The 115,343-nt window shown below is 60.5% G+C and carries 97 protein-coding genes, 3 tRNA genes and 1 other RNA gene (2 of these 101 only partly in view); 57 read left to right on the forward strand and 44 right to left on the reverse strand.

Annotated elements, in window-relative coordinates:
• From nuoC to nuoN, 11 genes are all read left to right on the forward strand, one after another.
• Positions 1-1,072, forward strand: partial view of an NADH-quinone oxidoreductase subunit C/D gene (nuoC, locus tag AC2CGI_RS02210; RefSeq protein WP_004936036.1) — the 3' portion only. The gene continues 725 nt to the left of window position 1, outside the view; 1,072 of the gene's 1,797 nt are visible here — the last part of the coding sequence; its start codon lies off the left edge, out of view; its stop codon occupies positions 1,070-1,072.
• Positions 1,073-1,074: 2 nt separating this feature from the next.
• Positions 1,075-1,626, forward strand: coding sequence for an NADH-quinone oxidoreductase subunit NuoE (gene nuoE / locus AC2CGI_RS02215; RefSeq protein WP_004936034.1), 552 nt, complete (start codon positions 1,075-1,077; stop codon positions 1,624-1,626).
• Complete coding sequence (gene nuoF, locus AC2CGI_RS02220) at positions 1,623-2,969, forward strand: NADH-quinone oxidoreductase subunit NuoF (protein ID WP_004936030.1); 1,347 nt, start codon at positions 1,623-1,625, stop codon at positions 2,967-2,969. The genes nuoE and nuoF overlap by 4 nt, the downstream gene beginning before the upstream one ends.
• A gap of 76 nt (positions 2,970-3,045) precedes the next feature.
• Entirely contained in the window at positions 3,046-5,784 is a 2,739-nt protein-coding gene (nuoG, locus tag AC2CGI_RS02225) for an NADH-quinone oxidoreductase subunit NuoG (RefSeq protein ID WP_080347707.1), read from the forward strand.
• Positions 5,781-6,758, forward strand: a complete 978-nt coding sequence (gene nuoH, locus AC2CGI_RS02230) for an NADH-quinone oxidoreductase subunit NuoH (RefSeq protein WP_004936022.1) — start codon at positions 5,781-5,783, stop codon at positions 6,756-6,758. The genes nuoG and nuoH overlap by 4 nt, the downstream gene beginning before the upstream one ends.
• A 14-nt stretch (positions 6,759-6,772) precedes the next feature.
• Positions 6,773-7,315 (forward strand): NADH-quinone oxidoreductase subunit NuoI, encoded by a 543-nt coding sequence (gene nuoI, locus AC2CGI_RS02235; RefSeq protein ID WP_004936019.1) that lies wholly within the window; start codon positions 6,773-6,775, stop codon positions 7,313-7,315.
• A gap of 13 nt (positions 7,316-7,328) precedes the next feature.
• Positions 7,329-7,886: an NADH-quinone oxidoreductase subunit J gene (gene nuoJ / locus AC2CGI_RS02240; RefSeq protein ID WP_004936018.1), complete on the forward strand. Its 558-nt coding sequence runs from the start codon at positions 7,329-7,331 to the stop codon at positions 7,884-7,886.
• Positions 7,883-8,185, forward strand: coding sequence for an NADH-quinone oxidoreductase subunit NuoK (gene nuoK / locus AC2CGI_RS02245; protein WP_004936014.1), 303 nt, complete (start codon positions 7,883-7,885; stop codon positions 8,183-8,185). The genes nuoJ and nuoK overlap by 4 nt, the downstream gene beginning before the upstream one ends.
• A complete protein-coding gene (nuoL, locus tag AC2CGI_RS02250; RefSeq protein ID WP_015378577.1) occupies positions 8,182-10,029 on the forward strand; it encodes an NADH-quinone oxidoreductase subunit L in 1,848 nt (615 codons plus the stop codon). The genes nuoK and nuoL overlap by 4 nt, the downstream gene beginning before the upstream one ends.
• A gap of 95 nt (positions 10,030-10,124) precedes the next feature.
• On the forward strand, positions 10,125-11,654 hold the full coding sequence (gene nuoM, locus AC2CGI_RS02255; RefSeq protein ID WP_004936002.1) for an NADH-quinone oxidoreductase subunit M: 1,530 nt from the start codon (positions 10,125-10,127) through the stop codon (positions 11,652-11,654).
• 6 nt (positions 11,655-11,660) lie between these two features.
• Positions 11,661-13,118, forward strand: coding sequence for an NADH-quinone oxidoreductase subunit NuoN (gene nuoN / locus AC2CGI_RS02260; RefSeq protein WP_004936000.1), 1,458 nt, complete (start codon positions 11,661-11,663; stop codon positions 13,116-13,118).
• Between the two features lie 60 nt (positions 13,119-13,178).
• Here the strand turns inward: nuoN and AC2CGI_RS02265 are convergent, their stop codons facing one another.
• A complete protein-coding gene (locus AC2CGI_RS02265) occupies positions 13,179-14,051 on the reverse strand; it encodes a LysR family transcriptional regulator (RefSeq protein ID WP_076740585.1) in 873 nt (290 codons plus the stop codon).
• Positions 14,052-14,398: 347 nt separating this feature from the next.
• On the opposite strand from AC2CGI_RS02265, the gene AC2CGI_RS02270 reads away from it, so the two are divergent.
• The 14 genes from AC2CGI_RS02270 (at position 14,399) to menE (ending at position 28,950) form a co-directional block, all read left to right on the forward strand.
• Complete coding sequence (locus AC2CGI_RS02270; RefSeq protein ID WP_015378575.1) at positions 14,399-16,228, forward strand: thiamine pyrophosphate-binding protein; 1,830 nt, start codon at positions 14,399-14,401, stop codon at positions 16,226-16,228.
• Positions 16,229-16,310: 82 nt separating this feature from the next.
• Positions 16,311-16,736, forward strand: a complete 426-nt coding sequence (locus AC2CGI_RS02275; RefSeq protein WP_004935988.1) for a cupin domain-containing protein — start codon at positions 16,311-16,313, stop codon at positions 16,734-16,736.
• 43 nt (positions 16,737-16,779) lie between these two features.
• Entirely contained in the window at positions 16,780-17,643 is an 864-nt protein-coding gene (locus AC2CGI_RS02280) for a DMT family transporter (RefSeq protein ID WP_044030799.1), read from the forward strand.
• A 19-nt stretch (positions 17,644-17,662) separates the two neighbouring features.
• Positions 17,663-18,199, forward strand: a complete 537-nt coding sequence (locus tag AC2CGI_RS02285) for a DUF2938 family protein (RefSeq protein ID WP_015378573.1) — start codon at positions 17,663-17,665, stop codon at positions 18,197-18,199.
• 137 nt (positions 18,200-18,336) lie between these two features.
• The gene (locus AC2CGI_RS02290) at positions 18,337-19,581 is read left to right on the forward strand and encodes an MFS transporter (protein WP_004935980.1); all 1,245 of its coding nucleotides are present in this window, start codon (positions 18,337-18,339) and stop codon (positions 19,579-19,581) included.
• A 235-nt stretch (positions 19,582-19,816) separates the two neighbouring features.
• A complete protein-coding gene (locus tag AC2CGI_RS02295) occupies positions 19,817-20,326 on the forward strand; it encodes a DUF1097 domain-containing protein (RefSeq protein WP_004935976.1) in 510 nt (169 codons plus the stop codon).
• Between the two features lie 363 nt (positions 20,327-20,689).
• A complete protein-coding gene (idnO, locus tag AC2CGI_RS02300) occupies positions 20,690-21,454 on the forward strand; it encodes a gluconate 5-dehydrogenase (protein WP_033632515.1) in 765 nt (254 codons plus the stop codon).
• Positions 21,455-21,476: 22 nt separating this feature from the next.
• Positions 21,477-22,508 (forward strand): L-idonate 5-dehydrogenase, encoded by a 1,032-nt coding sequence (gene idnD / locus AC2CGI_RS02305; protein WP_076740586.1) that lies wholly within the window; start codon positions 21,477-21,479, stop codon positions 22,506-22,508.
• Between the two features lie 81 nt (positions 22,509-22,589).
• The gene (elaB, locus tag AC2CGI_RS02310; RefSeq protein WP_004935964.1) at positions 22,590-22,901 is read left to right on the forward strand and encodes a stress response protein ElaB; all 312 of its coding nucleotides are present in this window, start codon (positions 22,590-22,592) and stop codon (positions 22,899-22,901) included.
• A gap of 380 nt (positions 22,902-23,281) precedes the next feature.
• The gene (menD, locus tag AC2CGI_RS02315; RefSeq protein WP_075684555.1) at positions 23,282-24,958 is read left to right on the forward strand and encodes a 2-succinyl-5-enolpyruvyl-6-hydroxy-3-cyclohexene-1-carboxylic-acid synthase; all 1,677 of its coding nucleotides are present in this window, start codon (positions 23,282-23,284) and stop codon (positions 24,956-24,958) included.
• Positions 24,955-25,725: a 2-succinyl-6-hydroxy-2,4-cyclohexadiene-1-carboxylate synthase gene (menH, locus tag AC2CGI_RS02320; protein ID WP_076740587.1), complete on the forward strand. Its 771-nt coding sequence runs from the start codon at positions 24,955-24,957 to the stop codon at positions 25,723-25,725. The genes menD and menH overlap by 4 nt, the downstream gene beginning before the upstream one ends.
• A gap of 11 nt (positions 25,726-25,736) precedes the next feature.
• Positions 25,737-26,594, forward strand: a complete 858-nt coding sequence (gene menB, locus AC2CGI_RS02325; protein WP_015378566.1) for a 1,4-dihydroxy-2-naphthoyl-CoA synthase — start codon at positions 25,737-25,739, stop codon at positions 26,592-26,594.
• A complete protein-coding gene (menC, locus tag AC2CGI_RS02330) occupies positions 26,594-27,577 on the forward strand; it encodes an o-succinylbenzoate synthase (RefSeq protein ID WP_076740588.1) in 984 nt (327 codons plus the stop codon). Before menB ends, menC begins: the two co-directional genes overlap by 1 nt.
• Complete coding sequence (gene menE, locus AC2CGI_RS02335; protein WP_076740589.1) at positions 27,565-28,950, forward strand: o-succinylbenzoate--CoA ligase; 1,386 nt, start codon at positions 27,565-27,567, stop codon at positions 28,948-28,950. The genes menC and menE overlap by 13 nt, the downstream gene beginning before the upstream one ends.
• Positions 28,951-28,993: 43 nt before the next feature.
• Here the strand turns inward: menE and katA are convergent, their stop codons facing one another.
• Positions 28,994-30,430 carry a catalase KatA gene (gene katA / locus AC2CGI_RS02340; RefSeq protein WP_015378563.1) on the reverse strand — a complete coding sequence of 479 codons (1,437 nt, stop codon included), beginning with the start codon at positions 30,428-30,430 and terminating at the stop codon, positions 28,994-28,996.
• Positions 30,431-30,768: 338 nt separating this feature from the next.
• On the opposite strand from katA, the gene AC2CGI_RS02345 reads away from it, so the two are divergent.
• Positions 30,769-31,308, forward strand: a complete 540-nt coding sequence (locus AC2CGI_RS02345; RefSeq protein ID WP_004935943.1) for a YfaZ family outer membrane protein — start codon at positions 30,769-30,771, stop codon at positions 31,306-31,308.
• 61 nt (positions 31,309-31,369) lie between these two features.
• Here the strand turns inward: AC2CGI_RS02345 and tyrP are convergent, their stop codons facing one another.
• Positions 31,370-32,578, reverse strand: a complete 1,209-nt coding sequence (tyrP, locus tag AC2CGI_RS02350) for a tyrosine transporter TyrP (protein WP_015378562.1) — start codon at positions 32,576-32,578, stop codon at positions 31,370-31,372.
• Between the two features lie 245 nt (positions 32,579-32,823).
• On the opposite strand from tyrP, the gene AC2CGI_RS02355 reads away from it, so the two are divergent.
• A complete protein-coding gene (locus tag AC2CGI_RS02355; RefSeq protein ID WP_076740590.1) occupies positions 32,824-34,020 on the forward strand; it encodes a nicotinamide mononucleotide deamidase-related protein YfaY in 1,197 nt (398 codons plus the stop codon).
• Here the strand turns inward: AC2CGI_RS02355 and AC2CGI_RS02360 are convergent.
• On the reverse strand, positions 34,010-35,245 hold the full coding sequence (locus AC2CGI_RS02360; protein ID WP_232471550.1) for an FAD-dependent oxidoreductase: 1,236 nt from the start codon (positions 35,243-35,245) through the stop codon (positions 34,010-34,012). The two genes, AC2CGI_RS02355 and AC2CGI_RS02360, sit on opposite strands and share 11 nt — an antisense overlap.
• Before the next feature lie 116 nt (positions 35,246-35,361).
• Here AC2CGI_RS02360 and AC2CGI_RS02365 point away from each other — a divergent pair, with 116 nt between their 5' ends.
• Together AC2CGI_RS02365 and AC2CGI_RS02370 are read left to right on the forward strand one after the other, a co-directional pair.
• Positions 35,362-36,183, forward strand: a complete 822-nt coding sequence (locus AC2CGI_RS02365) for an AraC family transcriptional regulator (RefSeq protein ID WP_076740592.1) — start codon at positions 35,362-35,364, stop codon at positions 36,181-36,183.
• A gap of 231 nt (positions 36,184-36,414) precedes the next feature.
• Entirely contained in the window at positions 36,415-36,567 is a 153-nt protein-coding gene (locus AC2CGI_RS02370; RefSeq protein ID WP_004935921.1) for a Hok/Gef family protein, read from the forward strand.
• Positions 36,568-36,626: 59 nt separating this feature from the next.
• Here AC2CGI_RS02370 and yfaE read toward each other — a convergent pair whose 3' ends face one another.
• The 4 genes from yfaE to ubiG all read right to left on the reverse strand — a co-directional run bounded on the left by yfaE (position 36,627) and on the right by ubiG (position 41,541).
• Positions 36,627-36,887 (reverse strand): class I ribonucleotide reductase maintenance protein YfaE, encoded by a 261-nt coding sequence (gene yfaE / locus AC2CGI_RS02375; RefSeq protein WP_019453695.1) that lies wholly within the window; start codon positions 36,885-36,887, stop codon positions 36,627-36,629.
• Positions 36,888-36,890: 3 nt separating this feature from the next.
• The gene (nrdB, locus tag AC2CGI_RS02380) at positions 36,891-38,021 is read right to left on the reverse strand and encodes a class Ia ribonucleoside-diphosphate reductase subunit beta (RefSeq protein ID WP_004935915.1); all 1,131 of its coding nucleotides are present in this window, start codon (positions 38,019-38,021) and stop codon (positions 36,891-36,893) included.
• Positions 38,022-38,088: 67 nt separating this feature from the next.
• A complete protein-coding gene (nrdA, locus tag AC2CGI_RS02385; RefSeq protein ID WP_016926928.1) occupies positions 38,089-40,377 on the reverse strand; it encodes a class 1a ribonucleoside-diphosphate reductase subunit alpha in 2,289 nt (762 codons plus the stop codon).
• A gap of 438 nt (positions 40,378-40,815) precedes the next feature.
• Positions 40,816-41,541, reverse strand: a complete 726-nt coding sequence (ubiG, locus tag AC2CGI_RS02390) for a bifunctional 2-polyprenyl-6-hydroxyphenol methylase/3-demethylubiquinol 3-O-methyltransferase UbiG (RefSeq protein ID WP_075684550.1) — start codon at positions 41,539-41,541, stop codon at positions 40,816-40,818.
• A gap of 212 nt (positions 41,542-41,753) precedes the next feature.
• On the opposite strand from ubiG, the gene gyrA reads away from it, so the two are divergent.
• Together gyrA and rcsC are read left to right on the forward strand one after the other, a co-directional pair.
• Positions 41,754-44,396 (forward strand): DNA topoisomerase (ATP-hydrolyzing) subunit A, encoded by a 2,643-nt coding sequence (gyrA, locus tag AC2CGI_RS02395; protein WP_004935906.1) that lies wholly within the window; start codon positions 41,754-41,756, stop codon positions 44,394-44,396.
• A gap of 166 nt (positions 44,397-44,562) precedes the next feature.
• Positions 44,563-47,424, forward strand: a complete 2,862-nt coding sequence (gene rcsC, locus AC2CGI_RS02400) for a two-component system sensor histidine kinase RcsC (RefSeq protein WP_076740593.1) — start codon at positions 44,563-44,565, stop codon at positions 47,422-47,424.
• 61 nt (positions 47,425-47,485) lie between these two features.
• Here rcsC and rcsB read toward each other — a convergent pair whose 3' ends face one another.
• Genes rcsB through AC2CGI_RS02420 form a run of 4 tightly spaced genes read right to left on the reverse strand, consistent with a single transcriptional unit; the run spans position 47,486 to position 52,468 of the window.
• Positions 47,486-48,136, reverse strand: a complete 651-nt coding sequence (gene rcsB / locus AC2CGI_RS02405) for a response regulator transcription factor RcsB (RefSeq protein WP_004935900.1) — start codon at positions 48,134-48,136, stop codon at positions 47,486-47,488.
• On the reverse strand, positions 48,129-50,831 hold the full coding sequence (rcsD, locus tag AC2CGI_RS02410) for a phosphotransferase RcsD (RefSeq protein WP_015378555.1): 2,703 nt from the start codon (positions 50,829-50,831) through the stop codon (positions 48,129-48,131). Before rcsD ends, rcsB begins: the two co-directional genes overlap by 8 nt.
• A gap of 20 nt (positions 50,832-50,851) precedes the next feature.
• Positions 50,852-52,006 (reverse strand): MFS transporter, encoded by a 1,155-nt coding sequence (locus AC2CGI_RS02415; RefSeq protein ID WP_031300733.1) that lies wholly within the window; start codon positions 52,004-52,006, stop codon positions 50,852-50,854.
• 54 nt (positions 52,007-52,060) lie between these two features.
• Positions 52,061-52,468: a DUF4186 domain-containing protein gene (locus AC2CGI_RS02420; protein WP_015378553.1), complete on the reverse strand. Its 408-nt coding sequence runs from the start codon at positions 52,466-52,468 to the stop codon at positions 52,061-52,063.
• Positions 52,469-53,163: 695 nt separating this feature from the next.
• Here AC2CGI_RS02420 and ompC point away from each other — a divergent pair.
• On the forward strand, positions 53,164-54,300 hold the full coding sequence (gene ompC, locus AC2CGI_RS02425) for a porin OmpC (RefSeq protein ID WP_015378552.1): 1,137 nt from the start codon (positions 53,164-53,166) through the stop codon (positions 54,298-54,300).
• 152 nt (positions 54,301-54,452) lie between these two features.
• Entirely contained in the window at positions 54,453-54,869 is a 417-nt protein-coding gene (locus AC2CGI_RS02430) for a VOC family protein (RefSeq protein WP_015378551.1), read from the forward strand.
• Here the strand turns inward: AC2CGI_RS02430 and AC2CGI_RS02435 are convergent.
• Entirely contained in the window at positions 54,863-55,441 is a 579-nt protein-coding gene (locus AC2CGI_RS02435) for a TetR/AcrR family transcriptional regulator (protein ID WP_015378550.1), read from the reverse strand. The genes AC2CGI_RS02430 and AC2CGI_RS02435 overlap by 7 nt on opposite strands.
• Positions 55,442-55,546: 105 nt before the next feature.
• Here AC2CGI_RS02435 and AC2CGI_RS02440 point away from each other — a divergent pair, with 105 nt between their 5' ends.
• Positions 55,547-56,014: a nuclear transport factor 2 family protein gene (locus AC2CGI_RS02440; protein ID WP_004935882.1), complete on the forward strand. Its 468-nt coding sequence runs from the start codon at positions 55,547-55,549 to the stop codon at positions 56,012-56,014.
• Positions 56,015-56,020: 6 nt separating this feature from the next.
• Here the strand turns inward: AC2CGI_RS02440 and AC2CGI_RS02445 are convergent, their stop codons facing one another.
• The gene (locus AC2CGI_RS02445) at positions 56,021-56,923 is read right to left on the reverse strand and encodes a LysR family transcriptional regulator (RefSeq protein WP_015378549.1); all 903 of its coding nucleotides are present in this window, start codon (positions 56,921-56,923) and stop codon (positions 56,021-56,023) included.
• Between the two features lie 82 nt (positions 56,924-57,005).
• Here AC2CGI_RS02445 and blaSPR point away from each other — a divergent pair, with 82 nt between their 5' ends.
• From blaSPR to AC2CGI_RS02465, 4 genes are all read left to right on the forward strand, one after another.
• Complete coding sequence (gene blaSPR, locus AC2CGI_RS02450) at positions 57,006-57,905, forward strand: SPR family subclass B3 metallo-beta-lactamase (RefSeq protein ID WP_015378548.1); 900 nt, start codon at positions 57,006-57,008, stop codon at positions 57,903-57,905.
• A 102-nt stretch (positions 57,906-58,007) separates the two neighbouring features.
• Entirely contained in the window at positions 58,008-58,337 is a 330-nt protein-coding gene (osmE, locus tag AC2CGI_RS02455) for an osmotically-inducible lipoprotein OsmE (RefSeq protein WP_004935874.1), read from the forward strand.
• Between the two features lie 157 nt (positions 58,338-58,494).
• Positions 58,495-58,582, forward strand: a tRNA-Ser gene (locus AC2CGI_RS02460).
• Between the two features lie 6 nt (positions 58,583-58,588).
• Positions 58,589-58,664 (forward strand) — tRNA-Thr (locus AC2CGI_RS02465).
• A gap of 187 nt (positions 58,665-58,851) precedes the next feature.
• Here the strand turns inward: AC2CGI_RS02465 and AC2CGI_RS02470 are convergent.
• The 3 genes from AC2CGI_RS02470 to ttrS all read right to left on the reverse strand — a co-directional run bounded on the left by AC2CGI_RS02470 (position 58,852) and on the right by ttrS (position 61,479).
• Positions 58,852-59,094, reverse strand: coding sequence for a DinI family protein (locus AC2CGI_RS02470; protein WP_004935803.1), 243 nt, complete (start codon positions 59,092-59,094; stop codon positions 58,852-58,854).
• Positions 59,095-59,186: 92 nt separating this feature from the next.
• Complete coding sequence (gene ttrR / locus AC2CGI_RS02475; protein WP_021505932.1) at positions 59,187-59,786, reverse strand: tetrathionate respiration response regulator TtrR; 600 nt, start codon at positions 59,784-59,786, stop codon at positions 59,187-59,189.
• Positions 59,761-61,479 (reverse strand): tetrathionate respiration histidine kinase TtrS, encoded by a 1,719-nt coding sequence (gene ttrS / locus AC2CGI_RS02480; protein WP_076740787.1) that lies wholly within the window; start codon positions 61,477-61,479, stop codon positions 59,761-59,763. Before ttrS ends, ttrR begins: the two co-directional genes overlap by 26 nt.
• 229 nt (positions 61,480-61,708) lie before the next feature.
• On the opposite strand from ttrS, the gene ttrB reads away from it, so the two are divergent.
• Genes ttrB through ttrA form a run of 3 tightly spaced genes read left to right on the forward strand, consistent with a single transcriptional unit; the run spans position 61,709 to position 66,532 of the window.
• Positions 61,709-62,446 (forward strand): tetrathionate reductase subunit TtrB, encoded by a 738-nt coding sequence (gene ttrB, locus AC2CGI_RS02485; protein WP_015378545.1) that lies wholly within the window; start codon positions 61,709-61,711, stop codon positions 62,444-62,446.
• The gene (gene ttrC / locus AC2CGI_RS02490; protein WP_021505930.1) at positions 62,443-63,468 is read left to right on the forward strand and encodes a tetrathionate reductase subunit TtrC; all 1,026 of its coding nucleotides are present in this window, start codon (positions 62,443-62,445) and stop codon (positions 63,466-63,468) included. The genes ttrB and ttrC overlap by 4 nt, the downstream gene beginning before the upstream one ends.
• A complete protein-coding gene (gene ttrA / locus AC2CGI_RS02495; RefSeq protein WP_076740594.1) occupies positions 63,461-66,532 on the forward strand; it encodes a tetrathionate reductase subunit TtrA in 3,072 nt (1,023 codons plus the stop codon). The genes ttrC and ttrA overlap by 8 nt, the downstream gene beginning before the upstream one ends.
• A gap of 47 nt (positions 66,533-66,579) precedes the next feature.
• Here ttrA and AC2CGI_RS02500 read toward each other — a convergent pair.
• The 4 genes from AC2CGI_RS02500 to AC2CGI_RS02515 form a co-directional block, all read right to left on the reverse strand.
• Positions 66,580-66,709: non-coding RNA, RtT sRNA (locus tag AC2CGI_RS02500), on the reverse strand.
• Between the two features lie 34 nt (positions 66,710-66,743).
• Positions 66,744-66,820: transfer RNA gene (locus AC2CGI_RS02505), tRNA-Pro, on the reverse strand.
• 78 nt (positions 66,821-66,898) lie between these two features.
• Positions 66,899-68,680 (reverse strand): LPS biosynthesis-modulating metalloenzyme YejM, encoded by a 1,782-nt coding sequence (gene yejM, locus AC2CGI_RS02510; RefSeq protein WP_076740595.1) that lies wholly within the window; start codon positions 68,678-68,680, stop codon positions 66,899-66,901.
• 9 nt (positions 68,681-68,689) lie between these two features.
• On the reverse strand, positions 68,690-68,917 hold the full coding sequence (locus AC2CGI_RS02515) for a YejL family protein (RefSeq protein WP_004935782.1): 228 nt from the start codon (positions 68,915-68,917) through the stop codon (positions 68,690-68,692).
• Positions 68,918-69,128: 211 nt separating this feature from the next.
• Here AC2CGI_RS02515 and yejK point away from each other — a divergent pair, with 211 nt between their 5' ends.
• The gene (yejK, locus tag AC2CGI_RS02520; RefSeq protein WP_004935779.1) at positions 69,129-70,136 is read left to right on the forward strand and encodes a nucleoid-associated protein YejK; all 1,008 of its coding nucleotides are present in this window, start codon (positions 69,129-69,131) and stop codon (positions 70,134-70,136) included.
• Positions 70,137-70,220: 84 nt separating this feature from the next.
• Here yejK and rplY read toward each other — a convergent pair whose 3' ends face one another.
• Together rplY and radD are read right to left on the reverse strand one after the other, a co-directional pair.
• Complete coding sequence (gene rplY, locus AC2CGI_RS02525; RefSeq protein WP_004935776.1) at positions 70,221-70,505, reverse strand: 50S ribosomal protein L25; 285 nt, start codon at positions 70,503-70,505, stop codon at positions 70,221-70,223.
• A 162-nt stretch (positions 70,506-70,667) separates the two neighbouring features.
• The gene (gene radD, locus AC2CGI_RS02530) at positions 70,668-72,425 is read right to left on the reverse strand and encodes a DNA repair helicase RadD (RefSeq protein ID WP_004935773.1); all 1,758 of its coding nucleotides are present in this window, start codon (positions 72,423-72,425) and stop codon (positions 70,668-70,670) included.
• A 319-nt stretch (positions 72,426-72,744) separates the two neighbouring features.
• Between radD and rsuA the strand changes: the two genes are divergently transcribed.
• From rsuA to AC2CGI_RS02545, 3 genes are all read left to right on the forward strand, one after another.
• The gene (gene rsuA / locus AC2CGI_RS02535; RefSeq protein WP_004935770.1) at positions 72,745-73,458 is read left to right on the forward strand and encodes a 16S rRNA pseudouridine(516) synthase RsuA; all 714 of its coding nucleotides are present in this window, start codon (positions 72,745-72,747) and stop codon (positions 73,456-73,458) included.
• 41 nt (positions 73,459-73,499) lie between these two features.
• Positions 73,500-74,696, forward strand: coding sequence for a Bcr/CflA family multidrug efflux MFS transporter (locus AC2CGI_RS02540; protein ID WP_015378537.1), 1,197 nt, complete (start codon positions 73,500-73,502; stop codon positions 74,694-74,696).
• Positions 74,697-75,290: 594 nt separating this feature from the next.
• Entirely contained in the window at positions 75,291-75,635 is a 345-nt protein-coding gene (locus AC2CGI_RS02545) for a YejG family protein (protein WP_004935763.1), read from the forward strand.
• Positions 75,636-75,643: 8 nt separating this feature from the next.
• Here AC2CGI_RS02545 and yejF read toward each other — a convergent pair whose 3' ends face one another.
• From yejF to AC2CGI_RS02585, 8 genes are all read right to left on the reverse strand, one after another.
• A complete protein-coding gene (yejF, locus tag AC2CGI_RS02550; RefSeq protein ID WP_076740596.1) occupies positions 75,644-77,245 on the reverse strand; it encodes a microcin C ABC transporter ATP-binding protein YejF in 1,602 nt (533 codons plus the stop codon).
• A 1-nt stretch (position 77,246) separates the two neighbouring features.
• On the reverse strand, positions 77,247-78,272 hold the full coding sequence (locus tag AC2CGI_RS02555; RefSeq protein WP_076740597.1) for an ABC transporter permease: 1,026 nt from the start codon (positions 78,270-78,272) through the stop codon (positions 77,247-77,249).
• Positions 78,269-79,360: a microcin C ABC transporter permease YejB gene (locus AC2CGI_RS02560; protein WP_015378534.1), complete on the reverse strand. Its 1,092-nt coding sequence runs from the start codon at positions 79,358-79,360 to the stop codon at positions 78,269-78,271. Before AC2CGI_RS02560 ends, AC2CGI_RS02555 begins: the two co-directional genes overlap by 4 nt.
• A 9-nt stretch (positions 79,361-79,369) precedes the next feature.
• Positions 79,370-81,178 carry an extracellular solute-binding protein gene (locus tag AC2CGI_RS02565; protein WP_076740598.1) on the reverse strand — a complete coding sequence of 603 codons (1,809 nt, stop codon included), beginning with the start codon at positions 81,176-81,178 and terminating at the stop codon, positions 79,370-79,372.
• 89 nt (positions 81,179-81,267) lie between these two features.
• On the reverse strand, positions 81,268-82,854 hold the full coding sequence (locus tag AC2CGI_RS02570) for a cyclic di-GMP phosphodiesterase (protein WP_015378532.1): 1,587 nt from the start codon (positions 82,852-82,854) through the stop codon (positions 81,268-81,270).
• Between the two features lie 412 nt (positions 82,855-83,266).
• On the reverse strand, positions 83,267-83,842 hold the full coding sequence (mepS, locus tag AC2CGI_RS02575) for a bifunctional murein DD-endopeptidase/murein LD-carboxypeptidase (protein ID WP_025303553.1): 576 nt from the start codon (positions 83,840-83,842) through the stop codon (positions 83,267-83,269).
• Positions 83,843-84,252: 410 nt separating this feature from the next.
• Positions 84,253-84,963: a phosphatase PAP2 family protein gene (locus AC2CGI_RS02580; RefSeq protein WP_004935741.1), complete on the reverse strand. Its 711-nt coding sequence runs from the start codon at positions 84,961-84,963 to the stop codon at positions 84,253-84,255.
• A gap of 77 nt (positions 84,964-85,040) precedes the next feature.
• Positions 85,041-86,015 (reverse strand): CobW family GTP-binding protein, encoded by a 975-nt coding sequence (locus tag AC2CGI_RS02585; RefSeq protein WP_004935738.1) that lies wholly within the window; start codon positions 86,013-86,015, stop codon positions 85,041-85,043.
• 318 nt (positions 86,016-86,333) lie between these two features.
• Between AC2CGI_RS02585 and AC2CGI_RS02590 the strand changes: the two genes are divergently transcribed.
• Positions 86,334-86,642, forward strand: coding sequence for a type 1 fimbrial protein (locus AC2CGI_RS02590; RefSeq protein ID WP_004935734.1), 309 nt, complete (start codon positions 86,334-86,336; stop codon positions 86,640-86,642).
• Between the two features lie 62 nt (positions 86,643-86,704).
• Here the strand turns inward: AC2CGI_RS02590 and AC2CGI_RS02595 are convergent, their stop codons facing one another.
• Positions 86,705-88,177 carry a mannitol dehydrogenase family protein gene (locus AC2CGI_RS02595; RefSeq protein ID WP_076740599.1) on the reverse strand — a complete coding sequence of 491 codons (1,473 nt, stop codon included), beginning with the start codon at positions 88,175-88,177 and terminating at the stop codon, positions 86,705-86,707.
• A 292-nt stretch (positions 88,178-88,469) separates the two neighbouring features.
• Here AC2CGI_RS02595 and uxuA point away from each other — a divergent pair, with 292 nt between their 5' ends.
• Positions 88,470-89,660: a mannonate dehydratase gene (uxuA, locus tag AC2CGI_RS02600; protein ID WP_004935728.1), complete on the forward strand. Its 1,191-nt coding sequence runs from the start codon at positions 88,470-88,472 to the stop codon at positions 89,658-89,660.
• 42 nt (positions 89,661-89,702) lie between these two features.
• Here the strand turns inward: uxuA and yeiP are convergent, their stop codons facing one another.
• Together yeiP and mtr are read right to left on the reverse strand one after the other, a co-directional pair.
• Complete coding sequence (yeiP, locus tag AC2CGI_RS02605; protein ID WP_004935725.1) at positions 89,703-90,275, reverse strand: elongation factor P-like protein YeiP; 573 nt, start codon at positions 90,273-90,275, stop codon at positions 89,703-89,705.
• 126 nt (positions 90,276-90,401) lie between these two features.
• Positions 90,402-91,646, reverse strand: a complete 1,245-nt coding sequence (gene mtr, locus AC2CGI_RS02610) for a tryptophan permease (protein ID WP_015378528.1) — start codon at positions 91,644-91,646, stop codon at positions 90,402-90,404.
• A gap of 265 nt (positions 91,647-91,911) precedes the next feature.
• Between mtr and AC2CGI_RS02615 the strand changes: the two genes are divergently transcribed.
• Positions 91,912-92,166 (forward strand): YkgJ family cysteine cluster protein, encoded by a 255-nt coding sequence (locus AC2CGI_RS02615; RefSeq protein WP_015378527.1) that lies wholly within the window; start codon positions 91,912-91,914, stop codon positions 92,164-92,166.
• 236 nt (positions 92,167-92,402) lie between these two features.
• On the opposite strand, the gene torA is transcribed toward AC2CGI_RS02615, so the two are convergent.
• The 3 genes from torA to AC2CGI_RS02630 form a co-directional block, all read right to left on the reverse strand.
• Positions 92,403-94,877 carry a trimethylamine-N-oxide reductase TorA gene (torA, locus tag AC2CGI_RS02620; RefSeq protein ID WP_076740600.1) on the reverse strand — a complete coding sequence of 825 codons (2,475 nt, stop codon included), beginning with the start codon at positions 94,875-94,877 and terminating at the stop codon, positions 92,403-92,405.
• A gap of 12 nt (positions 94,878-94,889) precedes the next feature.
• On the reverse strand, positions 94,890-96,050 hold the full coding sequence (locus tag AC2CGI_RS02625) for a NapC/NirT family cytochrome c (RefSeq protein ID WP_031300724.1): 1,161 nt from the start codon (positions 96,048-96,050) through the stop codon (positions 94,890-94,892).
• Positions 96,051-96,283: 233 nt separating this feature from the next.
• The gene (locus AC2CGI_RS02630) at positions 96,284-96,706 is read right to left on the reverse strand and encodes a nucleotide triphosphate diphosphatase NUDT15 (RefSeq protein WP_004935707.1); all 423 of its coding nucleotides are present in this window, start codon (positions 96,704-96,706) and stop codon (positions 96,284-96,286) included.
• 247 nt (positions 96,707-96,953) lie between these two features.
• Between AC2CGI_RS02630 and fruB the strand changes: the two genes are divergently transcribed.
• The 4 genes from fruB to AC2CGI_RS02650 all read left to right on the forward strand — a co-directional run bounded on the left by fruB (position 96,954) and on the right by AC2CGI_RS02650 (position 101,476).
• Positions 96,954-98,087, forward strand: coding sequence for a fused PTS fructose transporter subunit IIA/HPr protein (gene fruB / locus AC2CGI_RS02635; protein ID WP_075685466.1), 1,134 nt, complete (start codon positions 96,954-96,956; stop codon positions 98,085-98,087).
• On the forward strand, positions 98,084-99,025 hold the full coding sequence (gene fruK / locus AC2CGI_RS02640) for a 1-phosphofructokinase (protein WP_015378523.1): 942 nt from the start codon (positions 98,084-98,086) through the stop codon (positions 99,023-99,025). Before fruB ends, fruK begins: the two co-directional genes overlap by 4 nt.
• A gap of 11 nt (positions 99,026-99,036) precedes the next feature.
• Complete coding sequence (gene fruA / locus AC2CGI_RS02645; RefSeq protein ID WP_076740601.1) at positions 99,037-100,722, forward strand: PTS fructose transporter subunit IIBC; 1,686 nt, start codon at positions 99,037-99,039, stop codon at positions 100,720-100,722.
• Between the two features lie 160 nt (positions 100,723-100,882).
• Positions 100,883-101,476: a DJ-1/PfpI family protein gene (locus AC2CGI_RS02650; RefSeq protein ID WP_015378521.1), complete on the forward strand. Its 594-nt coding sequence runs from the start codon at positions 100,883-100,885 to the stop codon at positions 101,474-101,476.
• 19 nt (positions 101,477-101,495) lie between these two features.
• On the opposite strand, the gene nfo is transcribed toward AC2CGI_RS02650, so the two are convergent.
• Positions 101,496-102,335 carry a deoxyribonuclease IV gene (nfo, locus tag AC2CGI_RS02655; protein WP_033632566.1) on the reverse strand — a complete coding sequence of 280 codons (840 nt, stop codon included), beginning with the start codon at positions 102,333-102,335 and terminating at the stop codon, positions 101,496-101,498.
• 89 nt (positions 102,336-102,424) lie between these two features.
• Positions 102,425-103,498, reverse strand: a complete 1,074-nt coding sequence (locus tag AC2CGI_RS02660; protein WP_015378520.1) for a YeiH family putative sulfate export transporter — start codon at positions 103,496-103,498, stop codon at positions 102,425-102,427.
• A gap of 192 nt (positions 103,499-103,690) precedes the next feature.
• Here AC2CGI_RS02660 and AC2CGI_RS02665 point away from each other — a divergent pair, with 192 nt between their 5' ends.
• The 3 genes from AC2CGI_RS02665 to AC2CGI_RS02675 all read left to right on the forward strand — a co-directional run bounded on the left by AC2CGI_RS02665 (position 103,691) and on the right by AC2CGI_RS02675 (position 106,553).
• Complete coding sequence (locus AC2CGI_RS02665; protein ID WP_015378519.1) at positions 103,691-103,888, forward strand: hypothetical protein; 198 nt, start codon at positions 103,691-103,693, stop codon at positions 103,886-103,888.
• Between the two features lie 98 nt (positions 103,889-103,986).
• Positions 103,987-104,853, forward strand: coding sequence for a DNA-binding transcriptional regulator YeiE (gene yieE, locus AC2CGI_RS02670; protein ID WP_021505917.1), 867 nt, complete (start codon positions 103,987-103,989; stop codon positions 104,851-104,853).
• A 221-nt stretch (positions 104,854-105,074) separates the two neighbouring features.
• Complete coding sequence (locus tag AC2CGI_RS02675; RefSeq protein WP_015378517.1) at positions 105,075-106,553, forward strand: amino acid permease; 1,479 nt, start codon at positions 105,075-105,077, stop codon at positions 106,551-106,553.
• A gap of 45 nt (positions 106,554-106,598) precedes the next feature.
• Here the strand turns inward: AC2CGI_RS02675 and AC2CGI_RS02680 are convergent, their stop codons facing one another.
• The gene (locus AC2CGI_RS02680) at positions 106,599-107,699 is read right to left on the reverse strand and encodes a GGDEF domain-containing protein (protein ID WP_015378516.1); all 1,101 of its coding nucleotides are present in this window, start codon (positions 107,697-107,699) and stop codon (positions 106,599-106,601) included.
• 364 nt (positions 107,700-108,063) lie between these two features.
• On the opposite strand from AC2CGI_RS02680, the gene AC2CGI_RS02685 reads away from it, so the two are divergent.
• Complete coding sequence (locus AC2CGI_RS02685; RefSeq protein ID WP_031300718.1) at positions 108,064-109,146, forward strand: FecCD family ABC transporter permease; 1,083 nt, start codon at positions 108,064-108,066, stop codon at positions 109,144-109,146.
• Positions 109,143-109,931: an ABC transporter ATP-binding protein gene (locus AC2CGI_RS02690; protein ID WP_015378515.1), complete on the forward strand. Its 789-nt coding sequence runs from the start codon at positions 109,143-109,145 to the stop codon at positions 109,929-109,931. Before AC2CGI_RS02685 ends, AC2CGI_RS02690 begins: the two co-directional genes overlap by 4 nt.
• A 33-nt stretch (positions 109,932-109,964) precedes the next feature.
• Here AC2CGI_RS02690 and AC2CGI_RS02695 read toward each other — a convergent pair whose 3' ends face one another.
• From AC2CGI_RS02695 to AC2CGI_RS02710, 4 genes are all read right to left on the reverse strand, one after another.
• On the reverse strand, positions 109,965-110,912 hold the full coding sequence (locus tag AC2CGI_RS02695) for a siderophore ABC transporter substrate-binding protein (protein WP_076740602.1): 948 nt from the start codon (positions 110,910-110,912) through the stop codon (positions 109,965-109,967).
• A gap of 55 nt (positions 110,913-110,967) precedes the next feature.
• Positions 110,968-112,956, reverse strand: a complete 1,989-nt coding sequence (locus AC2CGI_RS02700) for a ligand-gated channel protein (RefSeq protein WP_004935657.1) — start codon at positions 112,954-112,956, stop codon at positions 110,968-110,970.
• Positions 112,957-113,200: 244 nt separating this feature from the next.
• Entirely contained in the window at positions 113,201-114,196 is a 996-nt protein-coding gene (locus AC2CGI_RS02705) for an ABC transporter permease (protein ID WP_076740603.1), read from the reverse strand.
• Positions 114,193-115,343, reverse strand: partial view of a sugar ABC transporter ATP-binding protein gene (locus AC2CGI_RS02710; RefSeq protein WP_004935652.1) — the 3' portion only. It continues 361 nt past the right edge of the window; 1,151 of the gene's 1,512 nt are visible here — the last part of the coding sequence; its start codon lies off the right edge, out of view; it ends in the stop codon at positions 114,193-114,195. The genes AC2CGI_RS02705 and AC2CGI_RS02710 overlap by 4 nt, the downstream gene beginning before the upstream one ends.

The raw sequence follows: 115,343 nt of genomic DNA on the forward strand, positions 1-115,343 counted from the left end.
CTGCGTGCCGGATATCGGCTATCACCACCGCGGCGCCGAGAAGATGGGCGAGCGTCAATCCTGGCACAGCTACATTCCGTACACCGACCGCATCGAGTACCTCGGCGGCTGCGTGAACGAAATGCCTTACGTGCTGGCGGTCGAGAAACTGGCCGGCATCAAGGTGCCTGAGCGCGTCGACACCATCCGCGTGATGCTGTCCGAGCTGTTCCGCATCAACAGCCACCTGCTGTACATCTCCACCTTCATTCAGGACGTCGGCGCGATGACCCCGGTGTTCTTCGCCTTTACCGACCGTCAGAAGATCTACGATCTGGTGGAAGCGATCACCGGCTTCCGTATGCACCCGGCCTGGTTCCGCATCGGCGGCGTCGCGCACGATCTGCCGCGCGGTTGGGATCGCCTGCTGCGTGAATTCCTCGACTGGATGCCGAAGCGTCTGGATTCCTACGTGAAAGCGGCGCTGAAGAACAGCATCCTGAAAGGCCGCTCCATCGGCGTCGCGTCTTATAACGCCAAAGAAGCGCTGGAGTGGGGCGTGACCGGCGCCGGCCTGCGCGCGACCGGCGTTGAGTTCGACGTGCGTAAATGGCGCCCGTACTCCGGCTACGAGAACTTCGACTTCGAAGTGCCGGTCGGCGACGGCACCAGCGACTGCTACACCCGCGTGATGCTAAAGGTGGAAGAGCTGCGCCAGAGCCTGCGCATCCTCGAACAGTGCCTGAACAACATGCCGGAAGGCCCGTTCAAGGCCGATCACCCGCTGACTACGCCGCCGCCGAAAGAGCGCACGCTGCAGCACATTGAAACGCTGATCACCCACTTCCTGCAGGTTTCCTGGGGCCCGGTGATGCCAGCCAACGAATCATTCCAGATGATTGAAGCCACCAAAGGGATCAACAGCTACTACCTGACCAGCGACGGCAGCACCATGAGCTACCGCACCCGGGTACGTACGCCGAGCTTTGCGCACCTGCAGCAGATCCCATCGGTCATCCGTGGCAGCCTGGTTTCCGACCTGATCGTCTATCTGGGTAGTATCGATTTTGTAATGTCAGATGTGGACCGCTAACTATGCATGATCAAAAAGACAATCACGCAGTCAATGATGCGCTCGAGCCCATCAACGCAGCCGCTCCTCAGAGCGGCGTTGATGCATTTGTACTGAGCGCGGAAGAACGTGATGCGATCGAGCACGAAAAGCACCATTACGAGGATCCGCGCGCCGCTTCCATCGAGGCACTGAAAATTGTGCAGAAGCAGCGCGGCTGGGTTCCGGACGGTGCGATTTACGCCATCGCGGAAGTGCTGGGCATCCCCGCCAGCGACGTAGAAGGCGTGGCCACGTTCTACAGCCAGATTTTCCGTCAGCCAGTAGGACGTCACGTGATCCGTTATTGTGACAGCGTTGTTTGTCACATCACCGGTTACCAGGGCATTCAGGCCGCTATCGAGAAGAAGCTGAACATCAAACCGGGTCAAACCACCTTTGATGGCCGCTTCACGCTGTTGCCGACCTGCTGTCTGGGCAACTGCGATAAAGGGCCGACCATGATGATTGATGAGGACACTCACAGTCAGCTGAAGCCTGAAGATATCGAGACGCTACTGGAGCAGTATCAATGACCAAGCACATTGTACGCACTCCCGAAACGCATCCGCTGACCTGGCGTCTGCGCGATGACAAGCAGCCGCTGTGGCTGGACGAATACCGCAGCAAAAACGGCTATGCCGGTGCGGAAAAGGCCCTGAAGGGCCTGGCGCCCGACGAGATCGTCAGCCTGGTGAAAGATTCCGGGCTGAAGGGTCGCGGCGGCGCGGGCTTCTCCACCGGTTTGAAGTGGAGCCTGATGCCGAAGGACGAATCCATGAACATCCGTTACCTGCTGTGTAACGCCGATGAGATGGAGCCGGGCACCTATAAAGACCGCCTGCTGATGGAGCAGCTGCCGCACCTGCTGGTGGAAGGCATGCTGATCTCCGCGTTCGCGCTGAAAGCCTACCGTGGCTACATCTTCCTGCGCGGTGAGTACATCGAAGCGGCGGCGCACCTGCGTCGCGCCATCGCGGAAGCCACCGAAGCCGGCTATCTGGGCAAGAACATTCTCGGCACCGGATTTGATTTCGAGCTGATCGTGCACACCGGCGCCGGCCGTTACATCTGCGGCGAAGAAACCGCGCTGATCAACTCGCTGGAAGGCCGCCGCGCCAACCCGCGCTCCAAGCCGCCATTCCCGGCCAGCGCCGGCGTGTGGGGCAAGCCGACCTGCGTCAACAACGTCGAAACGTTGTGCAACGTGCCGGCCATTTTGGCGAACGGCGTGGAGTGGTACACCGGCATCTCCGGCAGTGAAGACAAAGGCACCAAGCTGATGGGCTTCTCCGGCCGGGTGAAAAATCCGGGCGTCTGGGAGCTGCCGTTCGGCACCACCGCGCGTGAAATCCTGGAAGACTACGCCGGCGGCATGCGCGACGGTCTGCGCTTCAAAGCCTGGCAGCCGGGCGGCGCGGGCACCGACTTCCTGACCGCCGATCACCTCGACCTGCCGATGGAATACGGCGCGATCGGTAAAGCCGGCAGCCGTCTCGGCACCGCGTTGGCGATGGCGGTAGACCACGAAATCGGCATGGTGCCGCTGGTGCGCAACCTGGAAGAGTTCTTCGCCCGCGAGTCCTGCGGCTGGTGTACGCCATGTCGCGACGGCCTGCCGTGGAGCGTGAAGATCCTGCGTGCGTTGGAGAACGGCGAAGGGCAGCCGGGGGATATTGAAACCCTCGAACAGCTGTGCCGTTCCCTCGGCCCGGGCAAAACCTTCTGCGCCCACGCGCCAGGTGCCGTAGAGCCACTGCAAAGCGCGATTAAATATTTCCGTGAAGAGTTCGAGGCGGGTATCGCCGTGCAGCACTTCGGCAACGCTCATGCGATTGGCGGCATTCAGCCGAACAACCTGCTGAAGCAGCGCTGGTAAGCCGACTCGCCCGAACACGGCCAGAATTTTTGATTAACGCCTGCCGCAAGGCAGGCCACTTGGAAGCATGCTGACTATGGCTACGATTCATGTAGACGGCAAAGAGTATGAGGTAGACGGGGCGGACAACCTGCTGCAGGCTTGTCTCTCCCTCGGCCTTGATATTCCTTACTTTTGCTGGCATCCGGCGCTGGGAAGCGTCGGCGCTTGCCGCCAATGTGCGGTAAAGCAATACCAAAACGCGGAAGATACGCGCGGCCGTTTGGTGATGTCCTGTATGACCCCGGCATCCGATGGCACCTTCATCTCTATCGATGACGGCGAAGCGAAGCAGTTCCGTGAAAGCGTGGTTGAGTGGTTGATGACCAACCACCCGCACGATTGCCCGGTGTGTGAGGAAGGCGGTAACTGTCACCTGCAGGATATGACGGTAATGACCGGCCACAGCTTCCGTCGCTACCGCTTCACCAAGCGCACCCATAACAACCAGGAACTGGGGCCGTTTATCTCGCACGAGATGAACCGCTGCATCGCCTGCTACCGCTGCGTGCGTTACTACAAAGACTATGCGGACGGCACAGACTTCGGCGTGTACGGCGCGCACGACAACGTCTACTTCGGTCGCCCGGAAAGCGGCACGCTGGAAAGCGAGTTCTCCGGCAACCTGGTGGAAGTGTGCCCGACCGGCGTATTCACCGACAAAACGCACTCCGAGCGCTACAACCGTAAATGGGACATGCAGTTCGCGCCGAGCATTTGCCAGCAGTGCAGCATCGGCTGTAACACCAGCCCGGGCGAGCGTTATGGCGAGCTGCGCCGTATCGAAAACCGTTACAACGGCAGCGTGAACCACTACTTCCTGTGCGACCGCGGCCGTTTCGGTTACGGCTACGTCAACCAGAAAGATCGTCCGCGTCAACCGCAGCAGCTGCGCGGCGACGACTGGATCACCCTGAACGCCGAGCAGGCGATGCAGGGCGCGGCGGACATCCTGCGTCAGGCGAAGAAAACCATCGGCATCGGCTCCCCGCGCGCCAGCCTGGAAAGCAACTTCGCACTGCGCGAGCTGGTCGGCGCCGAGAACTACTACACCGGTATCGCTCAGGCGGAGCAATCACGCCTGGCGCTGATGCTGAACGTGCTGAAGAACGGCGGCGTTCATACGCCGGCGCTGCGTGAGATCGAAGATTACGACGCGGTGCTGGTGCTGGGCGAAGACCTGACGCAAACCGGCGCGCGCATCGCGCTGTCCGTGCGTCAGGCCGTCAAGGGTAAAGCCCGCGCGATGGCGGCGGCGCAACGCGTGGCCGACTGGCAGATCGCGGCGGTGCAGAATATCGGCCAACACGCCAAGTATCCGTTGTTCACCACCAACGTCGATAACACCCGTCTGGATGACATCGCCGCCTGGAACTACCGCGCGCCGGTAGACGAGCAGGCGCGCTTCGGTTTCGCCATCGCGCACGCGCTGGATAGCGCGGCACCGGCGGTGAACGATCTGGCTGAAGGCCTGAACAAGAAAGTCGACATCATCGTGCAGGCGCTGACCGGCGCACGCAAACCGCTGATCGTGACCGGCAGCAACGCCGGCAGCGAAGCCATCATCGAAGCGGCGGCCAACATCGCCAAAGCGTTGAAGGGCCGCGGTGCCGATGTCGGCATCACCTTCGTGGCGGGCGCAGCCAACAGCATGGGCCTGGCGATGATCGGCGGCGGTTCGCTCGATCAGGCGCTGGAACAGCTGGCGAGCGGCGCAGCCGACACCGCCATCGTGATGGAAAACGATCTCTATCGCCATGCGCCGGCGGCGCAGGTGGACGCGGCGTTGGCCAAGGTCAATAACCTGATCGTCGCCGACCACCAGCGCACCGCGATCATGGACAAAGCCAATCTGATCCTCTCCTCGGCCAGCTTTGCCGAGAGCGACGGTACGCTGATCAATCAGGAAGGCCGCGCGCAGCGCTTCTTCCAGGTATACGATCCGGCTTACTACGACGACGCCAAGAAGAATCAGTTCACCGTGATGCTGGAAAGCTGGCGCTGGATGCACTCGCTGCACTCCACCTACACCAGCCGCCACGTGGACTGGACCCAGCTCGATGACGTGATCGCCGCTTGCGTCGCCGCGTTGCCGCAGCTGCAGGGCATCGTCGACGCCGCGCCGGACGCGACGTTCCGCATTCGCGGTCAGAAGCTGGCGCGTTCGCCGCACCGTTCCAGCGGCCGTACCGCCATGCGCGCCAACATCAGCGTGCACGAGCCGCGTCAGCCGCAGGATAAAGACACCATGTTCGCCTTCTCGATGGAAGGGAACAACAGCCCGCTGGCCGATCGTCAGCAGATCCCGTTCGCCTGGGCGCCAGGCTGGAACTCACCGCAGGCATGGAACAAGTTCCAGGCCGAAGTGGGCGGCAAACTGCGCCACGGCGATCCGGGCGTGCGCCTGATCGAAGCGGGGGAGGGCAGCCTCGGTTACTTCGACCGCGTGCCTGCCGCGTTCAATCCGGTCGACGGCTGGCGTGTCGCGCCTTACTACCACCTGTTCGGCAGCGATGAAATGTCGCAGCGCTCTCACGTGATCCAGCAGCGTATGCCGGAAGCCTACGTGATGGTCAACCCGGCCGATGCGGCGACGCTTGGCGTTAATGCGGGCAGCCTGGTGGAGTTCAGCTGCGCGGGCCAGACTCTGCGTCTGCCGGTGCGTCTGAGTGAAACCCTGACCCAGGGCCAGGTTGGTTTGCCGCTCGGCTTGCCAGGGATCCCGCCGATCTTGGTGGGTGCTAAGGTAGACAATCTGCGGGAGGCGGCACGATGAGCTGGTTTACCCCTGAGGTGATCGACATCTTGATCGCCATTCTTAAAGCGGTCGTGATCCTGTTGGTGGTCGTGGCGTGCGGGGCGTTCATGAGCTTCGGCGAACGCCGCCTGCTCGGCCTGTTCCAGAACCGTTACGGACCGAACCGCGTAGGCTGGGGCGGCTCGCTGCAGCTGGTCGCCGACATGATCAAAATGTTCTTCAAGGAAGACTGGGTGCCGAGATTCTCCGACCGGGTGATCTTCACCCTGGCGCCGATGATCGCCTTTACTTCCCTGTTGCTGGCATTTGCCATCGTGCCGGTCAGCCCGACCTGGGCGGTGTCCGATCTCAACATCGGTATTCTGTTCTTCCTGATGATGGCCGGCCTGGCGGTGTACGCCGTGCTGTTCGCCGGCTGGTCGAGCAACAACAAATACTCGCTGTTGGGCGCGATGCGCGCCTCCGCGCAAACCCTGAGCTACGAAGTGTTCATCGGCCTGTCGCTGATGGGCGTGGTGATGCAGGCGGATTCGTTCAACATGCAGGCCATCGTTGAATCTCAGGCGCACGTCTGGAACGTCATTCCGCAGTTCTTCGGCTTCGTGACCTTCGCGATCGCCGGTGTGGCGGTGTGTCACCGTCACCCGTTTGACCAGCCGGAAGCCGAGCAGGAACTGGCCGACGGTTACCACATCGAATATTCCGGCATGAAGTTCGGTCTGTTCTTCGTGGGGGAATACATCGGTATCGTCACCGTGTCCGCCCTGATTGTGACGTTGTTCTTCGGCGGCTGGCAGGGTCCGTTCCTGCCGCCATTCATCTGGTTCGCGTTGAAAACGGCCTTCTTCATGATGATGTTCATCCTGATCCGCGCCGCGCTGCCGCGTCCGCGTTATGACCAGGTGATGTCCTTCGGCTGGAAAGTGTGCCTGCCGCTGACGCTGCTGAACCTGCTGGCAACCGCCGCGGTCATTTTGTACAACGCTCAATAAGGGGTGAATAAACCATGACATTGAAAGAGTTAGTGGTTGGTTTCGGCACCCAGATGCGCAGCATTTGGATGATTGGCATGCATGCCTTCGCCAAGCGCGAAACCCAGATGTATCCGGAAGAACCGGTGTACCTGCCGCCACGCTACCGCGGCCGCATCGTGCTGACGCGCGATCCGGACGGCGAAGAGCGCTGCGTCGCCTGTAACCTGTGTGCGGTTGCCTGCCCGGTCGGCTGTATCTCGCTGCAAAAGGCAGAACAGAAAGATGGCCGTTGGTATCCGGAGTTCTTCCGCATCAACTTCTCGCGCTGCATCTTCTGCGGCCTGTGCGAAGAGGCTTGCCCGACTACCGCTATCCAGCTGACGCCGGATTTCGAACTGGGCGAGTACAAGCGTCAGGATCTGGTGTACGAAAAAGAAGATCTGTTGATCTCGGGGCCGGGTAAATATCCGGAATATAACTTCTACCGGATGGCCGGTATGGCGATTGACGGCAAAGCCAAAGGCGAAGCCGAAAACGAAGCCAAACCGATCGACGTCAAAGGTCTGTTGCCCTAAGGAGCCAGCAAGCATGGAAATTGCATTTTATCTGGCAGGTTTGATTGCGGTGGCCGCGACGATTCGCGTGATCACCCATACCAACCCTGTGCATGCGCTGCTGTATCTGATCGTCTCGTTATTGGCGATCTCGGCAGTCTTCTTCTCTCTCGGCGCCTACTTTGCCGCCGCATTGGAAATCATCGTTTATGCGGGCGCCATCATGGTGCTGTTCGTGTTCGTTGTGATGATGCTGAACCTCGGCAACGTGCAGCAGCAAGAGCGCGACTGGATGAAACCGACGGTGTGGATCGGGCCTGGCCTGCTGTCACTGGCGCTGCTGGTGGTATTGATCGTTGCGATCCGCAGCGTATCCGATCAGGGCATCAGCGGTGAGATGGTCGACGCGAAGGCGGTGGGCATCAGCCTGTTCGGGCCTTACGTACTGGCGGTTGAGCTGGCTTCAATGCTGCTGTTGGCGGGGCTGGTTGTCGCCTTCCATATCGGCCGCGAGCACAAGCCTGGCGAGGTGCTGAGCAACGCGCCGGTGGGTGGCGAAATGGCGAGAAGAAAATCGGAGGAGCAAGCATGATCCCTCTTCAACACGGCCTGATCCTGGCGGCTATCCTGTTTGTGCTCGGGTTGACCGGGCTGCTGGTGCGCCGCAACCTGTTGTTTATGCTGATCAGCCTGGAAGTGATGATCAACGCTGCGGCGTTGGCGTTTATCGTGGCGGGAAGCTACTGGGGCCAGGCGGACGGGCAGGTGATGTACATCCTGGCGATCAGCCTGGCGGCAGCCGAGGCCAGTATCGGCCTGGCGCTGCTGCTGCAGCTCTACCGTCGTCGTCATACCCTGAATATTGATACTGTCAGTGAGATGCGCGGATGAACCTATTATATTTAACAATTCTGCTACCGCTGATCGGGTTCCTGCTGTTGGCATTTTCCCGCGGTCGCTGGTCTGAGAACACGGCGGCCACCGTCGGCGTGGGCTCTATCGGCCTGGCTGCGCTGGTCACGGTGTATGTGGCGATGGATTTCTTCGCCCAGAAAGCCGCCGGCGTGCAGCTGTTCGAGCAAAGCCTGTGGACCTGGATGGCCGTCGGCAACTTCAATATCGGCGTGACTCTGGTGCTGGACGGCCTGTCGCTGACCATGCTGTCGGTGGTCACCGGCGTCGGCTTCTTCATCCACATGTTCGCTTCCTGGTACATGCGCGGTGAAGAGGGCTATTCGCGCTTCTTCGCCTACACTAACCTGTTTATCGCCAGCATGGTGGTCCTGGTGCTGGCGGACAACCTGCTGCTGATGTATCTGGGTTGGGAAGGCGTGGGCCTGTGCAGCTACCTGTTGATCGGCTTCTACTACAAAGATCCGGCCAACGGCGCGGCGGCGATGAAAGCCTTTATCGTCACCCGCGTGGGCGACGTGTTCCTGGCGTTCGCGCTGTTCATCCTCTACAACGAGCTGGGCACGCTGAACATCCGTGAGCTGATGATCCTGGCGCCGCAGAAACTGGCGGTGGGCGATACGGCCATCACCTGGGCGACGCTGATGCTGCTGGGCGGCGCGGTCGGTAAATCGGCGCAGCTGCCGTTGCAAACCTGGCTGGCGGACGCGATGGCGGGCCCAACCCCGGTTTCTGCACTGATCCACGCGGCAACCATGGTGACCGCAGGCGTCTACCTGATCGCCCGCACGCACGGCCTGTTCCTGATGGCGCCGGAAGTGCTGCACCTGGTGGGCATCGTCGGTGCGGTCACTCTGCTGCTGGCCGGCTTCGCCGCGCTGGTGCAGACCGACATCAAGCGCGTGCTCGCTTACTCCACCATGAGCCAGATCGGTTACATGTTCCTGGCGCTGGGCGTGCAGGCATGGGACGCGGCGATCTTCCACCTGATGACTCACGCGTTCTTCAAGGCGCTGCTGTTCCTGTCGTCCGGTTCGGTGATCCTGGCCTGCCACCACGAGCAAAACATCTTCAAGATGGGCGGCCTGCGCAAGAGCATCCCGCTGGTGTACGTCTGCTTCCTGGTGGGTGGCGCGGCGCTGTCTGCGTTGCCGCTGGTCACGGCCGGCTTCTTCAGTAAGGACGAGATCCTGGCGGGCGCGATGGCCAACGGCCACATCAACCTGATGGTTGCCGGCCTGGTCGGTGCGTTCATGACCTCGCTGTACACCTTCCGTATGATTTTCATCGTGTTCCATGGCGAAGAGAAAATCAAAGCGCATGCCGGTAAAGGCATCACTCACCACCTGCCGCTGCTGGTTCTGCTGGTGCTGTCCACCTTCGTCGGCGCGATGATCGTGCCGCCGTTGCAGGGTGTGCTGCCGGAGACGACCGAACTGGCGCACGGCAGCGTGCTGACGCTTGAAATCACCTCCGGCGTGGTGGCTATCGTCGGCATTCTGCTGGCGGCCGCGCTGTGGCTGGGCAAACGCAGCCTGGTCAACAGCATTGCCAACAGCGCGCCGGGGCGTTTCTTCTCGACCTGGTGGTTCCATGCCTGGGGCTTCGACTGGCTGTATGACAAAGTGTTCGTCAAGCCGTACCTGGGCATTGCGAAGCTGCTGCAACGCGATCCGCTGAACTCGCTGATGAACCTGCCGGCCGTCTTCTCCCGCTGGGGGAACCGCGGTCTGACGGTGAGCGAGAACGGCCAGGTGCGTTGGTATATAGCGTCTATGGGTGTGGGTGCAGTGGTCGTATTGGCTCTGTTGATTCTGGTTTAATTGAATAATTTAAACAGACGCATTTTTCGGGCGTAGCGCCGGGCAGGCGCTACGTACAAAGTTTGAAATTATTCGTATAAGGGACACAAAACGCCATGCTATTACCTTGGCTAATTCTTATCCCCTTTATCGGCGGTCTGCTGTGCTGGCAGCTTGAGCGCTTCGGTACTAAGGTGCCGCGCTGGATAGCGCTGATCGCAATGGGGCTGACGTTGGCGCTCTCTCTGCAGCTGTGGATGCAGGGCGGCTATACATTGACCACGCCGAAAGGCATTCCGCAGTGGCAGAGCGAATTCCTGCTGCCGTGGATCCCGCGCTTCGGCATCTCCATCCACCTGGCGCTGGACGGTCTGTCACTGCTGATGGTGGTGTTGACCGGTCTGCTGGGCGTGCTGGCGATCCTCTGTTCCTGGCGTGAAATCCAGAAGTATCAGGGCTTCTTCCACCTCAACCTGCTGTGGATCCTGGGCGGCGTTATCGGCGTGTTCCTCGCCATCGACATGTTCCTGTTCTTCTTCTTCTGGGAAATGATGTTGGTGCCGATGTACTTCCTGATCGCGCTGTGGGGCCACAAGGCGTCGGACGGTAAAACCCGCATCACCGCGGCGACCAAGTTCTTCATCTACACCCAGGCCAGCGGTCTGGTGATGCTGATTGCGATCCTGGGCCTGGTGTTCGTGCACTACAACGCCACCGGCGTGTGGACCTTCGATTACGAAGACCTGCTGCAAACGCCGATGTCCCACAACGTGCAATATCTGCTGATGCTGGGCTTCTTCATCGCCTTCGCGGTGAAAATGCCGGTGGTGCCGCTGCACGGCTGGTTGCCGGATGCGCACAGCCAGGCGCCGACCGCAGGTTCCGTCGACCTGGCGGGCATCTTGCTGAAAACCGCGGCCTACGGCCTGCTGCGTTTCAGCCTGCCGCTGTTCCCTGAGGCTTCACACGAGTTCGCGCCAATCGCCATGTGGCTGGGCGTGGTCGGTATCTTCTACGGCGCCTGGATGGCGTTCGCGCAGACCGACATCAAGCGTCTTATCGCTTACACCTCGGTCTCGCACATGGGCTTCGTGCTGATCGCCATCTACACCGGCAGCCAGCTGGCTTACCAGGGCGCCGTGATCCAGATGATCGCGCACGGCCTGTCCGCCGCCGGTATGTTTATCATCTGCGGCCAGCTGTATGAGCGCCTGCACACCCGCGACATGCGTCAGATGGGCGGCCTGTGGGGGCGTATCAAGTTCATCCCTGCGCTGTCGCTGTTCTTCGCCGTGGCTACGCTGGGGATGCCGGGCACCGGTAACTTCGTCGGCGAATTCATGATTCTGTTCGGCAGCTACCAGGTGGTGCCGGTGATCACCGTGATCTCCACCTTCGGTCTGGTGTTCGCTTCGGTTTACTCGCTGATCATGATGCAGCGCGCTTACTACGGTGCGCCTAAGTCAGACCAGCCGCTGCAGGGCATGACCGCGCGCGAACTGTTCATCATTCTGCTGCTGGTGGTGTTGCTGGTTCTGCTGGGGGTTTACCCGCAGCCGATTCTGGATACTTCCAACGCGGCGATGAGCAACGTGCAACACTGGTTTGGTTCGTCAGTTTCAGCAATTTCAACAACAAGGCCGTAATTCGCCATGACAATAACTCCTCAACAACTGATCGCACTGCTGCCGCTGTTGATCGTCGGATTGACGGTGGTGGTTGTGATGCTAGGCATTGCGTGGCGACGCGACCACTTTATCAACGCCACCCTGACCGTGATCGGTCTCAACCTGGCGCTGCTTTCGCTGTACTTTGTCGGCCAGGCAGGCCCAATGGACGTCACCCCGCTGCTGCGGGTTGACGGCTACTCGATGTTCTACACCGGGCTGGTGCTGCTGGCGAGTCTGGCGACCTGCACCTTCGCCTATCCGTGGCTGGTCGGCTATCCGGATAACCGCGAAGAGTTCTACCTGCTGGTGCTGATCGCCGCTCTGGGCGGCATCCTGCTGGCGAGTGCTAACCACCTGGCTTCGCTGTTCATCGGTATCGAGCTTATCTCGCTGCCGCTGTTCGGCCTGGTGGGCTACGCCTATCGCCAGAAGCGCCCGCTGGAAGCCGCCATTAAGTACATGCTGCTGTCCGCCGCCGCGTCGTCGTTCCTGCTGTTCGGCATGGCGCTGCTGTATGCCGAGTCCGGCGATCTGTCGCTGGCCGGCCTTGGCAAGAGCCTGCAGGAAAACATGATGCACCAGCCGCTGATCCTGGCCGGTATGGGCATGATGATCGTCGGTCTGGGCTTCAAGCTGTCGCTGGTGCCGTTCCAACTGTGGACGCCGGACGTGTATCAGGGCGCGCCTGCGCCGGTCTCGACCTTCCTGGCGACCGCCAGCAAGATCGCGATCTTCGCGGTCGTGATGCGTCTGTTCCTGTATGCCCCGGCCGCCGACAACGAAGCGCTGCGCATGGTGTTGTCGATCATCGCGTTCTGCTCCATCTTGTTCGGTAACCTGATGGCCATCAGCCAGACCAACATCAAGCGTCTGCTGGGCTACTCGTCGATCGCTCACCTGGGCTACCTGCTGGTGGCGCTGATTGCGGTGCAAACCCATCAGCTGTCGCTGGAAACCGCCGGCGTTTATCTGGCCGGTTACCTGTTCAGCAGCCTGGGCGCCTTCGGCGTGGTCAGCCTGATGTCCAGCCCATACCGCGGCCCGGATGCGGATTCGCTGTTCTCTTACCGAGGTCTGTTCTGGCACAAGCCAATCTTGTCCGCGGTGATGACGGTGATGATGCTGTCGCTGGCAGGTATCCCGATGACGCTGGGCTTTATCGGTAAGTTCTTCGTGATCGCGATGGGCGTCAGCGCACACCTGTGGTGGCTGACCGGCGCAGTCGTGGTAGGCAGCGCCATCGGTCTGTACTACTACCTGCGCGTGACCGTCAGCCTGTTCCTCAGCGCGCCGGAATCGCTGCAGCGCGACACCCCGAACAACTGGGCGTTGACCGCCGGTGGCGTCGTGGTGCTGATCTCCGCCGCGCTGGTGCTGCTGTTGGGGGTTTATCCGCAGCCGCTGATTTCGCTGGTGCAGATGGCGCAGCCGACGTTCTGATAACGCTTCAGACGGTAAAAAGGTCGCTTCGGCGGCCTTTTTTTATGGGCGAAACGGCACTCAGCCGTAATGGGCGCTAAACGACGTTTCCAGCGCCTGCACTACCGCGCGCACGCGGGCTGCGCGTTGCAAATCGGGATGCAGCACCAGCCAGATATCCACCCAGTCTTTGTTCTCCGGGAACAGACGCACCAGTTCCGGGTCTTTGTCCGCCAAAAAAGCGGAGAGCAGGCCGATGCCCAGCCCGCTGCGGGTGGCGGAACGCAGCAGCAGCTGCGAATTGCATTGCAGCACGACGTTGGGCTCGTGCAGAGCCTCGCCGCAGAAATTGTTCCAGTGGCGCGGCACCAGCTCGCGCGGGAACATCAGCAGATCGTGGCCGCGCAACTGTTCGCCCTTGACCGGCATGCCGCGCCGCGCCAAATAGTGCTGAGTGGCATACAGGCCCATTTCGATGGTGGCTAACCGTTTGATGATCAGCTCATCGTCATCGGGACGGGCGCCGCGGATCGCCAGATCTGCGCCGTGGTAAGAAATATCGGCGATGTTGACCGCCGTCAGCAGCGTGACGGTGATGGCCGGATAGCGTTCCCGCAGATCTTGCAGCGCAGGCATCACGAAGGCTTCGGCCAGGGTATCGGTGGTGGCGATGCGCACGTTGCCGCACAGGCTTTCGTCACCGCTGGCGGCTTTACGGTTGATCGCCTGCACCGCATTTTCCATCTTCATCACGTCCGCCAGCATTTCCTCCCCCAGCGGGCTGAGGGCGAAGGATTTCGGCGTGCGGATAAACAGCTTGGAGCCGAGCGCATCTTCGAAAGCGGAGAGCCGTCGGCCGACGGTCGCCTGATCGACATGCAGCTGGCTGGCGGCTTTGCGTAGCGTGCCCCAGCGCGCAACGGCGAGAAAAAATCGAGCGTCGTCCCAGTTCATTGCACACCTCCTCTGTACAGACTGGCGGGAGGGGGAAGGAAGCGGTGTGATGCGGTGTTTATTCTGGTGTGGAGACCGAAAAAAATGCTTCGTATCATCATTATTTATAATGTTTCAGGATATGTATAAATGCATCACCGTGAAGCGGTTTTGCACCTTTATTTTTGTCTGGTAATGCTTATTCTTATCGGCGCTTATGCTGCGACCCGACGCACATTTTACACCAAGGCCACCCTAATGCATAAGCAATACGAATAAGAGCCGGTTCCCGTTATTTCTGGGCGACCGCCAAGTGGGATCGACTCTGAATCAAGTTAGCTCACGATGATATGACTGGATATAAAAAAATGGAGTCTCACGCAGAGATGCTGTGCCCCCCCGTTGCGTTGGCGACGGAGGACGGAGTCAGAGTTACCGTGGCGCCAGGCGCCGAGAAGATGGAACGCAACAACGCCGATGTCATTATTCAAGGCCTTGCAGCGCGCGGCATTCAACATATCTTTTTGGTCCCCGGCAAACTGGTTTACCCGTTAATCACTTCTATTGACCGTTCCGAGATTGTCGGCATCGTCGGTGCCCATGAAACCGCATGCGGATTTATGGCCGATGGCTATGCCCGCGCCAGCCGAAAGTTTGGCGTCTGTTTGGGCATTTCAGGCCCCGGCACCATGAATTTCCTGCCGGCGATGGCCGCCGCGCAAGCCGATAAGATCCCCGTGCTGTACCTGGCCGGCAGCATCGCCACCTATCATGAGGCGCAGGGCGCTTTTCAGGACGGCAGCAACAGCGGCATCGATGAGCTGACCATCGTCAAACCGTTGCTTTGCGCCGCGATAGAAACGAAAAACAACCTGACCTTGCAGCATGAGCTGCGCCGCAGCCTCTCCAGCCTGAACCCACAGCGGAAAGGGCGCGCCTATCTGAGCGTGCCGGTCGACATGCAGAAGAAAACCGCGTTCGGCGATCGTCGCGACCAGCCTGAGCGAGTGCCGCAGCACCGTGAAGCGGCCGTGGATGTGCAAGCGGTGGAACAGCTGCTGCATGATTATCTGCTGCGCGGTCTCAACGTCGCCTGCCTGGTAGGCAACCGGATGAACAATCCGCAGGATGCCGCGCTGTTGTTGCGGGTAGCGGAAAAATACCGCTTGCCTGTCGCCACGACGTTGTCCGGCAAGGGCGCGTTTCCCGAAGGGCACGCCCTGGCATTAGGGGTCTACGGTTTTGCCGGCCATGCCCGCGCGGTAGAAACCCTCAACGGTGAAGGCGTTGACGTGCTGCTGGTGCTGGGCTGCGATCTCAGCCAGCGCGACAGTCTGAACTGGAACCCGAGACTGCACGGCAATAAAACGCTGGTGGCGATCGATGAAGACTTCGACAAAGTGAGCTCGCATTACCAGCCGGATCTGCAGATATTTTCCAGCCTGAGCGGTACGTTGCACTGTTTGTTGGCCGCGGTTGGCGATGAGGACGCGCGGCTTGGCGACGCGGCTCACCTGCGTGACGCCTGGTTGGAAGGGGTTCGCGCACTGCCGCTGGAACAGCCGCAGCCGACGTTGCAGGCGCGCATCGCCCAGGGCGAAAGCCGGCTGTATCCCGGCGATGCGATTAAACACATTCGCAGCCGCATGAATCCGGATACCAACGTCGTGGTCGATTCGGGCGCACACCGCATTTTCATGGCGCATCACTGGCTGGCGGCCGGGCGGGGGGATTATCACACCTCCAGCTCCCTGGCGCCGATGGGGTGGGCCATTTGCGCGGGCATCGGCATCAAGCTGGCGGCACCGCAGCGGGATTGCCTCGTGGTGACCGGCGACGGTTGCATGCTGATGCACGGCATCGAAATTCAGACCGCCGCGCGTTATGGCGTGAAGGTGGTGTTCGTGGTGATGAACAACAGCGCGCACGGCGCCATGCACATCGACACGCTGCAAAATCGCGGCATTTCCGCCGACTATACCGCCTTGCCCAACCATGACTGGAAAGCGTTTGCCAACAGCCTGGGGGTCGCCTCCGCGAAGGCGGAGACGCTGGAGGATCTGGACGAGGCCCTCGGCGCCGCAGCGAAACATCCGGGGCCGTACCTCATCGAAGTGATGGTGGGCAACTTTGCGGCGCCTAACCGCTACTACGCCGAGAGCATCGCAGAATACGAGCAGCGCATCAAAGGACTGTAGCACAACGCTGTTTTTTCAACTCGCCAGGTTCACCGCGCGCGGCGCCTGGCATTTTTACTCGCGGCAGTCAGGGAGCGATAAGATGGTTAAGTGGGGCATTTTGGCATTGTTGGCAGTATTTCAGGGGCCGGTTCAGGCTGCCGAGGGGCATGGCGAAGGCATCGTCAAAACGACGTTGCTCAAGACCGACAGCGCATGGGAGGGCTCGGCATATCGTCAGTATCCCGCAGGCGCGCCGCAGATCACCATGCTGAAGGTGACGGTAGAGCCGAACAAGGTACTGGCCTGGCATACGCATCCTTGCATCAGCGCAGTGTACATGAGCGGCGGCAGCGTTTCGCTCACCGTGAGGAAAACCGGTGAACGCCGCACGTTCCGGCAGGGGGATTCGTTTACCGATACCGTGGATATCGTGCATCAGGGCGTTTCCGGCGAGCAAGGCGCCGAAATGCTGGTGTTCTTCGCTTGCGCGGACGATAAACCGTTGACGGTGAAAGCCGCCGGGTAGTGTTGATACGGCCCTGTCCAAAGGCCGTTAATAAGAGAAGATCATGGTAGCTTTGTGGATGGTCGTCGCCAGCGGATTCTTTGCGCTGATGGGTGCTTGCATCAAGTTGGCGTCGACGACGGTCGGATTTTTCGACATCATTTTTTATCGTTCTCTCATCAATGTGCTGATCGTCGCGGCGCTGATCAAGATCCAGCGCCTCGGTTTTCGCACCCGTCATCTCGGATTGCATATGAAGCGGGCGGCGATAGGCAATGCGGCGATGTACTGCGGTTTTTATTCGCTGATACATCTGCCGATCGCCACCGCCACCACGTTGGGTTATACCAACCCCCTCTTTCAGTCGGCGATCGCGTTCATCACGACCCGAGGGCAGCTGACCGGTCGGCTGTTGTTTTCCGTGCTGTTGGGCTTTGCCGGCATTTTGGTCTTGCTGCGCCCCGACGCCCCCAACGGGGAGTACGTTGCCACGCTGGTCGGGCTGGCGGCCGGTTTGTTGACCGCGCTGGCTTACTTTAACGTCGGCAAGCTGGTGCGGCGCGGTGAGCCGGAACTGCGCGTGGTGTTCTATTTCTCGCTGGTGGGAACGCTGGTTGGCGGCCTGATGACTGCGTTGCTGGGCTTTTCCTTGCTGGACGGCGCAATGCTGCTGTGCGTCTGCGCCATTGGCGTCTTCGGCAGTCTGGGGCAGATCGCCATGACTCGCGCCTACGGGGGCGGCAATGCGGTGATTGTCAGCATTCTCTCTTACAGCACCATTATTTTCTCTACGCTGCTTGGCTATCTGATATTTGGCGAGCAGCTGTCTTATATCGCCGCCGCCGGTATGGCGCTGATCGTGTTGTCCGGCGCGTTGGCGGTGCGCAAGCGTGCTTCGGCCAAGTCCGAGCAGGCGGCGGTGGCATAACGTGATAAGGAACGAAACAATGAACATGCGTCCGGTTGGCGCCATGGCGATGGCGGTCTTGTTTGGCATAGTGGCGACGCTGACGATGGATGGGGTGAACAGTGTCGCCTCCAGCGTCGGTCTCATCGGCAAGCTCAACCTGGCCTTCATCGGCAAACTGATGAATCAATGGCTGCAGGGGCAATTTTGGTTTTTGCGGCCTGGCGACATTCCCGATGTGCCAGAGGCTCTGATGATGGGCTACGGCGCGCACTATTTTGCCGGCATTAGCCTGGCGATCCCGTTCTATTGCCTGATCTGCCCGCGCGTTAAGTCGGGGGGTGGCCTGCTCGTTGGGGCGCTGACGTATGGCCTGGCCTGTTCGCTGATCTCGCTGTGCTTCATTTATCCCTCGGTGGGGTTGGGGCTTTGGGGAATGGCCGGCAAAAATCCGGCTTTGCTGATCGCCAGCCTGGCCAACCATGCAGTGTATGGCGTGGCATTGGGCGGTTGCGCCATCGCTTGGCGGCATCGCATGCTGCAGAAATGCATGCCTGACGCTGCGATGCTGCATTAATGAATCACGATGATGCATTCTTGGCTATTTTGGGCGTGATAGCCCAACGCTATGATAAGCGCGCTTCCTGAAGCCGCGTGGCATGCGGGAAGACGCATTTATTTAGGGCGAATGCCTGATCGATTCGGGAGTTGAACATGTCAGAAAGTATCGCCGTTGAAGAAACGGCTAAAGCGAAGGCGGGTACATCGCATTTCGCTATCTTGCTGTTTCTGGCGTTGGCATTGATGTCAGCGCTGTTGAACAGCAGCGCGCCGACGCCGCTTTATCCGCTTTATCAACATGAGCTGGCGTTGAGCTCGGTCAGCCTGACGATCATCTACGGCGCTTATGCCGCCGGCGTGCTGATTTCGCTGTTCGGCGTAGGCAATATGGCGGGGAAAGTAAAAGACCTGCGCAGCATGATCGTGCCGGCGCTGTTGGTGGTGTTGCTTGGCGCGCTGCTGTTTTCGGTGGCGTCGTCGTTCTTCATGATGTTTATGGCACGGCTGCTGGCCGGCGTCGGCACCGGCGCCCTGACCGGTGCGGCGAATATCGCGTTGGTGCGTTTCGGGCCGCAGGACGGCGGAAAAAATGCGGCGTTGATCGCGACGCTGTCCTTTACCACCGGATTGGCCCTGGGCCCGATCTTTAGCGGCGTCGCACTGCAAACCGGTTTTCATACCACGTCATTGCCGTTCATCATCATCATGGCCATTGCCGCCGTCGCCGCACTTGGCGTGATGCTGCGCTGGCCGCGAGAGGCGGTGGCGGCGCAGGCCGATAGCGCAGCGGCGGATAACGCGCCGGTGGCGAAAAGCTCTCTGGCGGATGGCCTGCGCGCGACCGGCGGCAAATTCTTCCTGTGCGCCGGGGCGTTGTTCATTTGTTGGGCGGTTGCCGCCAGCATTCTGGCGATAGGGCCGAGCGTCGCCGAAAAACTGTTGGATATGCAGAGCCGTGGCGTCTTTGGCTATGTGGTCGCCGTCTATCTGGTGATTGCCGGCATCAGCCAGATTTTGAGTCGTCGCATCAACGCCCGCCATTCGCTGATGTTCGGCTGCCTGGCTCAGGCTTTGTCGGTCGGGGTGTTCGCCGTGGCGATTCAGATCCATTCGCTGGCGCTGGCCGCCGCAGGCATGGTGATCGCCGGTTACGCCTATGGCGCGATCTTCGTCGGCAGCGCCACGCTGGTGAATCTGATTTCACCGAAAGCCAGCCATGCGCGTTTGATCTCCCTGTTCTACGTGATCGCGTATATCGCTAACTGGGTGCCGATCCTGTTAGGCGTTGTGATCGACCACGCCGATTTGCATTTGGCGACCCACTTGTTATTCCTGAGCAGCGCCGTGATTTGTTTGATGTTGAGCGTCATGGTAACGCGTGCGGGCTTCCCTCGCTGAAACCGGCGTTCGGGAGGGGGGCGACAGGCGTCGCATGTAGGCATTTCATTTGAGATCGTGATTTCCCTGGTGTTGTGTTATTCCAGCGTGCTCGTCACGCTGGCTTTTTTTTGTGATACACATTGCTTTTTTGATATTTACATTTCCTTATTTGCATTTTTTTCGTGATTTTAGTCACGAAAAAATCACTCGCTTCGGGTAAACTGCGCGCTTTATTTTTGCCGCAGGTCACTTTATGAACGTTCTTTTCGCCATTGCCGTTACTACCGGGATCCTCTCCGGCGTTTGGGGCTGGGTTGCCGTCAGCCTGGGGCTGATCGGTTGGGCCGGTTTTCTCGGCTGCACGGCGTATTTCGCCTGCCCGCAGGGCGGGCTGAAAGGGCTGTTGATCGGCGCGTTGACCTGCTGCAGCGGCGTCTTCTGGGCAATGGCGATCATCCACGGCAGCGAACTGGCGCCGCAGTGGAATCTGCTGGGGTATCTGCTGACCGGCGTCGTGGCGTTCCTGATGTGCATTCAGGCCAAACAGCAGTGGCTGGGGTTCGTGCCCGGCACCTTTATCGGCGCCTGTGCGACCTTCGCCGGCGGCGGCGATTGGCCGCTGGTGACGCTTTCCCTGCTGGTGGGCCTGCTATTCGGCTATGCGATGAAAAACAGCGGTCTGTGGTGGGCGGCGCGCAGCGAAAAAGCCCGCGCTACGCCGCCGATTGGCCCGAATGCCGGCTCAAACGGTGCCGCCGAGTGAGAGACGGCAGTTCACCACCAGCGTTTGGTTACCCGGCGTTTGGGTTACGCCGGCCCATTGTGCGATGTCCTGTCGCGTAACGCGGAGGTGTTTCATTCGGTGGCCTTCACGGGCGGCGCGGCAAGGGGGATAGCGGCATGTTAACCCATCGATTTGGCGATAACAATGAATGTACTTCTATTGAAAATAGCCGTTTTTCAATCGGATAGATAAGTTTTACCCGCTGACTGCCTGCGTGAGATCACGTTAAGGGTAACAGGGTTTCGTAACATGATTTTCAGTGATTTCCATCACGTTTTTACCGGTAACAATCGGCTGAGATAGAAGCCTGTCCGATTGGAGGCCTGATGGCCGGGAATCACTATGAACAATCTGTTTTCACTGGATAACAAGACCGTCTTGATCACCGGCGCCTCGCGCGGCATCGGTTTTCTGCTGGCACGCGGCCTGGCGCAGCAAGGCGCGCATATTCTGGTCAACGCCACCACCGAAGAGCATGCCCGGCACGCCGCCGAACGTTTGCGCGAAGAGGGGCTGCGCGCCGAGGCGGCGGCGTTCGATGTCACCGATTCCCAGGCGGTGCATGCCGCCATCGACCGTATCGAAGCGGACATCGGCGCGATAGACGTTTTGATCAACAACGCCGGCATCCAGCGCCGCCACCCGTTCACCGAGTTTCCGGAGCAAGACTGGGACGACATCATTGCCGTCAACCAGAAGGCGGTCTTCATCGTGTCGCAGACCGTGGCGCGTTACATGGTGCCGCGCCGGCGCGGCAAGATAGTCAACATCGGCTCGATGCAAAGTGAGCTGGGCCGCGACACCATCACCCCTTATGCGGCGTCCAAAGGGGCGGTGAAAATGCTCACGCGCGGCATGTGCGTGGAGCTGGCGCGCTACAACATTCAGGTCAACGGCATTGCCCCCGGCTACTTCAAAACCGAGATGACGCAGGCGCTGGCCGACGATCCGGCCTTCACCGCCTGGCTGACCCAACGCACGCCCGCCGCGCGCTGGGGCGATCCGCAGGAGCTGATCGGCGCGGCGGTGTTCCTGGCCGCCGACGCCTCCGCCTTCGTCAACGGGCAACTGCTGTTTGTCGATGGCGGCATGTCGGCGGCGGTGTAATCTTTTTCCGTGGAGTCTTGCGATGAAAATTCAAACTCAGTCCTACGTGGTCAAAGGCAAGCGAGACGTGGCGGTGATCGCGCAAGAAGTGGATTATCGAGGGCAGGGAACGCTGGTGAAAATCAGCCGCGGCGGCATCTGCGGCTCGGATCTGCATTACTTCCAGGAAGGCAAGGTCGGCAATTTTCAGGTGCGTCAGCCGATGGTGCTGGGCCATGAGGTGATCGGTGAGGTGGTCGCCAGCGATTCGCCGCAGTTGCCGGCCGGTCAGAAGGTGGCGCTCAATCCCAGCAAACCCTGCGGGCAGTGCAAATACTGTCTGGAGCAGCAAAGCAATCAATGCGTCGAGATGCGCTTTTTCGGCAGCGCGATGTATTTTCCGCACGTCGACGGCGCTTTTACCCAATACAAAGTGGTGGATAGCGCGCAGTGCATTCCTTACGCCGCCGATCGCGACGACAGGGTGATGGTGTTCGCCGAACCGCTGGCGGCGGCTGTCCACGCGGCGAAGCAGCCCGGCGATGTGGCGGGGAAAAAGATCTTCGTGTCCGGCGTCGGCCCGATCGGCTGTCTGCTGGTGGCGGCGCTGAAAGCGCTGGGCGCCGCCGAGATTGTCTGCGCCGATCTCAGTCCGCGCTGCTTGGCGATCGCCAGCCAAATGGGGGCCAATCGGTGCCTGCATGCCGCGGATGACGATTTTAGCGACTATCAGCAGGACAAGGGCTACTTCGATGTCGCCTTCGAAGTGGCGGGGCACCCGCTGTCGCTGCAGCGCTGTCTGGAGATCACCCGCGCCAAAGGCACCGTGGTGCAGGTCGGCATGGGCGGCAGCTTCCCTGATTTCCCGCTGATGTTGTTGATCGCCAAAGAGTTGAACCTGCTCGGATCGTTTCGCTTCGTGGCGGAATTCGCGCTGGCGGTGGCCTGGCTGGCCGGCGATGTGGTCGATCCGCTGCCGCTGTTGTCGGCGGAATTCGCCGGGGACCAACTGGCGCAGGCGCTGGAGTTTGCCGGCGACAAGCGCCAGGCCGCCAAGGTGCAATTGGTGTTTTAGGGTAAAAGTCCGATGGCCGCAGGCGACGATCCTTGTCTATAGTGTAGGAACGCTTAATTTTTCAACCACGGAGATCTCACTATGGCAAGACATTCGGATGCTGAGCAAACTACGCTGGATGACGATCTGAGAATGCTGACCGAGACGCTGGAAGAAGTGTTGCAATACACCGGCGATCGCGCGGATCAGGCCTACATTGACATCAAGTCGCACGCCGAGCAGGCGCTGAGTGAGGTCAAGGCGCGCTGGGCGAACACCGGCGAATCCTACTATGCGCGCGCCAAAGAAGCGGTGCACCGCACCGACGACTACGTGCGGGATAAACCCTGGCACAGCGTAGGCATCGGTGCCACCGTCGGGCTGGTGCTGGGGCTGCTGCTGGCCCGCAAATAAATCATGTCATCGGGGCGGCGCAGGCCGCCTCGTGCTTTTCTGCAGACTGTGTCGTTCATCCCGCCGTTTCCCCGATCGCTTTCCCTTATCCCGCCTATACTTCCCGCTGGCCGCCGTTGGAGCACCTTTATCTCCCTTGTTTTTGTATGGACGGATTGAGCCGGCGTCGCCGCAAGTGTAAAGTGTTTGTGTTTTAATTGTTTGTTTTTTGTTCTAAATCAAACAATTATCTGGTGTAAACACCCAGGGATATACGGCGTTCTTGCGCTGGCGCAAAAGCCGTGAAAATAACACCTCATATAATACAGAACGTAACTACAGGCGCGGCGTCCGTCGGCTGCGCCGGGGACGATCTCTGCTAACTGACTTGTGAGCGAACTATGTCGACAAGTGTTTTTAATCGCCGGTGGGCGGCTGTGCTGCTCGAGGCGCTGGCCCGCCATGGGGTGCGGCATGTTTGTATCGCTCCGGGATCGCGCTCCACGCCGCTGACGCTGGCCGCCGCGGCCAACCGATCGTTTATCTGCCATACCCATTTTGATGAGCGCGGGCTCGGCCATTTGGCGCTCGGGCTGGCGAAGGCGGCGCGTGAGCCGGTGGCGGTGATCGTTACGTCCGGCACCGCGGCGGCGAACCTTTATCCCGCGTTGATCGAAGCCGGCCTGACCGGTGAACGGCTGGTGTTTCTCACCGCCGATCGGCCGCCGGAACTGATCGACTGCGGCGCCAATCAGGCGATCCGTCAAAACGGTCTCTACAGCAGCCACCCGACGTTGGCGATCGATCTGCCGCGTCCGACGCCGGATATTCCGGCCGCGTGGCTGGCCTCCAGCGTCGACAGCGCGATGGCGCGCCTGCAGCATGGCGCTTTGCATATCAACTGCCCGTTCGCCGAACCGCTGTACGGCGGCGATGAGCGTCACTATGCCGATTGGTCCGCCGCGCTGGGCGACTGGTGGCAGAGCGATCGTCCGTGGCTGCAGGAAAGCGAGACGCGTACGGCGCCGTCGCCGCAGCCGGACTGGTTCTCCTGGCGGCAAAAGCGCGGCGTGGTGCTGGCCGGTCGCATGAGCGCACAAGAGGGCGCGCAGGTGGCCGACTGGGCCGAAACGCTGGGCTGGCCGCTGATCGGCGATGTGCTGTCGCAGACCGGGCAACCGCTGCCCTGCGCCGATTTGTGGCTCGCGCATCCGCAGGCGCAGCGCGTACTGCAAGATGCGCAGCTGGTGGTGCAGTTCGGCGGCAGCCTGACCGGCAAACGCCTGCTGCAATGGCAGGCGCAGTGTCAGCCGGAAGAATATTGGATTATCGACGAGCTGCCGGGGCGGCTCGATCCGGCCCAACACCGGGGGCGGCGCCTGCGCGCCGGCGTGGCGCAGTGGTTGGCGCAGCATCCCGCGCAACCGCGCGCGCCGTGGGCCGCCGGGCTGGCAGCGCTGGCGGATAAAGCGTTGACGGCGGCGTCCACGCATCTGCACGATAACTTTGGCGAAGCGCAGCTGGCGCACCGCCTGCCGGAACTGCTGCCGGAGAACGGCCAGCTGTTTCTCGGCAACAGCCTGGTGGTGCGACTGATCGACGCGTTAACGATGCTGCCTGCCGCTTACCCGGTATTCAGCAACCGCGGCGCCAGCGGCATCGACGGTCTGATTTCCACCGCCGCCGGCGTACAGCGCGCCACCGCCAGGCCGACGTTGGCGGTGGTGGGCGACCTTTCCGCCCTGTATGACCTCAATGCGCTGGCGCTGCTGCGCCACTGTTCGGCGCCGACGGTGCTGATCGTCGTCAATAACAACGGCGGCCAAATTTTCTCGCTGCTGCCGACGCCGGAAGAGGAGCGTCAGCGCTTTTACTGCATGCCGCAGAACGTTGAGTTCAGCCACGCGGCGGCGATGTTCCAGCTTGACTATGCGCGGCCGGAAAACTGGAGCCAGTTGCAACAGGCGGTTGAGCAAGGCTGGCGGCGCGGCGGCGCCACGTTGATAGAGCTGCAGGTGCCGCCGAGCGCAGGGGCCGAAAGCCTGCAATACCTGGTGCAACAGATGGCGGTGCAATGATGCTGGCGACGCGAATTTTGCAACAGGGCGAAGCGGGCCGCCCCTGGCTGATATGGTTGCATGGCCTGCTCGGCAACAACAATGAATGGCGGGTGATCGCCGCGCGCTGCCCGGAATGGCCGTCGTTGGCCATCGATCTGCCCGGCCACGGCGATTCCGTGGCGGTGAGCTGCCGCGGCTTCGACGACATCAGCGCGCAAATCGCCGCGACCCTGCAACTGCGCAATATCGAACGTTATTGGCTGGTGGGCTACTCGCTTGGCGGGCGCATCGCCATGTATCACGCTTGCCACGGACGCCACGACGGTCTGCAAGGCGTGCTGGTCGAGGGCGGCAATCCGGGGCTTGAGGACGAACAACTGCGCCGCGACCGTTGCGAGCAGGATGCGCGGTGGGCGGCGCGTTTTCGCAGTGAGCCGATTGCCGAAGTCCTGGCGGACTGGTATCAGCAACCGGTGTTCAAAGAGCTTAGCCACGTGCACCGCCAGGCGCTGATCGCCGCGCGCTCGGTCAACAGCGGCCCGGCGATCGCCGACATGCTCGAAGCCACGTCGCTCGGGCGACAGCCCTATCTGGCGCCGCAGCTGCGCCAACTGACCGTGCCGCTGCGGGTGCTGTGCGGTGAGAACGACCCCAAATTTCAACGGCTGGCGCGCGACGCCGGGTTGCCGTTGCGCATCGTGCCGCAGGCCGGCCACAACGCGCATCTGGCCAATCCGCAGGAGTTCGTCGCCGAGCTGCAGACCTTTCTCGTTAACCCTGGTTAAAGGAACCGAACATGCTTTATCCGAATGAAGAACAGCTGTATGCCGCCATCGCCTGGCAGGATTGCACCGGCGATTTCGAAGACATTCTGTATCACAAGTCCGCCGACGGCATCGCCAAAATCACCATCAACCGGCCGCAGGTGCGCAATGCGTTTCGCCCGCAAACGGTCAAAGAGATGCTCGACGCGCTGGCCAACGCCCGTTACGACGACGGCATCGGCGTCATTATTCTCACCGGCGCCGGCGATAAGGCATTCTGCTCCGGCGGCGATCAGAAAGTGCGCGGCGACTACGGCGGCTATCGCGACGACAGCGGCGTACACCACCTCAACGTGCTGGACTTCCAGCGCCAGATCCGCACCTGCCCGAAACCGGTGGTGGCGATGGTGGCCGGCTATTCGATCGGCGGCGGCCACGTGTTGCACATGATGTGCGATCTGACCATCGCGGCGGATAACGCCATCTTCGGCCAGACCGGCCCGAAAGTGGGCTCGTTCGACGGCGGCTGGGGCGCGTCTTACATGGCGCGCATCGTCGGTCAGAAGAAGGCGCGCGAAATCTGGTTCCTGTGCCGCCAGTATGACGCCGCCGCCGCGCTGGACATGGGGCTGGTCAATACCGTGGTGCCGCTGGCCGATCTGGAAAAAGAGACGGTGCGCTGGTGCCGCGAAATGCTGCAGAACAGCCCGATGGCGCTGCGCTGCCTGAAGGCGGCGCTGAATGCCGACTGCGACGGCCAGGCCGGTTTGCAGGAGCTGGCGGGCAACGCCACCATGCTGTTCTACATGACCGACGAAGGGCAGGAAGGGCGCAACGCGTTCAACGAGAAGCGCCAGCCGGATTTCAGCAAATTCAAGCGTAACCCGTAATGAGCGGGGCAAACCGCAGCGCGGCGCTATACCGTTACAGCCTGCCGATGGAGGCGGGCGTGGTGCTGCGCAATCAGCGGTTGAAAACGCGTGACGGATGGGTGGTGCAGCTGTGTCAGGGCGAGCGTGAGGGGTGGGGCGAGATCGCGCCGCTGCCGGAGTTCAGCCGGGAAACGCCGGCGCAGGCCGAACGGGCCGCATTGGACTGGCTGCAGGCGTGGCTGGCGGGCAACGAACCGGATGACAGCGAGCTGCCCTCGGTGGCCTTTGGGCTGAGCTGCGCGCAGGCCGAGCTGGAGCAGCGTTTGCCGACGCAGGCGGATTTTCGCAAGGCGCCGCTGTGCACCGGCGATCCGGACGAGCTGTTCGAGACATTGAGCGCTTTGCCGGGCGAGAAAGTCGCCAAGGTGAAAGTAGGGCTGTATGAGGCGGTGCGTGACGGCATGATCGTCAACGTGCTGCTGGAGGCGCTGCCGGATCTGCGGCTGCGGCTGGACGCCAACCGCAGCTGGACCCGCGCCAAGGCCGACGGCTTCGCCAGGTACGTTAACCCAGCGTGGCGCGATCGCATCGCTTTTTTGGAGGAGCCCTGCAAGACCCGTGATGAATCGCGCGACTTCGCCCGGGCGACCGGCATTGCCATCGCCTGGGATGAGAGCGTGCGCGAGGCGGATTTTGTGGTGCAGGCCGAGCCGGGCGTGGCGGCCATCGTGATCAAACCGACGCTGGTCGGCAGCCTGGCGCGTTGCCAGACGCTGGTGGCGCAGGCGCACGCGGCGGGCCTGACGGCAGTGATCAGTTCCAGCCTCGAATCCAGCCTGGGGTTGACCCAACTGGCGCGCATTGCCCATTGGCTGACGCCGGATACCGTGCCGGGCCTGGACACGCTGGGATTGATGCAGGCGCAGGTGCTGCGCCCGTGGCCGGGCTGCGCGTTGCCGCTGCTGGATGTTTCGGCGCTGGAGTGTCTATGGCGCCGTTGAACGATTGGCCGTGGCGGCACTGGGCGCGCCTTCAGCCGCAGGCGACGGCGCTGTTGCTCGGCGAACAACCGCTGAGCTGGCTGGCGTTGCAAAGCCAGGTGGATGAACTGGCGGCGGATTTCCAGCATCAGGGCGTTGAACCGGGCTGCGGCGTGGCGCTGTGCGGTAAAAACAGCTATCCACTGCTGCTGGCCTATCTGGCGCTGTTGCAGTGCGGCGCACGCCTGTTGCCGCTCAATCCCGCCTTGCCGGCGCCGCTGCTGGCGCAGCTGTTGCCGGAATTGGATATGACCTTTGTCTTCGGCCCGGACTCGTTGCTGGCGCTGCCGGAAGAGGTGATTCGATTGACGCCTCCCTCGACCGAGCCGCGTTGGCCAGACCTGCCGACGTGGGATGCGCAGCGTCTGGCGACGCTGACGTTGACTTCCGGTTCCAGCGGCATGCCGAAGGCGGCGGCACACAGCTACGCCAACCATCTGGCCAGCGCCGCCGGGGTGTTGCAGCTGATGGATTTTCAACGCGAGGATTGCTGGCTGCTGTCACTGCCGCTGTTTCACGTCTCCGGCCAGGGCATCGTCTGGCGCTGGTTGGCGGCGGGCGCGCGGCTGGCGGTGCGCGAGACGCACCCGCTGGCGGAGGCATTGGCAGGATGCACGCATGCTTCGCTGGTGCCGACGCAGCTCTGGCGGCTGTTGGCGCAACCGCTGACGGGCATGACGTTGAAAGCGGTGCTGCTCGGCGGCGCGATGATCCCGGTGGAGCTGACCGAACGGGCGGAGGCGGCGGGGATCCGCTGCTGGTGCGGCTACGGGCTGACCGAACTGGCCTCCACGGTGTGCGCCAAGCGCGCCGATGCGCGGCCAGGCGTCGGCCTGCCGCTCGGCGGCCGCGAAGTAAAACTGGTGGACGAAGAGGTCTGGATCCGCGCCGACAGCCTGGCGCTCGGCTACTGGCGTCATGGGCATCTGCAGCCGTTGGCCGATGAGCAGGGCTGGTTCGCGACCCGCGATCGCGGCGTGATGGCGGAGGGGGAACTGCGCATTCTCGGCCGGCTGGACAACCTGTTTTTCAGCGGCGGCGAAGGGGTGCAGCCCGAGGATATCGAACGTGTGCTGGCGGCGCACCCGCAGATCACGCAGGCGTTTGTAGTGCCGGTGGCGGACGCCGAATTCGGCCAGCGGCCGGTGGCGGTGATCGACGGCGATCCGGGGCTGTCGTTGGGGGCGCTGCTCGCCTGGTCGCAGGATAAGCTGGCCAATTTCCAACGCCCGACGGCATTGCTTCCGCTGCCTGACGAGCTGAAAAACGGCGGCATCAAGATTTCGCGCCGCCAGTTGCAGCAGTGGGTGGCGCAGCGTCTCTCCCAGGCATAAAAAAGCCGCCCGAAAGGGCGGCTGAGTGGATGGCAGCAGGAGGTTATTTCAGCCCCAACGCCTTGGCGACGCCGGCGCCGTAGTCCGGGTGCACCTTGGTGAACAGCTCGACCTGACGGCGCTGAATTTGTTCCGGCACCTGCGACAGTTCGCCGGCGATGCGGGTGAACATGCGCTGGTGCTCTTCGGCGCTCAGCAGGTTGAACAGCGCGCGCGGCTGGCTGTAGTAATCGTCGTCTTCACGATGGTTCCAGTGGTCGGCCGCGCCCTCAATGCTCAGCGGTGGTTCGCTGAAGTCCGGCTGCTCCTGGAACAGGCCGAAGCTGTTCGGCTCGTAGGTGGCGCCGTTGCCGCTGTTGCCGTCCACGCGCATCGCGCCGTCGCGATGGTAGTTGTGGAACGGACATTTGGCGCCGTTCACCGGGATCTGGTGGTGATTGACGCCCAGGCGGTAGCGGTGCGCATCGCCATAGGAGAACAGACGGCCCTGCAGCATTTTATCCGGCGAGAAGCTGATGCCCGGCACCACGTTGGCGGGGTTCATCGCCACCTGCTCGACCTCGGAGAAGTAGTTGTCGGGATTGCGGTTGAGCTCGAAATAGCCGACGTCGATCAGCGGGTAGTCGCCGTGCGGCCACACCTTGGTCAGATCGAACGGGTTATAGGGCGTCTGCGAGGCCTCGTGTTCCGGCATGATCTGAATTTGCAGCTTCCAGCGCGGGAAGTCGCCGCGTTTGATCGCCTCGAATAGATCGCGCTGTGAGCTTTCGCGATCCTTGGCGATGATCGCTTCTGCCTCTTCATCCATCAGGTTTTCAATGCCTTGTTCGCAGCGGAAGTGGAATTTCACCCAGAAACGTTCGTTGGCGGCATTGATAAAGCTGAAGGTGTGGCTGCCGAAGCCGTGCATGTGGCGGTAGGACTTCGGAATACCGCGATCGCTGAAGTCGATGGTCAACTGGTGCAGTGATTCCGGCAGGTGGGAGAAGAAGTCCCACTTGTAGACCGGGTTGCGCAGGTTGGTATGCGGATCGCGTTTCACCACGTGGTTGAGATCGGGGAATTTCAGCGGATCGCGCAGATAGAACACCGGCGTATCGTTACCCACCAGATCCCAGTTGCCTTCTTCGGTATAGAACTTCATGGCGAAGCCGCGAATGTCGCGTTCGGCGTCGGCGGCGCCGCGTTCACCGGCGACGGTGGAGAAGCGGATAAACATGTCGGTCTGCTTACCGATTTCGGAGAAGATCTTGGCGCGGGTGTAGCGGGTGATGTCGTGGGTGACGGTAAAGGTACCGTAGGCGCCGGATCCCTTGGCATGCATGCGGCGCTCGGGGATGACTTCACGGTCGAAGTGGGCCAGTTTTTCCAGGAACCACACGTCCTGCAACAGCATCGGGCCGCGTTTGCCTGCGGTGATCACGTTATTGTTATCGACAACCGGGGCGCCGGCTGCGGTGGTCAGTCCTTTCTTGCTCATCACTTGCTCCTTATCGTAGTGCATTTAAGTAAAGACTCGGGCGGTTTAAGCGTTCATCAGCATAGTCCTTTGGCGGGGCTTCTTCCCCTGACCTTGGTCAAAGCCACTACTAGTTGTAGCCCTATTGCCGAGCGACGGCAAATAGGTCTCGGTTATCGTTGGCATCGCCTTGACGAATATAGATTACTGTTTGCAAATATTTACATTTATTTGATTATTGAAGAATTTTTTCGCTTTTATCCCTTAAATACGCATTGCGCTTTGGTATAGACTCGTGACGTTATTATTATGCGTTGATTCGAACATTCGATACGGATGACAAACCAGAGGGAAAGATGATGAAAAAGACTTGGGTCGCGTGCGCGGCAGGATTGCTGTTGGTGACCGGCGCGGCGAACGCCATCAGCGTGTCGGGCGAAGCCGGGCAGCACTACACCAACCTGGGCGTTGGCATGAGCACCGGCTCTTCAGGTCTGGGCCTGACCGGCAACTGGGCGCGCAGCGACCACGACGGCAACGTCGGCAGCGTGGGGTTGAACTTCGGCGTGCCGCTGGGGCCGTTGACGGCGACCGTGGGCGCCAAAGCGCTGTACCTCAGCCCGAAAGACGGGAAGAGCGGCGGGGCGGTGGCGCTGGGCGGCGGCCTGGAGTGGGAGATTAACCGTTACTTCAGCCTGCACGGCGAAGGTTACTTTGCCCCTGAGTCTTTCACCAGCGGCGTGAAGGCCTATAACGAAGCCAGCGGCGGCCTGCGCTGGAAGTTCCGTCCGCTGAGCGTGGACGTGGGCTACCGTTACATGCAGATGGAAGGCAAAGACGGGCGTCGCGACAACACCCTGGCCGATGGCCCTTATGTCGGCGTAGGGCTGAGCTTCTGACGCTCAGCAAAAAGGGGCCATTGCGGCCCCTTTCTCTTTATCATTTCTTGTCTTTCGTCGCTTACCCGACCGCCGGCAGCATGCCGCTGGCGATGCCCAGTTGGATGGCGATCACCGTTACCCCGCAGACAAACACCAGCGCCAGCGCAGGGGTGCCGCCCCAGACGCGATACTGCGCCTGATGTTTTTGGCGGGTTTTCCACACCAGCAGCGAAGGCAGCAGCAGCGCCAGTACCGACAGGGCGATGGCGGCGAATCCCAACGCCAGCACGAAACCGCGTGGATAGAACAGCGCGAAGGCCAGCGGCGGCAGGAAGGTGATGGCGCCGGTTTGCAGGCGGCCACGCACGTTATCTTGCCGCTTGAACAGGTCGGCCAGGAAATCGAACAGCCCAAGCGCCACGCCGAGGAACGAGGTCGCCAGCGCCAGATCGGCGAACAGGTGCACCGCCAGTTCAACGTGCGGCGAAGCTACTGCATCACGCACCGCCTGCAACAGGCCGTTCAGCCCGGCCTGCTGCGCCAGAATGCCGACGAAGGTGTCGGAGCTGATGCTGCCCAGCGTCGCCAGTTGCCAGAAGATATAGGCCATCAGCGGGATGGCGCTGCCGATGATAAACACCCAGCGCAGTTTGCGAATGTTGCCGCCCATGTAGTTGACGATGCTCGGCACGCTGCCGTGGAAGCCGAAGGAGGTGAAGATCACCGGAATAGCCGACAGCGCCAGGCCTTGCTCCAGCGGCAACGTCATCAGGTTGGTTTGGTGGATATTCGGCAACATCAGGCCGAGCATCACCACCAGAAATACCACTTTGGCGCTGAACAGGATACGGTTGAACAAGTCGACCGAGTGGGTGCCGATGCACACCACGCCGCCGGCCACCAGGGTGAACAACAGAACGCCGAGCGACACCGGGAAGTCCTGCGATGTCCATTGGCTGATGCTGGTGGCGAGCAGTTCGCCGGCGCCGCTAATGTAGGCGGCGGTGAGGGCGTACATCAGGAACATCATGCTGAAGCTGGTCAGCCACTGGCCGCCGCCGCCGAGATAACGTTTGGCGAGGGTACCCAGACCGGTATCCGCCTGCTCATGCTGGTAAACCTCTACCAGCAGCAGCGCGGTGTAACACATCAACAGCCACAGCCCGACCAGTAAGGCCAGCGTGACGCCGAAGCCGACGCCGGCCGCCGCCAGCGGCATCGCCAGCATCCCGGCGCCAATGGTGGTGCCCGCCACGATAAAAACACTGCCAAGAGTGCGATTCTTCACGTTTTTTCTCTACCAGCCGAAAGATTTTGAAAATTATAGGTAACGATTTATGAGGATGGCAGGATAGTGGAAGCCCTAATTTGTGTCAAACCGACGTTACGCATGGTGTACATTAATGTTTACATTGCAGCGTGCTGCATGGCGCATGAGAAACGAACCCATGGCTGAAATTATCCGCAGGCGGCTAGTGAAAAGTTATTTACGGGCTTCTATAGTGGAATGACCAAAAAATGTGGGAGAGATCAATGTTAAGGGTGGAGATGCTCAGCACCGGCGATGAGGTGCTGCACGGGCAAATTATTGATACCAACGCCGCCTGGCTGGCGGACTACCTGTTCCAGCAGGGGGTGCCGATGAGCGGGCGTGAAACGGTCGGGGACAGCCTCTCTGCGTTGATCGAGATCCTGCAGGAACGCAGCCACATCGCCGATGTGTTGATCGTCAACGGCGGCCTGGGGCCGACCAGCGACGATCTCAGCGCGCTGGCCGCCGCGAAAGCCAGCGGCGTAGAGCTGGTCGAACGGGCTGACTGGTTGGCGCGCATGGAAGCCTATTTCGCCGAGCGCGGGCGGCCGATGGCCCCTTCCAATCGCAAGCAGGCGCAGATCCCGGCCAACGCGGAAATGCTGGATAACCCGGTAGGCACCGCCTGCGGGTTCGCGCTGCAGCTGAACCAATGCCTGATGTTCTTCACCCCCGGCGTGCCGTCGGAATTCAAAGTGATGGTCGAACAGCAGATCGTGCCGCGTCTGCGCCAGCGCTTCACCTTGCCGGCGCCGCCGCTGTGCCTGCGCCTGACGACCTTCGGCACCTCCGAGAGCGATCTGGCCGCCGAGCTGGACAGCCTGCCGCTGCCGCCGGATGTGGTGTTGGGTTACCGTTCCTCCAGCCCGATCATCGAACTGAAGCTGACCGGGCCGGAAAGCCGGCGTGCGGAGATGGAGCTGGCCTGGCGACGCGTGCGCGAAGTGGCGGGGGACAACTGCATCTTTGAAGGCACCGACGGGTTGCCGGCGACGCTGACGCAGCGGCTGAATCAGCAAGGGCTGAAGCTGGCGTTGAGCGAGCAGTTCAGCGGCGGTTTGATCAATCTGCAGCTGCAGAGCGAAGGGGCGCCGCTGGCGGGTGGCGAGCTGCTGCCGGCGCACTGCATCGAAACGCTGGAAACGACGCTGGCGCGCGCCCGCTCGCTGGCGGAATTGACCGGTGCGCCGTTGGCGTTGGCGGTCAGCGCCATGCGCGATGAGCAGGTCAGCATTGCGCTGCACACGCCGCGCGGCGGCATTGGCCAGACCGTGCGTTATCGCGCGTCGCGCCACGGCCTGCGGCTGCGGCAGGAGTCGGTGGCGATGCTGGCGCTGGATATGCTGCGCCGTTGGCTGAATGGGGGCCAGGCGTGCGGTAAAAACGCCTGGCTGGAGGTGGTGGAAATTATCGAGTGACGGGTATTGGCGTTGCTGAGTCTCCCGTCTTGTCGGCTTCATCGCGCTGCATCAGCCGTTCGGACGCCAGGCGTGAAAGACGTATTGCCGCGGCGCCTCGCGTTTGCAGCTCTGTACCGTAGTTCCTGAGCGCCTGCGCGGCGCTGTCTGAGTGCGCCAGATGCGCCGCCAGGCTGGCGGCGTCTACCAGCGCGGTGTTGGCGCCGAGCCCACCCGCCGGGCTCATGGCGTGCACGGCGTCGCCGAGAAAGGCGATGCGTTCGCTGTGCCATTCTGGCATCGCCGCCGTAACCTGCACCGTCCGCACGCTGAGCGACAGGGGATCCGCCAGCGCTAACGCCGTTTGCAAGGCGGGCGCCCATCCCTGCGAGATATGCCGTACGCGCGCCTGCAGCGCAGCGGTTCCCTCAGTTCGCACCGGCCCGCCGAGACGCCCAGCCGATCCGATACAGGCCCAATAGAGATAGTCGTCGACCGGTGAGAGGCGGCAATCGGGTGCGTAGTCGGCCGCCAGCTGCGCCATGGGGGCCTGAAAGCGCATCGGTTCAACCACCAGCGACACGCCGTCGGCGAAGATCACCGATACGCCGTTCAGCAGCTCGGGGGCCAATTGGGCCCGGGTCGCCGCATCGAGCGGCGTTTTACCGTAAAGGGTGACCGCGCCGCTGTCTTCGGGCCCCGCCTCGGGCAGGCAGCGCCGCCGCACCAGCGAGTTGACGCCGTCGGCGGCGATCAGCACATCGACCCGCACTTGCTCGCCGTTGGCGAACTGCAATTCCACGCCCTGCGGCGTTTGTGCAAATTCACGCAAGGTATGGCCGAAGCGCACCTGGTCTTGCAGGCCGGCAAGCAGGATCTCGCGCAGCGTTTGGCGATGAATGCCGAGATCGCCGCTCGGTTCTTGCGTTTGGCGCTGGCTGGAGGGCAACCAGTGCTCGGGGCGTCGGCTGGTGAGCGGGGCAAGCTGCGGATCCCATAGATTGCTCTCGCCGCTGTTTTGCGCGCTGCCGGCGCAGAGCAACCGGTAGTGTGCCGGCGGCAGGCAGGCTGCCAGCGCCTGCTGGCCCGACGGATCGATGCGCAGCCGGTAGCCCTGATCGCGCGCCTGCGGTGTGGCGTCGCGTTCAAATACCGTGGCGTGGATGCCGAAACGGCGCAGTCCCTGAGCCAGACACAGGCCGCCGGGCCCTGCGCCGATAATGCCAATGCTGAGTGTTGTCATCATATTCCCTCGTGAAACAGTGGCCACAGACGGTCGCGGCCGGAAGCATTTCATTATGTCGGCGCAGGAAAAGGTTGGTATAACGGTATCTGGACTAAAAATAGTGATTAGTGGCCAATATGAATGCGAACCTTCACGCCCTCGACGCTGACTGCAGCGAATGGTCGACGGGCCCCTGGCTGATCGCCCTTGGCGGCCGCGACGCGGCAGGCCGGGAGTATCGGTTGGGCACGCGAGAATACGACTGGCATCAGCATGTGCGCGGGCAGTTGCTGTGCGTCGAAAGCGGCTTGTTGCATGTACGCACGGCGCAGGGCGATTGGGTGCTGCCGCCTCAGCGGGCGGGTTGGATCCCGCCGGCGACGGAGCACCGGGTACAGGTCTGCGGCGCGCTGAGCGGCTGGAGTTTGCTGCTGGCGCCGGAGGCCTGCCACGAGCTGTCGAATACACCTTGCGTTATCGGCATCAGCGCCGTGCTGCAGGCGCTGGCTCAGCGTGCGGAAGGCTGGGATAAACGCTGCGCGCTTACCCTGGAGCAGGATCGTATGGCGCAGGTGATGCGGGATGAAATACGTCAGGCGCCGACGGAGCCGCTGTATTTGCCGATGTCGTCCCATCCGCGCCTGGCCGGCGTTCTGCAGGCCTTGCTGGCGCAACCGGGGAGCGAACGTTCACTGGAGGCGTGGGCTGAATGGGGGGCGATGTCGCCGCGTACCCTGCGGCGGCTGATGATCGGCGAGACGGGGTTGAGTTTTGCCCAGTGGCGTCAGCAGGCCCGGTTGTCATATGCGTTGGCGAAGCTGGCCGAAGGCGAAACGGTGCTGCAGATTGCGGAGGCGCTGGGGTATGCCTCGCCGAGCAATTTTATCGCCATGTTTCGTAAAGCCTTCGGCGATTCCCCGGCGCGTTATTTTTCCACATCGGCGGGAAAGGGGCGCTAAGCGAAATACTTTGAGGATAGTTATATATCCCTGATTAATCATGATCTTATAGGGGATATTCGCGGTGAGGGAATGCGGTTACTCTCTTGACGGGTGCTTGAGACTGTTCGTCTTGGGCATTGTGTGACAAGGCGGATAGATGAAAGCCCCAGACTGACTCTCAATCAGAATGGGGCTGCACATACCGCCTAGACACCGGTATGGTAGCCCCTTCACAGCAAGGAGGCAAGCATGCGCTTAAGGCATGTGTTTCACTCGCTAACCGTTGTATGTATTACGGTTTTGTTATTTATCTGGATGATAAGAGACTCGCTGTGCGAGCTGAAAATCTACCAGGAAAATATCACTATCCTGATCAGGTTGGCGTGTGAGGTGAAGCGGTAATCATAGGGCGGGGGCAACCCCGCCTTCTGGTCTCCAGGCGCGGTTTCCGGCACCCGACGTTAAATTTCCAGCTCGATATCCGTCAGCGGCATGCAGCAGCAGGGCAGGATCTCGCCGGCGTTGATAAACGCCAGCGGCTGTTGGCGGTAGGCTACTTCGCCTTTCACCAGCTTCAGGCGGCAGGCGCCGCAATAACCGGAGCGGCATTGGTACTCCACCTGCACGTCGTGCAGCTCCAGCACGTCGAGCAGGCAGTTTTCACTGTTGGGGCAAGAGAGCTGCGTGCCGGCGGCGCGCAGCGTTACGGTTGGCGTCGCCATCGCTTACAGTTCGAAGTCGCTCAGGTCGTCGGCGTTGATCTCCGAGTCGATCTGGCCAACCAGGTAGGAGCTCACTTCCACTTCCTGCGGCGCTACCTGCACGTTGTCGGACACCAACCAGGCGTTGATCCACGGGATCGGGTTGGAGCGGGTTTCGAACGGCAGACCGAGGCCGACCGCCTGCATGCGGATATTGGTGATGTATTCCACATACTGGCACAGGATGTCTTTGTTCAGGCCAATCATCGAGCCGTCGCGGAACAGGTATTCCGCCCACTCTTTCTCCTGCTGGGCGGCCAGCACGAACAGATCGTAGCACTCTTGCTGGCACTCCTCGGCGATCTCTGCCATTTCAGGATCGTCGGCGCCGGAACGCATCAGGTTCAGCATGTGCTGGGTGCCGGTCAGGTGCAGCGCTTCGTCGCGGGCGATCAGTTTGATGATCTTGGCGTTGCCTTCCATCAATTCGCGCTCGGCGAACGCGAAGGAGCAGGCAAAGCTGACGTAGAAACGGATCGCTTCCAGCGCGTTCACGCTCATCAGGCACAGGTACAGCTGCTTCTTCAGCGCACGCAGATTGACGGTGACGGTTTTACCGTTCACCTGGTGGGTGCCTTCACCCAGCAGGTGATAGTAGCTGGTCATCTCGATCAGATCGTCGTAGTAGCCGGAAATGTCTTTCGCGCGCTTCTTGATCTCTTCGTTGGTGACGATGTCGTCGAACACCAGCGCCGGATCGTTGACGATGTTGCGGATGATGTGGGTGTAGGAACGGGAGTGGATGGTCTCGGAGAACGACCAGGTTTCCACCCAGGTTTCCAGTTCAGGGATCGAGATCAGCGGCAGCAGGGCGACGTTCGGGCTGCGGCCCTGAATGGAGTCCAGCAGGGTCTGATACTTCAGGTTGCTGATGAAGATGTGCTTCTCGTGCTCCGGCAGCGCCTGATAATCGATGCGATCGCGAGAGACGTCAACCTCTTCCGGGCGCCAGAAGAAGGAGAGCTGTTTTTCGATCAGTTTTTCGAAGATTTCATGCTTTTGCTGGTCGAAACGCGCAACGTTTACCGACTGGCCGAAGAACATCGGCTCTTGCAGCTGGTCGTTTTTGGTCTGAGAAAAAGTGGTGTAAGCCATAAGCCTGAATCCATCGTAACGTGGCTAAATGAAGGGGCCGGAAAATTCCGGCCCGCTAGGTCAAACTTTAGATCTTGCAGGCGCCGCTTTCGCAGTCATCATCGCCGGCCTTGGCAGGCTGCAAATCTTCCTGGGCGTCTTCCGCGCCGTCGCGGGTGTTTTGGTAGTACAGCGTTTTCACGCCGAACTTGTAGGTGGTGAGCAGGTCTTTCAACAGCTGCTTCATCGGCACCTTGCCGCCCGGGAAGCGGGTCGGATCGTAGTTGGTGTTGGCCGAAATCGACTGGTCGATGAATTTCTGCATCAGCCCCACCAGCTGCAGATAGCCGTCGTTGCTCGGCATTTCCCACAGCAGCTCGTAGTTGTCTTTCAGACGCTCATACTCCGGCACCACCTGGCGCAGGATGCCGTCTTTCGACGCCTTGATGCTGATGTGGCCGCGCGGCGGCTCGATGCCGTTGGTGGCGTTGGAAATCTGCGAAGAGGTTTCCGACGGCATCAGGGCGGACAGCGTCGAGTTGCGCAGACCGGTTTCCTGGATCTCTTTGCGCAGGGTTTCCCAGTCGTAGTGCAGCGGCTCGTTGCAGATCGCATCCAGGTCTTTCTTGTAGGTGTCGATCGGCAGGATGCCCTGCGAATAGGTGGTTTCGTTGAACCACGGGCAAGCGCCTTGTTCCTGAGCCAGGCGGTTGGAGGCTTTCAGCAGGTAGTACTGAATGGCTTCGAACGTTTTGTGGGTCAGGTTGTTGGCGCTGCCGTCGGAGTAGCGCACGCCGTTTTTCGCCAGGTAATAGGCGAAGTTGATCACGCCAATGCCCAGGGTGCGACGACCCATCGCGCCACGGTGCGCGGCCTTGATCGGATAATCCTGATAATCCAGCAGGGCGTCGAGTGAACGCACCGCCAGGGTCGCCAGCTCTTCCAGATCGTCCAGGCTGTCGATCGCGCCCAGGTTGAAGGCGGACAGGGTGCACAGCGCAATTTCGCCGTTCTCGTCGTTGACGTCTTCCAGCGGCTTGGTCGGCAGGGCGATTTCCAGGCACAGGTTGGACTGACGCACCGGCGCGATCTGCGGATCGAACGGGCTGTGGGTGTTGCAGTGGTCGACGTTCTGGATGTAGATGCGGCCGGTAGAAGCGCGTTCTTGCATCATCAGCGAGAACAGCTCAACCGCTTTCACGCGCTTCTGGCGAATGCTGTCGTCTTTTTCGTACTGGGTGTACAGGCGCTCGAATTCGTCCTGATCGGCGAAGAATGCGTCATACAGCCCCGGCACGTCGGACGGGCTGAACAAGGTGATGTCTTCGCCTTTGATCAGGCGCTGGTACATCAGACGGTTCAACTGCACGCCGTAGTCCATGTGGCGCACGCGGTTGCCTTCAACGCCGCGGTTGTTTTTCAGCACCAGCAGGCTTTCCACTTCCAGGTGCCACATCGGGTAGAACAGCGTTGCCGCGCCACCGCGCACGCCGCCCTGCGAGCAGGATTTGACAGCGGTCTGGAAGTGTTTGTAGAACGGAATGCAGCCGGTATGGAAAGCTTCCCCGCCACGGATCGGGCTGCCCAGCGCGCGGATGCGGCCGGCGTTGATGCCGATGCCGGCGCGTTGCGAAACGTATTTCACAATGGCGCTGGAGGTGGCGTTGATGGAGTCCAGGCTGTCGCCGCACTCGATCAGCACACAGGAGCTGAACTGACGGGTTGGGGTGCGCACGCCTGACATGATCGGCGTAGGCAGCGAAATCTTGAAGGTGGAAATCGCGTCGTAGAAACGTTTGACGTAGTCCAGGCGAGTTTCACGCGGGTAGTTGGAGAACAGGCACGCGGACACCAGCATGTACAGGAACTGGGCGCTTTCGTAGATCTCGCCGCTGACGCGGTTCTGCACCAGATACTTGCCTTCCAGCTGCTTGACGGCGGCATAAGAGAAGTTCATGTCGCGCCAGTGATCGATAAAGGAGTCCATCTGCTCGAACTCTTCAGCGCTGTAGTCTTCCAGCAGATGTTTATCGTATTTGCCCATCTCGACCATGCGCGTCACGTGAGCGTGCAGCTTCGGCGGCTCGAACTGGCCGTAAGCCTTTTTGCGCAGGTGGAAGATCGCCAGGCGAGCGGCCAGGTACTGATAGTCCGGCGCATCGCGGGAGATCAGATCGGCAGCGGCTTTGATGATGGTTTCGTGAATGTCGGCGGTTTTGATGCCGTCATAAAACTGAATGTGGGAACGCAACTCTACTTGAGAAACCGAGACGTTGTGCAATCCTTCTGCGGCCCAATCGATGACCCGGTGGATTTTGTCGAGGTTGATGCGCTCTTTACGGCCATCGCGTTTAGTTACAAGCAGACTTTGGTTCATGTGGTGTTTTACCTGTCCGTATGGTGCCCCTAAGCAGAAGTGTAGTCGCTCTGCTCAGTATGTAAACACTATATATAGGGGTTGTATGTCGGTGAGGTAACAAGATAGTGAGAAAAAACGGCGTTTGCAAGTGAACAAAACCGGCCTAATTTGTGGATAACTTGGGGGTGAAATGTAACTTGCCGTTCGCAGTGCGCGCCGTGACTGGCGCGACAAGCTTGTCAATAAGCGAGATCAGATTTTACTGAAAAACTGAAAAAACCGATCGTTTGGCGCTTTATTAAACGTTAGAAAAAAACGGCATATTGATCTGATTTAATATTCTAAAAAACTGTCTACAACCACGATTTTGATCGAAGTCGCGGAAATTAGGTATTTTTCCTAACAGCGCGTTGGCGCCGAACCCCGATAACGCAGGGCCGGCGCGGTTTACAGCGCTCAGCCTTCGTGCTGGGTGTGCACCATGTAGTTCACGTCAACGTTGCGCCCAAGCTTGAAATGATCGGTGATCGGGTTGTAATGCAGGCCGATCATGTGCTTTTCGCGCAGCGGCGTGCCGTCGACCCAGCCGATCAATTCGGAAGGGCGAATAAACTTCTTATGATCGTGGGTGCCCTGCGGCACCATCTTCAGCACGTACTCCGCGCCGATCACCGCCATCAACCAGGCTTTGGTGTTGCGGTTGATGGTGGAGAAGAACACGTGGCCGCCCGGTTTCACCAGTTGGGCGCAGGCGCGCACCACCGAGGCCGGATCCGGCACGTGCTCCAGCATCTCCATGCAGGTGACCACGTCGTAGCGCTGCGGGTTGGCCTGAGCGTGGCTTTCCACCGTCTCCTGCACATAGGTGACGTCCATGCCGCTTTCCAGCGCGTGCAGCCGGGCGACCTGCAGCGGCTCCGCGCCCATGTCCAGCCCGGTTACCTTGGCGCCTTCGCGCGCCATGCTCTCCGCCAGAATGCCGCCGCCGCAGCCCACGTCGAGCACCTGCTTGTCAAAAATGCCGCCGGCGTGCTGCATGATGTAGTTCAGGCGCAGCGGGTTGATGCGGTGCAGCGGTTTGAACTCGCCTTCCAGATCCCACCAGCGGGAGGCGACGGCCTCGAACTTGGCGATTTCCTGGTGGTCAACGTTTTGCACTCGGCTGGATGATTCTGCGTTCATGGGCTTGTCTGGCTCCTTGTTCTCGTTGCGCGGATTATACATGTTCCGGCGCGGCATCGTCTGTGCCGATGCGTTTTTAGCGCACTTATCTGCACAATTTCCGTGAAACAGCGGCGGTTATTTTCCCGTAAAGCGTGCTTTGTGATATAGTTTTACACCTTTGCCACTATGGCAGCGGGCAGATGAATCATTAGTAGAGGGATAGCAGCTCCATGAGCGACCTTGCCAGAGAAATCACACCGGTAAACATCGAAGACGAGTTGAAAAACTCGTATCTGGACTATGCGATGTCCGTTATTGTCGGACGTGCGCTGCCAGATGTTCGTGATGGACTGAAGCCGGTTCACCGCCGCGTTCTGTACGCGATGAGCGTATTGGGTAACGACTGGAATAAACCATACAAGAAATCGGCCCGTGTCGTCGGGGACGTGATCGGTAAATATCACCCGCACGGTGACAGCGCGGTTTACGACACTATCGTGCGTATGGCTCAGCCGTTTTCACTGCGCTACATGCTGGTGGACGGCCAGGGTAACTTCGGTTCCGTCGACGGCGACTCCGCGGCGGCGATGCGTTATACCGAAGTGCGCATGTCCAAGATTGCTCACGAACTGTTGGCGGATCTGGAAAAAGAAACCGTCGACTTCGTGCCTAACTATGATGGCACCGAGCAGATCCCGGCCGTCATGCCGACCAAGATCCCGAACCTGCTGGTCAACGGCTCGTCGGGCATCGCCGTGGGCATGGCCACCAATATTCCGCCGCACAACCTGGCGGAAGTCGTCAACGGCTGCCTGGCCTATATCGACGATGAAAACATCAGCATCGAAGGGCTGATGGAACACATCCCGGGGCCGGACTTCCCGACGGCGGCGATCATCAATGGCCGCCGCGGCATTGAAGAGGCCTACCGCACCGGGCGCGGCAAAGTCTACCTGCGCGCGCGCGCGGAAGTGGAAGCCGACGCCAAGACCGGGCGCGAAACCATCATCGTTCACGAAATCCCGTATCAGGTGAACAAGGCGCGTCTGATCGAGAAGATCGCCGAGCTGGTGAAAGAAAAACGCGTAGAAGGCATCAGCGCGCTGCGTGACGAGTCCGATAAAGACGGCATGCGCATCGTGATCGAAGTCAAACGCGACGCGGTCGGCGAAGTGGTGCTGAACAACCTGTATGCGCTGACGCAGCTGCAGGTCACCTTCGGCATCAACATGGTCGCGCTGCATCAGGGGCAGCCTAAGCTGCTGAACCTGAAAGATATCCTCGAAGCCTTCGTGCGCCACCGCCGCGAAGTGGTCACCCGCCGCACCATCTTCGAACTGCGCAAGGCCCGTGACCGCGCCCATATCCTGGAAGCGCTGGCTATCGCGTTGGCTAACATCGATCCGATCATCGAGCTGATTCGCCGTGCGCCGACGCCGGCGGAAGCGAAAGTCGCGCTGGTGGCTCAGCCGTGGGATCTGGGCAACGTCAGCGCCATGCTGGAACGCGCCGGTGACGACGCCGCTCGCCCTGAGTGGCTGGAGCCGGAGTTCGGCATCCGCGACGGCAAATACTACCTGACCGAGCAGCAGGCTCAGGCTATTCTGGATCTGCGCCTGCAGAAACTGACCGGCCTGGAGCACGAAAAGCTGCTGGACGAATATAAAGAGCTGCTCAACTTTATCGCCGAGCTGATCTTTATTCTGGAAAGCCCAGAGCGCCTGATGGAAGTGATCCGCGAAGAGCTGGTGGCGGTCAAAGAGCTGTACAACGACGGCCGTCGCACCGAGATCACCGCCAATACTTCCGACATCAACATCGAAGACCTGATCAACCAGGAAGACGTGGTGGTGACCCTGTCTCACCAGGGTTACGTGAAGTATCAGCCGCTGTCCGACTATGAAGCGCAGCGCCGCGGCGGCAAAGGCAAGTCCGCCGCGCGTATTAAAGAAGAAGACTTTATCGATCGCCTGCTGGTGGCCAACACCCACGATACGATCCTGTGCTTCTCCAGCCGTGGCCGCCTGTATTGGATGAAGGTGTATCAACTGCCTGAAGCCAGCCGTGGCGCGCGCGGTCGCCCAATCGTCAACCTGCTGCCGCTGGAAGCCGATGAGCGTATCACCGCCATTCTGCCGGTGCGCGAGTATGAAGAAGGGCGCCACGTATTCATGGCCACCGCCAGCGGTACCGTGAAGAAAACCGCGCTGACCGAGTTCAGCCGCCCACGCAGCGCCGGCATCATCGCCGTCAACCTCAACGAGGGCGACGAGCTGATCGGCGTCGATCTGACCGACGGCAGCAACGAAGTGATGTTGTTCTCCGCCAACGGTAAAGTGGTGCGCTTCCCGGAAACGCAGGTGCGTTCGATGGGCCGTACCGCGACCGGCGTGCGCGGCATCAACCTCGGCGAAGGCGACAGCGTGATCTCACTGATCGTGCCGCGCGGCGAGGGCGACATTCTGACCGTGACGCAAAACGGCTTCGGTAAACGCACCGCGGTGACCGAGTATCCGACCAAGTCACGCGCCACCCAGGGGGTTATCTCCATCAAGGTGAGCGAGCGTAACGGCCAGGTGGTCGGCGCGGTGCAGGTGGAAACCAGCGATCAGATCATGATGATCACCGATGCCGGCACGCTGGTGCGTACCCGCGTTTCGGAAGTCAGCGTGGTCGGTCGTAACACCCAGGGCGTGACGCTGATCCGCACGGCGGAAGACGAAAACGTCGTCGGTCTGCAGCGCGTGGCCGAACCGGTGGAAGACGAAGAGCTGGACAGCCTGGAACCGGGCGCGGAAGCGGTGGAAGAAGACACCACGCCGCTGGACGATGGCGACGACGCGGCTGAGCCGATGGACGACGACAACGTTTAAGCAAGGTGAGGGCGTCGGCATGCCGACACCGTAATGCACTGAGACAAAAGGGCCTGGCAGCGATGCTAGGCCCTTTTTCAGTTATATGGTTTAATTGGCGCACCGAGCCGCCGGCCGCCGCGCCGGCGACAACGCGCGCCGCCACTGACTTTCGTATGGTATCCGATTGAAATACTTAGCCTCTTTTCGAACTACGCTGAAGATATCCCGCTATCTGTTCCGGGTGCTGGCGATTTTGCTGTGGTCGTTGGGAGCGCTGCTCACCACCTTTTATATTCTGAATATCCTGCATCAGAAAGAATCGGACATCCGCCAGGAGTACAACCTCAATTTCGATCAGGCGCAGGGCTATATCCGCCATTCTGCCGACATCATACGCGACATCAAGTACATGGCGGAAAACCGCCTCAACGGTTCGGTCAGCGGCATGGACATGTTCAGCGGCGTGATCCCCGGCAAGGGCAGCCCACCGCAATTCTACCCGCTGTATCCGGAGTCTAACTGCGCCCTGAGCGCCACTTACCGCAGTTCACTCGATTCGCTGAGCGGCCTGATCCAGTATTGGAAAGAGAACTTCGTGGCGGCCTACGATCTCAACCGGGTGTTCTTCATCGGCGGCGACAGCCTGTGTCTGGCGGAATTCGGCGGCGGCAACGCGGTCGCCAACCGGGAAAACATGCTGAAGTTGCTGCACGAGCGCATTCTGAAATACCGCAACGCCAATAATCTGGACAAAGACAACAACCTGTATTGGATTAGCCCCAGCGCGCAGCGGCCTGATATCGGTTATCTGTATGTGCTGACGCCTCTCTATATCGGCAACAAGCTGGAGGCGCTGCTGGGCATCGAGCAAACTGTCCGGCTGGAAGATTTCGTCACCGCCGGCAACCTGCCGATCGGCGTCACGCTGCTGGATGAAAACAACGATCCGATACTGCGCCTGGCGGATGGCGATCGCTATGCCGCTGCGCTCAACAGCTACCCCGAAGAGCATGCTTACTTCGGTTATGTCGACAACTACCGCGATCTGATCCTGAAAAAAGCGCTGCCGCCTTCATCGCTGAGCATCGTTTATGCGCTGCCGGTGAAAAGCGTGGTGGAACGCTTCAAGATGCTGATCCTCAACGCGCTGTTGCTGAACCTGTTATCGGCTATCGTGCTGTTCACGCTGGCGTGGCTGTTTGAGCGCAAGATGTTCTTGCCGGCGGAGGAGAACGCCTTCCGTCTGGAAGAACACGAGCAGTTCAACCGCAAGATTGTCGCCTCGGCGCCGGTGGGCATCTGCATCCTGCGTATCAGCGACGGCACCAATATCCTGAGTAACGAACTGGCGCACAACTACATCAACCTGCTGACCCACGAAGATCGCGATCGCATTACGCGCATCATTTGCGAACAGCAGGCGAATTTCGTCGATGTGATGACCAGCAACAATAACAACCTGCAGATCAGCTTTGTCCACTCGCGCTACCGCAACGAAGAAGTGGCGATCTGCGTACTGGTGGACGTCAGCGCACGCGTGAAGATGGAAGAGTCGCTGCAGGAGATGGCGGCGGCGGCGGAGCAGGCCAGCCAGTCCAAATCGATGTTCCTGGCCACCGTCAGCCATGAGTTGCGCACGCCGCTGTACGGCATTATCGGCAACCTCGATTTGCTGCAGACCAAGGCGCTGCCGCAAGGGGTCGATCGGCTGGTCAACGCGATGAATAACTCTTCCGGCCTGCTGCTGAAAATCATCAGCGATATTCTCGATTTCTCCAAAATCGAGTCCGAGCAGCTGAAGATCGAACCGCGCGAGTTCTCCTGCCTGGAGGTGATCACCCATATCGCCGGCAACTATTTGCCGCTGGTGGTGAAGAAACGTCTGGGGCTGTACTGCTTTATCGAACAGAACGTGCCGGAGCGCATTTTCGGCGATCCGGTGCGGCTGCAGCAGGTGCTGTCCAACCTGGTGAACAACGCCATCAAGTTCACCGATACCGGCTGTATTGTGCTGCAGGTCTGCACCCGCGGCAGTTACCTGGAGTTCAGCGTGCGCGATACCGGCGTCGGTATCCCGGAGAAGGAAATCTCGCGCCTGTTCGATCCGTTCTTCCAGGTGGGAACCGGCGTGCAGCGCCACTTCCAGGGAACCGGTTTGGGGCTGGCGATCTGCGAGAAGTTGGTCAACCTGATGGACGGCGACGTCTCCGTCGAGTCCGAACCGGGGCTGGGCAGCTTGTTCAGCATTCGCATTCCATTGTTTAACGCCCAGTTCCCGATCCCGCAGGCCAGCGATACCTGGCAGGGCCGGCGGCTGTGGCTGGATATCCGCAATCAGCGCCTGGAAAGTTACCTGATGGCGATTCTGGGCGGCTACGGCGCCGATATCCAGCGCTATGACGGGCAGGATACCGCCGCCGGCGAGGTGATGCTCAGCGATTACCCGCTGATGCTGAACACGCCGCTGTTGGCTCAGATCCAGTTCTCGACCGAACATATCGGCCCGTCGCTGGAAACCCGGCCAGGCTATTGGATGCACAGCACCTCTACGCCGCGTGAAACGCTGGCCTTGATCAACCGATTGTTCGGCGTCGGCAACGGCGCGGCAGAGGCGCTGGTGCAGCTGCCGGTGCCCGCCAAGGCCAGCGCGGCGGACAACGGCGATATTCATCTGCTGGTGGTCGACGATCATCCGATCAACCGTCGCCTGCTTTCCGATCAGCTGGGGTCGCTGGGGTATCAGGTGGTGACCGCCAACGACGGCGTCGACGCGCTCGGCGTGCTGAAACAGCACCACGTCGATATTGTGCTGACCGACGTCAATATGCCGAACATGGACGGCTATCGCCTGACGCAGGCCTTGCGGCAGATGCAGTTCAGCGCGCCGGTGATCGGCGTGACAGCGAACGCGTTGGCGGAAGAGAAACAGCGCTGCCTCGAGGCGGGCATGGATAATTGCCTGTCGAAGCCGGTTACGCTGGAGACGCTGGAGCAGACGCTGGCTTATTACAGCCAGCAGGTACGCTACAACCGCAGCGAGGTCTGAAAAGCAAACAGGCACAGCGGATGCCGTGCCTGTTTGGCGTTAACCTGCCGTGAGGCGGGCTTTAGTCTTTGTCCAACGGCGTCATGCTGACGGACGAGAGGTAGTTGAGCAGGGCGATGTCGTTCTCGACGCCTAGCTTCATCATCGCCGATTTCTTCTGGCTGCTGATGGTTTTGATGCTGCGGTTGAGTTTCTTGGCGATTTCGGTCACCAGGAAACCTTCGGCGAACAGACGCAGCACTTCGCTCTCTTTCGGCGACAGGCGTTTGTCGCCATAGCCGCTGGCGCTGATCTTCTCCAGCAGTTTGGAGACGCTTTCCGGCGTGAACTTCTTGCCTTTTTGCAGGGCGGCCAGCGCCTTCGGCAGATCGGTCGGCGCGCCTTGTTTCAGCACGATGCCTTCGATATCCAGATCCAGTACCGCGCTCAGGATCGCCGGGTTGTTGTTCATGGTCAGCACGATGATCGACAACTGTGGATAATGACGCTTGATGTATTTAATCAGCGTGATGCCGTCGCCATATTTGTCACCCGGCATCGACAGATCGGTGATCAGCACGTTGGCGTCCAGCTTGGACAGATTGTTGATCAGTGCGGTTGAGTCTTCGAACTCCCCAACGACATTCACCCATTCAATTTGCTCAAGTGACTTCCGGATGCCAAACAGTACGATAGGATGGTCATCAGCAATAATTACGTTCAGGTTATTCATGTTGTTGGCTACCTTGCTTCAGCAGTCTGCTGACGAAAAAATCAATCTGACTGATGTTATTCTCGATCTCGGGCGCATCACCTTCTGCGATGCGCTGTTCTAACGATTCGCACAGCTGCTTGCCGGGAAGCAGATTTAACATGGCAAACACGCCTTTCAGGCGGTGTGCGGTTTGTGACAGCGCATTGAAATCACTGCTGCCCGCCTCAGTATACAGTTTTTTGACATCGTCGGGTACTGTATCGACAAACAGCCCATAGTAATCACTTGATTTCAATTGTTTTTCATAGAGTTGGATATCTTCTGAGCTCAATGAAAGCGGGCTTTCTTCCTGTTCCAGCGCGGCCATTTGCTGTTCGATCAGCATCAGCACGGCGTCGATTAATGCGCCGTTCAGATTATAGTTCACCCGAATGTAGCGTTTATCCAGCGCTTGCCAGCCCGGCTCATCGGTCGCCAGCAACAGGGTGTAATCATCGGCGCGCTGCGGGTTATCGGTCAGCAGCACGTCATAATCGCGGTTGACCGCGCGATCTTCGGCGACGAGGCAGTCGGCGCCATAGGCCTGCAGCAGACGGGTCACGATGCCGCGCACTTCATCTGACGTGATGTCCAGCAGGGCGGTGACGCCGTCGAGCAGCTTTTCCTGCTCCTGCGGCTCTTTTTTCTCCATCTCCATGGCGACGCGGATGGTGTAGCGAGTGCCGATATCCACCTTGCTGCGAATGTCCAACTGGCCGTTAAGCTTCTTGCACAGCTGATTGCACAGGAAGAAAGTGAGGCCGGAACCGTGGTTGAAGCGATCCACCAGCGTCTGGCTGAGGAACGGATAGTTAAGGTTGCTGATCTCTTCGTTGGAGATGCCGGAGCCGGTATCGTTAATTTGGAAAATCAGGCGGTCAGGGTGCTCGGGCTCATGGTCGATAACCAGAGAAACCTTGCCGCAGGCGGTGGTGATAATGGCGTAATGCACCAGCAGCGAGATCACCTTGCGCAGCGCGTTGGCATCGCCGATATAGTTCTGCTCGACGTCCAGCTGGAAATGCTTGAACAGTGCCAGCCCCTTCTGATTAAGGGCAGGCAGGGCCTCAAGCAGCAACTCGTCGATCATCGCCGTCGGGTTGAACGGTTCGCGCGTGGGTTGCCAGTCCTGGGTTTCCAGCCGGGTCAGCAGGGTGATGTTATCGATCAACTCCAGCACCGAAGCCGACGCCGCCGTCAGCTGGCCCAGCAGCGCCTGCTGTTGTTCCTCATCCGGCCGGCTGTGCAGACGGTCGACCAGATCGTGCATCTGGCGCACCGGCTGATTCAGTTCGATGCCCAGGTTGTGCAACATCAGTTTGCGCGCCTGCACGTTCTTGTCGTATTCGCGCCGCGCCTGCTGCAGCCGCTTGTTCACCATCACCTCTTTATCCTGATCGTGCATCAGGAACAGGTAGGTGTCCGGCGACAGCTGGCTGCGGAAAATGCGGATTTCATACACCTCGTTGTTGACCGTCGCCTGGATCACACCGTGATGCTGTTCGGCCATATGGGCGATCTTTTGCAGGCTGAGGTGCGGCAGCAGGTGCTCGGCGATTTTGTTGCTGGCGATCACCGTATTGTTGGCGAAGCTGTAGACCAGCAGGCCGGAGGGCAGGCTGGAGACGATCTCCTGATTCAGCGCGCGCTCGGCCTCCAGCTCTACCGCCATGTTTTCGCTCGGGCGAATGTACTGGCGGCGGATAAAGTAGATGCTCAGCATCGACAGCGCCAGCAGCAGCAAGTTGACTGCGATCAGCCAAATGTTGTTGCGCAGCAGATCGATGGCCAGATTGATGGCCGAAACGCGATACATCACCTTCAGCGGCGCATTGGGCAGAGCGGCGCTGAATTCCACCCAGCCGCCGCTCATCGTCGCATGGGTACCGAGGACGGTTTCCGCCGGGATGGCGCTATCGTCGAGATCGACATCGTCCGGCAGCAGCAGGAAATTGGCGCGGGCCAGATTGGCCGGAATGATGTCGTTGATTGGCAAATCGAAGGCGATCACCGTCGCCAGATGCCCCGGCTGATTGAAAGTGGTGCGAATCGAGAACGAATAGGCGTTCTGGAAGCGCTGCTTGCGCAGGTCGGAAAAGCTCTCGCGTTCGTCGAGCATATTGGCCTGTTGCAGCATCTCGGCGCGGCGTTCGTCCGCCGAGGTGGTCAGGTAGCTTTCCCGAAAGCGCGAAGCCAGCTCTTTGAGCGGCTGGGTGGTGATCAGGCTGAGGCTATTGTCCTGACCATTGAGGTAATACATGGCGTAGTTCTCGGTCTTGGCGCCCCAGCGGGTGTCCAGGTAGTCCGAGATGTTGGCGATCATCGCCAGCGTGTTTTCGTCATGGCTGCCGAAGATCACCGCGTCGGTTTTCTTGTGCGGTTTCTCGACATAATAGACATCGGGCCGCAGGCGGGTTTCCTGCAAACCGGGATCGACATTCTGCGCCGGCGCATTGCCGAATTTGTCATAGACCTGATAGGTCATATAGCGGTAGGCATCGATACGCTTTTGCAGCGAACCGGCGATGCTGTTCAGCGTGTACTTCTTTTCCGCCAGCCAGGCGTTGGTGTAGTTGTAGCCATACAGGCCGATGCCGATCGTCAGCAGCACGATAAACAGCAGGAAGCAGCGGGTAATGTTGCTGGAGCTTATGGTCAATTGTTTATTTTGCATAGTGGCTGCGCATTCCTGAATCAGCGAGTGACGGCCCTGGCGCTGGCGGCCACCGCCAACAGCAGAGCGGCTACGCAAGCGAAGGCCACCGTCAGGCTGGAAAACTGAGCGATGAAGCCGATCAGCGCCGGGCCGGCCAGAATACCGGCATAGCCGACGGTGGTGACGGAAGCGATCGCCAAGTTGGCCGGCATGTCGCGCTGGTTGCCTGCGGCGCTGAACAGGATCGGCACGACGTTCGAGGCGCCCAGGCCGACCAGCATGAAACCGACCAGCGAAACGGTAGCGTGATTGAAGGCGATGGCCAGGCTCAGGCCGAGAGCGGCACACAGGCTGCCCAGCAGCAGCACCCGGTAGCGGCCCAGCGAGTTAACCACCCGATCGCCATTGAGCCGGCCGAGCGTCATGGTGATGGAAAACAGCGCATAGCCCAGACCGGCCTGGCTGTGTTCGACGCCGCGCAATGTGGTGAGAAACAGCGCGCTCCAGTCGAGCATCGATCCTTCCGCCAAAAACATGATAAAGCACAAAATGCCGATGAACATCACCCAGCCGCGTGGCAAGACGAACATCGGCCCGCCGTCATCGGCGCCGCTCTCACGCAGCAGATGGCGGCTGGCCAGCGTCAGCAGCGCGATCACCGCCAGCACGGTGAGCAGGGTGGATTGCAGCGGCGTCAGCCCCAGCCACAGCAGCGCGCTGACGCCGCCGGCGCCGGCAATGCCGCCGATGCTGAAGAAACCGTGAAAACCGGACATCATCGCCTTGCCGCTGGCGCGTTCGACGATCACCGCCTGCACGTTCATCGCTACGTCGATCATGCCGATCGCCGCGCCGAACAGCAGCAGCGCCGCGGCCATGCCGCCGAGGGAGTCCATCAGCGCCAACAGCGGCAGATCGATGCACAACCCGAGCCCGGCCATCAGGATCACCGCACGGCAACCCAGTTTGCCGGTCAGGAAACCGGTCAGCGGCATCGCCAACATGGAGCCGGCGCCGATACAGAGCAGCAACAGGCCGAGCGAGCCGTCATCGATACCGATGCGCGCTTTGGCGAAGGGGACCAGCGGCGCCCAGGCGGCCATGCCGAGACCGGCGACGAAAAAGGCCAGACGGGTGGCGATCTGTTGAGGAACGCCGGGCGTTTGCTGTTCATTGCACAAGGTGGCTGTCATGTAAGCGTCAGGATCTTGGGTCAAAAGAATGGTGAAAGTTACTGACAGTTTTTATCACAATCCGCGATCCGGGTCGAAAATATTCGTGCCTGACACATCCCTGGCACCGCCTCTGCGCACCAGCCACAGCGCGATAGCCTGGACAATATAGTCCTTTTGCTGTTCGTCCAGTGCGACGCCCTGCGGTATGCCGTGCCACTTTTCCAGACAGCCGCGGCAGCAGGTGGCAGTGGCGTGCTGGGCGACGAACACCGGGTGGCCACGCATCGGGGTTTGCTTGCCGTCGTTTTTAGGGTGGGCGGCGGCCAGGCGGCGGTCGATAAAATCGCGGGCATGGCTGAGGATCAGCGGCAATCCCTTACCCTCGAGATAAGTCTGGTCCTTGGCATTTAAACGGAAGCGAGCGCGGAAGGGGGAACTCTGCAGCCGCCGCCACAGCACGTCGGGTTGAAAGGGCATCATGAATTTTACTCGCTGAAGGTGCGCTTTTTTCAGATTACCAGAACTGAATCTCTGCGGCTAATTGTGCCTGCGGCGGGAAATAATCGATGAGATAAAGCACGAAATGAAAAGCAAGTTCAATTTGTAGGCTAAAATAAGGAAAAAGATTAGCAATTAGTGCGAAAGTAAATTAATGAAACTATATCATTAGGTTATTTATTTGCGTGCTATTTGTACGGGATGAAATTGTGAGGAGGGTAGGGAGGAAAATAAAAAACCGGCCAGAAGCCGGTTAAAGGAATGCAGAAATTATCTTCGGATAATGAAGGTAATAATGAAAATAATGATGATAGCGAGGTGATTATAGCGGCTGCGCGTGGTTCGCGTTTTGGCACAATGTGCTTATTGTCTCGCTCAATTGTATGGTTGGCTTTTTTTTCTTAAAGATATGTATAACTACATGATTTTTTATCAGTTAGTCTATTTTTTATCTTTAAGTGCTTTATTTTGTTTGTCTGTAATGTTTTGTGAAAGTTCGCGCGTATTTACATTTTGAAACCTTTATTAATTACAATGAAACACTATCGGATACTTGGTATCATTTTCTTTCTGGATTAATATAACCCTTGTTACCAGAATGGTAATGCACAGTCGTGCTAATAATGCTCGAAAAGGGCAGTGGCCGTAGCTCGACATAATTAACGAGGATAATAACGATGAAACTTCGAGTACTCTCTCTGATGGTACCCGCACTGCTGGTTGCAGGCACAGCAGGCGCGGCGGAAATCTACAACAAAGACGGTAATAAACTGGATTTGTACGGTAAAGTAAACGGGCTTCACTATTTCTCCAGCAACAACGGCGTGGATGGCGATCAGTCTTATATGCGTTTTGGCCTGCGCGGCGAAACGCAAATCAGCGATCAGCTGACCGGTTACGGCCAGTGGGAATATCAGGCGAACCTGAACCACGCTGAAAGCCAGGACAACAAGAACTTCACCCGTTACGGCTTCGCCGGTCTGAAATTCGGCGACTACGGCTCCTTCGACTACGGCCGTAACACCGGCGTGCTGTACGACGTCGCGGCGTATACCGACTTGCAGCCCGAGTTCGACGGTATGACCTACGGCGCCGACCAGTTCATGTTCCAGCGTTCCAGCGGCCTGGCGACCTACCGTAACAATGATTTCTTCGGTCTGGTTGACGGCCTGAACTTCGCCCTGCAGTACCAGGGTAAAAACGGCAACGGCGAAGAGACCAACAATGGTCGTGACGTTCTGGGCCAAAACGGCGAAGGCTACGGCATGTCCATGAGCTATGACATGGGCTACGGCATCAGCGCCGCGGGCGCCTTCTTCAACTCTCGCCGCACCAGCGAGCAGAACGGCGGTAATGGTCACCAGAACATCATGGGCCGCGGCGACAAGGCGGAAGGCTACTCCGGCGGTCTGAAATATGACGCCAACGACGTCTACCTGGCGGTGATGTTCACCCAGTCCTACAACGCGGCGCGTTTCGGCAGCTCTGCCAAGGATGATGGTGCTTACGGCTACGCCAACAAGGCGCAGAGCTTCGAAGCCTATGCGCACTACCAGTTCGACTTCGGTCTGCGTCCGTTCGTCGGCTATAACCAGACCAAAGGTAAAGACCTGGGCCGCGCCGGCAACGGCAAGGACTACGGAGATCAAGACCTGGTCAAATTCGTCGACCTGGGTGCGACCTACTTCTTCAACAAAAACATGTCTACCTATGTTGATTACAAAATCAACCTGATGGACAACAACGACTTCACCGACGCTGCCGGCATCAACACCGACAACGTGGTTGCCGTGGGCCTGGTTTACCAGTTCTAAGCACCAGCGTGTGAATCACACAGCGCGGCCTTCGGGCCGCGTTTTTTTTGCTGGTAAAAAGCACGGATTGATCCGTTGTCGGCTCGGGAAGCGCTTCGGCTCGCCTCCGTTCGACCTACGCTGTCAGAACGGAAAACAGAGCGGAGGCTATTATGGAACTCAAGATCGACAGGGTGATAGAAACGGTGCTGTACGTCAGCGATATTGAACGCGCGGACGCGTTTTACCAGGAGGTGCTGAAGCTGCCGACGATGGTCGCCAACGAACGGTTTCGCGCCTACAACGTCGGCGATCGGAGCGTACTGTTGTTGTTTATCGAAGGTGATTCGCTGCGCGGGGCGCACTACCCGACCGGGTTTATTCCTGCGCACGATGGCGTGGGGCCGGCGCATATCGGGCTGGCGGTAGCGAAAGAGCAGTTGCCGCACTGGGAACGGCATCTGGTGGCCAACGGCGTGGAGATTGAGGGGCGGATGCGCTGGGAACACGGCGGGGAGAGCATTTATTTTCGCGATCCCGACGCCCATCTGTTGGAACTGGTGACGCCGGGCATTTGGGCCAATTACTGATCGAACCCGCCTTGCGCCAACATGTCCAACGCGGCATTCAGCACCTGCAGCGCGGCCTGCGGTTGCCGCTCTATCTGCACTCTGACGATGGCGCCGTCGATCAGCATCGCCAGCATTGCCGCCCGCTGTTCCCGCTGTGGGCCGGCGGGCAGGTGACGCGCCAGTTCATCCGCCATTTGCCGTTTATGCCGGCCGGCGATTTGCAGGCTTTCCGGCAGCAGATCGGCGATTTCCACCGCCGTATTGATAAACGCGCAGCCGCGAAAGCGCGGATCGTCGAACCATTCCGCCAGGCAGGGCGCCAGCGCCGGCAGCAACCCGCCGGTTTGTGCCACATGGCGATCCAGCGCTGTGCTGAACCAGGTGAGCCACTGCTGGTGGCGATAGGCCAAAAACGCCGTAATCAAATCGTTCTTGCTGGGAAAGTGGCGATAAAACGTCACCTTAGTGACGCCTGATTCCTTGATGATGCGATCGATGCCGGTGGCGCGGATCCCTTCCTGATAAAACAGATCGTGGGCCGTCAACAGGATGCGCTGGCGGGCGGGTAAGGTATTGCGATCGGCGGTCATCATTTTCTCCTAGGCTATTTCCGAGTGATTGTAGACAACTCTGTCTACATGCGCTAGCGTAATAATGTAGACAAAGTTGTCTACATTATTACGCAGGAGATGATCATGAGCATTAAACCCCCTTTGCCGCCTTTCACCCGTGAATCGGCCAGCGAAAAAGTGCGGTTGGCGGAGGATGCCTGGAACAGCCGCGATCCTGAGCGGGTGTCACAGGTCTATTCTCTCGATACCCATTGGCGTAATCGCGCAGAGTTTGTCGACGGCCGCGCGGCGGTGGTCGCATTTTTGCAACGCAAGTGGGCGAAAGAGCTGGAGTATCGGCTGATTAAGGAACTGTGGGCGTTTGACGGCGCGCGCATCGCGGTGCGTTTCGCCTATGAGTGGCGCGACGATTCCGGCAACTGGTATCGCAGCTTCGGCAACGAAAACTGGGAGTTTAATCAGGATGGATTGATGATTAACCGCCATGCCTGCATCAACGACATGCCGATTCGCGAACAGGATCGGCGTTTTCATTGGCCGCTCGGTCGGCGCCCGGACGATGTCCCGGCGCTGAGCGACTTCGGTTTCTGATCCTACTTAGCGGTAGTAGTGTCGCAGCTCGGCGTGGATGGCGGAAATCAGCCGCTTTCGCCACTCCGGCTCGCCTTTTCGGTATTGAGAAAAAAGGTGACCGATAGCCAGGTTATCGCTAATCGGCAGCGCGCTTAACCCGTGCTTGTCGGGCTGGGCGGTAAACCATGGTTGAGGCACTACCGCCAGCAACGGCGCGCGGCGCAGCACCGGTGGAAGTTGTGCGTAGTCGGCGCAGTTCAGGGCAATGCGGCGGTGCAACCCCTGGCGCTCAAGCTGCCGATCCAGCTCGTTTTCCGTTTGTGGCCACGGATGGCAATAATAATGCGCGTAATCCGCCAGTTCGCTGAAGGCCAGCGCGCGTTTATCTTGCAGGACTGGGTATAGCGGCGGGCCATACAGCGCAATCAGGCGAGTGCGCCCAAGCGCTTCATAATGCAGTGCGCTGGTGCGTTGTTGATGATCGCCCACCGCCAGCACCAGATCGACGCTCCCCTCAAGCAGTTCTTCGCGCCAGGCGCGTCGTTCAAAGTTTTGGCAGTGAATATCGGCATGGCAAGCGGCGCCCTTTTCCGCCAGCAAAGGCAACAGAATAGGGTGCAGAGCGGGGGGCGCCACCAGCGTGAAGCGACGCGGCGCCTGCGGTTGTTGGCCGAACATTTCACTGTCCAGCGAGGAGAACAGCGGCGCCAATTTGTCTTTCAACGACAGTGCAAACAGGGTGGGAACCTGGCGATGGCCTTCTCGGCGAAACAGCGGGTCATCCAACACTTCCCGCAGGCGAGCCAGCGCATGACTGACGGCGGAGGTGCTGATGCCCAGCCGCTCGGCGGTTTTACGGCTGGAACCCGTTACCATCAGCAGATACAGCACTTTCAGCAGATTCATGTCCATTTGTAGAATATTCATCAATTGTCCTTTTTTTAATTGAATACTGTTCAATATAAGGCCGAGTATACTCCTGCCCGGTTGACACAGACAGAAGAGAAAAATGAAAAAAAGCATGCATTATCTGATGGCGATGGCCTTTTCCTTGAGCTTCTCCACGCAGGCGAAGTTAGACCCGGCGCAGCCGTTGTCTAGCGCTCCGCCATACTCGCTGTTTGAAGAGTGGGCGCAGCCGATAGCGCCGTTCCAGATCTTTGAGCAGGTGTATTACGTCGGCACGAGCAACCTGTCGTCGGTATTGTTGAGCACGCCGCAGGGATTGATTTTGATCGATGCGGGGTTGGAGAGCAGTGCGCCGGGCATCAAAGCGAATATCGAACGGCTGGGGTTCAGCATTAAGGATCTGAAATATATCCTGAACAGCCATGCAAGGCTCGATCAGGCCGGCGGCATTGCGCAGCTGAAACGCTGGAGCGGCGCGAGGCTGGTGGCCAGCGCGGCCAATGCGCGCCAGTTGGCGTTAGGTGGACGGCAGGATTTCGCGTTGGGGGATACGCTCACTTTCCCGGCCGTGCAAACGGATATTGTGGTTGCCGATGGCGACAGCATCACCCTTGGCGGCCTGACGCTGACCGCGATGATGACGCCGGGGCATCTGCCGGGCGCGACGTCGTGGTTGACCACGCTACGGCATAACGGCAAGCCGTATCGCTTTATCTATGCTGACAGCCTGGCTACACCGGATTACTACCTGATCGGCAACAAAAACTATCCGCAGCTGATTGAGGACATTCGCGGCAGTTTCGCCCGTTTGGCACGGGTGCAGGCGGATATATTTATCGCCAATAAAGGGACGCGTTTCGCTTTAGCCGACAAATGGCGGCGTTTGCAGGCCGGCGATACGCAGGCATTTATCGATCCCGCAGGGCTGCAGCGTTACGTGCAGGAGTCACAGCAGGGGTTTGAAGAGCAGCTGAAACGACAGGAAAACGTCAAACGCTGATCGACGAGCGTAAACCGCACCGATCGACAAACGGGAATTTGTAGAAAAGCCTTTCCACTTCTAGACTTAGGGGACAACAAACGTACTCCAAGAGGACAAGCTATGACGAAGAAGTTGGTTTTGGCCGTCGGTACTGCAGCGGTATTTTCCATTCTTGCCGGCTGCACCGCCTATGACCGTGCAACCAGTTATGTCAATGAGCCGGTGGTCAGCGATGTCAAAGTAGGGATGACCAAGCAGCAGGTGCGGGCGATTGCCGGTCCGCCGTCGACGTCTGCCACGCTGATTCATGCGCAAGGCACTTGCGATACCTATGCTGTCGCGCCGCGCGATGGCAAAGTGCAAACGTACTTTGTCAGCTACAACGACACGGGCCATGTCATGAACAAGGGCTATCAAACCTGTTCCGACTACGATTCGCAGCCGAAGTAATCGCGTTTCAGCCGAACATAAAAGCCTCGCTTTTGCGGGGCTTTTCATTTTTTAAGCGTTTAAGGCCTGAAGTTTAGGCAACTGCACCGCCCATGCCATTTTTTTGCATCAAAATGATAGACATTTCATAACGGTATCGCTAATATCAGCGCCCATTGGAAGGATGGCCGAGTGGTTTAAGGCAACGGTCTTGAAAACCGTCGAGTGTAACAGCTCCCAGAGTTCGAATCTCTGTCCTTCCGCCAAATTCAGCCGGCTTAGCTCAGTAGGTAGAGCAACTGACTTGTAATCAGTAGGTCACCAGTTCGATTCCGGTAGCCGGCACCATGACAGAGGCCCCAGCAGCGATGCTGGGGCTTTTTGTTATGGTATATATGCGCTGGAAAAGTGCACACTAACCAACCGATAACCGGATGGGGGAGGCACCGCGTCAAGCCCATTAATCAAGGGCTGAGCGTTTGCTGTATTCTGGCGGTAAAATAGCCGGTTGAGGAGCCCAGCCATCAGGTTGGGTTTATATATCAGTGACCAGCCACTGATCCGCTTCTTCGAACATCTCTTCCAACATTCGGTTCAGCTTCTCACGATCGCTTTTGCTGGCGTCGGAGTTCAGGCCGTTGGCCTGCATCGGTTTCACGCGCACGTCAGCTTCCGGGAACAGCGCATGCACGCGTTTTTCCAGCTCGTTGCGAATAATCTCGGCGGCGTTGGGCAGCCCAGCGACGTTGCGTTTGTCGTACACCAATTCTACAAACATGACTCACCTGTAAATACTGAATTAATGTACAGTATTCTGGCCTGAGGAAGGCCGGTTGGCAAGAGGGGGGGGCGGAATTTTGTATGATGCGATCATTCTTGCGCGGCGTGCGGTAATCCCTGCAACTGAATCACTAATTCCGCCAGACTGGCGGCTTGCATTTTCTCCATCACTTTCGCCCGATGAACCTCTACGGTGCGCAGGGCGATATTCAACCGCTCCGCCATTTCCCTGTTCATCATGCCTCGCACCACCAGCTGCGCGATGTCGCGTTCTTTCGGCGTGAGCGTGCGGTAGCGGCCGCAAGTTTCATGGCGTCGCCAGGCTTTGGCCGAGACCTGCCGCGCCCGTTCGAGGGCGGCGATCAGCGGTTCAGCGGCGATCGGTTTTTGCAGGAAGTCCACCGCGCCGTACTTCATCTGCTCCACCGCCATCGGCACGTCGCCATGGCCGGACAGGAACACCACCGCCAGCGTGCTGCCGAGGCGGCGCAGTTCAGCGTAGGCCTGGTGCCCATCGAGTTTCGGCATCCGCATGTCCAGCAAGACGATCCCGGTCTGAAACAGATCGGCCTGCGCCAAAAAGTCGGTGCTGTCATTCCAGCATTGCACGTCGTGGCCGAGGCTGGTCAGTAAAAAATGGCAGGCGTCGGTGACGGCGACGTCATCATCCACCAGATGAATTAGCGGCATGGTTTTCCTCATCGTTAAATATGAAATGCAGGGTGACGCATAGCCCATTGCGGCTGTCGGGGGCGGGGCGGTTAGCCAGTTGGATCTCGCCGCCGCCATACCGGGCCAGGCGGCGGCAAATGGCCAACCCCAGCCCCATGCCGCCGGCCTTGGTGGTGTTGAAGGGGCGGAAAGCCTGCTCCAGCCCGGCCGCGCTCATCCCGCCCGCGTTGTCCTGCAAACGCACATCGAGCGCCCGTTCGTGTTCGTCGGCGGAAAGCCAGACGGCGTTGGCGCCGGCCTGCGCCGCGTTCAGCAGCAGGTTCGCCAGCAGCTGTTCCAGCAGCGCCGGCGGCAGGGTTAGCGTCAGCGAAGGTGCCACGTTGTTGAACAGTTTCAGGTCGGGGTAGCGTTGCGTCAGGCGCAGCAGTGCCCACACCCGCTCGGCGGTTTCGTTTATCGAGATGGGGCGCCAGCTCGCCTTGTCTACCTTCTCGGTGGGGGGCTGCACCCACTGGCGCAGGTTATGAATCGTCTCGCCGCCGCGCTGCGCCTGCCGATCAATATTTTCCAGCGGCGTCAGCAGCGGGTGCCCGGCGTCCGTTTTGCGCAGTTGGATCAGGCACCCTTGCGCATAGTGGCGAATGGCTGCTAGCGGCTGGTTGAGCTCATGCGCAAAGCCGGAGGCCATCTCTCCCAGCACGTTCAACTGCCTGGCGTTCTCCAGCGCCTGCTCCTGACGGCGCAGTTGTTCTCCGGCATGGAGCAGCTGTCGCCCACGCCGGCGCACCAGCAGCGCGATCCAGATATGGTTGACGATCAACAGCGCCAGCACCGCCAGCGACAGGCTGACGGCCGTCTGATGCTGGATCAGCCAGCTCTTGATATCCAGCCACAGGCGCCGCTGTTCCGGGTGCTGATTGACGGCGCGCAGCAGCGCTTCCACTGCGCTGGTCGAGGCCGGTGCGCCCCACTGAAAGGGAGACTGCGGCGGTGCGGTCAGCAAGGCTCTTGCTACTGCATCCACCAGTGAGTTATCCAGACCGGGCAGGGCGGCGAACGACCAGTTGGGATAAAGCGGCGTGCTGGTGACGCAGGGAACCGATGTGGGCCGTTGCAACAGCGGGCGAAAATCCGCCGGGTTGATCAAGCCTTCCCGACCCATTTTCTCCAGCAGACAGACGGGAACGATAGCGGCCTGAATGGCGCGCTCGCGCAACAGATAGAGCAGGGCGTCGGCAGGGAACCCGGTAAAGCGCAGGTGAAAATCGCGCTCGGGCCGCATACCGGCATCGCTGAGCGCCTTATAGCCGGTCAGATAGCCGCCGAAGGCCTGCGGAGCGATGGCGCCCACCGTTTTGCCCATCAGCGCCTGCGGCGTCGTTATGCCGCTGTCGCGCCGCACCAAAATCACGCTGCCGATGATGTTGCCCGTTGCCCGATCGCCGTTGGCGGCGCGCAACGACGCCAGCCAGCGCAGATGATAGTGGCTGTTCAACTGCACGAACTGCGCCGGATTAGTGACCACGAACTGCACGCTGCCCCGATTGACCGCTTCGCGCATCTGCGCCAGATCGAGCGGCTGCAGGCGGAAGCGCTCACCGCCGACGCTGCCGTTGAGCCTGTCGATCAGCGGCTGCCAGTCACGCGCGGTCGCCGCATCGCCGCGCATCGCCAGCACGCCGACCGACCACTCGCCCGCCTGTGCCGCCATCCCCCAGCCGAGATTGAGCAGCAGTAATAACACGACCCTCACGGCCCCTCCTGATGGGCAATCTGCCTGCCGTCACTTGTTTTAGATCAACGTTAGGTCCGGTATGTGGTTAACCACAATAGAGCTGAGCCCAATGTCATTTTTACACTGTAAATCATCGACATTGTTTATTCATCTAACGGGCATCAATAGCGTGATCGGAGTGATGCCCAGGACGTGGGAGAGGCGCATGGATTTCGGTAAACGGCAGTTTTTACAGCGGCTGGGCGTGTTGACGGCGGGGGCTTCGCTAATCTCCGTGGCGGAGGCCGGGCTGACGTTAGCACCGACGCGGCGCGAGGGGGATGCGAGCCGCCGTTACGCGATGCTGATCGACCTGCGGCGCTGCGTAGGGTGCCAGGCTTGTACCGTGAGCTGCGCCATTGAAAACCAGACGCCGCACGGGGAGTTTCGTACCACGGTAAACCAGTATCAGGTCAGCCTCGAAGGCGAAGCCGCTGCGACCAACGTGCTGTTGCCCAGGCTGTGCAATCACTGCGACAACCCGCCTTGCGTGCCGGTGTGCCCGGTGCAGGCTACCTTCCAGCGCGAGGACGGGATCGTGGTGGTCGACAACAAACGCTGCGTGGGTTGCGCCTATTGCGTACAGGCCTGTCCGTACGATGCCCGTTTTATCAATCACACAACCCAAACGGCGGACAAATGCACCTTTTGCGTGCACCGGCTGGAGGCGGGATTGTTGCCGGCATGCGTGGAGTCGTGCGTGGGAGGGGCGCGGATCATCGGCGATATGCGCGATCCGCACAGCACGCTGAGCAAGCTGCTGCGGCGCCACGAGGTCGAGATAAAAGTCCTCAAGCCGGAGAACCAAACCGCGCCCCACGTGTTCTATCTGGGGCTGGATGACGCCTTCGTCACGCCGCTGCCGGGGCGGGCGCAGGTCGCCTTATGGGGAGAAAGACGATGAGCCGCCAACTGATGATCGCAGAAGTGCTGAGCCAGCCGCAGGCGGTGAGCTGGCTGCCGTGGGCCGTACAATATTTCTTCTTTATCGGCATCGCCGCCTGCGCCGCGCTGCTGGCCTGCGTGTGGCGCTGGCGCGGTGGAGATAACGCCGCGCATCTGGAGCGCATGGCGCTGTTTATCGGGCTGACGTGCGCCATTACCGCGCCGCTGGCGTTGACCGCCGACCTGCATCAAACCGCCCGTTTCTGGCATTTCTACGCCTACCCGACGCCCTGGTCGTGGATGCCGTGGGGCGCGCTGTTCTTGCCGCTGTTTACCCTGCTGATCGGCCTGTGGTTTATCGCGATTGAATTTACGCGGCTGACGGGCAGACCGGTTGCGCTGTTGCGTGGGATAGCGCCCGCCTGCGCGCTGGTGGCTATCGGCCTGCTGTTGTACACCGGGCGAGAGGTTTCCATCGTGCGCGCCCGCCCAATCTGGTTCAGCTACGGGTTTCCGATCGTGATGTTCCTCAGCGCGCTGCAGGCGCTCTTGGCTTTGCTGCTGCTGGCGATGCGCGAACGGCCCGGTCAGCAGGCGCCGCTGGCGCGCGGGATGTTGCTGACACTGCTGCTGCTCGGCGGGGCGATCCTGCTGTGGGTATGCGGCGATACGTTATCCGGCGCGGCGGTACGCCACTGGCTGCAGACGCAGGCGATGGCGCGCCGGTATGCCGCAGGATGGATTGCGCTGTGGGGGCTGACGCTGGCGTGCGCCGCCTGGGGCGGCTATCGGCGCTTGCCGCGCGGCGGTGCGCCGCTGCTGGTGGCCGGTGCTCTGGTGCTGAGCTGGCTGATGCGCTGGACGCTGTTGATCGAGGTACAAACCATCCCGAAATACAGCGCGTCTAACTCCTCTTATAGCCTGCCGCTCGGCACTGACGGTTTGCTGGCGATCGTCGGCACCTTCGGCTTGTGGCTGGCGTTAATGATCATGGTGCGTGAAGCACAGGCGTTTTTACTGCGGAGAAAACAACATGGCTAAACTCACCCGGCGTCAGTGGTTGAAAGTGGGCCTGGCCTTCGGCGGATTGTCCGCTTTCGGCCTGAGCTATCGCGAAGTCGCCAAACGGGCGATCGACGGCTTGATTCACGGCACCTCAGGGCGGGTGACTCTGGATCGCATCAACGGCAACTCCCTGTCGCCCGAAGGGCGGGCAATGCCGGAATGGCAAGGCAATCCGCAACAGGCCATCTCGATGACCCAGTGTTTCGGCTGCTGGACGCAATGCGGCGTGCGGGTACGGGTGGACAGGCAGACCGACCGGGTATTGCGCATTGCTGGCAACCCTTATCATCCGCTGTCTCAGGAACGGCACGTCGACTCTGCGTTGCCGCTGCAGGATGCGTTGGCGCAGTTGGGTGGCGAACGCGGCCTCGATGCCCGTTCCACCGCCTGCGCACGCGGCGCCACGCTGCTGGAGGGGCTTTACAGCCCGATGCGCGTGCTGGAGCCGATGAAGCGCGTCGGCAAACGCGGCGAGGGCAAGTGGCAGCGCATCAGCTTTGAGCAGTTGATCGCCGAAGTGGTGGAGGGCGGCAATCTGTTCGGCGAGGGGCATGTGGACGGTCTGCGGGCGATCCGCGATCTGGAGACGCCGATCGATGCCCGACGGCCGGGGCTGGGGCCGAAAGCCAACCAGCTATTGGTGACCAACGCCGGTGACGACGGGCGCGATAGCTTCCTGCGGCGCTTCGCCCAGAACAGTTTCGGCAGCAAAAACTTCGGCGCGCACGGCGCTTACTGCGGGCTGGCCTACCGTGCCGGTTCCGGCGCGTTGATGAGCGATCTGGACAAGAACCCGCACGTGAAACCGGACTGGGAACAGGTCGAATTCGCGCTGTTTATGGGGACCTCACCGGCGCAGTCCGGCAACCCGTTCAAGCGCCAGGCCCGGCAATTGGCCAGCGCCAGATTGCGCAGCGAATTCCGTTATGCGGTGGTGGCGCCGGCGCTGCCGCTGACCACCACGTTGGCGGACGATCATGGCCATTGGGTCCCGATATTGCCGGGTACCGACTCGGCGCTGGCGATGGCGATGATCCGTTGGATCCTCGACCACCGGCGTTATCAGGCCGATTATCTCGCCATCCCGTCTGAGGCCGCCATGCAACGCGCCGGCGAGAAGAGCTGGACCAATGCCACGCATCTGGTGATCGCCGAGAGCGAGCATCCGCGCGCGGGGCAGCACCTGACGCTGGCCGATCTCAACGGCACCGGGTCGGCGTCACCGCTGGTGGTCAACGGCGCGGGTGAGCTGGTGGCGGCCGAGACGTGCGACAGCGCCGAGCTGTGGGTAACCCGTACGGTGACGCTGTACGATGGCGCGCAGGTGGAGGTGAAAAGCGGCTTCCAGTGTTTGAAAGAGGCCGCCGACAAGCTGTCGCCGGAGGCGTACAGCCGGCAATGCGGTGTGCCGGTGGCACGCATCGCGGCACTGGCCGAGACCTTTACCGCCCACGGGCGCAAGGCGGCAGTGATCGCCCATGGCGGGATGATGGCGGCGAACGGGTTTTACAATACCTGGGCGGTGATGATGCTTAACGTGCTGATCGGCAACCTGAGCCTGGCGGGGGGCGTGTTCGTCGGCGGCGGTAAATTCAACGGCTTCGCCGAGGGGCCGCGCTATAACCTGGTCGAGTTTCCTGGCCTGGTAAAACCGAAAGGGCTGAATATCGCGCGCAGCAAGGCCGCCTATGAAACCTCCGACGAATACCGCGAAAAAGTGGCGGCGGGCATTTCGCCCTGGCCGGCCAAAGCGCCCTGGTATCCGTTCGTCGCCGGGCAGTTGACCGAGCTGCTGACCTCGGCGCTGGCAGGGTACCCGTACGGGCTGAAAGCCTGGATCTCGAACATGACCAACCCCTTGTACGGTATCGCCGGGTTGCGCGGCGTGGCGGAGGAGCGGCTGAAAGATCCGGCGCGTTTGCCGCTGTTTATCGCTATCGATGCGTTTATCAACGAAACGACGGCGCTGGCCGACTATATCGTCCCGGACACCCATAATTTTGAGAGTTGGGGATTCAGCGCCCCCTGGGGCGGCGTCGCCAGTAAGACCACCACCGCGCGCTGGCCGATAGTGACGCCGGCGACTGCGCAAACGGCGCAAGGGCAGCCGATTTCCATGGAGGCGTTTTGCATTGCCATCGCCAAACGCCTGGCATTGCCGGGGTTCGGCGATCGCGCTATCGGCGACGGCCAGGGCGGGCTGCTGCCGCTCAACCGTGCGGAGGATTATTATCTGCGCGCCGCCGCCAACGTGGCGTTTGCCGGCAAGGCGCCGGTGCCGGCCGCGAGGGCGGACGAACTGGCGCTGAGCGGTGTCGATCGCTTGCTGCCGCAGCTGGCGCAGACGCTGCGCGCCGATGAGATCGACCGCGTGGCGTTTATCTACAGCCGCGGCGGCCGCTTCGCCGATCACGACAGCGGCCGCCGCGACGGCAGCGTGGGCAACCGCTGGGAGAAACCGCTGCAGATCTGGAATGCGGAAGTGGCGAAGCACCGGCATGCGATCACCGGCGAGCGTTTCAGCGGCTGCCCCACCTGCTACCCGGCGCGTTTGTCGGACGGCCGCGCGGTGGAAGCGCTCTACCCAGAACGGCAGTGGCCGCTGCGCCTGATGTCCTTCAAATCGAATGTGATGAGCAGCTCCACCGCGGTGATCCGGCGCCTGCACGACGTGAAGCCGGTGAACCTGGTGGCCTTGAACCCGGCGGACGGGGCGCGTTTCGGTATTCAACACGGTGATTGGGTGCGCATCAGCACGCCGGGCGGCAGCCGCGAGGCGCAGATCAGTTTGCTGGCGGGGGTGATGCCCGGCGTGATCGCGGTGGAACACGGCTACGGCCACCGGGAGATGGGGGCCAGCCAGCACTACCTGGATGGCGAACCGCTGGCGATGGATGAGCGCATCGCCGCCGGCATCAACCTCAACGATCTGGGGTTTGCCGATCCGACGCGCGAAGTGCCGAATACCTGGCTGGATTGGGTGACCGGTGCGGCGGTGCGTCAGGGTATTCCGGCGGCGATCGTCAAACTTTCCGCGTAAACGGCAGACGAAAAAAAACCTGCTGTAACAGCAGGTTTTCTTAAATTTGGTCGGCATGAGAGGATTATGCGCATCTTCGATGCTTGCCCTGCGGGCCGTTGCTAAAGCAACGTGGTCTCACTTCGTTCGGCTCAAACCTCCTGCGGAGATTCTCATCCTCTCGACGTGCAGACGAAAAAAAACCTGCTGTAACAGCAGGTTTTCTTGAATTTGGTCGGCATGAGAGGATTCGAACCTCCGACCCCCGACACCCCATGACGGTGCGCTACCAGGCTGCGCTACATGCCGACGCTATGAAAAATCATACTACCGATTCCCGATGTTAATGCAAGCGCCTCGCCACTTGATTGCTTTAGTTTTAAGCAGTTAGTTGGCGATAAAGCGTTTTACATCGGTCAACACCTGCAACAGCAGAGCAAGCTGCGGTTTCTCGTCTTTTATTTCATCGCCGTTCTGATCGTAGACGCGATAGTTGCCGCTGTTGTCCAGCATCAGCGTTTGTGTCGGCGTGGTGATCACCAGCTGGTTGCCATCGCCGGTGGCGATCCAGTTGTTGCGGCGCTGGGCGGTGAACAGATCCTCGCCTTGCGAATAGTCTTTCGGCGCGGTTTGCACGTGCAGCAGGCGTTGCATCAAGGTGCGCATGACGTCGTTATGGCCGGTCAGCTTGCTGATGGTCTGCGCCGGGGTGCCCGGCCAGTGGATCACCAACGGCACCTGCAGTTGCGCCTGGTTGAAGGCGGTGCCGGCGCCCCATTGGCCTTTGCCGCTGTCGTTGAACTCGACGCCGTGCTCGGCGGTGATCACCACCACGGTTTTATCCAGCAGGCCGCGCTGTTTCAGCGTGTCCAGCACCCGGGCTATCTGAGCATCCACATCTTGCGCGCCGGTGCGGTAGCGCCGAATAAAGTCGGCCGGAACCGGTTTTTTGTCGCCTTCGGTCGGCTCGGCGCCGCTGAAGTTGATATAGGAGAACCACGGCTCTTTGCTACCCTGGTCCGCCAACCAACGTTGCCATTGCTGGGTGGTTTGGGCGTCGCTTTGCGGCGCCGGCGTTGGCAGCGAGAAGTCGGTCAACAGAGCCTGGCGGTACAGGCTGGCATTGAAGCCATCGGAGGAGAACAGCCCCAGCTGGTAGCCCCGATCGCCGAGCGCATTGATCAGTGCCGACGGCTTACGGCCGGCGAGCACGCTGTCCAGATAGGTCGGGGAAATGCCGTAGAACAGGCCGAACAGCCCGGTATCGGCATGGTTGCCCGAACTGTAGTGATCGCTGAAACGCACGTTTTCCTGGGCGAAGCGGGTCAGGGTTGGCATGTCCTGCGCCACGTCTTTGGCGCGAATGCCGTCCACTACGATCATCAGCAGGTTATAGTCGCTGCCTTTATCGCCGTAGCTGAGATCGCTGAGCGGATACTCTACCGACACCGCTTCCGGGTTGCCCTGTTGCACCAGACGGCGCTCATACTCTTGCTGGTCGAGCAGGCCGTGTTTCTCGAGGAACTTGCGCGCGGTCATCGGGTACGAGAGCGGCAGGTTGGCTCGCTGCATGGTGATCGGGCGATAGAAGTTGGCGTCGGCCCAGATATAAATCAGGTGCGACGCGAAAAAGGCGCTGATAAACAGCGCCGCCAGCGGCTTGCCGAAGCGGCGGCGGTTCAGGCTGCGCAGCTTCTGCCAGCTCCAGGTGCCGAACAGCATCTCCACCAGGAAGATCACCGGCACGCAGATAAACATCAGCTGCCAGTCGCGCGAAAGCTCGCTTTGATCCGGGTTGACCACCAGATCCCACACCACCGGATTGAGGTGCAGGTGGAAATGGGAGAACACTTCGCTGTCGACCAGCAACAGCGTGAGCCCGATGGTGGCCAACGCGGCGGAAATAAATCGCAGCAGCCGCTGCGACATCACCACGAAGGTGAGCGGGAAGATCACCAGCAAATAGCCGGCGAACACGATAAAGCTGAAATGCCCCAGCAGGCTGACAAAGGCATAGACCCGGCCCAGCAGGGATGCGGGCCAGTCGGTGACAAACAGGTAGCGGCTGCCCAGCCCAAGGGCGAGCAGGATGTTGAATAAGGCGAACCAGTGCCCCCAGCTGATCATCTGGGAGACTTTTTCACGATAACGCTGACGGTTTGTCACCATAAGTCAATATTAATGTGCTTTATCTTCACGGACAGAAGCCTGCAAGGCTTCCGCGAACGATCTCGCCAGGGTTTTCCGCTGCGCGGGGGCAACGCTGGTGTTGATCAAATTAGTGACCATGTTGCCCAGCACCATCAGGGAAAGATCGGTGGGGGTATGGTGTTTTTCCAGAACATTGACCAGCTCTGAGAGCAGTTGTTCAACGTGTTCGTCACTGTAACGGGATGATTGTGGCATAAAATTGCGCTTAGTAATCTGCAAAGTGCCCTATCTTACCGTATAGGGCAGTGATTTTCCGCTCTTTTATCACTTCCTGTCATTCGGGAAATTGTTCGCCCGCGCCGGGGCGGGGCCCCGCTGCGCCTTTCCGGTTGGCCACAGCTTTTTAGTATTGCAGGGCGGGGTCTTCAGTGTTTGAATACGCGCCTAAAGAACAGGAGGATTTATCATGAGTCTGGATATCGACCAGATCGCTCTGCACCAATTGGTGAAACGCGACGAGCAAACGCTGGACGTGGTGTTGCGTGATACCTTGCTTCCCACCAACGCGGCGGTGGAAGAAATGATGACGGAATTGCATCGCGTCTACAGCGCCAAGAGCAAGGCCTTGGGCCTGTTCAACGAAGGCAGCGAACTGGCGGAAGCGCTGCGCACTTGCCGCAAGGACGATAAGGACTTTCTGGCCTTCAGCCGCGCGGCGACCGGCCGCCTGCGCGACGAACTGGCGAAGTATCCGTTTGCCGAAGGCGGCGTGGTGCTGTTCGGCCAATACCGTTATCTGGCGGTGGAGTACTTGCTGATCGCGGTGCTGAACAGCCGTAACAGCATGCGCGTCAACGAAGAGCTGGATATCAACACCACGCACTATCTGGACATCAACAACGCCGATATCGTCGCGCGCATCGATCTGACCGAATGGGAAACCAACCCGGAATCGACCCGCTATCTGACCTTCCTGCGCGGGCGCGTAGGCCGCAAGGTCGCCGACTTCTTCATGGATTTCCTGGCGGCGTCCGAAGGGTTGGACACCAAGGCGCAAAACCGCGGGCTGCTGCAGGCGGTGGACGACTACTGCGCCGATGCGCAGTTGGACAAGAACGAGCGCCAGTCGGTGCGCCAACAGGTGTACAGCTACTGCAACGAACAGCTGCAGGCGGGCGAAGAGATTGAACTGCAGGCCCTGTCGCAGGAGCTGTCGCCGGTCGGTGAGAAAGACTTCATGCAGTTCTCCAGCGAGCAAGGGTATGAGTTGGAGGAAAGCTTCCCGGCGGATCGCGGCACGCTGCGCCAGCTGACCAAATTTGCCGGCAGCGGCGGCGGCATCAGCCTGAATTTCGACGCCATGCTGTTGGGCGAGCGCATTTTCTGGGATGCGGCCACCGACACGCTGACTATCAGAGGCACGCCGCCGAACCTGCGCGATCAGCTGCAGCGCCGGACCGGCAGCGGCAAGTAAGCGCGCCGGATCGCAGACAATAAAAAACGCCGCAATTGCGGCGTTCTTTATTTCGGCGTCCCGAAAGGTTCGAAAACGTAGCGATTAAACGCGAACGAAGTCGATGTGAGCCAGTTTTGGCTTGAACGGGTGACGCTGTACAGCCTGAACCTTAACTTTGGTTTCTTTACCGTCGATAACCAGAGTTACTGCTTCGCTGTAGAATTCTGGTTTAGCTTCCATGTTCTTAACAGAATCATGGTCCAATTCGATGGAAACTGCAGCTTCTTTGCCACCGTAAACGATAGCTGGGAATTTGTTTGCTGCACGCAGGCGGCGGCTCGCACCTTTACCCTGGTCTTTACGTACTTCTGCATTGATAGTGAACATTGTTTTTTCTCTTAAAAGAAAATTTACCCTGCTACAGGCGACCCAAGTAGCAAGTTCGGGAATCCGCTTTAACGCTGGGCAGGCCCAGGTAAAGCGCGCGGCATTTTAACGGAAAGCCGCCTGCAGGGCAACGAAAACCTGTCCAGATTGGGGACCGTTCGCTCAGGTCAATTGATTGGCGCGGCGGAAACGGCCTTGATAATCGAACACTTTCTCGCGCACCTGCCAAAACTGGCCGCGTTTGCGCGCCACCACGAAATCCGGATGGCGCAGCGCCTGTTGTTGCGCCAGCACGTCGGCGGCGGTGTGCCAGGCGAACGGCACGCCCGGTGCGCGCTGGTGCGGGCGCAGGAACAGCATCTCGAAGGCTTTGCGCTGCGCCGGCGTCTGCAGGCGGAAGCGCTCGCTGGTGCTGGTGCCGTCCTCGTCGTAATAGGTGGCCTTCAGCCATTCGCCCTTGTCATCGCGGCCGCTCTGCAGTTCCATGCCGCCGCAGCGCAGCACCAGCGCGTCTTTCAGCTTCAGCGCCGCCTTCAGCATGTCATCGGGATCGACCAGCACCTCCTGACACTGATGGCAGCGGCGTGCGGCGATGTCGTTCTCCGCGCCGCAGTGCGGGCAGCTCTTGAACCGGAAGCGGTAATCGCACTGTTCGCGGTGGCCGTCGTCGTCTTCCAGCCAGCCCTGACAGCGGCGGCCGTAGTGCTCGATGATATCGCCGTTCTCGGTGCACTTGCCCCAGAACAGATTGGCGAAGCCGCAGGCCGGGCAGAACACCTGCACCGGCTGGCTGTCGCCGTGCGGCTTGCTGACGCCGACCTCAGGCGTAAACAGATCGTGCGGGTTGCCGGCATAGTCGAGGATCAGACAATCCTCCTTGCCGGGCGCCAGCCGCAGCCCGCGGCCGACGATCTGCTGATACAGGCTGACGGACTCGGTCGGGCGCAGGATCGCGATCAGATCGACGTGCGGCGCGTCGAAACCGGTGGTCAATACCGCTACGTTGACCAGATAGCGCAACTGCTGCTGTTTGAACGCCTCGATCAGCGCATCGCGCTCGGCGGGCGGCGTTTCTGCGCTGACCAGCGCGGCCTCGCCGTTCGGCAGCAGGCCGTGGATCTCGCGGGCGTGCTCGACGGTGGCGGCGAAGATCATTACCCCTTTGCGATCGTCGGCGTACTCCACAATCTGGCTGATAATGTGCGGCGTGACGCGGTTTTGCCGCTTCAGCTCGCGGTTCAGATCCGCTTCGCTGAACAGGCCGTTGCTTCTGGCCTCCAGCCGGCTGAAATCGTACTGTACAATCGGCATGTCCAGCCGCTCAGGCGGCACCAGGAAGCCGTTCTTAATCATATAGCGCAGCGGCAGCTCATAGATGCAGTCGCGAAACAGGCTGGCGCCGTCGCCGCGGGTAAAACCGTGGTAGTGATACTGGTAAATCCAGCCCTTGCCCAGACGATAGGGCGTGGCGGTCAACCCCAGCAGCCGCAGCTGCGGGTTGGTTTTCTGCAAATGCTGGATGATTTGTTGGTACTGGCTGTCGTCGTCGTCACTGATGCGGTGGCATTCATCGACGATCAGCAGCGAAAAGGCGCCGTCGAACAGCGGCAGGTTGCGCGCCACCGACTGCACGCTGCCGAACACCACTTTGCCGGCGCTCTCTTTTTGTTGCAGACCGGCGGCGAAGATGTCCGCCTCCAGGCCGTAGGCGCAGTATTTGGCGTGGTTTTGCGCCACCAGTTCCTTGACGTGCGCCAACACCAGCACCCGCCCACGGGCTCGCTTCGCCAGTTCGGCGATCACCAGGCTTTTGCCGGCGCCGGTCGGCAGCACGATCAGCGCCGGTTCGGGACGCCGCCGGAAATGGTTGATGGTGGCTTCGACCGCTTCCAGTTGGTAGGGGCGTAGGGTAAAGGCCATAAAATGAACGCCGTAGAGTGGAATGGGCCGCCGGGTACAGGTCTTGTCGCCCCCGTTCCCACAGAAACAGCGACATTTTACGCCCCGGGCGGCCGAAAAATTTCTACTATTATGCCTTCTGCGCGCGCGCGGTGCGAGAAGCGTGAAAATTACCTCTGTCGGGCAACGCGTTGTGTCGCTATACTTGTGTGACAGCAATCGCTGTTCCCCCACGCGATTCCCCCCCTGAACCTGCTATTTGCACCCGGTGCAACGGCGGGCGTCATATTTTGGCAATACGATCAATGCGATCATAACAACGACAGGCAAAGCAGATCCCATGCGATTGGACAAGTTTTTATCTCAGCAGTTAGGCATCAGCCGTGCGCTGGTCGCGCGCGAACTTCGGGCTAAACGCGTCACCGTGGACGGTGAGGTAGTGAAGAGCGGGGCTGTCAAACTGACCCCGGAGCAAGAAGTGGCGTTCGACGGCAATCCGCTGCAGCAGCAGAACGGCCCGCGCTATTTCATGCTCAACAAACCGCAGGGCTACGTCTGCTCTACCGACGATCCCGATCATCCGACGGTGCTGTATTTCCTCGATGAGCCGGTCGCGTACAAGCTGCACGCCGCCGGGCGGTTGGATATCGACACCACCGGGCTGGTGCTGATGACAGACGACGGTCAATGGTCGCACCGTGTCACGTCGCCGCGCCACCACTGCGAGAAAACCTATTTGGTCACGTTGGAGCACCCGTTGGCGGAAGACACCGCGCAGCGTTTCGCTGAAGGGGTGCAACTGCACAACGAGAAAGATCTGACGCGGCCGGCGACGCTGGAGCAGGTCGACGAGCACGTGGTGCGCTTGACCATCAGCGAAGGGCGCTACCACCAGGTGAAGCGGATGTTCGCCGCCGTCGGCAACCGGGTGATCGCGTTGCACCGCGAGCGCATCGGAGCCATCGTGCTGGATGACGATCTGGCTCCGGGCGAATACCGCCCATTGACAGAAGAAGAGATCGCCAGCGTGGGCGCGCCGCACCTGCAGGACTGATAACCGATCATTGATTGCGGCCGATTAAGGAGTCGTGGAACGTGCAACAGAACCGAACCTCTCATCTCGGTTTGATTTTTATTCTGGGCCTGTTGTCCATGCTGATGCCGTTGGCCATCGACATGTACCTGCCCAGTATGCCGGTGATCGCTGCTCAGTTTGGCGTCGAGTCCGGCAGCGTGCAGATGACGCTCAGCGCCTATATGCTCGGCTTTGCCTTCGGGCAGCTGTTCTATGGGCCGATGTCGGACAGCATCGGCCGCAAGCCGGTGATCCTGTGGGGAACGCTGATCTTCGCCATCGCCGGCTGCGCCTGTGCCATGGCGCAGTCGATCGATCAACTGATCGGGCTGCGTTTCCTGCACGGTTTGGCGGCGGCGGCCGCCAGCGTGGTGATCAACGCCCTGATGCGCGATATGTTCACCAAGGATGAGTTCTCGCGCATGATGTCGTTCGTCATTCTGGTGATGACCATTGCGCCGCTGCTGGCGCCGATGATCGGCGGTGCGCTGCTGCTGTGGTTCAGCTGGCACGCCATCTTCTGGACCATGGGCGCCGCGGCGCTGATCGGTTCGCTGCTGGTGGCCTTGTTCATCAAGGAGACGCTGCCGAAAGAGCGGCGCCAGCGGTTCCACCTGCGCACCACGCTGGGCAACTTCGGTTCGCTGTTCCGCCATAAGCGGGTGCTGAGTTACATGTTGGCCAGCGCCTTCTCGTTTGCGGGCATGTTCTCGTTCCTCAGCGCCGGGCCGTTCGTCTACATCGAACTGAACCACGTTTCGCCGCAGCATTTCGGTTACTATTTTGCGCTGAACATCGTCTTCCTGTTCCTGACGACGCTGATCAACAGCCGCAACGTGCGGCGTTTCGGCGCGGTCAAGATGTTCAAGCTGGGGCTGCTGGTACAGCTGGCGATGGGGCTGTGGCTAATGGCGGTGAGCACCGTGGGCCTGGGCTTCTGGGCGCTGGTGATCGGCGTTGCGGTCTATCTGGGGTGCATCGCGATGATCTCCTCCAACGCCATGGCGGTGATCCTGGATGATTTTCCGCATATGGCGGGCACCGCTTCTTCCCTGGCCGGCACGTTGCGCTTCAGCATTGGTGCGCTGGTAGGGGCGGTGCTGTCGATGGCGCCGGGCAAAAGCGCTTGGCCAATGGTCACCTCGATGGCGCTGTGCAGCATCGTGGCGGTGCTGTTCTATGTTTACGCCAGCCGGCCGCGCGATCGCGCAGCCTGACGTTCTCCCGATTCGGGGCGTGTCGCTCCGCATCGTCACGGGGTTGCGCCCTGCCATTTCAGGGTGCAACCGGCAATGAAAAATTTGTTGCTAAATATACGCAAGCTAATCAACTGGCCACTTTCTCACCTGTGTGCTTTTTGTTAAAAAATTCCGCCGTCGTGCCGCCCAATATTCCCCGGGAGGCGCGGCGCGCTGTCGGCTGAGCCGCGCGGGGGGTTTGTATTAGGATTGATGTAAATCAAGGTATTAGCAGCGGTGGCGGCGCTAACGTGACGGGTAAGATGTTTCTTCATTGTAAAAATATGGCGACGAAAAAGTAGTCGCATTGCAAGAAAAAAGAGTTGAGATCGCTGCGGGAAAGGGTTACATATAACGCAAAAATGCGAGCTGAGTCGCAAAATGCCGTGAAATAACACCGCACGGCGCGCCAAAAAGTGGCACGGCATCGGCAAGCACGGGGTCAGGTTAATGGCTTGCGGCAAAATTTACATTTAAATAACATTTGTGCGCGGCAGAGTCGGGAGTCAACGGCTATAACTTAGTAACCCTGTCAGGTAAAAGTGTTTCACCTTTTCAAACTAGGGATTTCATGTGGAGAGTATCCAACTTTCGGTAGTGCATCGCTTGCCGCAAAGTTATCGTTGGCTATCCGGTTTCACCGGCGTGAAGGTCGAACCGATTCCGTTTAACGGAATAGACGAAGATAACAACCTGATTGGGCTGAAGCTGCTCAGCCATGAAGGGGCCGAGGCCTGGCAGGTCATGCAACAGCTCAATCTGTCGCTGCAGGAGATTCAGGTCGACTGTGCGATCGTCGAATGGGAAGGGGAACCTTGCCTGTTCGTGCAGCGCAGCGACGAGAGCGCCACCATGTGCCGCCTGAAAAACGTCGGTGCCGCGATCGCCGAACCACTCAGCGCGCAATACCCCTTCTGAATTCGCCGCTAATCCGCCAACTGCAGCAGTTGACGGGTATAGTCGGCTGCGGGCGCCGCGAAAATCGCCCGGCAGTCTCCCTGTTCAACCACTTCCCCCTGTCGCAGTACGATGACCTGGTGACATAGCGAACGCACCACCTGCAGGTCATGGCTGATGAACAGATAAGCCAACCGGTGGCGTTGCTGCAGCGATTTCAGCAGCGTCAGGATCTGCGCCTGCACCGATTTATCCAGTGAAGAGGTTGGCTCGTCGAGGATCAGCAGCTGCGGTTGCAGGATCAGCGCGCGCGCGATGGCGATACGCTGGCGCTGGCCGCCGGAAAACTCGGTGGGATAGCGGTGGCGAAGCTGCGGATCCAGGCCAACTTCCCGCAACACCTCGATCACGCGTTGTTCCCGCTGCTCGGCGCTAAGCCGCTGGTGCACTTCCAGCCCCTCGGCGATGATCTGCTGCACGTTCAGGCGCGGATTCAGGGCGGAATAAGGATCCTGGAAGACGATTTGCATTCGGCTGCGGTAGGGCAGCATCTGCTTCATCGTGAGCGGGTGCAGTGGTTCGCCGTCGAACCAGATGGCGCCCTGCGAGGCCAGCAGACGCAACAACGCAAGCCCGGTGGTGCTTTTACCCGAGCCGGATTCTCCCACCAGCCCCACGCTTTCCCCGGCGCGCAGCTCGAAACTCAATGATTTCAATGCATAGTGATAATCCACCGTGCGGCGCAGCAGGCCGCGCCGGATAGGGAAGCGCACCTGCAGATCTTCCACCTTGAGCAGCGGCCGCTCGTCGCCGGGGCGCGCGGTGGGTAGCGGCAGCGGTTCGCCGACGTCTTCGGCGGCCAGCAGCTGCTGCGTGTAGGGATGCTGCGGCCGGCTGAACAGCTGCGCGCGGCCGTTTTGCTCTATGCAGCGCCCCTGGCGCATCACCGCCACGTTGTCTGCCAGGCGGCGCACGATATTCAGATTATGGGTGATGAACAGCAACCCCATGCCCATCTCCTGCTTCAATTCTTGCAGCAGCGTCAGGATCTGCGCCTGGATAGTCACGTCGAGCGCGGTGGTGGGCTCGTCGGCAATCAGCAGTTTCGGGCGGGTTAACACCGCCATGGCGATCATCACGCGTTGGCGTTCACCGCCGGAGAGCTGATGCGGATAGTCTTGCAACCGGGTTTTGGCCTGGCGGATGCCGACGCGCTCCAGGCATTCGACGATCTCTGCGCGCGCGGCTTCGCGCCGCAGGCCGCGGTGCAGCATCAGCACTTCCGCCAGCTGTTTCTCGATGGTGTGCAGTGGGTTAAGCGACACCATCGGTTCCTGAAAGATCATCGCGATCTGATTGCCGCGCACCTTGCGCAGGTCAGTCTCCGGCGCATGCAGCAACGACTCGCCGTTGAACAGAATATCGCCGGCAGGGTAAACCACCGGCGGCGCGGGCAGCAGACGCAGTATCGACAGGGCGGTGACGCTTTTGCCGGAGCCGGATTCCCCTACCAGCGCCAGCGTTTCAGCCGGCGCTATTTGCAGCGACAGTTCATTGACTACCGGCGTGACGCTGTCGCCCTGACGGAAGGCGATGCTGAGATCCTGAATAGCGAGCAAAGGAGTGGCCATATCAATGCGCCTTGCTGGGGTCAAAGGCGTCGCGCACCGCTTCGCCGATAAAGATTAATAACGACAGCAGCACTGCCAATACCAGGAAGGCGGTGATGCCGAGCCACGGCGCCTGCAGATTGTTTTTGCCTTGCAGCAGCAATTCGCCGAGCGACGGCGAGCCTATCGGCAGACCGAAACCGAGGAAATCGAGCGACGTCAGGGTGGTGATCGAGCCGCAGAGGATAAACGGCAGGAAGGTCAGCGTCGCCACCATGGCGTTGGGCAGCATATGGCGGGACATGATTACCCGATCCGGCACGCCCATGGCGCGCGCGGCGCGGATATAGTCAAAATTGCGGGTGCGCAGGAATTCGGCGCGCACCACGCCCACCAGGCTCATCCAGCCGAACAGGATGGTGATGCCGAGCAGCCACCAGAAATTGGGCTGGACGATGCTCGACAGCAGAATGATCAGAAACAGCGTCGGCATGCCCGACCACACTTCGATAAAGCGCTGCCCCCACAGATCGAAACGCCCGCCGTAATACCCCTGCGTCGCGCCGACGCACACGCCGATCAGGCTGGAAAACAGCGTCAGCGCCAGACCGAACAACATCGAAATGCGAAAACCGTACAGCACCCGGGCCAGCACGTCGCCGCCGTTGCTGTCGGTGCCCAGCAGGTTGTGCCGCGAAGGCGGCGAAGGGAAGGGCACCTCGGTGGTGAAGTTGATGGTGTCGTAACTGAAGCGGATCGGTGCCCAGACCGCCCAGCCGTGCCGTTCGATCTGCCGCTGCACGAACGGATCCTGATAGTCGGCTTCGGTATTCAGTTCGCCGCCGAAGGCGGTTTCGCTGTAGCTAATCATAAACGGCAGGTACAACCGGCCTTCATAACGCACCAACAGCGGTTTGTCGTTGGCGATCAGATCGGCGGCCAGGCTCAGGGTGAACAGCACCAAAAAGATCCACAGCGACCAGTAGCCGCGGCGGTTGCGGCGAAAACGCGCCCAGCGCGCCTGGTTGATCGGGCTAAGGCGGCTCATTGGCGGGCCTCGAAGTCAATGCGCGGATCGACCAGGGTGTAGGTGATATCGCTGAGGATATTCAACAGCAGGCCGATCAGGGTGAAGATATACAGCGTGCCGAACATCACCGGGTAGTCGCGCTGCAGCGTGGCGTCGTAGCCCAGCAGCCCCAGGCCGTTGAGCGAGAACATCACTTCAATCAGCAGCGAGCCGGTGAAGAACATGCTGATAAAGGTGGCCGGAAAACCGGCGATCACCAGCAGCATGGCGTTGCGGAACACGTGGCGGTAGAGGATTTTTTTCTCGTCCAGCCCCTTGGCGCGGGCGGTGGTGACGTACTGTTTGCGGATCTCGTCGAGGAATGAGTTCTTGGTCAGCATGGTCAGGGTGGCGAAACCGCCGATCACCGTCGCCAGCACCGGCAGGGTGATGTGCCACAGGTAGTCGGCGATCTTCGCCGGCCATGAGAGGGTGTCGAAGTTGCTCGATACCAGGCCGCGCAGCGGGAACCAGTCCAGGTAGCTGCCGCCGGCGAACAGCACGATCATCAGAATGGCGAACAGAAAAGCCGGAATGGCGTAGCCGATGATAATCAGCGTGCTGCTCCAGGTATCGAACGCGCTGCCGTTGTGGACGGCCTTGCGGATGCCGAGCGGGATCGACACCAGATAGATGATCAGCGTGCTCCAGAGGCCCAGTGTGATGGAGACCGGCAGGCTCTGGCCGATCAGCTGCATCACCGAAGCGCCGCGAAACAGGCTGTCGCCGAAGTCGAAGCGCATATAGTTCCACAGCATGGTGAAGTAGCGCTCGTGCAGCGGTTTGTCGAAGCCGTAACGCTTAGTGATCTCGGCGATCACCTCCGGATCCAGGCCGCGCGAACCGCGATATTGGCCGTCGCCAGCCGCGATGCCCGTCCGGGCGTGGCCCAGGCCTTCGCCGACACCGCCGTTGCCAAACCCGCTGCCGTGCCCCAGCTCAATGGCGGCGATGGCCTGATCGACCGGACCGCCGGGGGCGATTTGCACGATAAAAAAGTTGATGGTGATGATCGCCCACAGCGTGGGGATCACCAGTAACAGTCTGCGTATCAGATAGGCCGCCATTCCGACTCCTTATTGCCGCTGAGCCGGTAAGCGCGCCGCCTTGTTGACGTCGTACCACCAGTTGTCGAAGCCGATCGCATAGGCCGGGCGGACCGACGGCGTGGAGAACTTGTCCCAATAGGCGTAGCGATCGTGGCTGGAGTACCACATCGGCAGCATGTAGTTGTTCCAGGTCAGCACCCGGTCCAGCGCGCGGCCGAGCGGCAACAGGGCGTTTTCGTCGCCCTGATGGGCGGCGATTTGCCTGACCAGGCTGTCGACCGCCGGATCTTTGACGCCGGGGGTGTTATAGCTGGAATCGATGTACTGCGAATCCCACAGAATTTGCAGATCGGCGCTGGGGAACGGCATCGCCATATACACCGTCGACATCATGTCGAAATCGCGCTCGCGCATGCGGCGGGTGTACTGCGAGGCGTCAATCTCGCGGATTTGCATCTCGATGCCCAACCGCTGCAGGTTGTGGCGGAACGGCAGCACGTACTGGAAGTTGCTGCCGCTCAGCAGCATCAGTTCAAAGGTGAACGGCTGGCCGGTTTTGGCGTTGACCAGCTTTTGATTTTTGACCACCCAACCGGCTTCTTTCAGCAGTTGGGTCGCCTTCAGCAGGTTTTGTCGATCGTTGCCGCTACCGTCGGAGGAGGGCGGTTGGTAGATACTGGTAAATACCTCCGGCGGTATCTGGCCCTTGAGCGGTGCCAGCAAGGCCAGTTCAGCGGCGTCCGGGTAGCTGCGGGCGGCGTAGGCGGTGTTTTGGAAATAGCTGTCGGCGCGCTGATAGGCGTTGTAATACAGCGCCTTGTTCATCCAGTTAAAATCGAAAGCCAGGCCGATCGCTTCCCGTACCCGACGATCGGCGAACAGCGGTTTTTGCAGATTGAACGCCAGCCAGCGGGTATTCTGCGCCGCCTGGTTGGTCTCGTCCTGCTTGATGATGTAGTTGCGCGCGAAGTTGCCGCCCTGATATTGGGTGGCCCAGCTCTTGGGCGACGGCTCGATGCGGAAATCGTAGGCGCCGGCCTTGAAGGCTTCCAGCGATACCTTATCGTCCAGATAATAATCGTAGCGAATGCTGTCGAAGTTGTAGCGGCCGCGGTTTACCGGCAGATTGGCGGCCCAGTAGTCGCGCACCCGCTGATAGGTGATGTACTGGCCGAGGCGATAATCGCCGATTTTATACGGGCCGCTGGCGAGCGGCGGGGTGCTGAGCGGTTCGTTGAGCTTATGGTTTTTCCAGAAGCTTTCCGGCAATACGCGCAGGCTGAGCAGGCTGAGGATTTGCTCACGGTTCGCCTTAGGCAGCTCGATGCGCACCGTCAACCGGGAAATGGCCTTGACCGTGACGCCTTTGTAATAGGAGCGAAACTGCGGCACGCCTTCGGTCATGAATTTATTGAAGGTAAAGGCCACGTCGGCGGCGGTGATCGGGCTGCCGTCCTGGAAGCGCGCGCGGGCGTTGATATCCAATTCCATCCAGCGCATGTCGGCCGGGAAACGGGCCGATTCGGCAATCAGCGGGTAATAGCTGCCGGGTTCGTCGTCGGAGTTGGTGAACAGCGTATCGTACAGCTCCATCGTGCGCTCGCCGGGCACGCCGCGGGTAGCGAAGCGGTTGAAGTTGTCGTAGGTGCCGATGGCCGCCAGTCGCACGTCGCCGCCCTTGGGCGCCGCCGGATTGACGTAGTCAAAATGGCTGAAGTCGGTGGCGTATTTCGGTTCACCGAGAAGGGCGAAAGCGTAGCTTTCGTTGAGGGCTTCGGCCCGCAGACCGAAGCTCAGTGCCGAGAGCACCAGAGCAGCGAAAATGCGCACGGACATCAGACAGTAAGCTCCTGCTGTGGAATAAAGTACAACCTGCGCCCAGCATAACATTCTTCGGACGGGCGCAGGGTAAAGATGCTTAAAGATTAACTATTTTTTTCCTGATAATCAAAGACCTGATTAGCATTGCAGTAAGCGACGAAATCATCGATGCTCAGCGGCTTGCTGAAGTAGTACCCCTGCATGAAGTTGACGCCGTGTTCTTGCAGAAACTGCATCTGCTCGGCGGTTTCCACGCCTTCGGCCACCGTCAGCATTTTCAGCTTTTTCGCCAGCGAGATCACCGCATCCAGCACCGGCGCGGTGACCGTATCCTGGCCGATGGTGTTGACGAAGCCACGGTCAATCTTCAGATAATCCATGGTGAAGCGCTCAAGATAAATAAGCGCGCTGTGCCCGGTGCCAAAATCATCCACCGCGATCTCGATGCCCTGTTTGTGCAGCCAGTCAAACTCCGTCAGCGCGCTCTCTTCTTCCACCATGCCGCGTTCGGTGATTTCAAACACCAGCGTAAAGTAATCGCCCGGCAGCTGCGTCAACAGTTCATACACGTCCTGGTGAAACGACGGTGCGCTAAGGTGGGCGGGGGAAATGTTGAGGCCGACTTTACCTCCCCGTGGCAGCGCTTTGGCGAGCTGTGGCGCATCTTCGGCGATCAGCCTGAACAGGTGGCGGGTAAGCGGCACGATCAGCCCGTTGCTTTCGGCGTAGGGGATAAAGACATCGGGCGGGATGCGGCCCTCGATCGGATGCTGCCAGCGGATCAGCGCTTCCAGCCCGCCTATGCTGTTGCTATCGGTATGGAACACCGGCTGGTATTCGATAAAGAACTCGTTGCGCTTGATGCCGCGCAGCAGCGCGCGTTCCGGGCTTTGCCGCAGCAGCAGCATGTAGTAGCAGAGTACGCCGGTCATCAATGACAGCACCAGGCTGCCCAGCAGCGTCAGGCGAATGTCGTTGGGGGTCAGTTTCTCGTTGTAGAACAGGATGGTCAGCGGCAGATTGGGCAGCGTCAGGGTATCCGCCTTGCCCTTCGGTAGCTGATTGACCGGCATCAGGTTCGGGCTGAAAGTGGTCAGCGCGCGGTTGCCCATCACGATGGCGATGCCCGGCGCCTGTTCGTCGTGCGAGGTGAACAGCAGGTAGGGCATCAGATCGATGTCCAGCGTAGCGAGGATGCCAGTGGCCTTTTCGCCGGGATGTCGCAGCCAAACCGCAACCGCCGGTTTATTTGGCACCATCGGCGTACCCTGCTGCAGCTTGAGATCCAAAGGCAGATCCCAGTCGATATCCTGATAGATATTTTTCATCGGCAACATCATGTCGCCCGTGGCGGAGGAGCAATAGGCGTAGCCGTCCTTCACCAACAGGAAGGTGCGCACGCCGCTGGTAAAGGCCGCCTGGTAGGTGATATCCGACTGGCTGGAGAGGCAAGGCTTGTCCAGCAGCGGCATCATTTGCCGCATCACCGCCGTCAGATGCGAGATATAACCCAGCGTGAACTTTTGCGTGCGCGCTTCGACCTTATGTTGATATTGCGTGCGCTGGTGGTTGATCAAAGAAAGCGTGACCGCGGTGAATAGCGTAAAAAATACCAGGGCGGCGACACCGCTTTTAGCCAGGCTGCGTTGTCGGTGAGACACGCTGCGGGCGAAAGCTCTTTTCAAGCCCATAACCGAGTCCTCTGCAACCGGGCGTCAGGCATGTCGCGCAGCCAGTTAATGGATTGTGCCAACGGCTTTTTTTTCATTTTTGCCTTTTTATCCCGTACCAACCGGCGGCGCCATTTAAATATGCGGCGTCGCCGACAGAAATATCATGCGCATAATATCAGCGGAAACGTTTTAAATAACGCCGGGGCGCCGTTGCCGTCATCTGACGATAATAGGCGAGTTTTTCCTCGACGGGGCGATTTCCCGCCAACAGTTTATCAAAATAATGGCGTGCGGCGGCGTTAAGCAGGGAAAAGTGACGATAAGGCAGGGATCAATTTTGATGATACCTGTTCGACAACCAAAAAAAACGCCGCCCGTGGGCGGCGCTTATCGCTCGTTTGGTATTCAGGATCTTCAGGGCGTTGCGCCGTTAACCGTTGGTCAGCACCCGGCGCGCTTCTCGATAACGTTTATTCCAATAGTTATCGGTCAGCTTGGAAATCATGACCCCACTGCTGGTGGAGGCGTGAACGAACTGATCGTTGCCTAAATAGATGCCGACATGGCGCCCGGTAGAACCGGCGCGGAACAGCACCAAATCGCCGGCGCGCAGCTTGGTGCGCTGAATTTTCTTGCCGAGATCTTCCTGTTCATAGGTCGAACGCGGTAAATCCATGCCGAACTGTTCGCGGAAGGTGCGCTGTACAAACGCCGAGCAATCGATGCCGCGCTTGGTGTCACCGCCTAAGCGGTAGCGAACGCCTTTCCAATCCGCATACTGATCCATAATCTTTGACTTGACGTCAACGTTGCGGACCATCGCTTCGAATTCATCCTGAGAGGCTTGCAGTAAAAGACCGTCTTTGTCATTAACTGCACGCATCTCAGTTTGTGCGTTATTCAAGTTCGAAGTGTGAGTCGAGCTGCACGCTGACAGCATAACCGCAGCGGCAATTGCAGGGACTACCCGCAAAAAATATCTCAGAAACGGTTGAGATTTGACCATTGTTGTTGTTTTCCCTTGAAGTCCTTAACGACGAAAGTCGCTACCTGAAAAATGCCAAACGAAACGAGCCTAGTCCGCACCTGTTGCATCGACAACCAGTTACCGTTGAAAACGTGCGAGAACGCACATTTTTATCGGATTTCATACTGATTCGACTTAAACCAGGCACAAACGCATCTGAGATTACCGGAACCAATAGGGGATTGCGAGCCTTTTTCCCGTCTTTTTTATATGAATTTGTGATGTAACATAATGTAAATCTTCATATAAAAAACGCCAATTGTCCGATGTATGAATCTGGCGTGAAATCAGGTTGCAAAAGCGTTAACGAACGGTGGGGAAATTTTTGCGCGCGGCGAGGGGAAGAGGGCGGGAGGCGTAAGCCTCCCGGCATGAGTCATAGACACAAATTATGGTTGGCCGGGGCGGTGCTTACCGGGCAACAGGCGATTCAACCGATCGACGATCCAGTCGCTGCAAGGCGTCATCAGCACCCAGCTGGCGCCAACCAGCACCACGGACAATGAGCCGACGGCGATATCGGTAAACCAGTGGGCACCAATCATCACGCGCGGCAATGAGAAGACCAACGTAATCAGCAGGGCGACGGCGAAGGCGCCGCGGCCGAAATAGCGCAGCATAAAGCAGGAAAAAATAATCAGCATCATGCCGTGGTCGCCGGGGAAGCTGTCGCCGGAAGCGTCCTTGGTGGGGATGCCGGTCAGCTCGCTGACGCGATGGATATTGTCAAAGGTCAGGGTGGGGCTTGGATGTTTCACCGGCAGCAGGTGGCCAAGCTGGTTCAGCACCACGGCGGTCAGCAGCATCACCACGCCGGTGATCACCAGACGGCGGCGGCCGGCGGCGTCCTGCTTCAGATAAAAGTACAGATACAGCAGCCCCATGGCGAGCAGCGAAATCACATCGAACGCGCGGTTGTTGGTGATGGCGACCAGGTGTAAAAACGCCGGGTCGGTGGCCAGATGGCGGTTAAAGAAGAAGAAAATCGCCGAATCCAGGGTAAACCAGCCGCCGTGATTGGCCGGCAGGAACCAGGACAGAAACAGCGCAACGCCCAGTAAGTTGAAGAAGAGAATGAGGGGTAAATTGCGGCGTGTCATGACATAACCTGTTGGAAAAATGAAAACGAAATAAAACCCGGCAGCCCTGCGGCAACCGGGGGGCAACGGTACGGGGTCTAACTTAAACGAATCTTAAACAAGGCGGATTGCAGGGCGTTCCAGTCGGCATTTTCGCTGTGGATAAGCTCAATTCGGCTGTCGAGCGGCGCGACCGGGCGGGTTTCGATGTTGAGATCCTGCCCCTGACGATTGATCAGCAATGTGCCTTCGGGGATGCGCACCACGCCTTTGGCGCGTTCGACCGGCGCGAGTCGCACCCATTCCATGAAGCCGACGGTGTCGAACCGGGTATCGCCGTCAAAAATCCAGCCGCAGCTGGTGAAGCCTTGCCCTTCATTCAACGCTCGCCGCCAGCGGGCGTGCTCCGGCAGCCGCAGCGCCGCCAGCCCCTGCTTTTTCGCCTGACCATGATGATGCTGCGCGTCCGGCAATTCTGTACGATTTGTGCGAGGAAGTGACAACAGCGCGACATCCGCTTCGCCTTGCGCGATGGCGTAGCAGGGCCGCTGCAGCGGGTCTTGCGCCTTCCAGGCCTCCAGCGCCAGCCTGTCTTCCGGCCGGTAGGTATCGCTTTTGCTGGCCAAAATAATGTCGGCCGCGGCCAGCTGATCGCGGAAGTTTTCGTTGTCGCGGTAGCGCGGCTGGCTGAGCTGGCGGGCATCCAGCAGGCACAGGGTGGCCTGCAGATCGATCCAGCCGGCATAGCTCTCCTGGGTCAGCAGCGACAGGATTTGTTTCGGATGCCCGAGCCCGGTCGGCTCGATCAGCAGCCGATCCGGTTTGGCCTGCTGCAACAGCATATTCAAGCCCACCTGCATCGGCAGGCCGTTGACGCAGCACATGCAGCCACCGGGGATCTCTTTGAGCACCGCGCCGCTGTCTGCCAGCAGCGCGCCGTCGATGCCGATCTCGCCGAATTCATTGACCAATACCGCCCAGCGTTCATGTTCGGGCTTATGAGCCAGCAAATGGCGGATAGTGGTGGTTTTGCCGCTGCCGAGGAAACCGGTAATCAAATTGGTTTTGGTCATTAATAATTCCTGGCGCAAAAATTAACCTGCTTAATAAATGAGTTACGCAGCCGTGTCGGTGAAACGGCCGCGATTTAATTTGTGCTCTATCTCGCAAATTTTGCACGTCACCATGCGCTTTTCAACCGACAAAATCCACCGTTTATAACAAGAAAATTCTTAGATAAAACCCTGTGTTAGATGCGGTTAACTTTTGTTAGTAGCTTGTTTTTACATTGTTAATGACGAGATTAACGATCAAATCTCGTCCCTTTCCTTGCGATTATTCCTAACAAGATCCTCTATGGTTAAATTGGCTTAACTAAAAATGAGGTTGCCATGAATACCTTTCGGTTATTTTTGATCGTAGGAATGTTGTTTTCATGGACGGCAGTGAGTCAGGCAGGAGTGGCCGGCGGGGTAATTCGCTTCGTCGGTTCTATCGTTGAAAGTCCTTGCACGGTCAAGATTGCAGATTCTAAGGCGAATACGCAATGTTACCGCAACGGCCAGCATTATCAGGCCCAGCAAGCGTTGTCAGGTTTTGATACTACACGCAAAGAACTTCCGCTAAATCTAGGCACAACCGAAATGAAGTGGGTAGACCAACAGAAGAAACTCGCTGTTATGACGGTCGTTTATCGTTAAGTCGTTCCGCCATGCCGGCGTAACGTTACGCCGGCATGGTTATTCTCGGCCCTGCAGGCTCCTCACCGCATTACCCACTCCTTCACCGTTTCACGCGCGCCGCGATCGCGCAGCGATAAATAGGCTTGCGTCACCGCTTCGCTAAACGCCGCATGCGCCGCCAGCGTTTCGCCGAATACCGATTTCAACGCCAACAGCGCCGCTACGCGCCGTCGATCGTCCTGCGTTGCGGCGATCGTCTGCTGCAGCAGGTCTGCCAGCGGATCGCGAATGTCGATCGGCTCACCGGCGTCATCGACGCCGCCGACGTAACGCATCCAGCCCGCCACGCCCAGCGCCAGCCCGCTATAGTCGCCGCCGTGCCGCAGATGCCAGCGCACGGCATCCAGCAGCCGCTGCGGCAGCTTCTGCGTGCCGTCCATGGCGATCTGCCAGGTGAGGTGTTGCAGCGCCGGATTGCTGAAGCGCGCGATAAGCTGTGCGGCATAATCGGGCAGGCTGATGCCGGTGACGCTCAGCGTTGGCGCCTGTTCGTCCAGCATCAACCGCAGGGCGGCGCGGCGGTAGTGCTCATCCGCCATGCACTCGTTGATATAGCGGTAGCCGCCCAGGTAGCCTAAGTAAGCCAGGAACGAGTGGCTGCCGTTCAGCATGCGCAGCTTCATGTGTTCAAACGGCAGCACATCGCTGACCAACTGGGCGCCGGCCAACTCCCACGCCGGGCGTCCGGCGGTGAAGTTGTCTTCCACGACCCATTGAATGAAGGGCTCGCAGGCGATGGCGCATTCGTCGCGCACGCCGCCCAGCGCGGCGGCGATCTCATCCAGCGTGGCCGGCGTGGCGGCCGGCACGATGCGATCCACCATGGTGCAGGGGAAGGTGGCGGCGGTGGCGATCCAGTCGGCGAGCGACGGATCCCGCGCCTGCGCCAGATCGAGCACCGCCCGGCGCAACACGTGGCCGTTCTCCGGAATATTGTCGCAGGAGAGCAGGGAGAAGGCGGACAGGCCGCGTTCGCGCCGCAGCCGCAGCGCTTCCACCAAAATGCCGGGCGCGGTCTGCGGCTGATGCGGCCACGCCAGATCGGCGACGATCCCCGAATGCTGTCGGTCCAGCCGTCCGCTGCCGGGCTCGATACAGTAGCCTTTTTCGGTGATGGTCATCGAGACGATCGCCACCTGCGGTTCGGCCAGCTTCTCCAGCACCGCGGCGATGCCCTCCAGCTTGCGGTGCAGGCTCTCATGCACCGCGCCGATCACGATGGCCTGATGGCCGTCCGCGCCTTTCTCCAGCACGCTGTACAGATGATCCTGTTGCCGCAGCGCTTCAAACAGCGGCACGCCGCCGGAAAGACTGATCTCGCAAATGCCCCAGTCGCCGCCGTGGGCGTTCAGCACCCGATCGGTCAGCAGCGCCTGATGCGCGCGGTGGAACGCGCCGAAACCCAGGTGCACGATGCGGCTGCGCAGGGCCCGGCGATCATAATTCGGTTGCCGGACGGTGCCCGGCAGCGGGGTGTTGGCGATCGTATTCATCTCATCTCCAAAGCGAGTAGACAGCTGGCGGGCCACTTGCGCCAAGTTAGCGGACCAGTTTGCCGACGCATGGACAGCGGGGCGCCGGCGATAAAAAACTGCCACCAGTCTAAAGTTGTCGGCAGGTTAAGGGAATTGGTCAGGCCAAAATAAGCCAGAATCGTGAAGCGGATCAACCAATGAACGGTTCAATTTTGACAGCGCGCGGCGAAAGAGTAAGTTAAAGATAGCTGACATCTAAATTAAACTGGTATAACAACATCGCGATGCGAGACAGGCATAAGGACACAACATGGAACAAACATGGCGTTGGTATGGCCCGAACGATCCGGTCTCTTTGGATGACGTGCGTCAGGCCGGGGCGACCGGGGTGGTCACGGCGCTGCACCATATTGCGAACGGCGAAGTTTGGCCGATCGACGAGATCCGCGCGCGGCAGGCGCTGCTGGCGGAAAAGGGGCTGGTGTGGTCGGTGGTGGAGAGCGTGCCGGTACATGAGGAGATCAAAACCCACAGCGGCGACTGGCGGCGGTACATCGCCAATTACCAGCAGTCACTGCGCAATCTGGCGGCCTGCGGCATCGACACCGTTTGCTACAACTTCATGCCGATCCTCGACTGGACGCGCACCGATCTGGCCTATCCGCTGCCGGACGGTTCCAAAGCGCTGCGTTTCGATCAGGTAGCCTTCGCCGCGTTCGAGCTGCACATCCTGCAGCGCGCCGGCGCCGAGGCGGACTATACGGCGCAAGAGCGCAGTCAGGCGGCGGCCTATTTCGCCGCCATGAGCGAGGAGGAGAAAGCCACGCTGACCGGCAACATCATCGCCGGGCTGCCGGGTGCGGAAGAAGGCTACACGCTGGAGCAGTTCCGTCGCCGCCTGGCGGAATACGACGGCATCGACAAGGCGCAACTGCGCGAAAACATGGCGGTCTTTCTGCGCGCCATCGTGCCGGTGGCGGAAGAGGCCGGCATCCGGCTGGCGGTGCATCCCGACGATCCGCCGCGGCCGATCCTCGGCCTGCCGCGCATCGTCTCCACGATCGAAGACATGCAGTGGCTGAAGCAGACCGTCGACAGCATTCATAACGGCTTCACCATGTGCACCGGTTCCTACGGCGTGCGCGCCGACAACGATCTGGTGCGGATGATTGAAACCTTCGGCGATCGCATTCACTTTACCCACTTACGCGCCACCTGCCGCGAGGAGAACCCGAAAAGCTTCCACGAGGGGGCGCATCTGCAGGGCGATGTTGACATGGTGGCGGTGATCGAAGCGATCCTGACCGAAGAACTGCGTCGGCAGCGGGCGGGCGATCGGCGGCCGATCCCGATGCGCCCCGATCATGGGCATCAGATGCTGGACGATTTGAAAAAGAAAACCAATCCGGGCTATTCGGCCATCGGGCGGTTGAAAGGGCTGGCGGAGCTGCGCGGCGTCGAGCTGGCGCTCAAGCGGCGCTTTTTCCCGGAATTGCCGTAGCGGAAAATGAAACGGGGCCGAGTATCGGCCCCGTAGGCGCGACTAGTCTGCGCGGCTCATGTAGCGGCGTTCGGCGATATGAATGCGAATTTTGTCGCCGGCGCTGAGGTATTCCGGCACGTGGATCACCAGGCCGGTCGCCATGGTGGCCGGTTTGTTGCGGGCGCTGGCGGAAGCGCCTTTGATGCCCGGCGCGGTCTCGACGATTTCCATATCCACGGTCTGCGGCAGCTCCAGCGCCAGCACCTGACCATCCAGCGTCAGCACCTGCATACCCGGCAGGCCGCCTTCCGGAATGAACAGCAGCTCGTCTTCGATCTGGTCTTTCTTGAAAATGTACGGGGTGTAGTCTTCGTCATCCATGAACACGTATTCTTCGCCGTCGATATAGGAGAAGTTCACCTTGCGGCGCGACAGGGAAATGGTGTCCAGGATATCGTCGCCCTTGAAGCGTTCTTCCACTTTCAGGCCGGTGCGCACGTCGGAGAAGCGCATTTTGTACAGGGTGCTGGCGCCGCGGGCGCTCGGGCTCTGCACGTCGATATCTTTTACCAGCAGCAGCTTGCCGTTGTAGCTGATCGCCATGCCGCGTTTAATTTCGTTAGCTCTTGCCATTTCAATTCATCCGCAATGAAGAGTATTAGAGAAGTTGCGACAAGGTACTCGCGCCGCCGATTTCAGGCAATAGCCCGGCGCAAAAACAGTGCGGGAAAGGGAGGGCGGCAGCCCTCCCGTCGGGGATTACTGGAAGACCGGCAGCAGGCCGAACAGCGACAGAATATGCGCGGCGGCGTTGATCAGTCCGAACAGGATGACGAACAGGATCACGCCGTTGCCGCCCGGTGCACGGTAACCGGCCTGCGGATAACGGCGGCGGCTGGCGCGCGCCATCAGCGCCGGCACGATCACCGCCCAGACGGTGGCCGCCAGCCCGGCGAAGCCGATGGCGTACAGGAAACCGTTCGGGAACAGCAGCGCGGCCAGGGTCGGCGGCACGAAGGTCACCAGCGCGGTCTTGCTGCGCCCGACGGCGTCGTCCTTGAACTTGCAGAAGTCCGCCAGATAATCGAACAGGCCCAGCGACACGCCGAGGAACGAGCTGGCCAGCGCCATATAGGAGAAGGCGTTCAGCAGTTGGCTGACGGTCTGGCTGCTGGAGACGTTGCCCATTTGCTTGAGCAGGCTGCCGATATTGCCGCCCTCGGCGATCACCTGCTTGAAGGCGTCGCGCGCGATATTGCCCTGAATCACATACTGCCACAGGATGTAGATAGCCAATGCCAACAGGGTGCCGTACACCAGGCTGCGCACCACGGAGCCGCTGTCCTTGTGGTAGTACTTCACCAGCCCGGGAATGTTGCCGTGGTAGCCGAACGAGGTCAGCAGGTAAGGCAGCGCCGCCAGGGCGTAAGGCAGATAGCTGGCCTGGTCATCGCCGGTATTGAACAGCACCGCGGGCTGCACGTGGGTGAACATGTCGCCCACCGACATCACGAAGGTGATCACCATACCGCCGATCAGAATGGTGCTCAGGCGATCGACCGCGCGGGTGGAGAGCCAGACGATAAACGCCACCGCCAGCGCAAACACCAGGCCGGCGGTAGTCTGGCCGACGCCGACGATGCCCTCCAGCGTGTGCGCGATGATCGAGCCGCCGGCGGAGATATAGGCGTAGGTCAGGATGTACAGCACGAACGCCACCGACAGGCCGTTCACGGCGTTCCAGCCTTTGCCCAGCAGATCCTTGACCATGGTGTTGAAGCTGGCGCCGCTCGGGTAGTGCAGCGTGGCTTCGAGGATCATCAGGCCGGACAGCAGCATGCAGGCCCAGGTATACACCAGCAGCGCGACGGAGCCGCTGAACCAGACACCGGAAGTGACGATCGGAATGGAAAACATGCCGGCGCCAACGGCGGTTCCGGCAATGATCATCGCGCCGCCGAGGACGGAAGGGCGGGCCAGCTTCTGGATGGTGTCCGTAGACATGTGTGCTCCTGAGGGAAGAAGTTCTTTTGTACTAGCTCAATAGTACATGGGCGCATGGCGCATGTAAAGCGAAGGAATTGCACGTTTCACGCGTTTTTTTCTTTAAATCAAGGTTTGCTGGGCGTTTATTCGCCATCGGGTGCAGCCGGCCGGCGCAGAGCGATGAGTGTAAAGATCGCGGGGACGCAGGGATTCTGCTGGCGGTGGCCGCGTGCGGCTGCTATTGTCGCGCTTCTTTCCCCCCAGCCCACCAGGAGTAGCGCTGATGGACTGTCGCAGCGACTGCGGCGCCTGCTGTATCGCGCCGTCAATATCCAGCCCGATCCCCGGCATGCCGAACGGCAAGCCCGCCAATACCCGCTGCATTCATCTGGATGAACGGCTGCGCTGCGGCCTGTTTCATTCGCCGCTGCGGCCGAAGGTGTGCGGCAGCCTGCAGCCGAGCCGCGACATGTGCCACGATCACCGCGATCAGGCGCTGATTTACCTCGCCAGACTGGAGGCGGACACCGCGCCTTAAGCGTCTTTCAACCGCCACAGACACAGCGTCGCGCCTGCCGCCATCGCAGCCGACCCGAACGGTGTGGGGGAACGGCGTAGTGGCTGTCTCTCCAGGTGCCGTTCATGGCGGTCGCAGAGAAATACCGGATATTTAAGGCTATTCCTTTTGCACGGCGCGTACAGAGACTGGATAAAAAATGCCGGTCAGGCTTAACTGACCGGCATTACGCGTTGCGCCCTCTGTTTACCGTGGGATCAGGCGCCTTGCGGCACTGCGTGCGCGGTATTTTTCAATACCGGCCCCTGATACTTCTCGATCTGCAGCTGCGCCATCTGCCCGCAGTTGCCCTGCGCCAGGCTGGAAGAGCCGATGTCGAAGGTCAGACAGTTGACGTTGCCGTTCTTGCACAGCGAGCCGGGCTGCGCCGGATCGGCCGGATCGAACCAGGCGCCTTCGCTGATGCGCACCACGCCGGGCCGCACGTCTTCGCTGACCACCGCGCCCACCAGGATCTGACCGCGATCGTTAAACGCCCGCACCAGATCGCCGCCGCTGATGCCGCGCGGCTGCGCGTCCTGCGGGTGGATCAGGATCGCTTCACGATCCGCTACCGCGTATTTCTCGCGCAGCGGCGTGTTATCGAGCTGGGAGTGCAGCCGGTTGGTCGGGTGCGCGGTATTGAGCGACAGCGGATATTTGGCCGCTTCCGGCCCGCGATACCACTCGTGCGGCGGCATCCAGGTCGGAATGCCGGGGCAATCCTCGTAATGCATTTTGGCGATGGCGTCGGAGTAGATCTCGATCTTGCCCGACGGCGTGCCCAGCGGGTTCAGCAGCGGGTTGTCGCGATAGTCGGCGAAGCGCACCCACTGCTTATTGGCCTCCGGCACCGGGAAGCGCACGTAGTTGTTGGATTGCCAGAACATGTCGAACGGCGGCAGCGCCACCCGCGCGGCGCGCGCCTGGTTTTTCATGTCGTCGTACATGCCTTTCAGCCACTGGGTTTCATCCTTGCCCTCGGTAAAGGCCTCCTGCACGCCCAGCCTGGCCGCCATCGCCGAGAAGATGTCGAAGTCGCTACGCGACTCGTGCTGCGGCGGCACGCATTGATGCATCGGGAACACGTAGAGCTGCGAATAGTCGCCGCCCATTTCCAGATCGTTGCGCTCGTAGCTGGTGGTGGCCGGCAGCACGATATCGGCATGCTTGGCGGTGGCGGTCCAGTAAGGCTCGTTGACCACGATGGTGTCCGGCCGCTGCCAGGCTTTGACCAGGTTATTGGTGTCCTGATGCTGGTGGAAGGTATTGCCGCCCGCCACATACACCATTTTCACCTCAGGGTAAGTGACCTTGGCACCGTTGAAGTCGATGGTTTTGCCCGGGTTGCTCAGGCATTCGGCGATGCGCGCCACCGGGATCGGCGCCGGCGAGTTCTTCGGCGCGTTGCCGGCGGAGATGCCGGCGATGATGCCGCCCTTGGCGGTCGGGCTGCCGCCGGAGGAATAGTGATAGCTGAGGCCGAAGCCGCCGCCCGGCAGGCCGATCTGGCCGAGCATCGCCGCCACCGTCACCAGCAGCCAGTGCTGCTGCTCGCCGTGGTGCTGGCGCTGAATGCCCCAGCCGCCCATGATCATGGTGCGATGCTTCGCCATCTCGCGCGCCAGACTGCGCAGCGTGTCGGCATCGACGCCGCTGATGTCGGCCGCCCATTCGGCGGTTTTCGCCACGCCGTCGCTCTCGCCCAGCAGGTAGGCCTGGAACTTGTCGAAGCCGACGGTGTAGGTTTTCAGGAAGTCCGGGTTATGCAGCTTCTCGGTCAGCAACGTGTGGGCGATGCCGATCAGCATCGCGCCGTCGGTATAAGGGCGCGGGGCGATCCACTGAGCATTGACGAACTTGGCGCTGTCGTTGTGCACCGGATCGATGCTGATCACCCGGGTGCCTTTCTTCTTCAGCGCCTCGAAGCCGGTCTGGCCGACGTGATCCGGCACGTTCCAGCTGTTTTTCAGCGTGACCATCGGGTTGCAGCCCCACAGGATCACCAGCTCGCTGTTCTCGATCACGTTCGGCCAGGCGGTCTGCTGTTCGTAGACCTCCATCGAGCCGACCACGTGCGACATGATCACCTGCGCTGCGCCGGTGGAGTAGTCGCCGGCGTAGCCGAGGAAGCCGCCGGTCAGGTTCATCAGACGCTGCAGCAGCGTGCGGCTGTTGTGCAGCATGCCGACGCTTTTCCAGCCATAAGAACCGGCGTAGATCGACTGCGGCCCGTGATCTTTCTGCAGGCGAACGATCTCATTGCACACCAGCTCGGTCGCTTTGTCCCAACTGACGCGCACCCACTCGTCGCGGCCGCGCAGTTCGGTGCGGCTGCCGGGGCCGCCTTCCAGCCAGCTTTTGCGCACCATCGGATATTTGATGCGGTTCTCGGCGTGCACCTGATAAGGCGCCATGGTGATCAGCTCATTGGGATACGGATCGTCCTGCACCGGCTGCACGCCGACCATCTTGCCGTCCTGCACGATGGCCTCAAACGCGCCCCAGTGGGCGCCGGTCAGAATGCCTTTTTGCGCCTGACGCAAGACGATGAACTGCGGCAGCGCTTCGCTGATGGCCTGCGCCAGCGCCGCTTTGGGCCATAAGCCCGCCAGCAGCGGGGCGGCGGCCAGCGCGGCGGCGCCGGTCAGGAAGCGGCGGCGGCTCATGGTTAACGGTTGTTGGTTGCTCATTGCGCTTCTCCCTTAAAGCTTGGCCGGTGCGGCAGGTGGCATGTCGCTGGCGTGTTTTTGTACGTATTGCGTCAGCACGCGCAGCTGTTCCTGCGTCAGCGAGGTGCGTGGCGCCATGCCTTTGATGACGCCGATCCATTGGTTGGCGTTGAAGCGATCGAGCGCGGTCAGCCCGTGGCAGCCGGTGCAGTTGGCCGACATCATGTCCGCGGCGTAGCGCCAGATTTTTTGCTGATCGTCGATCAGCTGCTTGCGCGGCAGCCACACCTGCAGAGAGACCTGATGCCAGACCAGGCCGGTTTCCGCATCGGTCTGAGTCGACGCGGTCTTCAGCTGTTGGCGCGCATCCTCACCCAGCAGCACGCTGAGGATGCGCTTGCCCTGCGCGGCGTAGAACACTTCGCTGACGCCGTCCTGCTGCCAGCCGCTCACGGTGGCCAGCACCTTGTCGCCATCCTGCTTGACCACCTGCACTTCGGTGGACGGCATCAGGTTGCCGGCGTTATGACTGTCGTCTGCGCCGAGGAAGAACGGTTCGGTGGCGATGGTGTAAAGGGTGGTGGCGTCCGGTGCGGTCAGCGCCGCGGCCTTCGCCAGCTCGGCGGCGCCGGCCTGGGTTTCGCCGCTCATGTCCGGCAGGATATGCGCCACGCCCTTGTGGCAATCGATGCAGGTTTCGCCCTGTTTGATCGCCACCGGGTGCTGCAGGCGCGCCTCAGGGCGCTGGGCAGTGATGTCCATGGCGTCGTAGCTGTGGCAGGAGCGGCAGGTGGCCGAGTCGTTCTCTTTCAGCGTCTTCCAGACCGACTGTGCCATCGCCAGCTTGTGCGCTTCGTATTTCTCCGGCGTATCGATGGTGCCGACCATCTCGCCGTAGATGTCTTTTACCGCGCGGATCTTGGTCCACAGGTAGTCGATCGGCTGGTGCGGCACGTGGCAGTCGGCGCACTCGGCGCGGATGCCCTTGGTGTTCTGGAAGTGGACGCTGCCCTGATATTCGGCCAGCGGCTGTTGCATGGTGTGGCAGGAAACGCAGAAGGCGGTATCGCTGGTTTTATGGAAGACGGTGGCGGTCCCGGCCAACAGCGCTGCGCCGAGGATAATCCCCAGCAGCAAAAGCCATAGCCATCCCCACCGACGCTTTTTTTCAAAGCCAGTCAGTTTTTTGCTCATGGTAAACCCGCTTATAATTATGAATTTAAAATAAAATCTTGCCAAAAGGCCGCCGACCGGAGGTCAGAATGCCACGTCGATTGCAGGGGTAATGATAGAAGAGGGTTAACCCCATAGGGTTATCCGTAGTCAAAAAAATGGCGTATATCGCAAAAAATAGCGTTATATTCCAATTTATATAGCGATAGGGCGCTGCGGCAGGGGAAGCGAGCGCAGCACGCGCTCGCGATGGGTCAGGCCGTGGGCAAATAGGCCAGGCCGCTCAGCCACAGGCGGATGGCGGTGCGGCTGGCTTCGAAATGGGGTTCCGGCAGGGCTTCAGGCGCGCACCAGCGCCACTCGGCGCATTTCTCGGGCTCTCTCAGCTCGGCGTTGCCGCCGGGGTGATCCACCTGCAGGCAGATTGACACCGTGTGTTTGCCTTCGGCGCGCCAGGTTTGCAGATTGTTGCTGACGCCAACAAAGCGCGGCGGGTCGATGAGCAACCCGGTCTCTTCGGCGATTTCGCGCTGGGCGCACTGCTCGAAGGTTTCACCGGCATCCAGATGCCCGCCGGGGATCGACCAAAAGGGCGCGTGGGAACCGCAGCGTTTGCCCAACAAAATCTCGCCTTGCGGGTTGACGATGATCACCCCGACGCCCGTCACTACGTTCATGCTTTTCTCCGTCAGCAAGCTTTCAGCACAGTATGTCATTTTGCCCCGGCGCTGGCCAATACGCCGGAAAAAGTGTGCGTAAGCTCAAAAATCTGCAATGGCGAAAGGGAGAAAGCTTGCTTTCGCCTTGTGCTGCTCACACACTCCTTGAAACGTTTCAGCGTTGTCCGGCCGCTTATGACGAACGGATAACGCTCCTTTTTCTCAATGAAGCTGAAACGATTCAATTCAGCAGGAGAGGAGAATCATGTTCCAGTTGTCACCGCAAGACATTCATCTGGGCGCCGTTGCCGACGGTAAGCAAGAGGCCATCCACCTGGTGGCCGCCGCCCTGACCGAAGCCGGCTGCGTCAGCGCCGGTTACGTGGACGGCATGCTGCAGCGCGAACTGCAGACGTCCACCTATCTGGGCAACGGCATCGCCATTCCGCACGGCACCACCGATACCCGCGATCTGGTGTTGAAAACCGGCGTGCAGGTGTTCCAGTTCCCGCAGGGCATTGCGTGGGGCGAAGGCCAGACCGCCTATGTGGCGATCGGCATCGCCGCCCGCTCCGACGAGCATTTGGCGCTGCTGCGCCAGCTCACCCACGTCCTGAGCGATGACAGCGTGGCGGAGCGGCTGGCACAAACCACCTCTGCGGAAGAGCTGCGCAGCCTGCTGATGGGCGAGCAGCAGAGCGCCGAATTCCAGTTCGACGTCTCGCTGATTGCGCTCGACGTCGCCGCCGACAGCCTGATGACGCTGCAGGCGCTGAACGCCGGCCGGCTGCAAAAGGCCGGCGCGGTCAACGCGCAGTTCGTCAGCGATGTCATCACCCGCAAGCCGCTGAACCTGGGGCAGGGCATCTGGCTGAGCGACAGCGTCGAAGGCAACCTGGCCAGCGCGGCCACCGTCAGCCGCCCGGCGCAGGCTTTCGTGGAAGACGGCGAGCCGGTGGCGCTGCTGCTGACGGTGTCGGTCGCCGACACGCAGCCGCTGGCGGTGCTCAACTACCTCAGCGATCTGCTGCTGGCCAATAAAGCTGAACGTTTGCTGAAGGCGGATGCCGCCGGCGTGCTGGCGCTGCTGACCAGCGAAGTGGCTGAGGAGAGCAGCGTGCTGAGCGCCGAGTTCGTGATCCGCAACGAGCACGGTCTGCACGCGCGGCCGGGCACGGCGCTGGTCAACGTGATCAAAAGTTTCAACAGTGACATCACCGTCACCAACCTGGACGGCAGCGGCAAGCCGGCCAACGGGCGCAGCCTGATGAAGGTGGTGGCGCTGGGCGTGAAGAAAGGGCATCACCTGCGCTTTACCGCCAATGGAGAAGATGCTGAAGCCGCGCTGAAGGCGATTGGCGAAGCGATTAATGAAGGACTGGGCGAGGGCGCAGCATGAGCAGAAGAGTAGCAACGATCACCCTGAACCCGGCGTACGATCTGGTGGGTTTCTGCCCGCAGATCGAACGCGGGGAAGTCAACCGGGTAAAAACCGCCGGCCTGCACGCCGCCGGTAAGGGCATCAACGTCGCCAAGGTGTTGAAGGATTTAGGCATCGACGTCACCGTCGGCGGCTTCCTGGGCAAAGACAATCAGGACGGTTTCCAGCTGCTGTTCAGCGATCTGGGGATCGCCAACCGCTTTCAGGTGGTGCCAGGCCGTACCCGCATCAACGTCAAGCTGACGGAAAAAGACGGCGAAGTCACCGACTTCAACTTCTCCGGTTTCGAAGTGACGCCGCAGGACTGGGATCGCTTCGTCAGCGACTCGCTGAGCTGGCTGGGCCAGTTCGACATGGTGGCGGTGAGCGGCAGTCTGCCGGCCGGTGTCGATCCCGACGCCTTTACCGACTGGATGACCCAGCTGCGCGCCAAGTGCCCGTGCATCATTTTCGACAGCAGCCGCGAAGCGCTGGTCGCCGGGTTGAAGGCCTCGCCGTGGCTGGTGAAGCCGAACCGCCGCGAGCTGGAAATCTGGGCCGGTCGCCCGCTGCCGACGCTGGCGGACGTGGTTGAGGCCGCGCATGCGCTGCGCGAGCAGGGCATCGCCCACGTGGTGATCTCCCTCGGTGCGGAAGGCGCGCTGTGGGTTAACGCCTCCGGCGCCTGGATCGCCAAACCGCCGTCCTGTGAGGTGGTCAGCACCGTGGGCGCCGGCGATTCGATGGTCGGCGGCCTGATTTACGGCCTGCTGATGCGCGAATCCAGCGAACACACTCTGCGTCTGGCCACGGCGGTAGCGGCGCTGGCGGTCAGCCAAAGCAACGTCGGCGTGACCGATCGTCCCCAGTTGGCCGCGATGATGGCGCGCGTCGATCTGAAACCTTTCAATCAATAGCAGGAGGCAGAATGAAAACGCTGCTGATGGTAGACAGTTCGCTGGGGCAGGCCCGTGGCCACCTGGCGAAACGCATGCTGGAGGCCGCCGCGGCCAAAACTGGCCTGACGCTGGTCGAGTCACTGCAGGACGCCGAACTGGTGGCGGTGGCGGGGCAGGCTGCTCCTGCTGACGCCGGGCTGAACGGCAAATTGGTGTATGTGGGCGATGTCGAACAGGCGGTGCGGGAACCGGACGCTTTTCTGGCGCGTGCCAAGGCCGAAGCTGAAACCTATCAGGCGCCGCAGGCGGCGGCACAGGTGAAAGCCAATGGGCAAAAACGCATCGTGGCGATCACCGCTTGCCCTACCGGCGTGGCGCACACCTTTATGGCGGCCGAAGCCATTGAAAGTGAAGCCAAGAAACGCGGCTGGTGGGTGAAGGTGGAAACGCGCGGTTCCGTCGGCGCCGGCAACGCCATCACCCCGGAAGAAGTGGCGGCGGCGGATCTGGTGATCGTCGCGGCGGACATCGAAGTGGATCTTGACAAGTTTGCCGGTAAGCCGATGTATCGTACTTCCACCGGTCTGGCGCTGAAGAAAACCGCCCAGGAACTGGACAAGGCGCAGGCCGAAGCCGAAGTGTTCCAGCCGCAGCAGCGCGGTGGCGCGGCGCCGGCGGCGAAAAAGAAAGAGGGCAACGGCCCGTATCGTCACCTGCTGACCGGCGTGTCCTACATGCTGCCGATGGTGGTGGCCGGCGGCCTGTGTATCGCGCTGTCTTTCGTGTTCGGCATCAAGGCGTTTGAAGTCAAAGGCACGTTGGCGGCGGCGCTGATGCAGATCGGCGGCGGCTCCGCCTTTGCGCTGATGGTGCCGGTGTTGGCCGGTTTCATCGCCTTCTCCATCGCGGATCGTCCGGGCCTGACGCCGGGCCTGATCGGCGGCATGCTGGCAGTGAGCACCGGCGCCGGGTTCCTCGGCGGCATCATCGCCGGCTTCCTGGCGGGTTATGTCGCCAAGGCGATCAGCAGCAAGCTGCGCCTGCCGCAAAGTATGGAAGCGCTGAAGCCCATCTTGATCATTCCGCTGGTCGCCAGCCTGATCACCGGCCTCATCATGATTTACGTGGTCGGCACGCCGGTGGCGAAGATCATGGAAGGTCTGACCCATTGGCTGCAATCGCTGGGTACCGCCAACGCCGTACTGCTGGGGGCAATCCTCGGCGGCATGATGTGTACCGACATGGGCGGCCCGGTGAACAAAGCGGCCTACGCGTTCGGCGTGGCGCTGCTCAGCTCCTCGGTGTATGCGCCGATGGCAGCCATCATGGCCGCCGGCATGGTGCCGCCGCTGGCGATGGGTCTGGCGACGCTGCTGGCGCGCCGCAAGTTCCCGAAATCCGAACAGGAAGGCGGCAAGGCGGCGTTGGTGCTGGGGCTGTGCTTCATCACCGAAGGGGCGATTCCGTTCGCCGCCCGCGACCCGATGCGCGTGCTGCCGTGCTGCATCGCCGGCGGGGCGCTGACCGGCGCGCTGTCGATGGCCTTCGGCGCCAAGCTGATGGCGCCGCACGGCGGGCTGTTCGTGCTGCTGATCCCGGGCGCGATTTCGCCGGTGTTGCTGTACCTGGTGGCGATCGCCGCCGGTACGCTGCTGGCTGGCGTAGCGTATGCCCTGCTGAAACGTGCTGAAGTACCGGCTACCGCCGCGGCGTAAGCCTCGCGATACCGCAAAACGCGCAGCCCCGGGCTGCGCGTTTTTGTTTGTGCCTTAGGCAGTTAGCACGATTTACCCCTGGTCAGAAACCACAACGCTTTCTAAGCTGATAGCGCGACTTTGTTCCTGCGAACAAGCAATGACTCAAGGAGATTCATCCGTGGCTAAAAAAGTGGCGATCGTACTGACACCCGGTTTCGCCGATTGGGAATACGCGCTGATTGCCGGCGTTGGCGGCCCGTTTTATGGGCTGGAGGTGGCGTTTTTTGCGCCGCAGGCCGGAACGCTTCGCTCACAGGGCGGGTTGACGGTCGAGGTTGAAAAAAGCGTGGCCGAACTGGCGGATTGGCGCCCCGAGGTGCTGGTGGTGGTCGGCGGCACCCTGTGGGAAACCGAACGGGCGCCGGATATCCGCGCGTTGCTCAACGAGCAGTCTCAACGCGGCGCGACTCTGGCGGGCATTTGCGGCGGGACGTTGGCGTTGGCGCGGGCCGGCCTGTTGAACGGCAGGGCGCATACCTCCAACGATGCCGAGTTCTTGACGCGCAATGTTGAGGGCTACAGCGGGCAGCGCCATTACGTTGCGAGCGCCGCCGCCGTCGTGGATGACCGTGTCATTACGGCACCGGGCTCGGCGCCGGTCAGCTTTACCACCGCGGTGTTTAGGGCGGCGGGCCTGGAGGCAGAGACGCTGCGTCAGTTCGGCGCCATGCTGGCGGCAGAGCACACGGTGGGGGAAACCGCTCGCGCATAGGCGAGCGGCCAAGGGAGGGTTACTGCTGCGCCTTCAGCCAGGCGATCTCTTCCGCCCAGATATCCGGGTTTACCGTTTCCAGAATCAGCGGGATATTGTCGAAACGCGGATCGCGCATGATGTAGCTGAACACCGTTTTGCCGATGTTGCCTTCCCCCAGGCTGTGGTGGCGGTCGACGCGGCTGTTGAACTCGCTCTTGGCGTCGTTCAGGTGCATGCCGCGCAGGTAGTTGAAACCGACGATGTCACCGAGCTGTTTGAAGGTGTGTTCGCAGGTCTCTTCGGTGCGCAGATCGTAACCGGCGGCGAAAGCGTGGCAGGTGTCGATGCAGACGCCGACGCGGCTTTTGTCTTCCACGCCGTCGATGATCGCCGCCAGGTGTTCGAATTTGAAGCCCAGATTGCTGCCCTGGCCGGCGGTGTTTTCGATCACGGCCGTCACACCGGCGGTTTTGTCCAGCGCGATGTTGATCGATTCGGCGATGCGCGCCAGGCATTTATCTTCATCGATTTGCAGCAGGTGGCTGCCGGGGTGGAAGTTCAACAGCGTCAGCCCCAGCTGCTCGCAGCGCTGCAGCTCGTCGATAAACGCTTCGCGCGATTTTTCCAACGCCTCGGCCACCGGATGCCCGAGGTTGATCAGGTAACTGTCGTGCGGCAGGATCTGCCCCGGCCCGAAGCCGTACTGGGCGCAGGCGCTCTTGAACTTATCGATCACGTCCGCGGCCAGCGGCGCGGCCTTCCATTGACGCTGATTTTTGGTGAACAGGGCGAACGCGGTCGCCTCCAATTCGTGCGCGCGGATAACCGCTTGATCCACGCCGCCTGACGCGCTGACATGTGCACCGACAAACTTCATCTTCATTCTCCTGTGTTATCGGTGACATTATGGCATTGATGGCGGGCGGAATAAATGCGGCCCGCCGAAGCGGGCCGCAGAAGGGGAGTTTAGAACCAGTGTTGCACCAGTTGGTTTATCGCGCCGCCGCCGACCAGCAGCCAGACGAACAGCAGCGTGGCCAGCAGAATCGGTTTCACCCCGGCCTGGCGCACGGCGCTGATGTGGGTGGTCAACCCCAGCGCCGCCATCGCCATCGCCAGCATCCAGGTGTCGGCGGTGATCAGATGGCGCACCAGCGTGGCCGGCAGCAGGTTGAAGGAGTTCAGCCCGGCGACGGCGATAAACAGCACGGCGAACCACGGAATGGTGATGGCGGATTTTTCCGCCTTGCCTGCGCTGCCGCGGCTGATGTAGCCCGACAGCAGCAGCAGGAACGGTGCCAGCATCATCACGCGGATCATCTTGGCGATCACCGCCGCGTTTTCGGCGTCAGGGCCGATGGCGTGCCCGGCGGCGACCACCTGAGCCACTTCGTGAATGGTGGAGCCGGCGTAGATGCCGAAGGTTTCCTGGCTGAACGGCAGCCACTGGAAGTGTTCATTCAACTGATACAGCCACGGGTAGGCGAAGATCGCCAGGGTGCCGAACACCACCACGGTCGAGACCGCTACCGCCACTTTGCTGGAGTCGGCCTTCAGCACCGGCTCGGTGGCCATCACTGCCGCCGCGCCGCAAATGCTGCTGCCGGCGCCGATCAGTATCGCGGTTTGGCTGTCGATGCCGAACACTTTCTTGCCGAGCCAGCAGGCCAGCAGGAAGGTGGTGATCAGAGTCAGCGCGTCGATGATGATGCCGCTGGCGCCGACGTCGGCGATCTGCTGAAAGGTCAGCCGGAAGCCGTAAAGGATAATGCCCAGACGCAGCAGACGCTGTTTGGCCAGCTGTACGCCGCTGTGACAAACGGTTTGCCAGTGGGGGTACAGCGTGTTGCCCACCAGAATACCGAGCAGGATCGCCAGCGTCAGCGCCCCCAGCCCCAGCTCCGCCACCCAGGGAATATCGCCGGCCCAGACGGCCAGCGCGGTGAGCGCGCCGGTCAGTGCCAGCCCCGGCACCAGCCGCGGCAGGCCAAACAGCGAAAAGCGTCGCTCGGGATAAGTGTGAGTGGTATCAGTCGCCATAAAAGTCAGTCCTTCAGTCTGTTTCTTGCTGCTAAGAGTACGTTTGGGCTGAATAAAAGAGAAATTGATTATATATTTATAACCTATCTGAATAAGTGGTATGGGATCAGGCATTGGCATAACGCCGCATTGCGGCTAGGGTGAGGAAGTGCGGCGAGCCGCCGTCAACTTTCCAACTAACAGGAGCAGGCGATGGATACCGACGATCAACGCAGAGAGCAGGTAGATCAGGAAGTGGGGCGCGCGGTGCGGCGGTTGATTGAAGAAAACAAGACGATCGACCGCGAGCATCTCGCGGCGATGCTGCAATTGATACTGCGGGACGAAGCCGGCACGCCGCGAGAGCCGGTGCTGGCCGCGGCGGCGCAGCTGGTCGCCTTGGGCAAATAGCGCGCCGATCTGGCCGCAAACGGGGTAGCCTGGCCGGGCTGCCCACATCACCATGTTGGGGTTCTCTGGCAGAACCTTCTTTCAATACCGGGACGGCTATGCATATCACGTTGCGTCAACTGGAAGTTTTCACCGAAGTGCTGAAAAGCGGTTCGACCACTCAGGCCTCGGTGGTGCTGGCGCTGTCGCAGTCGGCGGTCAGCGCGGCGCTGGCGGATCTGGAGGGGCAGTTGGGCGTGCAGCTGTTCGATCGCGTCGGCAAACGGCTGGTGATCAACGAACACGGCCGCTTGCTGTACCCCAAGGCGCTGGCGCTGCTGGAGCAGGCGGGGGAGATCGAGCAGCTGTTTCGCCATGATGGCGGGGCGCTGCGCATCGCCGCCAGCAGCACCATCGGCAACTATATGCTGCCGGAGATGATCGCCCGTTACCGCCGGGACTTTCCGGCCACGCCGCTGGAGCTGAACGTCGGCAACAGCCAGGATGTGATCGTGGCGGTAGCGGATTTTCGCGTCGATCTGGGGCTGATCGAAGGGCCTTGCCATATGCCGGAGCTGGTCACGCAGCCGTGGCTGGAGGACGAGCTGGTGGTGTTCGCTGCGCCGGATAACCCGCTGACCCGTCAACCGCCGACGCTGGAGGCGCTGGCGAATGCGCCTTGGATCCTGCGTGAGCGCGGTTCTGGCACCCGCGAGGTGCTGGATCATCTGCTGTTGGCACACCTGCCGCACTTTCAGCTGGTGATGGAGCTCGGCAACTCGGAGGCGATCAAGCATGCGGTGCGGCACGGTATCGGCATCAGCTGCCTGTCCCGGCGGGTGGTGGCGGAGCAGCTGGCCAGCGGCGCGCTGGTGGAACTGCCGGTGCCGTTGCCGCCGCTGCGCCGCACCCTGTACCTGATCCGCCATCGGCAAAAGCACGTCTCCAACGCGTTGCAACGTTTTCTCAGCTATTGCGTGCTGTAATCGACAGCGCGTCACGTCTTCTATCGCCGCGCAGGCCAAAGAAAGCATAAAAACCTGCGCGCGCTCACATTAATGAGAGTAAGTAAGGCCATAAGGGGCGCGGCTAATAATTGCCTCTGAATTATGAAGCTATCTTATATCGGTGCAATGTTGCTAGTTCACCGGCGGGTATTTGTTACAATCCGCCCTCATTTTTCGAAGAGCAGATAGATAGGGAACGAATGGCTCAGCAGGATATAAAAACATCGGGGCAGCAAGCACCCGGATTGCGCCGCGAGCTGAAAGCCCGGCATTTGACCATGATCGCCATCGGCGGCTCCATCGGCACCGGCCTGTTCGTCGCCTCGGGCGCCACGGTTTCTCAGGCAGGTCCCGGCGGGGCGCTGCTGTCTTACGCTCTGATCGGTTTGATGGTGTACTTCCTGATGACCAGTCTGGGCGAACTGGCGGCCTTTATGCCGGTCTCCGGTTCATTCTCCACCTACGGCGCCAAATACGTGGAAGAAGGCTTCGGTTTCGCACTGGGCTGGAACTACTGGTACAACTGGGCGGTGACCATCGCCGTTGACCTGGTGGCTTCGCAATTGGTGATGAGCTACTGGTTCCCGGACACGCCCGGCTGGATCTGGAGCGCGCTGTTCCTCGGCCTGATGTTCCTGCTGAACTACATTTCGGTGAAAGGGTTCGGCGAGGCGGAATACTGGTTCGCGCTGATCAAGGTCAGCACCGTGATTATTTTCATCGCCGTCGGCGTGCTGATGATTGTCGGCATTCTGAAAGGCGGCGAGCATGCCGGCTGGCAGAACTGGACCATTGGAGATGCGCCGTTCGCCGGCGGCTTCTCGGCGATGATCGGCGTGGCCATGATCGTCGGCTTCTCGTTCCAGGGCACTGAACTTATCGGCATCGCGGCCGGCGAATCGGAAAACCCGGGTAAAAATATTCCGCGCGCGGTGCGTCAGGTGTTCTGGCGTATCCTGCTGTTCTATATCTTCGCCATCCTGATCATCAGCCTGATCATTCCGTATACCGATCCGAGCCTGCTGCGCAATGACGTGAAAGACATCAGCGTCAGCCCGTTCACCCTGGTGTTCCAGCATGCCGGCCTGCTGTCGGCGGCGGCGGTGATGAACGCGGTGATCCTGACGGCGGTGTTGTCCGCCGGTAACTCGGGCATGTACGCATCGACCCGCATGTTGTACACCCTGGCATCGGAAGGCAAAGCGCCGCGCATCTTCGCCAAGCTGTCGAAAGGCGGCGTGCCGCGCAACGCGCTGTACGCGACCTGCGTGGTGGCCGGGTTGTGCTTCCTGACCTCGATGTTCGGCAACCAGTCGGTTTACCTGTGGCTGCTGAATACCTCGGGCATGACCGGCTTCATCGCCTGGTTGGGCATCGCCATCAGCCACTACCGTTTCCGTCGCGGTTACATGCTGCAGGGACACGATCTCAACGACTTGCCGTACCGTTCCGGGTTCTTCCCGCTGGGGCCGATCTTCGCCTTCGTGTTGTGTCTGATCATTACCCTGGGGCAGAACTACCAGGCCTTCCTGCAAGACAAGATTGACTGGTACGGCGTGACCGCGACCTACATCGGCATTCCGCTGTTCCTGCTGATCTGGTTCGGTTACAAGCTGTCGCAAGGCACCCGTGTCGTGAAGTACAGCGAAATGGAATTTCCGAAGATGGACGTGAAGTAATTTTCGGTGAGTGATACGCGGCGGGGGTTCCCGCCGCGTTTGGCTTTACTTTTTCCCGCCTTTGGCTTCCGCCAGCGCCTGCTGCGCCGAACTCATCAAATCTTCCACCGTCGCATAATGCTGCGTCAGCGCCACAATGCCGGCGTTGAGCTGCATGTTCACCTCGCCGAATGCGCCAAAATCGTAAGGCGCCTCCAGCGGTGGCACGATGCGCGCCAGGAACTCGCTTTCCGCGCCGTAGGGCAGATCGTGCACCAGAATCAAAAACAGGCCGCCGGTATAGCGGCAGACGTAGTCGCTCGGGCGGATCAGCGTCTTGAGACGCTCGCCGACGGTGCGCAGTACGTCGTCGCCGATCTGGACGCCGTGGCTTTGGTAGAGCGCCGCCAGCGGACCGAACTCAAGAATGAACAGGTGGGAGATCGGCTGCGCCGTTGCGGGGCGGCAGATGCTGCGCATCACCACCTCGCCGCCTGCGCGGTTGAGAAAGCCGGTCAGGCGATCGCGGTGCGATGCCTGCTGCTTCTCCCAGGCCAGCGTGACGTGCTGCACCAACTGGCGGTGGTAGCGCGCGATCATGCCATGGGCCAGCACCAGCCACAGCGGCGCGAGATCCGCCATGACAAACAGATTTTGCACGCGCGACAGCGGCGCCGCCAGCAGGTAGGGCAGCGTCAGCGCGATCACCTCAAGCAGCGCGAAGCGCGGCGCGGCGGCATGGCGCTGCATCAACCAGCAGGCCAGGGCGGTGATGGTCAGGCCGGCGAACAGGATCAGCACGAAGCGGCCCGACAGCATCGCCAGCGCGGCGCTGGCGCCAACCAGCAGCGCCCACAACAACACCGTCACCAGCATGGCGTTCGGCCAGGCGGGTTGGCGCCTTTGCGCCAACCTGGCACGCCCGGCGGTCAACAGCAGCAACAGCAGCAGCAGGCCGATACCGACCAGCGGTTGGTTCAGCCAGGCGTACCCCACCAACAGCGCGGCCGGCCCCACGGCATTCAGCCAGGGGGTGAGAGGAGAGGGCGTCAGCGTGAGACGCAGCTGGCGTTGAAACGGTTCGTCATCGGCGTGCAGCGGGCTGTGCAACAGCCAGTTCAGCAGCGCCGGGCGTTTGGGCGTTACCGCCGGAGATGGACTTCTCATTACAGCCTCGTCAATAAGGCCGCTCTTGCGGCGGCCTGAAAGTTTTTTGCACGCGCGGTGCTGTGGTTTTGGATTCTATGTGGTTTTGCCGCTATTTGTCAGAGTCTGGTCGGATCAGGAATAATTTTCAGAATAATTAACCTACTGGCCGTTGGCGGGGGAAAGCGTGGTGGTTTGAAAAATGGCGAGAAAAAACAAATTATTACATTTCGACAACGCTGTTTTCACCTATTGATATGATTGATAAGTATTATCGTTTGCTTTATTGTGGGCGGCTGCGCGCAGGCGGTCGCCGCGCGCTTTCCGGTTTACGGCGGACGCCTTCGCGCCGCTGTCATGATGGTTGTAACAGGTATCTTAACGAATGAGCGTATCCACCGATCCCATGACTGACGCCAAGGGGCAACCCAACGCCGGCGTGATGGGGCGTTATCAGCATATTCTTCGCCATCGCCTGTTGATGATGGGCGTGTTGGCACTGGCGATCCTGGGTTCGCTGCTGCTGGATTTCACCATGGGGCCATCCGGCCTGTCGCTGTCGTCTTTGTGGCAAACGCTGCTTGACCCCGCCGCGGCCGATGCCGGCACGCGGGTGATCGTCTGGGACATCCGCTTGCCCTATGCGCTGATGGCGGTGGTGGTGGGCTTTGCGCTCGGTCTGGCCGGGGCGGAAATGCAGACCATCCTGAATAACCCGCTGGCCAGCCCCTTCACCCTCGGCGTATCATCCGCCGCGGCCTTTGGCGCCGCGCTGGCGATCGTGCTCGGCATCGGCATTCCGGGTATTCCCGATCAGTGGTTCATCTCCGCCAACGCCTTTATCTTTGCGCTGTTCGCCGCGCTGATGCTCGACGGCATCACGCGCTGGACGCGGGTCGCCACCTCCGGCGTGGTGCTGTTCGGCATCGCGCTGGTGTTTACCTTCAACGCGCTGGTCTCGATGATGCAATTCATCGCCAGCGAGGACACGCTGCAGGGGCTGGTGTTCTGGACCATGGGCAGCCTGGCGCGCGCCTCGTGGGACAAGCTGGGTATTCTGTTCGGGGTATTCGCCGTGCTGCTGCCGCTGTCGATGATGAGCTCGTGGAAACTGACCGCGCTGCGTCTGGGGGAAGACCGGGCGGTGAGTTTCGGCATCGACGTGCGCCGTCTGCGGCTGACCACGCTGCTGCGCATCAGCATTCTCTCGGCGCTGGCGGTGGCCTTCGTCGGGCCGATCGGCTTTATCGGCCTGGTGGCGCCGCACATCGCCCGCATGATCTTCGGCGAAGATCACCGTTTCTACCTGCCGGCCAGTGCGCTGATTGGCGCGCTGGTGTTGTCGATGGCCTCGGTGGCGTCGAAAAATCTGGTGCCCGGCGTGATCATTCCGGTGGGCATCGTCACCTCGCTGGTCGGGGTGCCGTTCTTCCTGAGCATTATTCTGCGCCATCGGGGGAACGTATGAATCAGGGCTTGCGCATAGAAAACTTCTCGGCGGGCTATCCGAAGCGTCAGGTGATCGACAATCTCTCGGTGCCGATGCTGCCGCGCGGGCAAATCACCGTGCTGCTGGGGCCGAACGGCAGCGGCAAATCGACGCTGCTGCGCTCGCTGGCCGGGCTGAACCCGGCGCAGGGCAAGCTGTGGCTGGACGACGGCGATCTGATGCAGATGCCGTTCGCCCGTCGGGCGGAGAAAGTGGTGTACCTGCCGCAGTCGCTGCCCGCCGGGGTGCATCTGCACGTGCTGGAGTCGATCATCGTGGCGCAGCGCGCCTCGGGCGGCCGCAGCAACGCCGGCAGCGAAGCGGAAGTGATGGCTTTGCTGGAACAGCTGGGCATCGCCCACCTGGCGCTGAGCTACCTCGATCAGCTGTCCGGCGGCCAGAAACAGCTGGTGGGGTTGGCGCAGTCGCTGATCCGTCAGCCGTCGCTGCTGCTGCTGGATGAGCCGCTGAGCGCGCTCGATCTCAACTATCAGTTCCACGTGATGGATTTGGTGCGCCGTGAAACCCGCAAGCGCAATATCGTGACGGTGGTAGTGGTGCATGACATCAACATCGCGCTGCGTCACGGCGACCACGTGCTGATGCTGCAGGATGGCGATCTGATCGCCGACGGCGCGCCGGATCAGGTGATTACGCCGCAGAGCCTGGCGCGGGTCTACGGCGTGCGCGGGCGCATCGAGCGCTGTTCGCAGGGCACGCCGCAGGTGCTGATAGACGGCCTGGTAAACCAGCCGACGATTTAATCCAGGAAAAAGCCCGGCATCGCCGGGCTTTTTTTATCGCGCAGCGTGGGTTAGCGCCTCGCTCACGCGTTCGACGACGTGCTGAGCGGTGACGATGCCGCCGGACAGATAAACCTCGGCCGCCGGCAGGTAGACCACCTGGCCTTTCTTCACCGCCGCGGTTTTCTTCAGCGCGGTGGTGGTAAGGATTTTCTGCGGCGCCACCGCGTTCGGCCGCCCGGTCGCGGCGTCTCTGTCGATGACGAACAGCCAGTCCGGGTTCAGTTTGGCCACCTGCTCAGGCGTCAGCTTATTGCCGCGCACGTCTTTTTCATCGGACTGCAGTGCGGGCGCGAAGCCGAGGGCGTCATAGACGAAGCTGAAACGGCTCTTGGGGGCGTAAGCGCTGATCTTGCCGCCGGAGAACAGCACCACCAGCCCGCGTCCGGCCTGGGCGGCCTGTGGTTTGACCGCCGCGATCTGCGCATCCAGCTTATCGACCGCCGCCTGCGCCTGTTGCTGCTTATCGAACAGCTCACCCAGCTGCAGCGTGCGCTGTTTCAGGCTGCCCAACTGATCCTGCTGATCGACGGACATATTCAGCGTCGGCGCCAGCGTGTTCAGCTCGTCATAGGCTTTGGACGCCCGGCCGGCGATCAGGATCAGATCCGGTTTGGCGGCGCGCAGCACGGCCATATCCGGCTCGAACAGGGTGCCGGCATTGAGGTATTTGTCGTCCTGATAGCGTTTCAGGCTATCCGGCAAGTTTTTGCGATTGCCGGGCAGCGCCAGCGGTTCGACGCCCAGCAGCTGCAGCGTTTCCAGCGAGGCGTAATCCAGCACCACGATGCGCTGCGGGTGTTTCTTCACCTCGGTGCTGCCGTTCAGGTGCTGGACGTTGACGGTGGTCGAGGCCGCCGGCGCGTCGGTTTTGCTGTGGCAACCCGCCAGCGCCATCGCGGCCAGCAGGGCGATCATCAGGGGGGAGCGGCGTAATCTCATGGAGCTTCCTCTCGGTGATGGAATGAAAAGGGCGCGCAGCGCGCGCCCGGGGGCATCAGAAGTTGTAGGTCATGCCGACGGTGTAACGGCGGCCGTCCAGCGTGGTGTTGTAGTGATCGTAATCCACGGTCTTGTCGAGGATGTTGTAGACCCCGCCGGTCAGCTGCAGGTTTTTCGCCGCCTGGTAGCTCAGGCCCGCATCGACGAAGGTGTAGGACGGCGTGCTCTTGGCCATCGAGGTACGGCTCAGATACTCAGACGTTTTGCTGCGGAAATTAACGCGCGACCACAGGCTGAGGTCCTGCGTGGCGCGCCAATCCAGCACGGTGTTAACCATGTGCTTCGGCATCTGGTTGAGCGCCTTGCCCTGGAACTCGCCGCTCTTCTGCTCGGAAGAGGTGTAGGTGTAGTTGGTGTTCCACTTCCAGTCTTTGTTGATCTGCCAGCCGAAGGTGGCTTCTACGCCGCGCATATTGGCTTTGTCGACGTTGACGCGATCGCTGATAAAGTCGTAGACGTCATTGCCGATCTTACAGTCCGGCGTGTCTTCGCAGCGGCGCACTTCGGTGATCTTGTTCTTGAAGTCGGTGTTGAAGACGGTCACCCCGGCGTTGACGCCTTTCAGGCTATCCCACATCAGGCCGATCTCTTCGCTCAGGCTCTTCTCCGGCTGCAGATCCGGGTTGCCGACGATGATGCCTTTACGCACGCCGCCGCCGGTGACCTGGCCCCAGTTGGCGGAGGATTGGCGCAGATCCGGCGATTTGTAGCCGGCGGAAACGCCGCCTTTCAGCGTCCACTGTTCGGTCAGGTGCCAGACCCCGTACATGCGCGGCGTCCAGTGGCTGCCGAAGTTTTCGTCCTGATCCATGCGGATGCCGGTCGTCAGACTGAAGTCGTTGGTCAATGCCCACTCATCTTCGGCGAACAGCGCCCAGCTCCAGCGCGTCAGCTTGCTGAGACCTTGTGCCGATTCAAGCTGGTTGCCGCTGTCGCTCAGTTTTTCATAGCGATACTGACCGCCGAGGTTCAGCATGTGTGAACCCAGCTCGAACTGGTTCTGGGTGTTGAAGATGGTGTTGTACATCTTCATTTTGCGGCCCGGGTTGTTGGTCTCTTCCCGCTGAACGTAGCTGGTGGAGTTGCCGAAGTCGTAATAGCCGTTGTGGGTCAGCGCGTAGTTGGTACGCGTATACAGGCTTTCGCTGCGCGATGTCGGCGTGCATTTGCCTTTGCTGCAGCGTTCCGCTACCACCGATTTGCCCGGCGTGCTGTTGCGATCCTGCAGCGAGCGGCCGATTTCAAAGTCGAATTCGTTTTTCTCGTCCGGGGTCAGGGTGAACACCGCGGTGCCGCTGCGCATGCGCTGCTCGTTGTAACCGTTGGTGATTTTATCTTCCGCGCGGCGCGACAGCAGGCCGTTGACCCGCAGGCCGAGCAGGCCTTCAACCAGCGGGCCGGAGGCGTAGGCGTTGGTCTGGAACAGATCGCCGGAATCGCGGTTTTCCTGAAGGGTGGCGTCGCCGTGCAGCGAGCCTTTCCACTCGGTGCGCGAGGTTTTGCGGGTGATGACGTTGATCACGCCGCCCATGGCGTCGGAACCGTACAGCGAAGACATCGGCCCGCGCACCACTTCGATGCGCTCAATGGCTTCCATCGGCGGCAGCCAGCCCTGTTCGATGCCGGCGTTATCGCTGTTCGGCCGGGTGCCGCGGGTGTCGACGCGCTTGCCGTCCACCAGGATCAGCGTGTACTTGGAAGACATGCCGCGAATGCTGATGTCGCTGCTGCTGGCGCCGCCGGTGACCACTACGCCCGGTACGTCTTTCAGTGCATCGGTCACGTCGCGATAGGCTTTATCTTCGATCTGCTGGCGCGGGATCACCGAGATGGAGGCGGCGGAGTCCTGAATTTTTTGCTGGAAGCCGGAGGCGGTGACGACCATGGTGTCTTGGGTGTCGTCCTGCGGCGCGGCCAGTGCGGCGGTGGCGCTGAGTGAGGCGATCACCAGAGCGGCGAGCTTGCTGTAACGTGGCGTTTCCATGAGGTAAACCTTTCCTGGATTGAAGTGAAAGTAATTAACCAATTGAATTTCTAATGAAATAATTCATCGTTCGCTGAGAAATCCGTCGCTTCGTCAGCGTTGCGTGAGGCCATTGTAAGGATTTTTTACTGAATGTAAACGCTAATGATAATTCATATCATTTGTATGCTTGTTATTCTGGCGGGAAAGAGTAACCGGATGAATTAAAGGGAAAAGCGGCGCAGCAGACGTGCGCCGGAGAGGATCAGCGTTTCTGGATATAGGTGATGGCCAGCGCCAGCGCCAGCACCAGGCCTTTGATAATGTCCATGGCGTAGTAGGGCACCGACAGCATCACCAGGCCGTTTTGCAGCACGCCGAGGATCACCGCGCCGATCAGGGTGCCGAGCGCATTGGGTTTGCCGGCGCCGGCCAGCGAGAAGCCGATATAGGCCGCCGCCACCGCGTCCATCAGATAGCCGCCGCCGGCATTGACCTGCGAAGAGCCAATACGTGACGCCAGCAAGATGCCGCCAAGCGCCGCCAGCCAAGAGGAAATGACGTAAGCTGCAACCCTGTAACGCACGGTTCGGATGCCCGACAGACGCGCAGCCTCGGGGTTGCCGCCGATGGCGTACATGCGGCGGCCGTGCTTGGTCAACGACAGGAACAGCTGCACCGCCACGGTGACCGCCAGCATGATCAGCACGATCACCGGCACCTGACCGAGAGCGGCAAACATTTCCGGGATCGGGCCTTCCGCCATGTCGCCGTTCGGCAGCACCATGTTTTGGGTGATGGAGCCGCCGTAGCTGTAAGTCATCGCCACGCCCTGGATCACGAACAGGCTGGCCAGTGTCGCCAGCATATCGGGGATTTTGAGCACCACGATCAGCAGGGCGTTGAACAGGCCGACCAGCGTGCACAGCAACAGCGTCACCACGATGGCGCCGGCGGTGCCGAAACCGTGCCAGACGAACAGCGAAATCACCAGCGCGTTGGCCAGCGAGGCGGTCGAGCCGACCGACAGATCGAAACCGCCGACCGACAGCGAGATGGAGACGCCGATGGCGATCACCGTCACGATGGCGATCGAACGCAGGATATTGATGATGTTGTTGGCATCGAGAAAGTTGTCCGACGCCAGGCCAAACAGGGCGATCAGCGCCGCGACGGTCAGCAGCATGCCCCACTTGTAGAGGAAATCAAACAGCTGTTGGCGCCAGGGCAGCGCAGGCCGCAAGGCAAATTCTTTACTCACGCAGGGGTTCCTCCGGTGGAATAGAGCAATAAGGTTTCTTCGTCGATGTCGGCGGCGTTCAATTCCGCCACGATGCGGCCGTCCCACAGCACGCAGATGCGATCGCACAGGCCAATCAGCTCGGCGAACTCGCCGGAGGCGTAAATCACGCCTTTGCCGGCGCGGGCCAGGCCGTCGATCAGGCTGAACAGCTCCTGTTTGGCCTTGATGTCCACGCCCTTGGTCGGCTCATCGAAGATCAGCACCTCGGCGTCGCCACGCAGCCACTTGCCGATCGCCACTTTTTGTTGATTGCCGCCTGACAGGCGCGCCAGCCGCTGTTGCGGGCCGGAGGCGCGAATATTCAGACGCTGCATGATCTCGCGCGCCCAGCGCAGCTCTTGCCGCCGGCTGAACAGGCTCCAGCGCGAGAAGCTGTCGTCGGCGCTGACGCTCAGGTTCATCGGGATCGCCTCGTCGATGAAAATGCCTTCTTTGCGGCGTTCTTCCGGCACCAGCGCCAATCCTTGTTCGACCGACAGGTGCGGCGCGCGTGGCACCCAGGGCTGCCCGCGCAGTTCGCCGCGCTCGAGCTGCACGGCGCTGGCGCCGAACAATGCCTTGCACAGTTCGGTTTTGCCCGCCCCGGCCAGCCCGGCGATGCCGAGGATCTCGCCTTCATGCAACCGCAGCGAAACGTCGCGCAGCTTATGGCGATCGTGCAAGCCCTGCACCTGCAGCAGCGTTCGCTCAGGGTGTGGCGGGCGCGGCGGCGGGAAAATGTCGTCCAGCCGATGGCCGAGCATCTTCTCGACGATCTGTTCGCCGCTCAGCCCGCGCATGGCGTCTTCGCTGACGCGCCGGCCGTCGCGCAGCACCGTCAGCCGATCGCAAATGTCGCTCAGTTCATGGATGCGGTGGGAAATAAACACGATGCCGATGCCTTCGGATTGCAGGCGGCGCACCACGTTAAACAGGCGCTCGCTCTCGGCGCGATCGAGCGGCGCGGTCGGTTCATCGAGCACCAGAAAACGGCAGCGGTGCGACAGCGCGCGCGCCAGCAGCACCTGCTGTTTTTCCGCCAGCGTGCAGTCCGCCAGGCGTCTGCGCGGGTTGAGCGGCAGCGCCCATTGCTGCAGCAGCTGCGCGGCGCGGCGGTGCAGCTCCG

This window comes from Serratia sp. LSHTC3 (genome assembly GCF_057197125.1).

Coding starts and splice junctions, on each gene's coding strand:
- nuoE (WP_004936034.1), top strand. CDS start 1,075: ATGCATGATCAAAAAGACAATCACGCAGTCAATGATGCGCTCGAGCCC.
- nuoF (WP_004936030.1), top strand. CDS start 1,623: ATGACCAAGCACATTGTACGCACTCCCGAAACGCATCCGCTGACCTGG.
- nuoG (WP_080347707.1), top strand. CDS start 3,046: ATGGCTACGATTCATGTAGACGGCAAAGAGTATGAGGTAGACGGGGCG.
- nuoH (WP_004936022.1), top strand. CDS start 5,781: ATGAGCTGGTTTACCCCTGAGGTGATCGACATCTTGATCGCCATTCTT.
- nuoI (WP_004936019.1), top strand. CDS start 6,773: ATGACATTGAAAGAGTTAGTGGTTGGTTTCGGCACCCAGATGCGCAGC.
- nuoJ (WP_004936018.1), top strand. CDS start 7,329: ATGGAAATTGCATTTTATCTGGCAGGTTTGATTGCGGTGGCCGCGACG.
- nuoK (WP_004936014.1), top strand. CDS start 7,883: ATGATCCCTCTTCAACACGGCCTGATCCTGGCGGCTATCCTGTTTGTG.
- nuoL (WP_015378577.1), top strand. CDS start 8,182: ATGAACCTATTATATTTAACAATTCTGCTACCGCTGATCGGGTTCCTG.
- nuoM (WP_004936002.1), top strand. CDS start 10,125: ATGCTATTACCTTGGCTAATTCTTATCCCCTTTATCGGCGGTCTGCTG.
- nuoN (WP_004936000.1), top strand. CDS start 11,661: ATGACAATAACTCCTCAACAACTGATCGCACTGCTGCCGCTGTTGATC.
- AC2CGI_RS02265 (WP_076740585.1), bottom strand. CDS start 14,051: ATGAACTGGGACGACGCTCGATTTTTTCTCGCCGTTGCGCGCTGGGGC.
- AC2CGI_RS02270 (WP_015378575.1), top strand. CDS start 14,399: ATGGAGTCTCACGCAGAGATGCTGTGCCCCCCCGTTGCGTTGGCGACG.
- AC2CGI_RS02275 (WP_004935988.1), top strand. CDS start 16,311: ATGGTTAAGTGGGGCATTTTGGCATTGTTGGCAGTATTTCAGGGGCCG.
- AC2CGI_RS02280 (WP_044030799.1), top strand. CDS start 16,780: ATGGTAGCTTTGTGGATGGTCGTCGCCAGCGGATTCTTTGCGCTGATG.
- AC2CGI_RS02285 (WP_015378573.1), top strand. CDS start 17,663: ATGAACATGCGTCCGGTTGGCGCCATGGCGATGGCGGTCTTGTTTGGC.
- AC2CGI_RS02290 (WP_004935980.1), top strand. CDS start 18,337: ATGTCAGAAAGTATCGCCGTTGAAGAAACGGCTAAAGCGAAGGCGGGT.
- AC2CGI_RS02295 (WP_004935976.1), top strand. CDS start 19,817: ATGAACGTTCTTTTCGCCATTGCCGTTACTACCGGGATCCTCTCCGGC.
- idnO (WP_033632515.1), top strand. CDS start 20,690: ATGAACAATCTGTTTTCACTGGATAACAAGACCGTCTTGATCACCGGC.
- idnD (WP_076740586.1), top strand. CDS start 21,477: ATGAAAATTCAAACTCAGTCCTACGTGGTCAAAGGCAAGCGAGACGTG.
- elaB (WP_004935964.1), top strand. CDS start 22,590: ATGGCAAGACATTCGGATGCTGAGCAAACTACGCTGGATGACGATCTG.
- menD (WP_075684555.1), top strand. CDS start 23,282: ATGTCGACAAGTGTTTTTAATCGCCGGTGGGCGGCTGTGCTGCTCGAG.
- menH (WP_076740587.1), top strand. CDS start 24,955: ATGATGCTGGCGACGCGAATTTTGCAACAGGGCGAAGCGGGCCGCCCC.
- menB (WP_015378566.1), top strand. CDS start 25,737: ATGCTTTATCCGAATGAAGAACAGCTGTATGCCGCCATCGCCTGGCAG.
- menC (WP_076740588.1), top strand. CDS start 26,594: ATGAGCGGGGCAAACCGCAGCGCGGCGCTATACCGTTACAGCCTGCCG.
- menE (WP_076740589.1), top strand. CDS start 27,565: ATGGCGCCGTTGAACGATTGGCCGTGGCGGCACTGGGCGCGCCTTCAG.
- katA (WP_015378563.1), bottom strand. CDS start 30,430: ATGAGCAAGAAAGGACTGACCACCGCAGCCGGCGCCCCGGTTGTCGAT.
- AC2CGI_RS02345 (WP_004935943.1), top strand. CDS start 30,769: ATGAAAAAGACTTGGGTCGCGTGCGCGGCAGGATTGCTGTTGGTGACC.
- AC2CGI_RS02355 (WP_076740590.1), top strand. CDS start 32,824: ATGTTAAGGGTGGAGATGCTCAGCACCGGCGATGAGGTGCTGCACGGG.
- AC2CGI_RS02360 (WP_232471550.1), bottom strand. CDS start 35,245: ATGATGACAACACTCAGCATTGGCATTATCGGCGCAGGGCCCGGCGGC.
- AC2CGI_RS02365 (WP_076740592.1), top strand. CDS start 35,362: ATGAATGCGAACCTTCACGCCCTCGACGCTGACTGCAGCGAATGGTCG.
- AC2CGI_RS02370 (WP_004935921.1), top strand. CDS start 36,415: ATGCGCTTAAGGCATGTGTTTCACTCGCTAACCGTTGTATGTATTACG.
- yfaE (WP_019453695.1), bottom strand. CDS start 36,887: ATGGCGACGCCAACCGTAACGCTGCGCGCCGCCGGCACGCAGCTCTCT.
- nrdB (WP_004935915.1), bottom strand. CDS start 38,021: ATGGCTTACACCACTTTTTCTCAGACCAAAAACGACCAGCTGCAAGAG.
- nrdA (WP_016926928.1), bottom strand. CDS start 40,377: ATGAACCAAAGTCTGCTTGTAACTAAACGCGATGGCCGTAAAGAGCGC.
- ubiG (WP_075684550.1), bottom strand. CDS start 41,541: ATGAACGCAGAATCATCCAGCCGAGTGCAAAACGTTGACCACCAGGAA.
- gyrA (WP_004935906.1), top strand. CDS start 41,754: ATGAGCGACCTTGCCAGAGAAATCACACCGGTAAACATCGAAGACGAG.
- rcsB (WP_004935900.1), bottom strand. CDS start 48,136: ATGAATAACCTGAACGTAATTATTGCTGATGACCATCCTATCGTACTG.
- rcsD (WP_015378555.1), bottom strand. CDS start 50,831: ATGCAAAATAAACAATTGACCATAAGCTCCAGCAACATTACCCGCTGC.
- AC2CGI_RS02415 (WP_031300733.1), bottom strand. CDS start 52,006: ATGACAGCCACCTTGTGCAATGAACAGCAAACGCCCGGCGTTCCTCAA.
- AC2CGI_RS02420 (WP_015378553.1), bottom strand. CDS start 52,468: ATGATGCCCTTTCAACCCGACGTGCTGTGGCGGCGGCTGCAGAGTTCC.
- ompC (WP_015378552.1), top strand. CDS start 53,164: ATGAAACTTCGAGTACTCTCTCTGATGGTACCCGCACTGCTGGTTGCA.
- AC2CGI_RS02430 (WP_015378551.1), top strand. CDS start 54,453: ATGGAACTCAAGATCGACAGGGTGATAGAAACGGTGCTGTACGTCAGC.
- AC2CGI_RS02435 (WP_015378550.1), bottom strand. CDS start 55,441: ATGACCGCCGATCGCAATACCTTACCCGCCCGCCAGCGCATCCTGTTG.
- AC2CGI_RS02440 (WP_004935882.1), top strand. CDS start 55,547: ATGAGCATTAAACCCCCTTTGCCGCCTTTCACCCGTGAATCGGCCAGC.
- AC2CGI_RS02445 (WP_015378549.1), bottom strand. CDS start 56,923: ATGAATATTCTACAAATGGACATGAATCTGCTGAAAGTGCTGTATCTG.
- blaSPR (WP_015378548.1), top strand. CDS start 57,006: ATGAAAAAAAGCATGCATTATCTGATGGCGATGGCCTTTTCCTTGAGC.
- osmE (WP_004935874.1), top strand. CDS start 58,008: ATGACGAAGAAGTTGGTTTTGGCCGTCGGTACTGCAGCGGTATTTTCC.
- AC2CGI_RS02470 (WP_004935803.1), bottom strand. CDS start 59,094: ATGTTTGTAGAATTGGTGTACGACAAACGCAACGTCGCTGGGCTGCCC.
- ttrR (WP_021505932.1), bottom strand. CDS start 59,786: ATGCCGCTAATTCATCTGGTGGATGATGACGTCGCCGTCACCGACGCC.
- ttrS (WP_076740787.1), bottom strand. CDS start 61,479: ATGGCGGCACAGGCGGGCGAGTGGTCGGTCGGCGTGCTGGCGATGCGC.
- ttrB (WP_015378545.1), top strand. CDS start 61,709: ATGGATTTCGGTAAACGGCAGTTTTTACAGCGGCTGGGCGTGTTGACG.
- ttrC (WP_021505930.1), top strand. CDS start 62,443: ATGAGCCGCCAACTGATGATCGCAGAAGTGCTGAGCCAGCCGCAGGCG.
- ttrA (WP_076740594.1), top strand. CDS start 63,461: ATGGCTAAACTCACCCGGCGTCAGTGGTTGAAAGTGGGCCTGGCCTTC.
- yejM (WP_076740595.1), bottom strand. CDS start 68,680: ATGGTGACAAACCGTCAGCGTTATCGTGAAAAAGTCTCCCAGATGATC.
- AC2CGI_RS02515 (WP_004935782.1), bottom strand. CDS start 68,917: ATGCCACAATCATCCCGTTACAGTGACGAACACGTTGAACAACTGCTC.
- yejK (WP_004935779.1), top strand. CDS start 69,129: ATGAGTCTGGATATCGACCAGATCGCTCTGCACCAATTGGTGAAACGC.
- rplY (WP_004935776.1), bottom strand. CDS start 70,505: ATGTTCACTATCAATGCAGAAGTACGTAAAGACCAGGGTAAAGGTGCG.
- radD (WP_004935773.1), bottom strand. CDS start 72,425: ATGGCCTTTACCCTACGCCCCTACCAACTGGAAGCGGTCGAAGCCACC.
- rsuA (WP_004935770.1), top strand. CDS start 72,745: ATGCGATTGGACAAGTTTTTATCTCAGCAGTTAGGCATCAGCCGTGCG.
- yejF (WP_076740596.1), bottom strand. CDS start 77,245: ATGGCCACTCCTTTGCTCGCTATTCAGGATCTCAGCATCGCCTTCCGT.
- AC2CGI_RS02555 (WP_076740597.1), bottom strand. CDS start 78,272: ATGAGCCGCCTTAGCCCGATCAACCAGGCGCGCTGGGCGCGTTTTCGC.
- AC2CGI_RS02560 (WP_015378534.1), bottom strand. CDS start 79,360: ATGGCGGCCTATCTGATACGCAGACTGTTACTGGTGATCCCCACGCTG.
- AC2CGI_RS02565 (WP_076740598.1), bottom strand. CDS start 81,178: ATGTCCGTGCGCATTTTCGCTGCTCTGGTGCTCTCGGCACTGAGCTTC.
- AC2CGI_RS02570 (WP_015378532.1), bottom strand. CDS start 82,854: ATGGGCTTGAAAAGAGCTTTCGCCCGCAGCGTGTCTCACCGACAACGC.
- mepS (WP_025303553.1), bottom strand. CDS start 83,842: ATGGTCAAATCTCAACCGTTTCTGAGATATTTTTTGCGGGTAGTCCCT.
- AC2CGI_RS02580 (WP_004935741.1), bottom strand. CDS start 84,963: ATGACACGCCGCAATTTACCCCTCATTCTCTTCTTCAACTTACTGGGC.
- AC2CGI_RS02585 (WP_004935738.1), bottom strand. CDS start 86,015: ATGACCAAAACCAATTTGATTACCGGTTTCCTCGGCAGCGGCAAAACC.
- AC2CGI_RS02590 (WP_004935734.1), top strand. CDS start 86,334: ATGAATACCTTTCGGTTATTTTTGATCGTAGGAATGTTGTTTTCATGG.
- AC2CGI_RS02595 (WP_076740599.1), bottom strand. CDS start 88,177: ATGAATACGATCGCCAACACCCCGCTGCCGGGCACCGTCCGGCAACCG.
- uxuA (WP_004935728.1), top strand. CDS start 88,470: ATGGAACAAACATGGCGTTGGTATGGCCCGAACGATCCGGTCTCTTTG.
- yeiP (WP_004935725.1), bottom strand. CDS start 90,275: ATGGCAAGAGCTAACGAAATTAAACGCGGCATGGCGATCAGCTACAAC.
- mtr (WP_015378528.1), bottom strand. CDS start 91,646: ATGTCTACGGACACCATCCAGAAGCTGGCCCGCCCTTCCGTCCTCGGC.
- AC2CGI_RS02615 (WP_015378527.1), top strand. CDS start 91,912: ATGGACTGTCGCAGCGACTGCGGCGCCTGCTGTATCGCGCCGTCAATA.
- torA (WP_076740600.1), bottom strand. CDS start 94,877: ATGAGCAACCAACAACCGTTAACCATGAGCCGCCGCCGCTTCCTGACC.
- AC2CGI_RS02625 (WP_031300724.1), bottom strand. CDS start 96,050: ATGAGCAAAAAACTGACTGGCTTTGAAAAAAAGCGTCGGTGGGGATGG.
- AC2CGI_RS02630 (WP_004935707.1), bottom strand. CDS start 96,706: ATGAACGTAGTGACGGGCGTCGGGGTGATCATCGTCAACCCGCAAGGC.
- fruB (WP_075685466.1), top strand. CDS start 96,954: ATGTTCCAGTTGTCACCGCAAGACATTCATCTGGGCGCCGTTGCCGAC.
- fruK (WP_015378523.1), top strand. CDS start 98,084: ATGAGCAGAAGAGTAGCAACGATCACCCTGAACCCGGCGTACGATCTG.
- fruA (WP_076740601.1), top strand. CDS start 99,037: ATGAAAACGCTGCTGATGGTAGACAGTTCGCTGGGGCAGGCCCGTGGC.
- nfo (WP_033632566.1), bottom strand. CDS start 102,335: ATGAAGTTTGTCGGTGCACATGTCAGCGCGTCAGGCGGCGTGGATCAA.
- AC2CGI_RS02660 (WP_015378520.1), bottom strand. CDS start 103,498: ATGGCGACTGATACCACTCACACTTATCCCGAGCGACGCTTTTCGCTG.
- AC2CGI_RS02665 (WP_015378519.1), top strand. CDS start 103,691: ATGGATACCGACGATCAACGCAGAGAGCAGGTAGATCAGGAAGTGGGG.
- yieE (WP_021505917.1), top strand. CDS start 103,987: ATGCATATCACGTTGCGTCAACTGGAAGTTTTCACCGAAGTGCTGAAA.
- AC2CGI_RS02675 (WP_015378517.1), top strand. CDS start 105,075: ATGGCTCAGCAGGATATAAAAACATCGGGGCAGCAAGCACCCGGATTG.
- AC2CGI_RS02680 (WP_015378516.1), bottom strand. CDS start 107,699: ATGAGAAGTCCATCTCCGGCGGTAACGCCCAAACGCCCGGCGCTGCTG.
- AC2CGI_RS02685 (WP_031300718.1), top strand. CDS start 108,064: ATGAGCGTATCCACCGATCCCATGACTGACGCCAAGGGGCAACCCAAC.
- AC2CGI_RS02690 (WP_015378515.1), top strand. CDS start 109,143: ATGAATCAGGGCTTGCGCATAGAAAACTTCTCGGCGGGCTATCCGAAG.
- AC2CGI_RS02695 (WP_076740602.1), bottom strand. CDS start 110,912: ATGAGATTACGCCGCTCCCCCCTGATGATCGCCCTGCTGGCCGCGATG.
- AC2CGI_RS02700 (WP_004935657.1), bottom strand. CDS start 112,956: ATGGAAACGCCACGTTACAGCAAGCTCGCCGCTCTGGTGATCGCCTCA.